We start from the raw sequence: 113882 nt of genomic DNA on the forward strand, positions 1-113882 counted from the left end.
CTCGCAGACGCCCAGCCAGCACTGCCCACGCAGCCAGTGGGGCCGGTAGCAGCGCCTCGATCCGCCGCCGGACGGCCTGGCCGAGGATGGGAGCCGCCCCCGACGTCGAGATGCCGACGACGACCGGAGAGCGGTTGACGACGGAACCGAACTGGAAATGACAGAAGACCGGGCGGTCGATGACGTTGCACGGCACGCCGGCAGCGCGCGCCGCCTTCTCGAACGCCTCCGCCTCGCTGTCGTCCCGTGCATCCGCGACGGCGACCGCCGCTCCGGCGAGACACGCTACCGTCCATTCGCAAGGTTGATGGAAGACGGTCGACTTGCTTTCTGCAAGGGTCGCCATCCCGCAGGACAGCGTGCCGGACGGTGCATGGACGTGAACCTCGGCACCCGCCGCGGCGAGCAGCTCGGCCTTCCAGGCCGCGGCGTCGCTGCCGCCCGCGACGACCGCGCGCTTGCCGGCCAGGTCGAGGAAGACCGGCAACACTGAGAGCGCGCCGATCCGCGCCGGCTCGATTTCACCCGGCTGCCTGGAGACGGTTTTCATCGAGAAGCTTTCTGATCTCGGAGCGGCATGAGCCGCAGTTCGTGCCGGCGCCGAGCCGCGCGCCGATCTGCTCGACAGTGGAGCACCCGGACGCCGACGCCGCAGCGATCTCGTTCACGCCGACATTGAAGCAGGAGCAGACGATGCGGCCGGCGGCAGGCGCCGGCGTCTGCGGGCGGCCGGACAGCAGCGCCGTCCGGTCGGCGGACGAGAGCGGCGCGCGCGAGCCGAGCAGCGAAACCAGCCAGTCGCGCGGCGGCAACTGATTCGGCGGCGCGACGAGCAACGCCTCGGACAGCGCGCCGGTCCCGGTGAGCACGGCAACGCGGTAGTTCATTCCGCGCCGGTCCGTATATTCGACCAGCCTGTCGCGCTGGAGTGGCTCGATGAGCCTTCGCGACAGCAGCACACCCTGGTCCGGCGTCTCGGCGCCGCACAGGTCGTAGACCCAGCCGCCGTCCACCGCATGCCGGCTCCAATGCACGAAGCCGGTCGGACGCAGGTCGCGTCCCGTGATCAGGACCCCGCCCCAGGCGACGGTCTCGCGCCGGAGACGGACGGGAACATGCTTGAGCTCGGGCTGGCCGGACACGGCATCGGTTGCCGGCGTAGCCAATGGTCCGGCGCCCGCATTCGCCGCGAAATGCCCGCTCCAGTGCATGGGGAGGAAGGCCTGACCCGGCTTTTGCGCATCGGTCACCCGGACTTTTGCGCGCGCGCTGCCGTAGCGGCTGGATATCCGGGCGAGGTCGCCCTCCGCGAGACCGTTGCGCGCGGCATCCGCCGGATTGATCTCGATCGCGGGCTCGGGCGCGTTGGAGACCAGCCGGGGCACGCGGCCGGTCCGCGTCATCGTATGCCAGTGGTCGCGCAGGCGGCCCGTGTTGAGCGCGATCGAGTCTTCGGCCTCGACCGGTTCGGCGACGCCGGCCTGCCGCACGGCGACGAAGCGCGCGCGCCCGTCGGCGGTAGGGAAGCGGTCGTTTTCCGGAAGGCGCCCGCTCGCCGAAGCGGCCTCCCGCGCCGGCCAGCGGCGCGGATCCAGATCGTCATAGCCGGTGTCCGTTATATCGGCCAGGGCGCCGATGTCGAACAGCCGCGCGCCCTCGTTCTCGAAGGCCGACAGCGCGGCATGCTCGCGGAAGATCGCGGCCGGCCCGTCATAGTCGAAGGCCGCGCCGAAGCCCATACGGCCGGCGACGTCGCTGACGATGCGCCAGTCCGCCTTCGCCATGCCCGGCGCCGACATGAAAGCGCGCTGGCGTGAAATGCGCCGCTCGGAATTGGTGACCGTCCCAGTCTTCTCCCCCCAACTTGCCGCCGGCAGCAGCACGTCGGCGAAACGCGTCGTGTCCGTGCGCGTCACGTCTGAGACGACCACGAAGTCGCAAGCCTTCAGGGCAGCGCGCACGCGCATCGAATCGGGCATCGACACGGCCGGGTTCGTGCCCATGATCCAGAGCGCCTTGATGCTCCCGTCGCCCACGCCGCGGAACATCTCGACCGCCTTCAAGCCGGGCGAGCGGGCGATGTCGGGCGCATTCCAGAAGCGCGCGACGCGATCGACGTCCGGCGGGTCGAAGCCCATGTGCGCTGCAAGCTGATTGGCGAGACCGCCGACCTCGCGCCCGCCCATCGCATTGGGCTGGCCGGTGAGCGAGAACGGCCCCATGCCGGGTCGGCCGATGCGGCCCGTCGCCAGATGACAGTTGATGATAGCGTTGACCTTGTCGGTGCCGTGCGACGATTGATTGACGCCCTGGCTGTAGACCGTGACCGTGCGCTCGGTGGCGGCGAACAGCTCGTAGAAGGCGTGCAGCTCGTCCCGGCCGATGCCGCAGCGCCGGGCCACGTCCTCGACGGAGGCGGCATCGGCCAGCGCGGCAGAAAGCGCGTCGGGGAAGCCGTTCGTGCGCGCGGCGACGAAAGCCTGATCCACCGCGCCGGCGCGCGCCATATGCGCCAGGAGGCCATTGAAAAGCAGAACGTCCGCCCCCGGGGTGATCGCCAGATGAAGGTCGCCGTCCTCGGCGGTCGCCGTGCGGCGCGGATCGACGACCACGATCCTGGTGCCGCGGCGCGCCCGCGCGGCCAGCATCCGCTGGTAAAGGATGGGATGGCACCAGGCGGTGTTGGAGCCGGTCAGCACGACAAGGTCGGCCTGCTCGAAATCCTCGTAGATGCCCGGCACGATGTCTTCGCCGAAGGCGCGCCGATGGCCGGCGACCGACGACGCCATGCAGAGACGGGAGTTGGTGTCGATGTTGCCCGAACCGATAAAACCCTTCATCAGCTTGTTGGCGACGTAATAGTCCTCCGTCAGCAACTGCCCGGAAACGTAGAAGGCGACCGAATCCGGACCGTGCGCGGCGATGGTCTCACAGAATCTGTCCGCGACCAGGTCGAGCGCCTCGTCCCAGGACGCCGCCCGTCCGCCGATCTCCGGAACGAGCAGCCTGCCGTCCGGTCCGAGCGTCTCGCCGAGCGCCGATCCCTTCGAGCAGAGTTTGCCGAAATTTGCCGGGTGGTCGGGATCGCCGCGGACGGAAACCGTTCCGTCTTGCGCCGCTGTCGCCAGCACGCCGCAGCCGACCCCGCAATAGGGGCAGGTCGTCCTTGTTCCGGCTGCCGGCCTAGAACCTTTCATGGCTGCACGCAATCATTCCGCGGCAAGAAGCGTGGATGCGAGCGCGAGCGAGATGCGGCCATCCTCGACCTTGACGGGAATGGTCTTCACCGAGCCCTCGTCGGCGCCGAGTGCCGTGCCGGTTTCGAGCGAAATCACCCAGTTGTGCAGCGGGCAGGTCACGGACGCGCCGTGGACGATGCCCTGGCTGAGCGGGCCGCCCTTGTGCGGACAATGATCCTCCATGGCGAAGATGCGGTTGTCCTGGGTACGGAAGACACCGATCCTGCCTTGCGGCGTGGCGACGCAGCGTGCGCCGCGCCGGGGGACGTCGTCGATGGTGCCGATGTCGAACCAGATCATCTTCTTCACTCCGCGGCCTGTTGGAAGTCGGCAACCGCCATCGGCCGGAACTCATGCTTGTCCTGGCCCGAGACGCGCTCCGACCAGGGATCGACTTGCGCGAATTGCTGCGAAAAGACGAAGCGATCGAAATAGGCCCTGCGGCGTTCAGGATCGGCCATGATCTGACGCCGGATCTCGTCGAGGCCGACCCGATTGGCCCATTTGTAGATGCGATCGAGATAGCGCGCCTGCTCGCGGTACATCTGGACCAGCGCCACGATCGCCTCCAGCGCCTCGTCCTCGGTCCTGACCAGCCCGAGCACCTCAGTGCCCTTGATGTCGAGCCCGGCCGCGCCCGCGAAATGGATCTCGTAGCCGGAATCGACGCAGACCACGCCGACATCCTTGCAGGTGGCCTCGGCGCAATTGCGCGGGCAGCCGGAGACGGCCATCTTGACCTTGGCCGGCGTCCACGATCCCCACATGAATTTCTCGATCCGGATGCCGAGGCCGGTCGAATCCTGCGTGCCGAAGCGGCACCAGTCGGCGCCGACGCAGGTCTTGACGGTTCTCAATCCCTTGGCATAGGCGTGGCCGGAGACGAAGCCGGCCTTGCCGAGATCGGCCCACACCGACGGCAAATCCTCCTTCCTGATGCCCAGCATGTCGATGCGCTGGCCCCCGGTGACCTTCACCGTGGGGATTTCGAACTTGTCGACCACGTCGGCGATGGCGCGCAGTTCGGCGGCGGAGGTCACCCCGCCCCACATGCGCGGCACCACCGAATAGGTGCCGTCCTTCTGGATGTTCGCGTGGACGCGCTCGTTGATGAAGCGCGACTGGTAGTCGTCGGCATATTCGTCCGGCCAGTCGCAGACGAGATAGTAGTTGAGCGCGGGACGGCACTTGGCGCAGCCGCATGAGGTCTTCCACTCAAGCTCCTGCATGACGGCCGGGATGGTCTTCAGTCTCTTGGCCCTGATCAGGCGGCGCACGTCGTCATGGCCGAGATCGGTGCAGGAACACACAGGCTGCGCGGCGGCAGGATTATAATTGTCGCCAAGCGTCAGCGCCATGAGCTGTTCGACCAGCCCGGTGCAGGTGCCGCAGGAAGCGGAAGCCTTGGTATGGGCGCGCACCTCGTCCAGCGACGTCAGGCCCTTTTCGGCGATGGCCGAGACGATCTTTCCCTTGCAAACGCCGTTGCAGCCGCAGATTTCCGCATCATCCGCCAGCGCCGCAACGGCGGCCAGAGGGTCCGGGGAGCCGCTCCCCTGGAAGGCCTGGCCGAAGATCAGCGTGTCGCGCATCTCCGAGATGTCCGTCGCCTTCTTCTTCAGGTCGTTGAACCAGGCGCCGTCTCCCGTCTCTCCGAACAGCACGGTGCCGATGATCCTGTTGTCCTGCAGGACGACGCGCCTGTAGATGCCGGCCGAGGCGTCGCGCAGGACGATCTCCTCGCGGTCATCGCCGTCGGCGAAATCGCCGGTCGAATAGAGGTCGATACCGGTGACCTTCAGCTTCGTGGGCGTGTCGGAATGGACGAAACGCCTGTCCTCGCGGTCCGCGAGCTTCGCCGCCAGCACGCGCGCCATCTCGTAGAGCGGGGCGACCAGGCCGTAGACATGACCGCCGACCTCGACGCATTCGCCGAGCGCGAAGATGTCGGGATCGGACGTCTGCATCCGGTCGTCGGTGACGATGCCGCGATTGACCTCAAGCCCAGCCTCCTTGGCCAGCCAGACGTTCGGCCTTATGCCGACGGCCATGACCACCAGCGAGGCGGGAATGACCTCGCCTGTGTCGAGTTCGATGCCCTCGACCCTGCCGTCGCCGACGATCGCCCGGGTGTTTGCCTTGGTCCTGACGGCGATACCGCGTTCCTCGACCGCCTTCTGCAGCAGATAGCCTGCGGCCGGATCGAGCTGGCGCTCCATCAGCGTCGGCATGACGTGCAGCACCGTCACCTCCATGCCGCGTTCCTTCAGGCCGGCTGCGGCTTCGAGGCCGAGCAGGCCGCCACCGATCACCACCGCCCGGTCGCGCGACTGCGCGGCGAGCAGCATGGCGCTGACGTCGTCGAGGTCGCGGTAGGAGAGCACGCCCGGCAGATCCTTGCCGGGCACCGGGATTATGAAGGGAACCGAGCCGGTGGCGATCACAAGCCTGTCGTAGGGTTCCGTCACACCCCTGTCGGAGGTGACAGTCTTCGCCTCGCGGTCGATGGACACGATCTTGTGCCCCTTGTAGAGCACGATGCCGTGTCTGATGTACCAGCCGTCGCCGTGGATGACGATCTCCTCGAACGCCTTCTCGCCTGACAGCACCGGCGACAGCATGATGCGGTCGTAGTTGACGCGCGGTTCGGCGTTGAAGATCGTGACCTGGTAGCGTTCTGGCACGGCCTCCAGAAGATGTTCGAGCATCCGGCCGGGGCCATGCCGTTCCCGATAATGACGAGCTTTTCCTTCATGCGCTGCTTCTCCCTCGTCGCCTAGGCGGTGACCGGCGACAGCTTCGCCGGACCCATCAGCCCGGCGGCCGCGCCTTTCAGGAAGCCGCGGCGCGGAGTGCTGAAGCTGGACTTCGGATCGATCGTGTCGCTCATGTCGTTCTCTAGATGGGGCCGGCACCAGGCCGAACGGTTGGCTACAAAAAGAAAAGCTGCCGGCCAGAAGCGCTCGCCCGTGCGGGGTCGCGGCATCTGATCGGCAGCTTTGCCTTGGGAGGCGCCCGTCTTTGGACGCCGATTTCGTGGCCTTCCGGCCTCGCTTTTATCCAAGCATGATGCGTGCCAGTTGCATGCCTTCTTGAATTATCTCATGGAAACATACGGTTAGGAAAATAGCCGGCCTTCGGATTGCTGATTTCCGTGATCAGCGTGACGGCAGATTCACGTGCTGCGCTGCACAATTCCTATGCAGCGGACGATAGCTGGCGCAAATATGATCACTGCGAGGAGAGGTCCGATGCCTGCGCCGCGATATAGGCATCGAGCGCGTCCGGATCGAAGATGCGTCCGTCGAAGAAACCGTCCGGCCCCAGCATCAGGCTGGCGCCTGCGGAGCCGACCGGCGTGGAAACCGTCAGCGCGCCCTCGACCTTGGCATTGGCTCCGGGCAGGGCAACGCCGAGCGGCTTGAGCGCCAGGCGGTAGAGGTCGGGGCGGTAGCAGTCGAGCGCGATCCGCGCGTTGGCGGCGCAATGCGCGACATCGCCCCAGCGCACCATCTGCGTGTAGAACCACAGCGCGTGGCTTTTCCAGGGAAAGTTGGCCGCCTTGTCGAACGGCAGGAAGAAATCGTCGGCCCCGCACTCGACGCCGCCGCCCACCTCCAGGCGGCCGGTCAGAGCGCGCGTCTGGATTGCAGCGGGCTGGCCGAGGAACGCGGGCTGGCTCATCAATGCGGTGAGCGCGGCATGGTTTGCCCGATCCTGGCACCAGCGCGCCGCATGGTGAAGTGCACGCAGCAGCGCGGACAGTGCCTGCGGCCTTCGCTCCGCCCAGGCCTTGCGCACACCCAGCACCTTCTCCGGGCCGTTACGCCATATCGCGGCCCTGACGGTCGCGATGTGTCCGGTTCCCGCGACCACCGAAACGCTGTTCCAGGGCTCGCCGGCGCAATAGCCGTCGATCTGTTCCGCCGCCAGCGCGTCCGGCATGAAGGGAGGCGGCACGATGACGATCTCGATGTCCCGCGACGGGTCGATTCCACAGCCGGCCAGCCAGTAGCGCAGTTCGTAATTGTGACCCGAATGCGGATGCGTCACCGCGAAGCGGAGAGGGCTCCTGCCGTTCGCGCCGCGCACCCGGATCAGGGCGCGCAGGGCACGCCCGTTGCGCGAGGGATCGAGATCGGGCAGCGCGCCATGCCCGACCATCCCGGCCCACACCGCGTTGGAGACGGTGACGCAATTGCCGCCGAGGCCGAGGGAAAAGGGCACGATCGTATCCGACGCCAGCGGAGCGATCCCCAGATTGCCGGCCAGCGGCATCGGCCCCAGCATGTGCGCGACGTCGAAATGGCCAATCGCGAGGCGGTCGCGAATGTTCGCCCAGGACGTCTCGCGCGAGAGCTTGAGGGCGATCCCCTCGCGCGCCGCGAAGCCCATCTCGCGGGCCGTCACCAGAACGGCACTGTCGAACAGCGGTATGAAGCCGGCGCTGATCTCGTGTTCAGCCATCTCAGAGTCCCCCTGGCCCAATCAGGTCGGCCGCCGTCACCAGGCTCTGCGCCACGTCGGCCAGCTTCCGGTTCTGGTTCATCGCGGTCTTGCGCAGCAGCGCATAGGCCTCGTCCTCCGAAAGCCCGCGCGACTTCATCAGGATGCCCTTGGCGCGATCGACGACCTTGCGGTTCTCGAGCTCGCCCTTCGCTTCCTCCAGCTCGCGCGCCATGCGCGAGAAAGCATTGAACCGGCTGATCGCCATCTGGAGGATCGGCTTCACGCGCTCCTTGCGCAGGCCGTCGACCACATAGGCCGACACGCCCGCGTCGACCGCGGCCTCGATCGACGCCGTATCAGCCCGGTCGACGAACATCGCGATCGGGCGCTTCACGGCGCGCGAGAGTTGGAACATGCTCTCCAGCATGTCGCGGTTCGGGTTCTCCAGATCGATGAAGATGACATCCGGCCCGATCTCGGCGATGCGCCGCGCGATGCCGGCGACATCATGCACGACAGTCACATCCTCGTGGCCTGCCTCTCGCAACCCCGCCTCGATGATCGCGGCGCGGATGCGATTCTCATCGATGACGAGGATGACAAGAGGACCTGGCTTCATGACATCACAGTCATGTACTCAGGCAATTGTGCAACGCAAGTAGCACTGGCCCGGCGATGGCGGAAACCGATCCTCCATCCTTACAGGACCGCGCCAGGCATGGCCTGCCACCGGCAGGTGCCGGTCGCCGCGCTCGGCCCGAGACGGCCTACCGCGTAACGGCTGATCCAGCCGGCAGCGCCGGTGCTAGCGCGCCATCGCGCGATACTCGTCGTTCGGCCGCATGTCGATGGCGGCCGCCAATCGGTTCGACATGTTGAAGAAGGCGGCGGTGGCGGCGATGTCCCAGATGTCGCGGTCGGAGAAACCAGCATCGCGCAGGGCCTGGCGGTCGGCCTCGACCATCTTGGCCGGCTGCTCGGTCAGCTTACAGGCGAATTCCAGCATCGCCGTTTGACGCGGCGACAGCGCCGCCGCACGCCAGTTCATCACCATCATCTCGCCGAGCGCCGGATCGCCGGACAATTGCCGCACCGCCGCGCCATGCGCGGTCAGGCAATAATAGCAATGGTTGATCGACGAGACCGCGACCGCGATCATCTCGCGCTCCAGCTTGGAGAGGCCGGAGTCGCCCAGCATCAGGTCGTTGTAGGTGTCGGTGAAGGCGCGCAGCTTCTTCTCGTCGAAGGCGTAGGAGAGAAGCACATTCGGCACCAGGCCGAGCTTTTCCTCGCATTTGACGAAATAGGCTTTCGTGGCATCGCTCAACTCGGCTGCCGGCAGGTCGAGCGCGGTGATCTTTTCGGCCATGTTACTTCTCCCGGTTGGTGATGGCGGCCTGAAAGGCGGAAAATTCAATCGTTATTTTTCTTCGTCTGCCGTCAAACCACGGTCGCAAAATCCGGATCATCTGGCTACCATGCGTCAAAAGCATGAGGACGGGAGGGAATTTGCGCCATGGCCAGCCTGAAATCCGCAGCCAAGCCGAAGAAAACCGCTGGCGCAGGCGCGCCTGCCAGGGCCGACGAGGGGCCGGCCGGGCTTGCCGAGCATCTGCTGGGCCGCGCGCCTGCCGAAGACGTGGCCGCCTATGACGCAATGGACCTCAGGAAGGCGGCCGAATGCGCCGCCCGCGCCGCCGCCCGCCACAGGAAAGGCGAAAGCGTCGTCGCCATCGATGCCGATTCCGGCGTCTCGCGGGAGGGACGGCCCCTCACCGTCATCACCGTCGTCAACGACAACATGCCGTTCCTGTTCGATTCGATCCTCGGCGACATTACGGAAGTTTCCGGCGAGCCGACGCTGGTGACCCACCCGGTGCTGGCCGTGCGCCACGACAAGGCAGGCGTGGTCGAAATCCTCGGCGACGGCGGTACCTTGAAGGAAAGCGACGCGCATGACCGGCTGAGCGTGGTCCACGTCCATGTCCCGCGCCTTTCCGCCGAGCAGGCGGCGATGCTGGAAGAGCGCCTCGAAAAGACCTTGTCGCAGGTCCGCGCCGCCACGTCGGACTGGAAGCCGATGCTGGCGCGGCTCGATCAGGCCATTTCGGAATTCCGCTACCAGCCCGTCCCCCTCGACAAGAAGAGCGTGGCCGAGGCCATCGCTTTCCTGGAATGGCTGCGCGACGACAATTTCACCTTCCTCGGCATGCGCGAGTTCAAATATACCGGCTCGGAAAAGAGCGGTGAGCTGGAGCGCGACGACGGTCCCGGCCTCGGCATCCTCGCCGATCCGGACGTGCTGGTGCTCAGGCGCGGCACCGAGGCGGTGACGACGACGCCCGAGATCCGCGCTTTCCTGCACGGGCCGGAACCGCTGATCGTCACCAAGGCCAATGCCAAGTCGGTCGTCCACCGGCGCATCTATCTCGATTATATCGGCGTCAAGACCTACACGGCCAAGGGCGTGCTGTCGGGCGAACTGCGCATCGTCGGCCTGTTCACCTCGACGGCCTACACGCGCTCGGTCATGAAGATCCCCTATCTGCGCATGAAGGCCGAGACGGTCATCGCCAAGTCCGGCTTCAACCCGCACGACCATTCCGGCAAGGCGCTGATCAACGTCCTGGAGAGCTATCCGCGCGACGAGCTGTTCCAGGTGCCGGTGCCGATCCTGCGCAAGCATGCCGAGGCGATCCTGGCCCTGTCGGAGCGCCCGCGCGTGCGCGCCCTGGTCAGGGCCGACCAGTTCGACCGCTTCGTCTCGGTCATCGTCTTCGTGCCGCGCGACCGCTACGATTCGGTCGTGCGCGAGAAGGTCGGCGCCTATCTGAAGACCGTGTTCGACGGTCGTTTGTCGGCTTACTATCCGGCGTTTCCCGAAGGCAGCCTGGCCCGCGTCCACTTCATCATCGGTCGGTCCGGCGGCAAGACGCCGAAGGTCGAACCCGCCGCGATCGAGGCAGCGATCCGCGACATCGTGCGCACCTGGGACGACGCGCTGGCGGAAGCGGCGGAAGCGTCCGGCGCGGACGCCTCCCTGCGCGCCATCGCGGCGCGGCTGCCTGAAAGCTATCGCGATTCCTTCACCGCCGCCGAGGCGCTGGTCGATGCCGGGCCCATCGCCACGATCAGCGCCGACAATCCCATCGCCATCGATTATTACCGCCACCGGGACCAGCGGCCGAACCAGGCGGCGCTGAAGATCTACCACCACGGCGCGCCGGTGGCGCTGTCGCGGCGCGTGCCGGTGCTGGAGAACATCGGCTTCCGCGTCATCTCCGAACGGACCTTCGAGGTCGGCGAGGACGGACCAGACAAGGTGTTCATCCACGACATGGAACTGGAGAACGTCTATGGCGGCCCCATCGCGCTGGAGGACGGCGGCGCGCTGTTCGAGGACGCCTTCCTCGCCGTCTGGCGCGGTGACATCGACAACGATCTCTACAATGGCCTTGCCCAGACCGCCGGCCTGTGGTCGGGCGAGGTGCTGGTGCTGCGCGCCTATGGCCGTTACCTGCAGCAAGCCGGCATTCCGCAGAGCCAGGAGGCGATCGCCGCGGCGCTGAACCGCTATCCCGACATCGCGCGCGGCCTGCATGCGCTGTTCGTCGCGCGGCTCGGCCCTGATGCCGAAGGCGAGGGCGCGGTCACCGCCAAGCACCTCAAGGCCAAGATCAAGGATGCGCTGGAGGAGGTGCCCTCCATCGACGACGACACCATCATCCGCCGCTACCTCAACCTGATCGACGCCTCGCTCAGGACCAACCATTTCGTCGAGGGCAAGAAGGAAAAAGGCCAGTCGCTGGCCATCAAGCTCGATTCGCGTGCCGTGGACGGCTTGCCCGAGCCGAAACCCTGGCGCGAGATCTTCGTCTACGGCTCGGAAGTCGAGGGCGTCCACCTGCGCTTCGGCCCGGTGGCGCGCGGCGGCCTGCGCTGGTCGGACCGCGCCGCCGACTACCGCACCGAGGTGCTGGGCCTGGTCAAGGCGCAGCAGGTCAAGAACGCCGTCATCGTACCGGTCGGCGCCAAGGGAGGCTTCTATCCCAAGAAGCTTCCCGCCGGCGGCACCCGCGACGCGGTCTTCGAGGCCGGCCGCGCCGCCTATATCAACTATGTGTCGAGCCTGCTCTCCATCACCGACAATATCGGTGTGGACCATGTCATTCCGCCCGAAGGGGTGGTGCGCCGCGACGGCGACGACCCCTATTTCGTCGTCGCCGCCGACAAGGGCACGGCGACCTTCTCCGATACCGCCAATGCCATCAGCCAGGCGCACGATTTCTGGCTGGACGATGCCTTCGCTTCCGGCGGCTCGGCCGGCTACGACCACAAGAAGATGGGCATCACCGCCAAGGGCGGCTGGGAAGCGGTGAAGCGGCATTTCCGCGAGATGAGCCGCGACATCCAGACCTCCGCCTTCACCACGGTCGGCGTCGGCGACATGTCAGGCGACGTGTTCGGCAACGGCATGATGCTGTCCGACCACACGCGCCTGATCGCCGCCTTCGATCACCGCGACATCTTCATCGACCCGGATCCCGATCCGGCCGCCTCGATGGCGGAGCGCAAGCGCCTCTTCGCCCTGCCGCGCTCCTCCTGGCAGGACTACGACAAGACCAAGCTGTCGGAAGGCGGCATCATCGTCTCGCGGGCGCAGAAGGCGATCACGCTTTCACCTCAGGCGGCAAGCGCGATCGGGCTGGAAAAGACCGTCGCCACGCCGGCCGAGATCATGAACGCCATCCTCAAGGCGCCGGTCGACCTTCTGTGGTTCGGCGGCATCGGCACCTATGTGAAAGCTTCGAGCGAGAGCAACCAGGATGCCGGCGACCGCGCCAACGATCCCATCCGCGTCAACGCCGGCGAGGTCCGCGCCAAGGTGATCGGCGAAGGCGCCAATCTCGGCGTCACCCAGCGCGGCCGCATCGAATTCGGCCTAGCCGGCGGCCGCTGCAATTCCGACGCCATCGACAATTCCGGCGGCGTCAATTGCTCGGACGTGGAGGTCAACATCAAGATCGCGCTGGCCGCCGCCATGCGCAAGGGAACGCTTGCCAGGCCGGCGCGCAACAAGCTGCTTGCGGAGATGACCAACGAGGTCAGCCGGCTCGTGCTGGCGAACAATTACGAGCAGACGCTGGCGCTGTCGCTGGCGCGCAAGCGCGGGCTGGCCGACATCGCCTACCAGGGCCGCTTCATGGCCGCGCTGGAGGCGCGCGGCCTGCTCGACCGAGCGGTCGAGAACCTGCCGTCAGCGGCAGCCCTTGCTGAACGCGAGGCACGCGGCGAACCGCTGACCAGGGCCGAACTCGGCGTGCTTCTGGCCTACGCCAAGATCGTGCTGTTCTCCGACATCGTCGCTTCCGACGTGCCGGACGAGGCGCATTTCGACCGCGACCTGATGGGCTATTTCCCCGACCGCATGGAGAAGAAATACGCCGGCGAAATCCACGGCCACCGGTTGCGTCGCGAGATCATAGCCCGCGTCATCGCCAATGATCTCGTCAACCGCGGCGGGCCGTCCTTCGTCAACCGGCTGATGGAATCCACGGAGCGCAGCGCCGCCGACGTGGTGCGCACCTTCGCGCTCATCCGCGACGGCTTTGCGCTGCCGGCGCTCTATCGTGAGATCGACGCGCTCGACAACCATATCGACGGCCAGATCCAGCTCGACCTCTATCAGATGGTGAGCCGGCTTATCTTCGTCGTCAGCGGCTGGTATCTGAAGAACGACACAAGTGCCGCGCCGCTCGCCGAGCGTATCGCCAGCTTGCAGGAGGCGCGCAAAGCGCTGGAGCCGAAACTGGTTTCGCTGCTGCCGGCCTATTCGCGCGAGCGCGTCGAGGAGCGGCGGCACGGCCTGTTCAAGGGCGGCACGCCCGAGAAGCTGGCGGAGCGGCTGGCGCTGACGGAACTTGCCGAGATTGTGCCTGACATCGCGCTCGCCGCGCGCCAGTCGGGCGCCGAGATCGTCGCGACCGCGAGGGCCTATTCCGCCGTCTCGGACGCCTTCCGCATCCCGCGCATCGAGGAGGCGGCGCGCTCGATCACGGCATCCGACTATTACGACCAGCTCGCCCTGTCGCGCGCCACCGACACCATCGCCGCCGCCCGGCGCGGCATCGCCGTGGCGGCGCTCACGGCCCACGCCAAGGCCGACGACCCGGTGGCAAGCTGGCTTGAAGCAGGCGGCGAGCGGGTCGCACGCATCCGCGAGCGGCTGCAGACGCTGACCGAAGGCGGTGACCTCACCGTGTCGCGTCTTTCGGTGGCGGCCGGGCTTATGGGGGATTTGACGGGAGCGTCTTGACGCACTCACGCCCAATCTCCACCTAGGCTTGCCGGACGATCCACGTCGATGCAGCATAAGCCGGATGGCCGGCAGGCATGGAAAGTGTCGGGCAGAGGCGCCAGTGCAACTTCGACATCTCAGAACGTTTTCGGCCTGCGCCGCGACGCTCAACTTCACGCGGGCCGGCGAGCAGATCCATCTCTCGCAATCCAGCGTGACCGAGCAGATCCAGGCGCTGGAAGCAGATCTTGGCGTCAAGCTTTTCATCCGCGGTCGTGGCAGGCTGGCGCTTACCCCGGCCGGCGAAAAGCTGGTTCCACATGCAGCCGAGTTGCTCAAACGCGCCGATGAGACGCGGACAGCCGTCGCGGAAGCATCGGGGACCGTTGCCGGACCACTGGTCATAGGTGGTCTGGAAACACTGTGCGCGGCACGGCTTCCCGGCCTCGTCGCCGAATTCCTTCGCCGGCATCCCAAGGTCGATGTAACCGTCAAGGTCGATGACAGCGCCGGCGTGCGCAGCGGCATCGGCAGCGGCGAACTGGATGTCGGCTTCTTCTTCGGCGAGCCGCAGATTGCGGAGGACATGCAGGCCGAGGTGATAGCGGAAGAAACTGTTTTCGTGATCCTCCCCGCCAATCACCGATTGGCCGGCAGCAGCGCAATCGGTCCCGGCGACGTCGATGCGGAGATGTTCCTCGTCACGCCGCCCGGTTGCGTTTATCGTCGGATGTTCGATGCGGCCTTCGCTGCCGGGGCGACGGGCGGTCCCGGGATCGCCGGGGTCTTCGCCAGCATCGGCTCGGTGATCCGACTGGTGGAAACAGGTCTCGGTTGCGCCCTGGTGCCCGGATCGGCCGTTGCCGACAGGCCAGGCAATTTCATTGCCGTTCCGTGGTCGGGGGCGGGGCGGACCGTTCCGATCGTCATGGCGTGGCGGCGAAGGCGCAGGCAGACGCCTGCCCTCGACTCCTTTCTCGCCACGGCGAGGAGCGTGCCTCGACGCTCAGATCAGCCGCTGACCGCCGTCGACATGGACGACAGACCCTGAGATGAAGCCGTTGCGCATGACCGACTCCAGCGCCAGCGCGATGTCGTCCGGCTTTCCGATCCTACCGACCGGCAGGCGCCGCGCCATGGCGGCCAGGAGCGCGTCCTTGTCGTCCCCGGCCACCGAGGTCCAGATCGGCGTATCGACCCATCCCGGCGAGACTGCGTTCACCCGGATCGGCGCAAGCTCGACCGCGAGTGCGTAGACAAGCGACTCAATCGCTCCGTTGATCGACGCCACGACCGACCCCTTCGGCGCCGGCCTGTAGGCGGCGATGCCGGACGTGAAGGTGATCGAGCCGCCCGGCTTCAGGCGCGGCGCACCGTGCTTGGCCAAAAGGAGCGGTCCGACGACCTTCGAATCGATCGCGCGGCGCGCGTTCGATATGTCCAAATCGGCAAGGGGTACATAGACGCCGCTGACATCGGCCGCGGTGGAGACGATATGGTCGACAACCCCGACCGATGCGAACAGGCGCTCGACGTCCGGGTCCCGGGTGATATCGACGGCGACCGTCCGCAGTCGGGTTCCGGCATCCAAGGTTTCACAGGCTGCGGCCAGCCTGTCCGCCGACCGACCGGCGATTGTGACCGTACCGCCTCCGGAAAGCAGCCTGGCAGCCAAAGCCAGACCCATTCCGGAACTGCCGCCAACGATCAGGACATGCTCGCTAGATTCCGCCATCGTTCTTCTCCTTCAAAACTGTTGCGTCGAAGGGGATGTAGCGGTGCGGGAACGGCAGGGGAAACGGGAAGATACGATAGTCGGGATCGGAGAATCCGATGACGCTTGACCGCCTTCGCGGAGACGCCGCGCGGGCGAACCGGACCTCATTTCCTCCGCGGCAATCGGTCTTTGCCACCCGGCTCTTTGCACGGTGCCGGAAAACATGGGAGACATGACCGCGCCGCATGCGGGCGGCGATGGAGGAGAGATGACCGACATCACCGTTCAGCGCGGCAGCCGGCGCGGCATCTGGGGCTGGATGCTGTTCGACTGGGCGGCGCAGCCCTTCTTCACCGTCGTCACCACCTTCATCTTCGGCCCCTATTTCGTCTCGCGCCTCACCAGCGATCCGGCCCTGGGACAGGCGATCTGGGGCTACGGGCTCGCCGCCGCCGGCTTCGTCATCGCCATCCTGTCGCCGGTGCTCGGCTCGATCGCCGACCAGACCGGCCCCCGGAAACCGTGGATCGGCTTCTTCGCCGTCGTCCAGATCGGCGCGCTGACGGCGCTGTGGTTCGCCGCGCCCGGCTCGAACCTCTGGCTGGTCGTGCTGGCCTTCTCGCTCGCCTCGGTGGCGGCGGAATTCTCCACCGTCTTCAACGATTCCATGATGCCGCGCCTCGTCCCAAAGGACGAGATCGGCCATGTCTCCAACACGGCCTGGGGGCTCGGCTATCTCGGCGGCATGATCGCGCTGATCTTCGTCGTCGCGCTGCTCGCCGGCTCGCCCGAGACGGGCAAGACCATCGTCGGCGCCACGCCGCTGTTCGGGCTCGATCCAAAGCTCGGCGAGGACGCGCGCGCCACCGGGCCGCTCTCGGCGCTGTGGTATTTCGTCTTCATCCTGCCGATGTTCTTCTTCACGCCCGATGCCGCGAAGGGGATGCCGGTCGCGCCTGCGGTGCGCGAAGGGCTGGCGGAACTGAAGACCACGCTGTCTGAAGTGCGCCGGCGCGCCGGCATCTTCCGCTTCCTCATCGCCCGCATGATCTATCAGGACGGCGTCAACGCGCTGCTGTCGCTCGGCGGCGCCTTCGCGGCGGCCATGTTCGGCTGGTCGATCACCGAGATCGGCGTCTACGGCATCATCCTCAACGTGGTCGCCATCCTCGGCTGCTGGGTGGCGGCGCGGCTGGATTCGGCACTCGGCTCCAAAATGATCGTGGTGATCTCGCTGGTGATGCTGGCCGTCGCCACGGTCGGCATCGTCTCGACGGGGCCGGGATTCACGCTGCTCGGCTTAATTCAACTGCCGACGGCCGATACCGGCGGCCTGTTCGGCACGGCTGCGGAAAAGGCCTACATCCTCTACGGCCTGCTCGTCGGGCTGGCCTTCGGCCCGGTGCAGGCCTCGTCGCGCTCCTATATGGCGCGCTCGGTGACGCCGGAGGAATCCGGCCGCTATTTCGGCATCTACGCGCTGGCCGGCCGCGCCACCAGCTTCGCCGCCCCCTTCCTCGTCGCCACCGTCACGGCGCTGTCCGGCTCGCCGCGGCTCGGCATGGCGATGATTATTCTGTTCCTCGGCGCGGGCTTGTGGATTCTGGCGGGAACGCCCTATCCGGCGGATAGGTTTCGGGATTACCCTCCCCCTTGAGGGGAGGTGCCGAGCCCCCGTGTCCGGCCTCTGGCCGGCCCGAGGACAGGCTCCGCGAGGCGGGAGGGGTTACCTCAACCGCTCCAACACAATCCTGGGGTCGAGCTCTACGGTTGGCGACCCCTCCCGACCAGCCTTCGGCTGGCCACCCTCCCCTCAAGGGGGAGGGAGAATCGCATTCAATGCCGGAAATGCCGCACGCCGGTGAACACCATCGCAATGCCGTGCGCATCGGCCGCTTCGATCACATCCTTGTCATTCACCGACCCCCCCGGCTGGATCACTGCCGTCGCACCGGCCTCCACCGCTGCCAGCAGGCCGTCCGCGAACGGGAAGAAGGCGTCCGAAGCAACGACAGACCCCTTCGCCAGCGACTCCGGCAGCCCCGCCGCCTGCGCAGCGTCCTCAGCCTTGCGCGCCGCGATGCGCGAGGAATCGACGCGGCTCATCTGGCCTGCGCCGATGCCGACCGTGGCGCGGTCCTTCGCATAGACGATGGCGTTGGACTTGACGTGTTTGGCCACCCGGAAGGCGAATTTCAGGTCGGCCAGTTCCGTATCGCTCGGCGCGCGCTTGGTCACCACCCTGAGGTCGAGATCGTCGACCACGGCACTGTCGCGGCCCTGCACCAGCAGGCCGCCGGCCACCGATTTCACCATCGCTCCCGCCGTGCGCGGATCGGGCAGGCCGCCGGCCACCAGCAGGCGCAGGTTCTTCTTCGCCGCCACGATGGCTACCGCCTCGTCCGAGACCTGCGGCGCGATGATGACCTCGGTGAAGGTCTTGACGATCTCCTCCGCCGCCTCGGCGTCGAGCAGGCTGTTGAGCGCCACGATGCCGCCGAAGGCCGACACCGGGTCGCAGGCCAGCGCCTTGAGATAGGCGTCCTTTAGGGTCGCGCCTTCGGCGACGCCGCAGGGATTGGCGTGCTTGATGATCGCCACCGCCGGCCCGCGCGCTGGGTCGAATTCCCCGACCAACTCAAAGGCGGCGTCGGTGTCGTTGATGTTGTTGTAGGAAAGCTGCTTGCCCTGAAGCTGCCGCGCGCTCGCCACCCCCGGCCGTTTCTCGCCGGTGACATAGAAGCCGGCCTGCTGGTGCGGGTTCTCGCCGTAGCGCATCACCGTCTCCAGCCTGCCGCCGAAGGCACGCCAGGTCGGGTGCTCGATCTCCAGCGTCTCGGCGAACCAGCCGGAGATCGCGGCGTCGTAGGCGGCGGTGCGCGCGAAGGCCTTGGCCGCCAGCTTCTTGCGGAAGTCCAGCGACAGCGAGCCGAGATTCATCTCCAGCGCGTTGAGCAGCGGCGCGTAGTCGTCCGGGTCGGTGACGGTGGCGACATAGGCATGGTTCTTGGCCGAGGCGCGGATCATCGCCGGCCCGCCGATGTCGATGTTCTCCACCGTCGCGGCATAGCCGGCATCGGACCAGCGCACGTCCTCGAACGGATAGAGGTTCACCACCACCAGGTCGATCGGTTCGATGCCGTGCGCGCGCATGGCGTCCTGGTGCTCAGCGTCGTCTCGAATGCCGAGCAGCGCGCCGTGCACGGACGGATGCAGCGTCTTGACGCGCCCGTCCATGATTTCGGGAAAGCCGGTCAGTTCTGAGACGTCCCGCACCGCGAGGCCCGCCTCCGCGATCGCCCTGGCCGAGCCGCCGGTCGAGACCAGTTCGACGCCGCGCGCCGCCAGCGCCTGGGCCAGCTCGACCAGCCCCGCCTTGTCGAACACCGACAGCAGCGCGCGGCGCACCGGCACCAGATCGGGAGCGGGGATATTCTTGGAGGCGACGGCCATCGGCGGCGGCCTTTCTGCGGCTGGAGGAAGGGATCGCCGCGCCCTAGCACAGCAGGGAGGGGAATCAAACCGGCATCCGGGCACCAACGCCGTCGACATGCAGGGATGCAGCGAAGACGGTTACCCCCGCGCCATCTGCCAGTGCACTTCGCCGATCTGCGACGCCTTGAAGGCCAGCACGATCTGGCATGTCCGGCGCGGCCCGGTGAGGCCAGCGAAATAGATCGATTCCTCGACCTGCGGCTCGATGTCGGAACTGAACGTCCAGGCGTCCGCGCCTTCGGCGGTCAGGACCAGATGGCCTTGCTCATCGCGGAACAGGCTGACGTCCGGGTGGAGATGGAAGCGCACCGCGACGAGGTCGCGGCTGGTGTCGCCGACCCGCCCGCCGTCCATGCCAAGGAAGCGGTCGCACCCACTCAGCAGGTTGCCGCCTGCCGAGAGAACCAGTTCGCGCTCGTGCACGATGCCGAAGCGGTTGGCGTAGCCGTCATGGCTGGCGACGAAACCCTGGCTGCCGGGTTCTTCGAGCCGCCGACATGGCACATGGCGCGGCCCGCCGGTCAGCGGCGCGCCGATCAGGTCGCCGACGCGCAGCGAATGGGTGAATCGCGCCGAGGACGTGTCGTTGACAGTGGCGGTGGAATGCGCCGCCGTGGCGCGCGCCAGCGGCCGGAATTCCGCTCCCCCATAGGTGTCGACCCCCGCATTGACGACGAAGTGCTGGCGCCCGGACGACAGCTCGAATGACAGGCAGCCGGCATGGGCCTGGTCGGACACGTCGACCGGCGGCGGCAGGCCGGTATCGGCGATGACCGTGACGTTGCCGATGGAAAGCCGCTCGTAGCCGGAGTGCGGCGCGTGCAGCAGCGGCTGGCCGACCGTGTCGTCATGGCGCAGCACGGCAGCAATGCGGTCGTGGATGGTGGCCCCCATGCCGTTGAAGCGCGCCAGCGCGCCGTCCTGGTGGCGGAAGAAGCGCAGCGCCGGAAGCATCCGGTCGATGGCGCCCATCAGCGCCGCCGGCGGATGCTCGGCCTGGTTGGCGTAGGTCTGGCGCAGCGGCAGCAGGTCGGCGAGGATTTCGAGCACGGCCAGCGGATTGCGCGAGATGTGGCCGCCGTCGGGCAGGATCTGATGGTCGAGTTCCTCCGCCAGGTTGCGGGTCGCCGCGCGCAGCGCCGAGGCCGACGCCGGCAGCGACAGCGCGGAGAAGGCCAGCGCCACCCGCGCCCGCAGCCTGTCCTTGCCGTCCGGCATCTCGCGGGCGACCGAACGCAGATAACGGATCTGCACCGCCAGCGACTTCAGATAGGCGCGGTAGAACGGGAACTCGGCGCCCTGGAGGACGACCGAGGAATGCTGCAGCCATGAAATGATGCGCTTGGCGGTCGTGCCGGGCTCCCAGGCGACGCCGGCGATATGGTTGCCGTGCAGCGCGATCCAGTCCGAGACGAGGGCGCGGGCGTTGGCGGCGGCCAGTTCGCTGCCGGCGGCGCGCATATGGCGCAGCCAGCGGAAGCCGTGCAGGCTTTTCAGCCAGCCGCGCTCGGCGACCTCGACCTGGAAGGGGGATTGGCCGCCGGTTTCGACAAGATGGCCCGAAAGCGGAAAGCGCCCGTAATAGATTTCCTGGGCGATCTGCGGATCGGCAAGGCGAAGATCGGGCGGTGCGATCAGCACGCGCTCGGGCGTGCGGCCGGAGTAGCGCCAGCGATAGACCGGACCGGCGCGCAGGCGCCGGCGCGCTCTGCGCCATAGCTCCCGCGCGGCCAGCGCCCACAGATGCGCCGTGCTGCCGTCCGCGATGTTCAACTGTCCTCCTGACACCCCTGCCGATCGACAAGAGTAAATGACTCAACCACTTGTGCGAAGGCGAATCCGCGCTTGACCACAGCTTGTAGAGATCGGTCGGCCGCGCTTGAAAGCACCCCGAACAGTCTAACCCTCTCTGCGGAACCGCGCGGCGAAGAACCCGTCGAGGCCGGATATCTGCGGCCGCCCGAGATCGAGCCCGGTCGGCGTGGTGCGCAGCCAGCCCCGTTCCGTCACGAACGGCCCGATGCCGGGCGTCTCGTCGGGGCGGATCGGATCGACGGCGATGCCGGAAACCTCGGCGAGGAAGGCATCGACCAATTCCTCGCCCTCCTGCGGATCGAGCGAGCAGTTGGAAAAGACGATCCTGCCGGCGGGGCGGACCAGCGTGACGGCGCGCGCCAGCAGCCGTTTCTGCAGATCGGCCAGCTTGGCGATGTCGGCCGGCGTTTTCGTCCACGGCACGTCGGGATGGCGGCGCACGGTTCCGGTCGAGGAGCAGGGCGCGTCCAGCAGGACGGCATCGAAGGGCCGGTCGGGCTCGAACGCCAGAACGTCGGCCTGAACGGTTCCGGCTTTGAGGCCGAGGCGGTCGAGATTCTGACGCAGCCGGGCGAGCCGGTTCTTCGAACTGTCGACCGCCGTGACATCGGCGCCGGCAAGCACGAGCTGCGCCGTCTTGCCGCCGGGCGCGGCGCATAGGTCGGCGATGCGCAGTCCGGCGACGTCGCCCATCAGCTTCGCCGGCAGCGCGGCCGCCGCATCCTGCACCCACCACTCACCGGCGTCGAAGCCGGGGAGGTCGGTGACCGGGCCGGACAGGCGTTCCACGCGCACCGAGCCTGCCGGCAACACGACGCCGCCGAGGCGTTCGGCCCATCCGGCAGGGTCGCCCTTGATCGAGAAATCGACCGGCGCCTCCAGCCGGTGCATGGCGAGGATCGCCCGCGCCTCCTGGTCGCCATAGGCGCGCGTCAGCCGTTCGACGAACCAGTCGGGCGCGTCGAGCGTCGCCGCGAGTGCGGGGGCGAGCTCCGTCGTTCCGGCCCGCGCGAGGGCGCGCAGCACGGCATTGACGAGACCGGCGAAGCGCGCCGTGCGCGGGTCTTCCTTGGCATGGGTGACGGCGAGATCGACGGCAGCGCTATCGGGCACGTCGAGGAACAGGATCTGCGCCGCCGCGACATGCAGGATATGGCCGAGCGCGGTGGCGTTCGGCGGCAGCGGCTTGTCCAGCCGGCGCGCCAGCAGCGCCGCGATGGTCATACGATGACGCAGCGCGGTGGCGAGGATGGCGCGCACCAGCGCGCGGTCGCGAGCATCGAGCGCCCGGTATTGCGGATGGCCGTGCTCGTTGTCGGTCAGCCCGTCGAGCGGAGTATGGGCATCCACCACCGCCGCCAGCAGCCGCGCCGCCGCCTTGCGGGCGGCGAGACCAGGGATGGCGGGGGCATTCGCGGGAGGCTTGGCTTTGACTTGCTTCATCGCACCGCACTTGTCACGCGATGCGCTGGTTGTCGAGGGACAAGCGGTGCCAACACGCCGCTCCTGCGCCAGCCTTTCCCTTCAAGGGCGGACTTAGCGGGCGGCAGACCATTAAAACAGAGCTATCGCATATGGAATCCGTGGCGGCAGCACACCCCCACCCCTAACCCCTCCCCACAAGGGGGAGGGGAATGCCGACACCGTCGTTGCAGTCACAATTGGGGACATTGGCTGACGGTAGCAGCGCCGCAAAGTCCCCCTCCCCCTTGTGGGGAGGGGTTAGGGGTGGGGGTGCGGCGCCCCATTCGACTGCTCTGCTCTTGGGGAGCGAGGCAGGACGCGGAAAAATCTAGGACCAAGGCCCTTTCGGTCCGGTCGGGTTGCGGCCCCATGGATTGGGCTTCGGGACGGCCGGCCCGGCGGTCTCACCCGTCTCGGCGTTCGACCCGTCTGCCTTGCCCCATGGTCCGGACATGCTGTCATCATCGGCCTGCGGCCGGCCGGCGGGTGCCTTCGGCGTAGAATCCGAACGCCGCGCCGCCGTCGCGCCAGTGCGGCTCATTTCGTCGGCCATTTCCTTCAGCGCGGCGATGCGGTTTTCCGTCGCCGGATGCGTGGAGAAGAGCGAATCCATGCGCTCGCCATGCAGCGGGTTGATGATGAAGAGATGCGCGGTCGCCGGATTGCGCTCGGCGTCGGGATTGCGGATCGCCTCGGCGCCGCTCGCGATCTTGGCGAGCGCCGAGGCGAGCCACAGCGGCGGCCGGTGATCTCGGCGCCGCGCCTGTCGGCGGCGTATTCGCGCGTGCGCGATACCGCCATCTGCACGATCATCGCCGCGAAGGGCGCCACGATCATCGCCGCCAGCACGCCGAGGATGCCGGCACCGTTGTTGTTGCGGTTGCCGCCGAGGAAGAAGGCGAAATTGCCGAGCATGGAGATGGCGCCGGCGAGCGTGGCGACGATCGTCATGGTCAGCGTGTCACGGTGCTGCACATGGGCCAACTCGTGCGCCATCACGCCTGCGACGTCCTCATGCGACAGGCGCTGCAGAAGGCCGGTCGTGGCGGCGACCGCCGCGTGCTCGGGATTGCGCCCGGTGGCGAAGGCGTTCGGCTGCGGGTTATCGATGAGATAGACGCGCGGCATCGGCAGGCCGGCGCGCTGCGCGAGATCGCGCACGATGGAAAAATAGTCCGGCGCGGTCTTCTCGTCGACCTCGACGGCGCGGTTCATGGCCAGAACCATCTTGTCGGCGTTCCAGTAGGAGAACAGATTGGTGCCGGCGGCGATGACCAGCGCGATCATCATGCCGCCCGAGCCGCCGAGCAGATAGCCGACGCCCATGAACAGAGCCGTCATGACGGCCAGAAGCATGGCGGTGCGCAACGTGTTCAAAGTCCGGTCTCCTCTGCCGCGGGGGTCGATCCCCGCCGCGGTTCGATTATATGATGGGAAACAGAATGCGGCGATTCAATCCACAGGCATCGAGATGAGCGACACAGACGAAGACAGGTCTCCCCTCCCCGAGACGCCTGCACGCAAGGCGCTAAGTCCAGCGGCCGAGCGCGCGCTGGCGGAGGCCGAGAAACGGCGGGCGGAATATCGCAGGCGCGAAGCGTCGTTGCCCAGGGAGATCGGCGGACGCGGCGGCAACGAGCCCGGCCGCTACGGCGACTGGGAAGTGAAGGGGCTGACCAGCGACTTCTGACCCGGTTTCCTCCGGACGCAATCGTCCAGCCGAACGGCGCGCTGCCAGCCCCGTCCCTGTTGGCGGTCCAGCCCGTAGTCCGGCTCGTGTCCCGTTGGCGCGGCGACCCTTTTCGGGACATGCAGACTGTATCCGAACGGGACAGCAGGGCTGTTTCGTCGGGTGCGTCACCCCGACATGGTAAGCAACTCGTAAACGTCTGCCGCCCCTGCAAGGAAGGTTTACGACCGGTTTACCATATCCGATCGCATCCAATAGCAAAAACAACGACTTGAAAGGCTTTCCAGCCAGCCGCTGCCCTCGACCCGCGATACCGGCCTCTTTCCTGCACGGCGCCTGACGGCGATCGCGGATCGCGACAGGGTGCGGAGGCAGGACATGCGGTATTCGGGGGTTTCGATCAGGCGCGCGGCGAAGCGTTTCATGCAGGATCGCGGCGGCAATTTCGCACTGATGTTCGGCGTGGTCGTCGCGACGCTGGCGGCGGCGGTGGGCTTCGGCGTGGACACGGTACAGCTCTACAATGCCAGGACGGCCTTGAGCGGCGCAGTCGACGCCGCAGTGACGTCCACAGCGCGCGACCTGACGACCGGCGTCATCCAGCCGGCGGACGCCGAGAAGGTGGTTAAGGCGTTCCTGTCCGCCAACAGCAGCGGCGGCATCCTTACCCCAGACCGCATCACGCTCGATCGATTGACGGTGGATCAGACCGCTAGGACGGTGGAAGCGGCTGCTCATGTCGACGTCGATCTGTTCTTCCCGCTGTTCGGCATGGACAAGACCAAGCGCGTCACGAACACCAGCGCCGCGATCTATTCGGACAAGCAGATCGAGGTCGCCATGATGCTCGACCTGACCGGATCGATGCAAAAGACCCGCAAGACCGACAAGATCGGCGACCTCAAGACCGCAGCGGAAAATGCCGTCAGGACCATGCTGGACGGCCAGGATCCGAAGAATCCGAGGGTTCGCGTCGCCATCGTCCCCTATGCGTCGGGGGTCAATGTCGGCGCGCTCGGCAAGATGACCTACGCCGAGACCTCTTCGTCGTCCGACCTGCCGCCCGTTGCTGGCAGTTCCTTGCTGGTGGCGAAGACGGGCAAGACGACGCTTCCGTCCTTCGGCCAATATACGTCCGTCGTTTCCTCGGCGTTCCCGAATTCCGACGCCTGCGCGACCGAGCGCAAGACGCGCGACGGAAAGGCGGATTTCACGGCCGACGGCCCGGATACGGTGCGCACCGACAAATCGGGCAAGCAGTACTATGCGCTCGTCAACCGCGACAACCGGCTGAGCGGGCAGGGCATGAACAAATGCCCAAACGCCAAGGTCATACCGCTGACGGCGGACTCCGCGGCGCTGCTCGATTCGATCTATGATTTCAGCGCCAATGGCTACACCGGCGGAGCCATCGGGGTGCAGTGGACATATTACATGCTGTCGCCGCGCTGGCGTTCCGCGATCCGGTCCGCAGACCTAGGCGACGGCCCTTCGGACACCAATTCCAAAAAGATATCCAAGGTCGCCATCCTGATGACCGACGGCGAGTTCAACACCGTCTATGCCGGCGTCAGCGGCACGAACAACAACGGCCAGGGCGGCCTGGCGCGCGGCAATGCGGAACGCATCTGCGACAACATGAAGAGCGACGGCATCGAGGTCTTCACCATCGGCTTCGCGCTTCCGTCCGACGAGGCCAGCGCAGCACGCGACGTGCTGAAGAACTGTTCGTCGACCGACAAGTCGAGCAGCATGAAACACTTTTTCGACGTCTCGACGGGCGAAGAACTCAACCAGGCCTTCCAGAGCATCATCGCCAACACCGAGCGGCTCGCGCTCACGCAGTAACCCGCCATAACGCCCAAACGAAAAGGCCGCCGCTTCTTGTGGAAGCAGGCGGCCTTCCCGTGTCTTTCGTCCAGTACGCGGCTCGTGGCACGAGCCTCGGAATCATCCGAGGCTCAAGCGCCGCGCTTCACGCACTTCAGCGGAGAGACTGCTCTCCGTGAAGGCGATCCGCCGGGACCACGCTCTGGAAAACGAAATCACTCGACATCGGATCACCTCCTTTCAATTGGTTGAACACGGCCCCAATGTGGGACGGTTCGAGGAAGAGTGCAAGGGGTGAGACGCGCGGTCCGCGCGGCGGACGAAAAGCCAACCGCTTGGCTTTTCGAGCTTCGACGTCCGGAGCGATAGCAAAGGATCACGCGCCGGCGCGGTTCCTCTCCTCTGAGGGACAGACCGGCTTCAGATCACGTTCAGTTCGCGGAACGGCCTGCCCTCGGCCACCCGCTCGTAACCGAAGGCCGAGCAGTCGATCGTACGGTAGCCGCCATGCACGACCAGTTCTGCCAGCGCCTTGCCGACGGCCGGCGCCTGCTGCAGGCCGTGGCCGGAGAAGCCGTTGGCGAAGAGGAAATTCGCCACTTCGGGATGCGGGCCGATGACGGCGTTCTGGTCCAGCGTGTTGTAGTCGTAGTGGCCGGCCCAGGCGCGCGTCATCTTGATCGCCTCGAAGGCGGGAATGCGCATGGCGAGCGTCGGCCAGATGATCTCCTCGAACAGGTCCCAGCGCGGCTCGAAATCGGCCGGATCGGCGGCACCTTCGCCCTCTTCCTCCTCGGCGCCGCCGGTGATGTAGACGGAGCCTTCCGGGCGCACATAGATGCCGCTGGGGTCCACCAGCAACGGCATGTCGGCGAAGCGGTCGCGCGCCTCGAAGACGAAGACCGTGCGCTTGCGCGGCTCGACCGGCAGGTCGAGCCCGGCGAGCGCCGCCACCCTGCCCGCGCTGGCGCCGGCGGCGTTGATGACCGTGCCTGCCCGAAGCGTCCGGCCTCCCGCACTGCCGTCGTCCAGCGTGACGGCGGTGACACGGTTGCCCTCCCGCTCGATACCGGTGACGGAGGCCGTGATCATGTCCACCTGCATGGTCCGGAGCGCCTTGCGGAAAAGCTGGAGATAGGCGTGGGCGTCGAACCAGCCTTCGCCGCTGACGCCGTAGGTTCCGGCGGCGATGCCTTCGCCGGACAGCCAGGCAAAGCGCTGTTCGAGCAGTCCGCGGTCCTCCAGCACGATGTCCGCGCTCTCGGTCACCTGCACGGCATGGTTGGTGGCGAGCGCCGGCAACCCGTCTTCCGAGGCGAGGATCAGGTAGCCGCCCTCGCGGAATCCGATATCCGCCTCGGCACCGAATTCCTCCTTCAGGCGGCGGAACAACCGAAGCGTGAATTGCGACAGCCGGATGTTCTCGGGAATCGAGAACTGCTGGCGGATCGAGGCGGCCGACAGCGTCGTGCACGCATGGTTGAACTGCGGATCCCGTTCCACCAGCGCGATCGTGCCGGTGAATCCTTCCTTGCGCAAATAATAGGCGGTGGCGGAGCCGACGATCGCGCCGCCGATGATGACGATGTCGTATTGGGCCATGTGCCGACCATCCGTTCGCAGAAGAAAACTGCCGCCGGCGGCGAATGCTGACGGCAATTCATTCGCGGCGACAAACTCTTGGCTGCCTCACTCTTGCAAGGGCCAGCGCCGGAAGGCAAGAAGACCAGATGAACAAGCAAGTCCAGCGTCCGCGCCGCTCGGTGCTCTACGTGCCTGCCTCCAGCGAGAAGGCGCTGGCCAAGATCGGCCAACTGGCATGCGACGCGGTGATCGTCGACCTCGAGGACGCCGTCGCGCCGCAGGAGAAGGCGGCGGCGCGGGCAAGGCTCGCCGCTGTCTTTTCCGCCCGGCCGCACCGTTGCGAGATGGCCGTGCGCATCAACCCATTGTCCGGCGAATGGGGCAATGACGATCTCGCAGCGGCCATCGCCTGCGCGCCCGACGCCATCGTCCTGCCCAAGGTGGAGACTGCCCGCGACATTCTCGAAGCCGACGACGCTCTGGACGACGCACCGGCGCCCGACGCGCTGCAGCTATGGGCGATGATCGAGACGCCGAAGGCTCTCATCAACATCGGCGCGATCGCCGAGCTCGGCCGTGATCCAGCCTCGCGCCTGACTTGTTTCGTTGCCGGAACGAATGATCTCGTGAAGGATACGGGCATTACGCCCGGTCCCGACCGCGGCCTTCTCCTGCCCTGGCTGATGCAGATGGTGCTGGCTGCGCGCGCCGGCGGGCTCGACCTCCTGGACGGCGTCTACAACGATTTCCGCGACGGCGACGGCTTCGCCCGCGAATGCGCGGCAGCGGCGGCGATGGGATTCGACGGCAAGACGCTGATCCATCCCTCCCAGATCGAAGCGGCGAACCGTGCCTTCTCGCCGTCGCCGGAAGCGCTGGCCGAAGCGCGGGCGATCGCCGACGCCTTCGCCCGGCCGGAAAACATCAGCAAGGGCGTCATCGCGCTGGACGGAAGAATGGTCGAGCGGCTGCATCTCGCCCAGGCCGAAAAACTGCTGGCGAAGGCGGCCGCCGTCGGCGCATGATGGCTTTGGATTTCACCACAGGATCGATCCGATGCGACTCTACCGCTTCCTCACCGAAGTCGACGACGCCAAATTCTGCCACAAGGTGACGGCGGCGCTGAACAAGGGCTGGCACCTCTACGGCTCGCCCACCTACGCCTATGACAGGAAGGCCAAGATGATGCGCTGCGGGCAGGCCGTGGTGAAGGACGTCGAGGGCCAGGACTACAAGGCCGGCGAGACCAAGTTGAGCGACTGGTAGGCGCTCGCCATACCGTCATTCCGGCCGGGGATCGATAGCGACCGCGTGCCGGAAACCATTCCGTGACAGGTCCCGGAAACCGCCCTACTCCGCCGCTTCCTCGATTTTTTCCATGTCGTCGTCGGACAGGCCGAAATGGTGGCCGACCTCGTGGATCAGCACATGGGTGACGATATCGCCCAGCGTTTCCTCGTTCTCGGACCAGTAGTCGAGAATGGCGCGGCGGTAGAGCGTGATGCGGTTCGGCCCCTCGCCGGTCGCCGGGTTCCAGCGCTCGGCGATGCCGCGTCCCTCAAACAGGCCGAGCAGGTCGAACGGCGTCTCCAGCGAGAGGTCGTCCATGATCTCTTCCGTCGGGAACTCCGCCACCTGGATCACGATCTCGCCGGTGAGGGTGCGGAAATCCTCCGGCAGGTGCGCGTAGGCCTCCAGTGCCAGGAACTCCAATTCCTCCAGCGAGGGGGACAATTCGCCATGCCAGGTGCGGGTCTTGTAGATGCGGGCCATTCTTCGTCCTTCAGTCCCGCGGCATATAGGCTTTTGCAGCGCTGACGGCAAACCAAGGCGGTTCTTCGTCCGACATGCTCCACGCAAAGAGGAATAAATTCTTTTCCCGTCCCGCTTGACTCTTTTCCGGCTCTCTGGAATCCATAAGAACATAACAGGAACAAACCTGCAGAGAACAGAACGTCATGGTGAGCAGCGCCGTGGCGAGGGAAACCGTTTTTGCCCTGCGCCGTGAAATCGCGAGGATCGAGGGAAGCCTTCCCGAGCGCCTGGACGCGCCGGGGGAAGAGATCATTCTGCTGCGCCACAATGGCCACCCGCCGAGCCCGGACGGCGTGGTGGAGACGGGCGTGGCGGCGCTGGACACGGCCCTTGGCAATGGAATCCCGAAAGCGGCCCTGACCGAAATCCACGGCCGGCATATGCGCGACGCCGGCGCCGTCGGCGGCTTCGTGCTGGCGCTGGCGAGCCTGCTGTTGAAGAAAACGCCGCGGCGGCAGGTCCTGTGGATCGGCGCGTCCGGCTTCTTCGCCGAGGCCGGCCTGCCCTATGCACATGGACTTTCGCGGCTGTTCGGCATCGCGCCGGAAGAACTTCTGCTCGCCGAAGCGCCGAAGCCCGGTGATGCGCTGTGGATCGCCGAACAGGCGGCGGCGCTCAAGGAACTCGCTGCCGTCGTCCTCGAACTGGCCGGCAATCCGCGCCAGCTCGACTTCACGGCGACGCGGCGGCTGCATCGCCGCGCCGCCGAGGCCGGCAGGCCCGTCTTCCTCATCCGTCAGTCAGCCGATCGCCAGGCGACCGCCGCGCCGCTGCGCTTCGCCGTGGAGCCCGCGCCGGCCGGGACGCGGCGCATTCTCGGCCGGCCGCTTGCCGGCTCAATCGGCCCGCCGGCCTTCGCCGTCACCCTGGACAAGAATCGCATGGCGCCGCCGGCGCGCTTCATTCTGGAATGGAATGCCGATGAACGCACATTTGGACATCGCTCCCCTGAACACCACGACGCCGGCCCTTCCGGCAGGCCGCAGGATCCTGTCGCTGTGGTTTCCCCACCTCGGCACCGACCGGATATGGCGCCGCCGGCTGGGCCGCGCCTGGCATACGGCCGCTTCCGGTTTCCCGCCGCTGCTGGTGAGCAGGCGTGACGGCAACACGCAGATCGTCGCCGCGCTCGACCGCCGCGCCGAAGCGCTGAGGCTGAAGCGCGGCATGGGCGTCGCCGACGCGCGCGCCATGCACCCCTCTGTCGAGATCGTCGAGGCAGACGCGCAAGCCGACCGCCGGTTGCTGGAAAGCCTCGCCGACTGGTGCGACCGTTATACGCCGCTGGTGGCGCTGGACGGCGCCGACGGTCTTTTCCTCGACATCACGGGATGCAGCCATCTGTTCGGCGGCGAGCAGGCTCTTGTCGCCGACATGCTGCGCCGTTTCCCCGAACAGGGCATCGAGGCGCGCGCGGCCGTCGCCGACACCGCCGGCGCGGCATGGGCCGTCGCCCGCTTCCACGGCGATGCCGTCGTGGTGCCAGAGGGCGCGGCGGCCGGCTGGCTCACGCCGCTGCCGCCGGCTGCGCTGCGCCTCGATACAGCGACCGCGACGGCGCTCGACAGCGTCGGCCTGCGCACGATCGGCGCCGTCATGGCCGCGCCGCGCGCGCCTCTGGTCCGCCGCTTCGGCCGGGAAATCGTCCTGCGGCTCGATCAGGCCCTCGGCCTGATCGACGAGGCGCTGTCGCCGCGCCTGCCGGTGCCGGAACTCTCGGCCGAGCGCCGGCTGGCCGAACCCATCATGACGGTGGAGGACGTCGAGCGCGTCGTGCTGCCGCTCGCCGGCGCGCTCGGGGAAGCGCTGGAACGGCGCGGCGCCGGCGCGCTCGCCCTGCGGCTCTTCCTGTTCCGGGTCGACGGTCTGGTCGCCCGGCTTTCCGTCGGCCTGTCGCGGCCGGCGCGCGCGTCGGACCGGATGGCGAAGCTCTTCCATGAACGGCTCGCCGCGCTCGGCGACGGTCTCGACGCCGGCTGCGGCTTCGACCTTGTCCGGCTGACGGTGCCGTCGGTCGCGCCGCTCGACATGCGCCAGACCGACCTCGGCGAGGATCGCCGCGACGACGAGGACCGCTTCGCGCTGTTCGCCGACCGTGTCTGCGCCCGTTTCGGCCGCAACGCCATCCGCAAGCCGGTTCCCGTCGCCAGCCATCTGCCTGAACGGGCGGTCGCCTTTTCGCCCTACGCCGAGGCTCCGGCCGCAACGTCCGCACGGGAAGCCGAAAGCCCGGCCACGGCCGAACGGCCCCTGCGCCTGTTCAAGCGGCCCGAGCCCATCGAGGTCATGACCGGGATACCGGAAGGGCCGCTCTTGAACTTCCGCTGGCGGCGCGCGCACTATCCTGTCGTCCGCGCCGAAGGGCCGGAGCGCATCGGCTCCGAATGGTGGCTGGAGACTCCTCCCGTCGAAAGAAAGCAGGACGAGACGGGCGAGGCTTGCGAAGCGGGCCGAAAGCAGGCCGCCGGGGAAAGCGCGGCGCAACGCACCCGCGATTATTTCCGCGTCGAGGATGCCGAGGGACGGCGCTACTGGCTTTACCGGCAGGGCCTTTACGGCCGGTCGGGGGAACCGCCGCGCTGGTTCCTGCACGGGGTTTTCGCATGAAGCCGGAGCCGCCCCGCAATACGCCGGCCGAGCCGGGATACATCGAGTTCGGCGCGCAGTCGAATTTCTCCTTCCTGCGCGGCGCCTCGCGGCCGGAGGAACTGGTCGTCGCCGCCTGCCTTTACGGCCATGCCGGCATGGGACTGGCCGACCGCAACACGGTCGCCGGCACGGTGCGCGCCTGGAGCGCATCGAAATTCGTCCGGATCGAGGACAAGGACGACCCGGCAAGATCCTTCGGGCCGGTGCATCTGCCCTATCATCCCGGCTGCCGCCTCGTCTTCTCGGACGGCACGCCCGACATCCTCGCCTATCCGCGGGACCGCACCGGCTGGGGCTATCTGTGCCGCATGCTGACGCAGGCCAATCTGCGCGACGAGACCGAAAAGGGCAAAACGCTGCTCAGGCGCGGCGACCTCTGGGAGTGGGGCGACCGCATGTCGCTGGCGGCGTTGCCCGATCTTGCCGCCAACGAGGAGGAAACCCTCGCTCTGCTGCGCGGCCTCAGACATCGCTTTGCGGGTGCCGTCCGCCTCGCGGTCGCGCCTGCCTATCACGGCGACGGCAGGTTCAGGCTGGAAGCGGCGGCGGCTCTGGCCGAAGCCTCGACCATGCCGCTGATGGCCACCAACGACGTGCTTTATCACGCCTCCGAGCGCCGGCCGCTGCAGGACGTGCTGACCGCCATTCGGCTCAACAAGACGGTCGCCGAGACCGGTTTCGCACTGGAGGCGAATGCGGAACGGCATCTCAAGCCGCCGGCCGAAATGGCGCGCCTGTTTCAGCGCCACCCGCAGGCGCTGGCCGAGACATTGCGCTTTGCCTCCGAGCTGAAGTTTTCGTTCAATGAGCTTCAGCACAACTATCCCGAGGAGACGACCGAGGAAGGCGTCGATCCGCAGACCGAACTGGAACGGCTGACCTGGGAAGGCGCGCATCGTCGCTATCCGGAAGGCATCCCGGAAAAGGTCTTGAATCTGATCCCGCAGGAACTGGCGCTCATCGCCGGGAAAAAATACGCGCGCTATTTCCTCACCGTGAACGACCTCGTCCGCTATGCCCGCGAAAAGGCGGACGTGCTCTGCCAGGGACGCGGATCGGCAGCCAATTCCGTCGTCTGTTTCTGCCTCGGCATTACTGCAGTGGACCCTGTCCTCATGGGTGTGGACCTGCTGCTGGAGCGATTCATCTCGACCGAGCGCGACGAGCCGCCCGACATCGACGTCGATTTCGAGCATGAGCACCGCGACAAGATCATCGCTTACATCTACGAGAAATACAGCCAGAAGCGCACGGCGCTGGCGGCCGCCGTCATTTCCTATCGCGGCCGCTCGGCGTTGCGCGAGGTCGGCAAGGCGATGGGCCTTTCCGAGGACGCGCGCAGCGCGCTCTCCGGTTCCATCTGGGGCTGGTGGTCGTCGAAGCTCGGCGAAACGGAGGCGAAGGCCGGCGGCCTCGACCTCAAGCAGGCAATTTCCCGCCATGTCATCGACCGCGCCAACGAACTCATGGCGAGCGAATGCCCACGCCACCTGTCGCAGCATGTCGGCGGTTTCGTCATTACCAAGGATCGGCTCGACGAGATCGTCCCGATCATGAAAACGGCGATGCCCGAACGCAAGATGGTCGAGTGGGACAAGGACGACCTCGACGCCGTCGGCCTGCTCAAGGTCGACGTTCTGGCGCTCGGCATGCTGTCGTGCATGAAGCGCGCCTTCACGCTTCTGGAAGACCATTATCGGGTACGCGACGACCAGGGCCGGCCGATCACGCTGGCGACGATGAAAAAGGAAGATTCCCGCGTCTACGACATGATCTGCCGCGCCGATACGCTGGGCGTCTTCCAGATCGAATCGCGCGCCCAGATGTCGATGCTGCCGCGCCTGAAACCGCGGGAATTCTACGATCTCGTCATCGAGGTCGCGATCGTCCGGCCCGGCCCCATCCAGGGCGACATGGTGCATCCCTATCTGCGTCGCCGCATGGGCCTGGAGAAGGTCGACTACCCGAGCCCGGTGCTTGAGGCGATCCTGAAAAGGACCCGTGGCGTGCCGCTGTTCCAGGAACAGGCGATGAAGATCGCCATCGACGCCGCTGGCTTTGCGCCCGGCAAGGCCGACCAGTTGCGTCGCTCGATGGCCACCTTCCGCCGCAACGGCACGATCGACGGCCACCGGCAGGATTTCATCAACGGCATGGTCAAAAACGGCTACGAAGAGGAATTCGCCAAGCGCTGCTTCAGCCAGATCGAAGGCTTCGGCGATTACGGCTTCCCCGAAAGCCACGCCGCGTCCTTCGCGCTGCTCGTCTATGCCTCCTGCTGGTTCAAGACTTTCTATCCCGACGTGTTCTGCGCCGCGATCCTGAATTCGCAGCCGATGGGCTTCTATGCTCCGGCGCAGCTCATCCGCGACGCGCAGGACCACGGCATCGAGGTCAAGCCTGTCGACATCAACCACTCGGATTGGGACTGCGCCCTTGTCCCCGGCCGGTTCGATCCGGCGCGCATCGCCGCGCGCCATGTCGAGATGCGGTCGGTGATAAGGTCCATGCGGGCGGTACGGCTCGGCTTCAACCAGGTCAAGGGCCTTTCCAAGGAGCGCATGGAGGCGTTCGTCATGCGGCGCGGCGCCGGCTACGCTTCCGTCCGCGACGTCTGGCTGCGCTCGGGCCTCGACGTGAGGGAGATCGAGTGCCTGGCAAATGCCGACGCTTTCCGTTCCGTCGGCCTCGACCGCCGCGCTGCGCTCTGGGCGGTCAGGGCGCTTGACGGCAGGAGCGCCGCCGAGACATTGCCGCTGTTCGATCGGGCAGACATCCGGTTGCGGGATCTGGAGCCTGAAACAAGGCTCCCCGTCATGCCGCTCGGCGAGCATGTCCTGCATGATTACCGCGCGCTCGGCCTGTCGCTGAAGGCGCACCCGGTTTCATTCCTGCGGGAACGGTTGAACCGGACCGGCGTCACGCCGAACACAAGACTGGCCGCGATCGAAAACGGCCGCCGGGTTTCGGTGGCGGGCCTTGTGCTGGTGCGCCAGCGCCCCGGCAAGGGCAACGCCATCTTCCTCACCCTGGAGGACGAGGCGACGATCGCCAACATCGTCGTCTGGCAGCGTGACTTCGCGCGGCTTCTCCCCACCATCATGGGATCGAAATTCATCCGCGTCACCGGCAGGCTGCAATCGGCGTCCAGCGTCGTCCATATCGTTGCCGAGACAATGGAGGACCTGTCGTCCTGGCTGGCCGTCTTGCAGCAGCCTTCGGACGCCGGGGACGGCAAGGCGGGCAGCCCTCGGCCTGCCGCTTCCCGCAACGACTTCTCCGATCGGGAGATCATGGCACAAAAGGCGCGGGAGGTGATGCCGAAGGGCCGCAACTTCCAATGATCCTAGAGCGGTTCTGGTATTACTGAAACGGCGGAACCGCTCTATCTCTTTGTTTTAGCCGCATTTGTGCGACGCCAGACGATTCCGTCTGGCTGCAAAATGCTCTAGCCAGGCCGGCCACCTCTCGATGACCCGGCCTGCAAAGCCCTCGCCTCAGCCTTCCTCTTCGAGGCGCCTGGCCTCCGAGGGAAGCATGATCGGAATCCCGTCCCGCACCGGATAGGCGAGACGGGCAAGCTTCGAGACCAGCTCGCGGCGTTCCGCGTCCCAGGTGAGCGGCCCCTTGGTCAGCGGACAGGCAAGCAGCTCCAGCATTTTCGGATCGACCTTTTTCTCGTCCTGTTCCGTCATGGCGCTTCCTCGACATATCTTGCGAACACGGAAGCAGCTTCCGAGTCCAGATGCGTGAAGAGTAATGATTAAAGCCCACGAAACGAACCCGGAAGGTCGCGGCGCACTCCAAGCCCTTGAAACCCCTGCAGGACCGCGCGCCCCAGAAACGCCTATTGCAGGCTGGAGCCGAAATCGTCCGCTTCGCGCGCCAGCAGTATCTCGGTGATCGCCACCAGCGTCTCGGCGCGCGACTTGAGGTCCGGCGCTTCCAGCAGCGCCTGCTTTTCCGCCGGCCCGTATGGCGCCATCATCGAAAGGGCGTTCACCAGCATCATATTGTCTGCACGGCTGACGCTTTCCCAGTCCGCGTCCAGCTCGTTGGCCTGGAGATAGGCACGGAACGTCTTCAGCAAGGCCGGGCGGTCGATGTTTGAGGCCGTCGAATCCTCCGCGAGGTCGGCCAGAAAGGGGGCGATCCGACATTGCCGGAAAGGCGTCTTCACCGCCATCTCCTTCACCACGCGGAACCGGCAGACGCCTTGCAGGGCAATGAGGTATCGCCCGTCGCCGGTCTCGGCCAGCGAGACGATGCGGCCAAGGCAGCCCACGTCGCACAGTTCCGGCTCGCCGTTTGCCTTGCAGGCGCCGTCGAGACCCGGCTGGATCATTCCGATCAGCCGGTCGCCGGCCAGTGCGCCGTCCAGCATCTGCAGGTAGCGGGGCTCGAAGATGTTGAGCGGCAGGCGGCCGCCGGGCAGAAGCAGGGCGGCTTCGAGCGGGAAGACTGGAACGCTCGCAGGCAGGTCCGTCTCCAGTCGATAATGCGCGTTTCCGGCCTGCATTTTCCTCCTTCGGCTTTTACGCCTTCCGCCGCGGCCCTAGGGGAGCCGCGGCTGGATGGGTTCAGGCGAAAAGCAGCGACGACAATTTGCGCCGCGCCGCCAGCGTCGCTTCGTCGGCCATACCCCACGCCTCAAAGAACTGCAGCAGCTGTGTGCGCGCGCCGTCGTCATTCCAGCCGCGATCCGCCTTGATGATCGCCAGCAGGTTGTCGGCCGCCGCCATGCGCTCGCCGCGCGCGTTCTGCGCCATGGCGAGGTCGAAGCGCGCTTGGTGATCCTTCGGGTTCTCCGCGACCCGGCGCTCCAGCTCGGCGGGATCACCCAGCGCCTCGGCCTGCGCGTCGAGCGCCATGCGCGCGCGCAGGGCGGCGATCGCGGGCGCCTCCTTCGAGGCTTCCGGAACGGTGGCGAGAAGATCTTCCGCACCCACCGCGTCGCCTCCCTCGAAAAGCAGCGTCGCCAGCCCGCCGATGGCGTCGGCGTTGTCGGGCGCCTGCCGGAGCACGGCGTCGTAGACGGCGGCGGCGCCCTGGCTGTCGCCGGCCTGCTTGAGGGCAGTCGCCTCTTCGAGCGCCGCGGCGATGTCGGCCGCGGCGTCCTTGCCGCCGAGCTTGGCGATGAAGGCCTGCACCTGGCTTTCCGGCACGGCGCCCATGAAGCCGTCGACCGGCTGCCCGTCGCGGAAGGCGATGACGGCGGGGATGGACTGGATGCCGAGCTGGCCGGCGATGGACGGATGCTCGTCGATGTTCATCTTGACCAGCCTGACCTTGCCGCCCGCCGCCTGGACCGCCTTTTCAAGGACCGGCGTGAGCTGTTTGCAGGGGCCGCACCATGGCGCCCAGAAATCGACAAGCACCGGCTGGTTCCGCGATTCCTGGATGACGTCGGCGGCGAAGCCGGCCGTCGTCGTGTCCTTGATCAGGTCGTCCACCGGCGCAGGCGGCGCGACCAAACCGACGCCTTGCTGCGTGCCGCCGTAGCTGATGGTGGTGGAATAGGAATTGCCCGCTCCGAACGGAGTGTCGTTGCTCATTTCTGCCCTTTCGGCCGTCTGCTGGCGGCCACAGCCATCATTGCCCTGGTTCTGCTCCAAATTTGGAGATCACGCCGAGACTTTCAAGACGACGGCCTCATGCCCCGTCGCTTCGATAAACCTGGTCAGGTCTGCGGCGGCGATGGAAGTCGTCGCCTCGTTGGTCAGCGGATGCCCGTTGATAGTCGCGTTTTTCATCAGGTCTTCGTCGAGCACGACCTTCACGCGGCCCCCGGTATCGTTGATCAGGCCGAAGACGGTGACCGCGCCCGGCACGACGCCCAGCAGTTCCATCAGCATGTCGGGACGCCCGAAGGAGACCCGGCTCGCGGCCCCGATAAGGTGATGTACCTGCTTCAGGTCGACGACCGCGTCCTCGTCGACCGTCAGCAGGAAATAATTGTCCTTCTTGTCCTTCAGGAACAGGTTCTTGGTGTGTCCGCCCTCGATCTCGCCGCGCAGCGACTGCGAGTCGGCGACGGTGAAAAGCGGCGGATGGCGGTGCGTCTTCACCGCAATTCCCAGCGTGTCCAGAAAGGAAAGAAGTTCGGCTTCCGTCTTCGGCATGGTATCTCCGCTGGTGTGAACATGCGCCGCCGCCGTCCGCAGACCCGCACCGTGATCGTTCGCACACCATGCTGGCCGGGTCGCGCGTGCCAGGTCCGCAGCCGGCGCCTCTCCCGCATGACATGCTTTAAAGCCAAGCGACACGGCGGGCAAGACGCGCCGCCGCCACGGCAGCCGGCAGGAAATGGGACCCCCGCACCGAAACCGAAACGCTCGATTGGCTGGAGCGGGACCTTCACGGCAACATCGAGATTGCGGCGCAGCCGGCACCCGGATCCATCGTGCCGCAAACCCGTTTGCGCAGCGCGCCGAAAAGCTGCTATTTCCCTGTTGCAATCACCGCGCGCTTCGGCCATATAGGCGCGGCTTGCGGCCCCCTTATCCTGATTGGGGCCGCGCGAGCGGGTGTAGCTCAGGGGTAGAGCACAACCTTGCCAAGGTTGGGGTCGAGGGTTCGAATCCCTTCGCCCGCTCCAGTTTCCCAACCGATCCAAAGCCGCGGAACTCCGCGGCTTTCGTGTTTTCCGAATGGTTGAAATAAGATTGCGCGGAAGCAGATGAGAAGGCCGCGCATGCGCGGATTGCGGTCGCGAGTTTTGACGGAACAAAAATAGCGGCGACCGGTTGCTGGATAGTGCAAGCGCCTTGCACTGATTGTTTCTCTCAAAGCATTCCCTCGCCATCGGAAAACCCGAGGGGCGTTCGGTTCGATCAAACCGGAAATCGGACCGCTTGCAGCTTGATCTGCGAAGGCCAGGCGCGACAAGGGCACCATTGGATGGCAAATCATTGTCATCTGATCCACTCACTGTGGGCCACCGGCCAAGACTCGGCGGGCCCCGGCACGCCTGCGACATGGACAAAAAGAACGAAGTGGGCGACATTGTTGCGATCTGGGGCGGCGGACGAATGCGGCTCCCGCTGTTCCAGTGGTTTCCTTAGCCGCATTTGCACGACGTCGGCCAATTTCGACCGGCTGCAAAACATTCCAGCGATATCGTTCGAGATGATTTCACAAAAGGCGAAATACGCACTCAAGGCCGTGTTGGCCTTGGCCAAAGCCGATCCCTCCCAGGTGACGATCATCGGAGAATTGGCAGAGCGCGAGAACATTCCCAAGAAATTCCTCGAGCAGATCCTGCTCGACCTGAAACATCATGGCATCGTGGCAAGCCGCCGCGGAAAGGCCGGCGGCTACTCCCTGCTCAAGCCGCCACAGGACATCAGCTTCGGTGAGATCCTGCGCATCGTAGACGGGCCGCTCGCGCCGCTGCCCTGCCTCAGTCGCATGGCGTACCGCCGCTGCGAGGATTGCGCCGACGAAGGCAATTGCGAGGTGAGGCGGGCATTCGCCACCGTCGCCGAAGCGTCGCGCACGATCCTCGACAGCACCTCGATCGCTTCGATTCTGCAGCCGGAACGAAGGAAAATCGATTCTCTTCTGGCAGGCTGAAACGGACAAATCGCCTCAAACGATGGGAACATTAGGAACACTCGCGCATTTTTAATCTCGACTAAATCGATAGAGTATGCCTGTTTCAAGAAAAGGAGGCAGACATGACCCTCAATCGCAGATCGCTCTTGTTGTCCGCCGCGCTTGCGGCAATCGCTCAGTTCGGCAGCCTGGGCTTCGCCTTTGCCGACGTCACGCTGCTCAACGTTTCCTATGATCCGACGCGCGAGCTCTACAAGGATTTCGATGCGGCCTTCGCGGCGAAATGGAAGAAGGATACCGGCGAAACGGTGACGATCCAGACCTCGCACAACGGTTCCGGTGCACAGGCGCGGTCGGTGATCGACGGATTGCCCGCCGATGTGGTGACGCTGGCGCTCGAAGCCGACATCAACGCGATCGCCGAGAAGACCGGCAAGATTCCGGCCGACTGGCGCGGCAAGCTGCCCAACAACAACGCGCCCTACACCTCGACCATCGTTTTCCTGGTGCGTAAGGGCAACCCCAAGGGCATCAAGGATTGGGGCGACCTGATCAAGGACGGCGTCCAGGTCATCACCCCCAATCCCAAGACGTCGGGCGGCGCCCGCTGGAACTTCCTTGCCGCATGGGCCTGGGCGCGTGTCCAATATGGCGGCGACGACAAGAAGGCGCAGGATTTCGTCCAAAAGGTCTACCAGCATGTGCCGGTGCTCGACACCGGCGCGCGCGGCGCCACCAATACCTTCGCCCAGCGGGGCCTCGGCGACGTGCTGCTGGCCTGGGAGAACGAGGCGTTCTTGGCCCTGGACGAGCTCGGCCCCGACAAATTCGACATCGTCGTGCCCTCCGTCTCGATCAAGGCCGAGCCGCCCGTGGCGCTGGTCGACGGCAATGTCGACGCCAAGGGAACGCGCAAGGTGGCGGAGGCCTATCTGCAATATCTCTATTCCGACGAAGGCCAGAAGATCGCCGCCAAACACTACTACCGGCCGTTCAAGCCGGAAGCGGCGGACCTGGCCGATCTCAAGCGCTTTCCCGACCTGAAGCTCGCCACCATCGACGAATTCGGCGGCTGGAAGAAGGCGCAACCGGCCTATTTCGGCGACGGCGGCGTGTTCGACCAGATCTACAAGCCGGGACAATAAGATGACGGTTGCCACCGCAACGGCCGGATGGCGTTTCAGGAAACCGAGCGTCCTGCCAGGCTTCGGCCTGACGCTCGGTTTCTCGATCGTCTATCTGTCGCTGATCGTGCTGATCCCTCTGGCGGGCGTCGTCTGGCGCTCCACCGAACTCGGTTGGCCGCAGTTCTGGTCGATCGCCACCGATGCGCGCACGCTCAACGCGCTGAGGATGAGCTTCGGCGGCGCGGTGGCGGCGGCCCTGATCAACGTTCTCTTCGGCACGTTGGTCGCCTGGGTGCTTGTCCGCTACCGCTTTCCCGGCAAGCGCGTGATCGACGCGATGGTCGATCTGCCTTTCGCCCTGCCGACCGCGGTGGCCGGCATCGCATTGACCACGCTCTATGCGCCGAACGGCTGGATCGGCGCTCTGCTGGCGCCCCTCGGCGTCAAGGTCGCCTACACGCCGCTCGGCGTGGTGCTTGCCATGGTGTTCATCGGCCTTCCCTTCGTGGTGCGAACGGTCCAGCCGGTGATGGAAGAGATCGACAGGGAGGTCGAGGAGGCCGCGGCGACGCTCGGCGCGCGACGCCTGCAGACGCTTCGACGCGTCGTCCTGCCTGGCCTCGCCCCCGCGATCCTGACCGGGTTCGCGCTCGCCTTCGCACGCGCCGTCGGCGAATACGGCTCGGTGATCTTCATCGCCGGCAACATTCCCTACGTGTCGGAGATCGCGCCGCTGCTGATCGTCATCCGGCTGGAGGAATACAACTATGCGGCGGCGACCGCCGTCGCGACGGTGATGCTGGCGATTTCCTTCGCGATGCTGCTGGTGATCAATCTTATCCAGGCCTGGAGCCGCGGGAGATTCGGCTATGGCGTCTGAAGCGACATTCGCCGCCCACGGGAAAAGCTCTGCCACCCGAAACGGCAAGCCAGCGCGATCGGCCGTGACGGAGAGCCCGCTCACGCGTCTCCTGCCGATAGCGGTCGCACTGCTTTTCCTGCTGCTTTTCCTGGTGCTGCCGCTGGTCGTGGTGTTCGCCCAGGCCTTCGCCAAGGGCGTCGACGGCTATTTCGCGGCGCTGGCGCAACCGGACGCGCTAGCGGCGATCAGGCTCACCCTTCTGGTCGCAGCCATCGCGGTGCCGCTCAATCTGGTCTTCGGCGTCGCGGCGGCCTGGGCCATCGCCAAATTCGAGTTCAAGGGCAAAGCGTTCCTGATCACGCTGATCGACCTTCCCTTCTCCGTGTCGCCGGTGATCTCGGGCCTGGTCTACGTGCTCCTGTTCGGCTCGAGCAGCCTGCTCGGCCCCTGGCTCACCGGCCACGGCATCCAGATCCTGTTCGCCGTTCCCGGCATCGTGCTGGCCACGATCTTCGTCACCTTCCCCTTCGTCGCGCGCGAGCTTATTCCGTTGATGCAGGATCAGGGCACGGCCGACGAGGAAGCGGCGCTGTCGCTCGGCGCCACCGGCTGGCAGACCTTCCGGCGGGTCACGCTGCCCAATATCCGCTGGGGCCTGCTCTACGGCGTGCTGCTCTGCAACGCGCGCGCCATGGGCGAGTTCGGCGCGGTCTCGGTGGTTTCCGGCCACATCAGGGGCCTGACGAACACAATGCCGCTGCAGGTCGAGATTCTTTATAACGAATACAATTTCGCCGGCGCCTTCGCGGTCGCGTCGCTGTTGGCGCTGCTGGCGCTTGTCACGCTGGTCGTGAAAACACTGCTGGAGTTCCGCTATGCGCGGGCCACCTCCCGCGCCACCATCCATTAGGAGCCAGGCATGGATCTTTCCATCCGCAACGTACGCAAGCAGTTCGATGGTTTCGCCGCGCTGAACGACGTCTCGCTCAACATCGCCTCCGGCGAGCTGATCGCGCTTCTCGGCCCTTCCGGCTCCGGCAAGACGACGCTGCTGAGACTGGTCGCCGGCCTCGACCAACCGACCGACGGACAGATTCTGTTCGGCGGCGAGGACGCCTCGCTCAAGAGCGTGCAGGAGCGTAACATCGGCTTCGTCTTCCAGAGCTACGCGCTGTTCCGCCACATGACGGTACTGGACAATATCGGCTTCGGCCTCAGCGTGCGCCGTGGAACCTCGAAGGTGCCCACCGCCGAAATCCGCCGGCGCAGCCTGGAGCTTCTGGACCTCGTCCAGCTCTCGGGGCTGGAGAAGCGCTATCCGCACCAGCTTTCCGGCGGCCAGCGCCAGCGCGTGGCATTGGCGCGCGCGCTCGCGATCGAGCCGACCGTGCTGCTGCTCGATGAGCCGTTCGGGGCGCTCGACGCCAAGGTCCGGCGCGAATTGCGAAGCTGGCTGCGCGAAATCCACGACCGCACCGGTCATACCACCGTCTTCGTCACGCACGACCAGGAGGAGGCGCTCGAACTGGCGGACCGCGTGGTGGTTATGAGCCAGGGGCAGATAGAACAGATCGGCACGCCCGACGACATCTACGACCGGCCGACGTCGCCCTTCGTGTTCTCCTTTATCGGCGAGTCCAGCGACCTGCCGGTGCGGATCGAGGACGGTCAGATCTGGTTCGAGGACAGGCCGATCGGCATTCCGGCCGGCAAGGTTCCCGACGGTCCCGCCACGCTCCATTTCAGGCCGCACGACATTGAGCTCCTGCATGGATGCGGCGGCTGCCTCGCCGGCACGGTGGTGTCGAGCCGCAGGATGGCGGGAGCGCGGCGGATCGAGCTTTCCGTCGGCGCCGGCCACCTGAGTGCCGAGATCGAAGTGCCGGCCGATCACCCGAGTGTCGCCAAGGGGCGGGTGGCGTTTCGCCCGACGCGCTGGCGACTCTTCTCGGCCGATCCGAACATGCCGCCCGCCGCGGATGCCGGCGCTCGCGTGGGCGACAACAGGGTGGCGCTGGCACTGACCGGCACCTGATCCGGCCGGGGCGAAAGCCTTCAGCTAGCGGACCTGCCATGCTAAGCCTCGCACCACGGCGGAGCGAGGCTCACGACAGCATGGACGGCCGCATATGAGTTTCGATCAGGTCGCTATCCTCGTCCTTCTCGGCGGCATGCTCGTCGTGTTCGCGATGGACCGCTGGCGCATGGAACTGGTGGCGCTGACGGGGCTTGGGCTGGGCTTCGCGCTCGGCCTGGTGCCGACCCGCGAAGTCTTTGCCGGCTTCGCCGACCCCGCCGTGGTCACCGTCATCGAAATCCTGCTCATCGTCCAGGTCCTTTCCAGGGTGGCGCTGCTCGACCGGCTGGCCGCCCGCATCGTATCGGCCAGGCTGGGCGAACGCGCCACCATCGCCATGCTGTGCGTGATCGCAGCGGCCATTTCCGTCTTCATGAACAATATCGGGGCGCTGGCGCTGATGCTTCCCGTCATCTACGGCGTCTGCGCCGCCGCCGGCATCGCACCGTCGCGCGCCCTCATGCCGGTGTCCTTCGCCACGCTTCTCGGCGGCATCTGCTCGGAGATCGGAACGCCGGCCAATCTCATCGCCAACAGCCAGCTTGTCGCCGCGACCGGACGCCACTTCGCCCTGTTCGATTTCGCATGGGCCGGCATCCCGGCCGCGCTGGCGGGCCTTGTGGCGATCACGCTTATGGTGCCGCGCTTTGCCGGCGGCGCGCGACCGGACGAGGCGCCCGAAAACGAGAAGCGCCCGCTCGTCCTGGAAGCTAGGGTGACCGCCGGCTCCGCAGTCGCAGGCCGTCCTCTTTCCGACCTGCCTTTCGCCGTCCATTCGCTCATGCGCGGCGGCACCCATGTCTTCCTCGCCAAAGGTCGCGCCGTCCTCGAACCCAACGATACCGTTCTGCTGCAGGCGTCGGCGGGAGCCGTCGACAGCCTGCTGCGAAGCGGTGATGTGACGATCGCCTCAGAGCGCCAAAAGCCGCTTCCTTCCACGCGCGCCGTGGTCATGCCCGAAAGCACGGTCGTCGGGTCGAGAATCGGCAACCTCGTCGCCTTCGCCTCGCGCGACGTGGAGGTCGTCGCCGTATCGCCCAGGACATCCCGCATCGAAGGAACGTTCGGCGACCTGCAGCTCTCGATCGGCGATATCGTCTATCTCGACGGACCGCCGGCGCGCATTGCCGACGCGCTCGCCGAAACGGAGATGCTGGCGGTCGGCGATTCCCAGCCGCGGCATCCTCCCGCCAGCGATCTCAGCCTGCTGATCTTCGCGGCCGGCATCGCCGCCGCCGCGACGGCGTTGGTGCCGCCGCAAATCGCGTTCGGCGCGGTCGTCCTGGTGCTGGCGGCGGGAACGCTCGACCTGCGCGAGGCGATCGGCGCGCTCAACTGGCCGATCCTGATCATGCTGGCGGCGATGATACCCCTCGGCACGGCCGTCGAGACGACAGGCACGGCACAACTCGTCGCCACCACTCTCACGACCGCCCTTCCCGGCGGCAGCGCGATGTCGCTGGTCGCGGCGATGCTCGTGCTGGCGCTGGCGGTCACGCCCTTCGTCAACAATGCCTCGACGATGATCGTTCTGGGTCCCGTCGCGATCGACGCCGCACGTGCCGCCGGCGTCGCCCCCGAGCCTCTGCTGATCGCGGTGGCGATGGGCGCTTCGATCGATTTCCTGACGCCCTTCGGCCACCATAACAACACGCTGGTGATGGGGCTGGGCAACTACCGGTTCGTCGACTTCCTGCGTGCCGGCTGGCTGGTCACGGCAGCTGCGGCCGTGACCGGTACGATATTTACAGTTCTGATCTGGACACGATAAGGGCGCGCCTTGCGGTTGCGGATCCAAGCGATACGGATCGGCCTTGGCGCGGCAGACAATGTCCGCTGCGGGAAAACGAACGTATCAGAGATGCGTAGATATGACCGAAGATGGCGGAGAAGGAGGGATTCGAACCCCCGATGCCCTTGCGAGCATGCCGCATTTCGAGTGCGGTGCATTCGACCACTCTGCCACTTCTCCGCGTCGCATGGTCGGGCCGTTGCCGGCGCGGCGCAGTAGATAACGGGTGGAGCGCCCGGTTACAAGGCCAAATCGCCGGCAAAACGGTGCTTTCCCTTGACTCGACAGGCCCCTTCGGCTACGCAGCCCGCGCAATCGGCGTGGGAGCTTTCCGCGCCGCTTGTTTTTTGAACCCGCAGACTGAAAAAAAGACGGCCGGCTGCCTTCTCCCGCGTGGAGCCTGGCGGCGATCGAGGCCGACCGAACAGCGAAAGGCAAAAAATGTTCGCAGTCATCAAAACGGGCGGCAAGCAGTATCGCGTGGCCGCCAACGACGTGCTCAAGATCGAGAAACTCGAGGCCGAGATCGGCGAGATCGTGCAGATCGGCAACGTGCTGGCGCATGGCGAGGGTGACGACGTCACCATCGGCGCACCCTTCGTGGACGGCGCCTCCGTCGCCGCCGAAGTCGTGGCGCAGGGCAAGGCTCGCACCGTCATCGCCTTCAAGAAGCGCCGCCGCCAGAACTCGCGCCGCAAGATCGGCCACCGCCAGCTCTTCACCACCGTGCGCATCTCGGAAATCCTGATCGGCGGCGCCAAGCCTTCCAAGAAGGCCGAGGCTGCGCCGAAGGCCGCTGCCAAGGAAGAGGCCGCTCCGTCGGCCGCCGCGCCGCTGTTCAAGGCGCCGAAGGGCGAGCCCGACGACCTGACCGTCATCAAGGGCATCGGCCCGGTGGCGGCGAAGGACCTCAACGAGCAGGGCATCACTACCTTCGCGCAGCTCGCCAAGCTGACTGACAAGGATGTCGCCAGGATCGACGAGCACATGCCGTTCAGCGCCGACCAGATCAGCGACTGGCGCGAGCAGGCCAAGGACCTGGCGAAGAAGTAACCGTCCGGATTTCGACCGGGCAGGCTTGAAACGGAACGCGAACGCGTTCATAGAGAATTCGAGGCGCCCTCGAGGCGCAAAGGAGCAGTAACATGGCACACAAGAAAGCTGGCGGTTCGTCGCGCAACGGTCGCGATTCCGAATCCAAGCGCCTTGGCGTGAAGAAGTTCGGCGGCGAAGCCGTCATCGCCGGCAACATCATCATCCGTCAACGCGGCACCAGGTGGCATGCCGGCACCAATGTCGGCATGGGCAAGGATCACACGCTTTTCGCCCTCGAAGCGGGCGCCGTCGCATTTGCGAAAAAAGCCAATGGCCGAACCTACGTGTCGGTAAACCCGATTACCAAGGCCGCGGAGTAGCCGGTTCCGCACCACAACACCGGCGCCCATCTCGGGAACCGGTGTCTGGCAAAGCCAGGAAAAGGATCAGGGGAGATGGGTGACCATCTCCCTTTTTTCTTGCCTGGAGGACTTTTGACATGGTTGCCGAAGCGGACGACAGCGAAGACGAAAGTTTCGTCATCGATTGCCCGGTGCTTTCCACGGAGCGGCTGGTGCTGCGCGCGCCGCAGGAGAGCGACGTCGCGGAACTGGTGACGCTGGCGGACAACCGCCATGTCGCCGAGATGCTGGCGCGGATGCCGCATCCCTATGGCGAGGCCGAGGCGCGCGCCTTCCTGCTGATGACCCGGCAGCGCCGGACGGGCACCGCCTACGCGCTGACCCGCAAGGACGACGGCGCTTTCGTGGGCTGCGCGGGTCTGAACGCGACCGACCGTGGCCTCGAGCTCGGCTACTGGATCGGCGAGCCCTACTGGAAGAACGGCTACGCGACCGAAGCCGCGCATGCGCTGGTCGATCTCGCCTTCGCGCGCACCACCGTCCAGGTGCTGCACGCGTCCTGCCGCGTCATCAACCCGGCCTCGCGGCGCGTCATTCACAAATGCGGCTTCCAGTATGCCGGCCAGGGCATGCTCAATTCCATCGCGGCCGGCCAGGTGCCTGTCGAGCGCTATCGTCTCGACCGCCGCACCTGGACCAGCCTGCGCACCTGGGTGCGGCTGTGACGAACGGCGCATCGGACGGAAAACGGCGAGGCCGTTCGATGCGCCGGCTGCGGCCCGGCTTTCGTTCCCGGCGCGTTTCAACCGAATTCCAGCCAGATCGGCAGGTGGTCGGACCCGACCGCCTGCCGATCGACGTGATAGGTCTTCAAGGCCGGCGCCAGCGACGCGCTGGAAAAGATGTAGTCGATGCGCTTGTGGCGGGTGACGTCTTGCGGGCGCTCGGGGTCGACCCAGCTGACGAGGTCGTCACCGCCGGCGCCGAGACGGACAGCGGCATCGACGAACAGATCGGCCGTCAGCGGCAGGCCGAATTCAGGATCGGGCGCACCGCACAGCGCGCCGTATTCGGCAGAGCCGGCCAGCATGTTGAAGTCGCCGGCGACCAGGAAGGCCTCGCCGGCCGGCGGTTCCGGCAGGCCGACCTCCTTCAATCCCGACAGGCCGCCGCCTTCGAGCGGATAGCTCAGTACCCGCTCGCGCAGGAAGCGCGCCTGCTTCATGCGCTCCGCCGGGCTGCGGTGGTCGAGATGGGTCGAATAGAAGCGGATGAGGCCGAGCGGCGTGTCGATGAGCGCTTCCAGCGCCCCGCGCTGGAAATTGAGCGCTTCGAGGGAGCGGCTGCGCGGCAGGAGCAGGTTGCGCGAAAGCTGGATCGGCGTCTTCGACAGGATCATGTTGCCGAGCTGGAACATGGTCGTGACGGCCCGCCCGTCCTCCACATGCGAGCCGATATTGGCCTCGAAATTCGAACCGTAGACGAAGAAGCGGTCAGGCAGGGCTTCTGCGATCTCGGCCACCATGTCGCGGCCGCCATTGTTGGGAATGTTGCGCGCGACCTCCTGCAGTGCGATCACGTCCGCCTCGCGCACGGCATCGACGATGCGGGCGAGATCATAGCGGCCGTCGAGGCCTATGCCGTACTGGATGTTGTAGCTGACCAGTCTCATCGCCAAATCATTCCTGCCTGTGCCCGAAACCGAAACACGCCGCTCGCCCTTCGGCCTTCCATAGGGTAGAGCAGGGTCGTCGCAAATTCCCATAGCAAGCAAGACGATACGATGAAATTCCTCGATCAGGCCAAGGTCTATGTCCGCTCCGGCGACGGCGGAGCAGGCTCCGTGTCGTTCCGGCGCGAGAAGTTCATCGAGTTCGGCGGCCCCGACGGCGGCGACGGCGGCCGCGGCGGCGACGTATGGGCCGAGGCGGTCGAGGGGCTGAACACGCTGATCGACTATCGCTACCAGCAGCACTTCAAGGCCAAGACCGGGGTGCATGGCATGGGCCGCAACATGACCGGTGCCAAGGGCGGCGACGTAATGCTGAAGGTGCCGGTCGGCACGCAGATATTCGCGAAGGACAACGAAACGCTGATCTGCGACCTGACCGTTGCCGGCCAGCGCTTCCTGCTGGCCAAGGGCGGCAACGGCGGCTTCGGCAACCAGCATTTCAAGACCTCGACCAACCAGGCGCCGCGCCGCGCCAACCCCGGTCTGCCGGGCGAGGAGATGTGGATCTGGCTGCGTCTCAAGCTGATCGCCGACGCCGGGCTGGTCGGCCTGCCGAATGCCGGCAAATCGACCTTCCTGGCGACGGTGACGACGGCCAAGCCGAAGATCGCCGACTATCCTTTCACCACCCTGCATCCGGGGCTTGGCGTGGCGCGCATCGATGCGCGCGAATTCGTCATTGCCGACATCCCGGGACTGATCGAAGGCGCGCATGAGGGCGTCGGCATCGGCGATCGCTTCCTCGGTCATGTCGAGCGCACGCGGGTGCTTCTGCATCTCGTCTCGGCGCAGGAGGACAATCCGGCCAAGGCCTACCGAACGATCCGCGGCGAGCTCGAAGCTTACGGACATGGCCTGGTCGAGAAGCCTGAAGTGCTCGCGCTCAGCCAGGTCGACACGCTGGACGAAGAGGCGCGCAAGAAGAAGGCCGCCGCGCTGAAGAAGGCGGCTGGCCGGGCGCCGCTGCTTCTTTCCGCGGCCACGGGCGAAGGCGTGGAAGCGGTGCTGCGCGCGCTGATCAAGGTGGTCGAGGACGCACGGCAGGACGATGCGGAGAAAGTTGCCGCAGTCGATTCCCGCTGGCAGTCCGGCGAGTAGGTGTCCCGATGACGTCCTTTTCGCTAAGGAAATATCGCCGCATCACCATCAAGATCGGCTCGGCGCTGCTGGTGGACCGCGCGCGCGGCCTCAAGCGCGATTGGCTGGACTCGCTCGCGGCTGATATCGGAGAACTGGCGGATAACGGCGCGGAGGTCCTCGTAGTTTCGTCCGGCGCGATCGCGCTTGGCCGCACCATCCTCGGGCTTGGCCGTCGGGCGCTCAAGCTTGAGGAAAGCCAGGCGGCGGCGGCCGTCGGGCAGATCGCGCTCGCCGGCGCCTGGTCGGACGCGCTGGCCGGCAACGGGCTGAAATCCGGCCAGATCCTGCTGACCCTCGGCGACACCGAGGAGCGCCGGCGCTACCTCAACGCCCGCGCGACGATCTCCACGCTGGTCAAAATGAAGGCCGTGCCCGTCATCAACGAGAACGACACGGTGGCAACCTCCGAGATTCGTTACGGCGACAACGACCGGCTGGCGGCGCGCGTCGCCACCATGATGGGTGCGGACCTGCTTATCCTGCTCTCCGACATCGATGGCCTCTATAGCGCACCGCCAGCACGCGATCCGAACGCCGAATTCCTGCCCGTCGTCGAGCGTATCACGCCCGAGATCGAGGCGATGGCCGGAGCGGCCGCTTCCGAGCTTTCGCGCGGCGGGATGCGCACCAAGCTCGACGCCGGCAAGATCGCCACCGGCGCGGGTACTGCCATGATCATCGCCGCCGGCACGCGGCTGTCGCCGATCCTGGCGATCGAGCGTGGCGAGCGCTTCACCCTGTTCAGGCCGAGCGCGCATCCGGTGAAGGGCTACAAGACCTGGATCGCCGGCCAACTCGAACCCGCCGGAAGGCTGACCGTGGATGACGGCGCCGTGCGGGCGCTGATGTCCGGCAAATCGCTGCTGCCGGCCGGCGTAAAACTGGTCAGCGGCAATTTCGCACGCGGCGACACGGTGGCGATCCTCTCCCCCGAGGGACGCGAGGTGGCACGCGGGTTGGTTGCCTACGACGCCGCAGATGCCGTAAGGGTCGCCGGATTGAAGACGGCCGAGATCGAGACGGTGCTCGGCTACGAGGCGCGTTCCGCGATGATCCATCGCGACGATCTGGTGATCACGGGCCACGCTCCCGAGAAAGAGGCCGACCATGCTGAAAGTGCATGACAATGGAGAGATTGCCAGGCTGATGCGGGACATGGGTCGCCGCGCCCGCGCCGCCGCGCGCCCGCTGGCCACCGCGCCCTCGGTCACCAAGCGCAAGGCGCTGAAGGCGATGGGCGACGCCCTGCTGGCCAACGAACAGGCGATCCTCGCCGCTAACGCCATCGACATGGAGAAGGCGGCCGAAGCGAAGCTCGCCGCGTCTTTCGTCGACCGCCTGAAGCTGACGCCGGAGCGCATCCGCGCCATGGCGGACGGCGTGCGCGAGATCGCCGCCCTGCCCGATCCGGTCGGTCAGGTCATCGCCGCATGGGAACGCCCGAACGGGCTGAAGATCGAGCGCGTGCGCACGCCGCTCGGCGTCATCGGCGTCATCTTCGAGAGCCGGCCCAACGTCACCGCCGATGCAGGTGCGCTGTGCTTGGCGGCAGGCAATGCGGTGATCCTGCGCGGCGGATCGGATTCGCTCAATTCCTCCGCGGCCATCCATGCCTGCCTCGTCAAGGGGCTGGAGGCGGCCGGCCTGCCGGCGGACGCCATCCAACTCGTGCCGGTGGCGGACCGCGCTGCCGTGGGCGAAATGCTCAAGGGCCTCGACGGCAATCTCGACGTGATCGTGCCGCGCGGCGGACGCAGCCTGGTGGAACGCGTGCAGACGGAGGCGCGCGTGCCCGTGTTCGCGCATCTGGAAGGCATCGTGCATGTCTATGTCGACAAATCGGCCGACCTTGAGATGGCGAAACGGCTGGTGGTCAACGCCAAGATGCGGCGCACCGGCATCTGCGGCGCTGCCGAGACCCTGCTGATCGACCGCGCGGCGGCCGCGACGCATCTGGTTCCCATCCTGACCGCTCTGCGCGAGGCCGGCTGCGAGATCCATGCCGACGAAGAGGTGATGAAGGCCTGGTCCGACGCCGTTCCGGCGACGGACGAGGATTGGGTGACCGAGTATCTCGACGCGGTCATCGCCGTGAAGCTGGTCGACGGCGTGGGCGAGGCGATCGACCATATCGAGACCTATTCCTCCCACCATACCGAAGCGATCATCGCGGAGGACGAAGAGGCGGTCGCGCGCTTCTTCAGCGAGATCGATTCGGCGATCCTGCTTCACAACGCCTCGACCCAGTTCGCCGACGGCGGCGAGTTCGGCATGGGCGCCGAGATCGGCATCGCCACCGGCAAGATGCACGCCCGCGGTCCGGTCGGCGTCGAGCAATTGACCTCGTTCAAGTACCGCGTGCGGGGCAGCGGCCAGGTGCGGGCGTGATTTTCGCCGCCCGACCAAATTGACGGTCGATCGCCCTGATTGGGGCTGCGGGAGGATGAGAGGGATCCCTGAGCCATGCCGTCTTCCATAGCGCCGGTCGCGCCGAATTACCTGCGCATGCCGCATGTCGAGAAGGGCATGCAGGTCGGCCTGTTCGGCGGTTCGTTCAACCCGCCGCATGCCGGCCATGCGCTTGTGGCCGAGATCGCGCTGAGAAGGCTCGACCTCGACCAACTCTGGTGGATGGTGACGCCGGGCAACCCGCTGAAATCGATGCGGGAACTGGCGCCGCTCGCCGAGCGTATCCGGCTGTCCGAAAAGATCGCTGAGGACCCCCGCATCAAGGTCACCGCCTTCGAAGCCGCGCATCATGTCCGCTATACGGCAGATACGCTTTCATTGGTACGCGCCCGCAACCCCGGCGTCGATTTCGTCTGGATCATGGGTGCGGACTCGCTGCGCGACTTCCACCGCTGGCAGCGCTGGCGGCAGATCATGATGACCTTTCCGATCGCGGTGATCGACCGCCCCGGCGCGACGCTCTCCTTCCTGTCCTCGGTCGCGGCCAAGACTTTCGACTATGCACGCGTCGACGAGCGCGATGCGCCGGTCCTGGCGCGCATGAAGGCGCCGGCCTGGACCTTCATCCACGGTCCGCGCTCATCAATGTCCTCGACCGCCATCCGGCAGGCCGAACAGCGGCGCTAAGCCGCCGCGATCGTTCTCCGGAACCCCCGCTGTCGCTGGCGATGTCGCTTTTACGGCGGCCTTCGCACACGGCGCGGGGCAATGTGGCCGCATGACCGCATCCGACGCAGCCGTGATCGATTCGAGAGGCAGCCAGCCGGCCCCGCTGGTGGCGATCGCCAGCGTCGTCGTATCGATGGCGCTGGTCGCCATCGGCAACGGGCTGATGTTCGCCTACATCCCCGTCCGGCTGGGCGCGGAGGGCGTCGATCCGACCTGGGCGGGATTGATCGTCACCGGCCTTTCGGCTGGCGGCATCGCCGGCTGCCTGCTGACCGGGCCGCTGGTCCGTCGGGTCGGCCATGCGCGCGCCTTCATGGTGCTGTCGGCGCTGATCGCGCTGTCCAACGCGGCCATTGGTGCCGGGCCGCATGCGCTTTTGTGGATGGCGGCGCGCGCGCTTTACGGTTTCGCCATCTGCGGCCTGTTCATCGTCGCGCAGAGCTGGCTCAACGACGCTGTTCCCAACGCCATTCGCGGCCGGGTGATGGCGCTGTTCTACGTCGCCTATATCGCCGGCCTGGGGGTGGGCTATTTCACCTTGGCGATGATCGACATCCGAAGCGCGGCGGCTCCGCTCATCGGCATTGCCTTCACCGCGCTGTCGATCCTGCCTGTCGGCATGACGCGTCTGGCCCAGCCGCCGCCGCCGATCGCGGCTTCCGTGGCCCTGCGCCAGGCCTGGAACGTCTCGCCGGTCGGCCTTGCCGGGATGCTGGCCGTCGGCGGACTCTCCATGTCGATCGCCGGCTTCGCACCGATCCATGCCACGGCGAAAGGCTACAGCCAGGCCGACGTGGCGCTGCTGATGGCGTCGATGCCGCTCGGCACGCTGATCCTGCAGTTTCCACTCGGCTGGCTGTCGGACCGCACCGACCGCCGCTACGTGCTGATCGGCGCGGCGACGCTGGCCGTTGTGGCAGGGCTTGCAGCGCTGGGGTTCGACGGCGGGCCGCTTGCCCTGCTGATCGTGGTCTATCTCCTGTGGGACGGCGCTTCGGAAACGGTCTACTCGCTGGCCAGCGCCCATGCAGGTGACAGGGCGAGCAAGGAGGAACTGGTGGCGCTATCGTCGTCGCTGCTGTTCGCGTGGTCGCTGTCGGGATTCGTGGTGCCCGGTATCGTCACCGGCCTGTCGGCCGTCTACGGCACCCAGGCCTTCATCTACGTTTCGGTCGCTCTCGCTTTCGCCTATGCGCTGTTCGTCGCCTGGCGGGTCGTTACCTCCCGCGCCGTGCCGTCGGCCGAGACCGGCGATTTCGCGCCGATGACGGCGCAGGCGCCGCTGCCGGCCGACCTCGCCTTTACCCCGGAGGAGACGGGCGACCGTACGCCGGAGGCCTGATCACGCGGCGGCCGCGGATGTCTGTAGCGGACCATCCGGAGCAAGGTTTCGGGACCGCTGTCTTGAAACTGCCCCCGAACTCTGCCTATCTAGGGCTGGTCACCTGCTTTCACTGGTGATTTGGTTGTTCTTTCAGGGAAAGGAAAAACACTGAGAACAGCACTTCGGAAGAAGGCCGACATCGCGCCTTCGCCGGCCGGGATCAACGTCAGCGACGTATCCTCCCGCGCCCTCGAAATAGTCCTTGCCAGTCTGGAAGACTCCAAGGCCGAAAACATCGTCTCCATCGATATTCAGGGAAAATCGAGCCTGGGCGACCACATGGTCATTGCCTCGGGCCGGTCGCACCGCCATGTCTCGGCAGTCGCCGACCACCTGATCAAGGCGCTCAAGGATGCCGGTCTCGGAACCGCGCGCGTCGAGGGCCTGGCCAGCGCCGATTGGGTCCTGATCGATTCGGGCGACATCATCGTCCATGTCTTCCGCCCCGAAGTCCGCGACTTCTACAATCTCGAAAAGATGTGGCAGGCGCCGGACCTCGAAGAGGAAACCCTCCACTGAGCCTCTATCCAGCTCGTTGAGGCAGGGATGAAGATTGCCATACATGCCGTGGGCCGGATGAAGGCCGGCCCCGAGCGGGAGCTTGCCGAGCGCTATTTCGAACGGTTCGCCCGCAGCGGCCCCGCGATCGGGCTTGAATTCGCGGGCGTTTCGGAACTGCCCGAAAGCAGAGGACAGACGGCGAAGGAGCGCCGTCGCGATGAAGGCCGCGTCCTCCAGAGCCATCTGCAGCCCGGCACGGCCCTGCTGCTGCTCGACGAGCGCGGCCGGAGCTTTTCCTCCGAGGAATTCGCCGGACGGATCGGCCTGCTGCGCGACGACGGCCGCAAGGCGCTGATCGTCGCCATCGGCGGGGCCGACGGCCACGACGCTTCGCTACGCGACCAGGCGGAACTGGTGGTTTCGCTCGGCGCCATGACCTGGCCACATCAACTGGTGAGGGTCATGATCGGCGAACAGCTTTACCGGGCGGCGACCATCCTGGCCGGCCACCCTTATCATCGAAGCTGACGCCCGGATTTTCGCCTCATTGGCGGCAATGATGCGGGAGTGTGCGGGCCGCAAACATGGTTGATGGTTCGTTAACGAAGCCGCGTCTAGAAAGTACCATGGCAGGACGGCGAAACCCGGCAGGCAGGCGATCGCGTGGCGGCATGGTCGCTGCGCTTTCCATGACGCTTGCCTTTGCCGCTTTTGCCGCGAAGGCACAGGACGCGCCTGATCCGGACAAGAGCCGGGCCGAATACGAGCGCGTCGTCTCCGAAGTGACGCTGTCGACGGAACGGCTGGCCAAGCTCGCCGCCGACATCGCGACGGTGAAGAAGGACCGCGCCTCGATAACGGCGGCCCTCGTCCAGTCGGCCAAGACCGAGCAGAAGCTCAGCCGGGATATCGAGGATATCGGCGCGCGGCTTGAGGGATTCAAGGAACAGGAAAAGACGATTCGTGCCTCGCTGGCCGGCCGGCGCGACGTGCTGGCCGAAGTGCTGGGCGGCCTGGAGCGCATGGGCGTCAACCCGCCCCCGGCGATCCTGGTCAAACCTGAGGACGCGCTGTCTTCGGTACGCAGCGCCATCCTGCTCGGCGCGGTGGTGCCACAGCTTCGCCGCGAGACCGACGATCTGGTGGCCGAGTTGAAGGAACTGACGCGCGTGACGACCTCCATCGAGGCCGAGCGCAGCCGGCTGGCCGCGGCCGTCACCGACCAGGCTGCCGAAAAACAGCGGTTGACCCTTTTGCTGGAAGCCAAGCGCAGGCTCCAGGCGGATACGGAAACAGCGCTGACGCAGGAGCACAAGAAGGCAGCCGATCTCGCCCAGCGCGCGGAAAGCCTGAAAGACCTGATCGCCTCGCTCGATGCCGAAGCCGAAAAGGCGCGCGACGCGGCCGAGGCCAAGCGGCAGGCGGCGGAACGGGCCGTTGAGACGGCGAAGCTGGACGAGCAGCGCAAGGCGGCTGAGCAGGAACTCGCGTCGCTTCCGGTGCCGGAGGCGAATCAGCTCGCCGATTCGGTCGCCTTCTCGGCGTTGCAAGGCCAGATGGCACTGCCCGCGACCGGCAGGATCAAGCGCCGGTTCGGCGACAAGGATGGTAACGGCGGCGTGATGCAGGGGGACATGCTCGCGACACAATCGGGGGCAATCGTCACCGCGCCGGCGGATGGGAATGTACTTTACGCGGGGCCGTTCCGCTCCTATGGCCAACTCTTGATCCTTGATGCCGGCGACGGCTATCATGTCGTGCTGGCGGGGATGGACAGATTGAGCGTCGCGTCAGGTCAATCGGTGCTCGCCGGCGAGCCGATCGGCGCGATGGGCGAGGCAAGGGTCGCGAGTGCCGCAGCCACGCACAATGAAGGTGTCACACCGGAACTCTACATCGAGTTCCGCAAAGATGGAAAACCCGTCGATCCGAACCCGTGGTGGGCGGACCGTCTCTCTGGAAGGACTTAGATGATGCGGAAGTTCTCGCTCTTGCTTGCCGGTGCGCTGATGGGCGCATCCGCCATGAGCCTGGTCTATGGCGCTCCCGGCTCGACAGCGAACGCCGCGAGTTCCGACACCTACAAGCAGCTCGCCATCTTCGGTGACATTTTCGAGCGCGTCAGGGCACAATATGTGACGCCTCCGGACGACAAGGCGCTTGTCGAGAACGCCATCAACGGCATGCTCACCTCGCTCGATCCGCACTCCTCCTACATGAACGCCGAGGAAGCGCAGGACATGCGCGTTCAGACCAAGGGCGAGTTCGGCGGACTCGGTATCGAGGTGACGATGGAGAACAACCTCGTCAAGGTCATCACGCCGATCGACGATACGCCGGCGGCGAAGGCCGGCGTGCTGGCCGGCGACTACATCGCCAAGATCGACGGCACTGAAGTCAACGGCATGACGCTCAACGACGCGGTCGACAAGATGCGCGGCCCGGTCGGCTCGCCCATCAAGCTGACCATCATCCGCCAAGGCGCCGACAAGCCGATCGAGGTGACGGTGGTGCGCGACACCATCAAGGTCAAGGCGGTCAAGTACCGGGTCGAGAACGACGTCGGCTACATGAAGATCACCTCCTTCACCGAGAAGACCTACGACGATCTCGAGGACGCGATCGACCACATCAAGAAGCAGGTGCCGAAGGACAAGCTGAAGGGCTACGTCCTCGACCTGCGCCTCAATCCCGGCGGCTTGCTCGACCAGGCAGTGTCGGTCTCCGACGCCTTCCTCGATCGCGGTGAGATCGTCTCGACGCGCGGCCGCGATCCGAAGGACGTGACGCGTTTCGACGCCAAGGCAGGCGACGACATCGACGGCAAGCCGCTGGTCGTGCTGGTCAACGGCGGGTCGGCCAGCGCATCGGAGATCGTCGCCGGGGCGCTGCAGGACCTCAAGCGCGCCACGGTGGTCGGCACGCAGTCTTTCGGCAAAGGATCGGTGCAGACCATCATCCCGCTGGGAGAGAACGGCGCGCTCAGGCTGACGACGGCGCTCTATTACACGCCGTCCGGCAAGTCGATCCAGGGCAAGGGCATCACGCCCGACATCGAGGTCGACCAGCCGCTGCCGCCGGAATTGCAGGGCCGCGACGTGACGCGCGGCGAGTCCGATCTCAAGGGCCACATCAAGGGCGCCGACGAGAGCGACAAGGGGTCCGGCTCGGCCGCCTATGTGCCTCCGGATCCGAAGGACGACCTGCAGCTCAAATACGCCGAAGAGCTGCTGCGCGGCGAGAAGACCGATCCGGCCTTCCCGCCGAATCCTGAAAAGGCCGTCATGAACCAGTGATCGGACGGTGGTCGTCCCCGGCACCTTCCCTGGATTCCAGCACTGGCGGCGGTCCGATCCGCCAGTGACGCCGGTGCGCCGGTCATCCGGCAGCCGCGCCATACGGCGGAACAGCGCGGCCCGGCCCAGCATCGATCCTGGTACGACCGCGCCTCCCCTGGCAGTGAACGACCGCCGATGTCATCCTTGCCGAGACATAAGGTGCCGGCGGCCTGATTCGCAGGCTGGCGGCCGGCGGCAGGGGTTGCGGCTTGGCTGAGGCGGACAAGGAGATAGACCGTCCGCTCGGACAGTCCATCGGGCCGGGGCGCGGTTCTCGGGAACGCCGCTTCGGCGTCGGACAGGCAGCCGTGGCGCTCGTGCTGCTGGCGGTCGTTGGCGGATCGGCCGCGATCGCGCTGCGCAACCGGGACTTGCGCGACCCCGCGCCTGCGGTCGAGGTGAAGTCCACTCAGGACGAAAAACCGGCCGCTCCATCATCTCCGCCCGCATCGCAGGCATCGACGGCCGTCGAGCCGGCCCCGAAGAAGGACGGGCCGCAGATCATCCACGTCCGGCCGACCGAGACCGGTGGCGAAGCCGGCATCGTCGTGCACGATCCGTCGACATTCAGCCAGAATCTCTCGACCGCGCACCTGCCCGACCGGGCACTGATCGAGATGAGCGAGCAGGGGCCGCTGCCGATCCGTTCCGTCGACGGCAGGCGCCCCTTCGACGTCTATGCAAGGCCTTGGTCCGGCACCGGCGGCGCGCGCGTCGCCATTGTCATCGGCGGCCTCGCCGTATCGCAGACCGGCACGCAGGAGGCCATCGCCAGGCTGCCCTCGGAAGTGACACTCGCCTTTGCGCCGCAGGGCAATTCGATCGGGCGCTGGATGCAGGAGGCGCGGCGGACCGGCCACGAGATCGCCATGCAGCTGCCGCTCGAGCCGTTCGACTATCCCAACGTCAATCCCGGCCGCAACACGCTGACCGTCGACGCCACACCGGCCGAGAACCTGAAACGGCTGCGCTGGGCGCTGTCGCGCACGACCAACTACACCACCGTGATGAACTACATGGGCGCGCTGTTTTGTGCCGACGAGGATGCGATGGCGCCCGTCATGGCCGAACTCGGCCGGCGCGGGCTCGGCTATCTCGACGACGGTTCGTCGGCGCGCTCGGTGGCGTCGGGCCTGGCGGTGAAAGACGGCGTTCCCTTTGCGGTCGGCGACACGACGATCGACGCCGTGCAGGACCGCGGCGCGATCCTGAAGAAGCTGGACGAACTGGAGGCGACCGCGCGGGCCAAGGGCTTCGCCATCGGCACCGGATCGGCCTTCGGCGTGACGGTGGACACTGTTGCCGCATGGGTCAACGAAGCCAAGAAGCGCGGCATCGAGATCGTGCCGGTCTCGGCGGTGGCGGCAGATCCGGAAAGGAAGTGACCTGGTGAAGACGAGCGGCGAAGCGAAGAAGGGCGGCGGAACGAAGAAGGCCGTCGATCCCGAAAGCCTGCCCTATCGGCCCTGCGTGGGGCTGATGATCTTGAACGCGGACGGGCTGGTGTGGGTCGGCCGCCGCGTCGCCGAGCCGGAAGGCGAGACGGGCGACCGGCCGCAGCTCTGGCAGATGCCGCAGGGTGGTATCGACAAGGGCGAGGAGCCGATCGCGGCGGCGCGGCGCGAGATTTTCGAAGAGACGGGCATGGAGAGCCTGAAGCTCATCGAGGAAGCGCCGGACTGGGTCAAATACGACCTGCCCGCGGACAGGATCGGCATCACCTGGAAGGGCAGGTATCGCGGCCAGACCCAAAAATGGTTCGCCTTCCGCTTTCACGGCGACGAGCGCGAGATCCGCGTCAACCCGCCGCCGGACGGGCATCCGGCGGAGTTCGACGCCTGGGCATGGCGTCCGATGGCCGACCTTCCGGGGCTCATCGTGCCCTTCAAACGCAAGGTCTACGAGGAAGTGGTAGCAACCTTCCGCCACCTCGCGGGGTAATTGTTTCTACAGGGTCGGCTTGCGGATGACGGCGGCGCCGATGATCGGTCCGGGCAGGCCGTTCCTGTCGACTGCCTGCAACAGCACGGCGCAGCCGCCCTTCTTGGTGATCTCGCTCATCGGCAGTTCATAGCGCTGCGCCTTGCCGTGCCACATGCCGGCGGTCTGGATGTCGGACACGGCATTCCAGTAGGTCAGGCTGCGTCCGTCGTTCTCGCCCTTGCCGATGGTGATGGTCTGCGGCGGCGCGAAATAGACCACGATCACATGGGCATTCGCATTTATGCCGCCGCGTTCGGCGTCGCCCGCATCGATCACCACGCCGTCGTCCGAATGGCTGATCCTGATGCCGACCTGCATGCCCTCGCCGGCCTTGGCCATGGCGTCGAGTGCGCCGTCCACCGCGTCGCGGCTGGCGCCGTTCACATGGGTCCGGCCATTGATGACGGCCTGCGGCGTGTAGACGGAGCGGCTGTTGAAGGCACGCATGTAGTCGAATTGCCGCTCGGTGTTCTCCTTGCGCGACAGCGTGTCCTGCCAGCCGAGATAGTCCCAGTAGTCGACATGATAGGCCAGCGCCACGACGTCGGGATTGGCGGCCAGCTCGGCAAAGAACTCGTCCGCCGGCGGGCAGGAAACGCAGCCCTGGCTGGTGAAAAGCTCGACGACTCCCAGCGGCTTGCCGGCCGGCTGGTCACCGGCGCTCGCCAGCCCGCAAAACGCCAACAGGGCCAGCGCCACCGTCGCCAGCCGGGTTAGACTTCCAGATGCCATGACCGTTCCATTCAAGCCGGCGAACCGGCTACCATAGTCCGAAATTCTTGGCAGAAGCGGCGGTCAAGCGGAAGTCACGTTGCGGTGAAATTTCTGCGCCGTCTTCCTTCTCCCCGTTCACGGGGAGAAGGTGTTCCGAAGGGACGGATGAGGGGCGGCGTGAACCTACGAGAGCCGGCGCCGCCCTCACCTGGCTGCTGGCATCTTCTCCCATGAACAGGGAGAAGAATCCTATGCCGCCAGGTCGCGCAGCACGTATTGCAGGATGCCGCCGTTCTTGAAGTAGTCCAGCTCGTCCAGCGTATCGATGCGGCACAGCACCGGAACCTCCTTCACCGTGCCGTCCGCATAGGTGACCTTGGCCACCATCTTCTGGCGCGGCCTGATTGCCTCGATGCCGTCGATCTCGACCGTCTCGTCTCCTTTCAGGTTAAGCGTGGCCCAGGACGTGCCCTCTTCGAGGGTGAAGGGGACGACGCCCATGCCGACCAGGTTCGAGCGATGGATACGCTCGAAGGACTGGGCGATGACGGCCTTGACGCCGAGCAGGCTGGTGCCTTTGGCCGCCCAGTCGCGCGAGGAGCCGTTGCCGTATTCGACGCCGGCGAAGACGACCAGCGGCACGCCTTCCTTCCTGTATTCCATGGCGGCGTCGTAGATCGACATCTCCTCCTTGGAGGGATAGTGGATCGTGTAGCCGCCCTCCTTGCCGTTCTCGCCCAGCATGTGGTTGCGGATGCGGATGTTGGCGAAGGTGCCGCGCATCATCACCTCATGGTTGCCGCGCCGCGTGCCGTACTGGTTGAAGTCGGCGACGCCGACGCCGTGCCCGGTCAGGTATTCACCGGCCGGCGAGGCGGCCTTGATCGACCCGGCCGGCGAGATGTGGTCCGTGGTGATCTTGTCGCCGAACAGGCCGAGGATGCGCGCGCCCTTGATGTCGCCGATATGCCCCGGCTTCGCCGGCATGCCTGCGAAATAGGGCGGGTTCTGCACATAGGTCGAGGAATTGTCCCAGGCATAGGTCTGGCCGGCGGGGACCTGCACCTGCTGCCAGTTCTCGTCGCCCTTGAAGACGTCCGCATATTTGCGGGCGAACAGCTCGCGGGTGACGTATTTCTCGATGAACTCCTGGATCTCCTGTGTGGTCGGCCAGATGTCCCTCAGATAGACCGGCTTGCCGTCCTTGCCCTCGCCGAGCGGCTCCTTGGTCAGGTCCTTGGTCACCGTGCCTGCCAGCGCATGCGCCACCACGAGCGGCGGCGAGGCGAGGTAGTTGGCCTGCACGTCCGGCGAGACGCGGCCCTCGAAGTTGCGGTTGCCGGAAAGCACCGCGGCGGCTATCAGGCCCTTGTCGTTGATGGTCTTGGAGATCGGCGCCGGAAGCGGACCGGAATTGCCGATGCAGGTGGTGCAGCCGAAGCCGACCAGGTTGAAGCCGATCTGGTCGAGTTCCTTCTGCAGGCCCGACTTCTCCAGATATTCGGCCACGACCTGGGAGCCGGGGGCGAGCGAGGTCTTGACCCAGGGCTTCTGCTTGAGGCCGAGGCGGTTGGCGTTGCGGGCCAACAGGCCAGCGCCGATCAGTACGCTCGGATTGGAGGTGTTGGTGCACGAGGTGATCGCGGCGATCGCCACGTCACCGTGACCGAGATCGTAGTCCGCGCCCTCGACGGCGTAGCGGCGGTCGGTATCGACGGTCTTCTTGTATTCGCTCTCCAGCGATTTGGCGAAGCCCGAGGCGATGTCCTCCAGCGGGATGCGGCCCTCGGGACGCTTCGGGCCGGCCATCGACGGCACGACGTCGCCGAGGTCGAGTTCCAGCGTGTCGGTGAACACCGGATCGGCCGAACCATCGTGACGCCACATGCCCTGTGCCTTGGCATAGGCCTCGACAAGCGCGATGCGATCTTCCGAGCGGCCGGACATGGTGAGATAGCGCAACGTTTCCGTATCGACGGGGAAGAAGCCGCAGGTCGCACCGTATTCGGGCGCCATGTTGCCGATCGTGGCGCGGTCGGCCAGCGTCATGTTGGACAGGCCAGGGCCGAAGAATTCGACGAACTTGCCGACGACGCCTTTCTTGCGCAGCATCTGGGTGACCGTGAGCACAAGGTCGGTGGCGGTGAGGCCTTCCTTTAGCTTACCGGTGAGGCGGAAGCCGATCACTTCGGGCAGGAGCATGGAAACCGGCTGGCCGAGCATCGCCGCTTCCGCCTCGATGCCGCCGACGCCCCAGCCGAGAACGCCGAGGCCGTTGATCATGGTGGTGTGGCTATCGGTACCGACGCAGGTGTCGGGATAGGCGACCGTCTCGCCGTGCTCCTCCTTCGTCCACACGACCTGGCCGAGATATTCGAGGTTGACCTGGTGGCAGATGCCGGTGCCGGGCGGCACGACGCGGAAGTTGCGGAACGCCTGCTGGCCCCATTTGAGGAACTTGTAGCGCTCCGCGTTGCGCTCATATTCGAGCTCGACGTTGCGGGCGAAAGCCATCGGCGTGCCGAATTCGTCGACGATGACCGAGTGATCGATGACGAGGTCGACGGGCACGAGCGGATTGATCTTCTCGGGATCGCCGCCCAGCGTCTTGAGGCCGTCGCGCATGGCTGCGAGGTCGACGACGGCGGGAACGCCGGTGAAGTCCTGCATCAGCACGCGGGCCGGGCGGTAGGCGATCTCGACGCCCGCGGAACCCTTGTCGGTCAGCCAGGCGGCGACCGCCTGGATCGATTCCCTGGTAACGGACCGGCCGTCTTCGTTGCGCAGCAGGTTCTCCAGCAGGACCTTCATCGAGTAGGGAAGCTGGGCGATGCCGGTGAGGCCGTTCTTCTCGGCCTCGACGAGATCGTAATAGGCGTATTCGGTACCACCCGCGGTCAGGGTGCGGCGGCAGTTGAAACTATCGAGAGATTTGGACACGGATGACCCCATCTAGTCTGTTGCCTTCTAGGGAACGGACTCCGATGGGCATGCAATCACGCGCAAAGGTGCGGGTACGGCCATTTCCGCTGTCCGCTCCCGGGCGCCTCACCCTGTCGGGTGTCGACGCCGGTCCGGCGCAATGTCGTTTGCCTTCCCCGACCGCTGGGGTTGGTGCACCGGATATAGAGAAATTTCTGGAATAGTTCTAGACGGTCTTTGAGCAATTTTGCCGCGGCGCAAAGCGACGCGCGCGAACCCCGGAGGGAGAAAGAATGCGGCTGGTGGCCGACAAACTGGCAGGCGAGCGGGGTGGAGAGCCTGTGTTCTCCGGCGTCGATTTCTCGCTTGAGAACGGACAGGCGCTGATCGTCAGCGGACCGAACGGGTCCGGCAAGTCGACGCTGCTGTGCATCGTCGCGGGTCTGCTGCCGGCATCCGGTGGGGCCGTGCGCCTGGAAGGCGGCGGCGAAGATCACCCGACCGCGGCATCCGCCTGCCACTATCTCGGCCATCTCAACGCGATGAAGCCGGCATTGACGGTGGCGGAAAACCTTGCCTTCTGGCGAGATTTCCTCGGCGTGCCGGACCGGGACATCGGAGAAGCGCTCGAAACGGTAGGCCTCGGCGGCATCGGGCACCTGCCGTTCGGCTATCTGTCGGCGGGCCAGAAGCGGCGTGTCTCGATCGCGCGCCTGCTGGTCGCCCGACGTCCCATATGGCTGCTGGACGAACCGACCGCGGCGCTGGACAAGGCATCCGAAACTCGTTTCGCCGGGCTGATGCAGGCGCATCTCGAACAAGGCGGGATGATCGTTGCAGCTACGCACCAATCGCTGGGGCTGGACGGGGCTATGGAATTGAGGATGGGCGAAAATGTCTAGCCCTGCCCTCATCCCGCTCTGCCCCGAGAGGCGGCACGTATGCTAGCGCTCTATATCCGCGATCTGCGGCTCGCTATGCGCGCCGGCGGCGGCGCGTTCATCGGCGTGATCTTCTTCCTGGCCGTGATCGCCACCATGCCCTTCGGCGTCGGGCCGGACCTCAACCTGCTGGCGCGTATCGGCCCGGCGATCCTGTGGATCGGCGCGCTGCTGTCCTGCCTGCTCGGCCTCGACCGTCTTTTCCAGGCCGACCGCGAAGACGGCTCGCTCGACCTCATGGTGCTTTGCGCCGATCGCCACATGCCGGCGCTGACGGTACTGGTCAAGTGCCTCGCCCACTGGACGGCGAGCGTGCTGCCGCTGGTCGTCGCATCGCCGCTCCTCGGCCTGTTCATGAACATGGAGCCGCAGGGCATCGGCGCGGCCGCGCTGACGCTGCTTGTCGGCACGCCCGCCATCACCTTCATCGGCGCGGCGGGGGCGGCGGTCGCGGTGACGTTGCCGCGCGGCGGTCTGCTGATCTCGGTGCTGGTGCTGCCTCTGGCAATCCCGGTTCTGATTTTCGGCGTGTCGGCGAGTTATGCCGCGGTCAACGATCCGGCGCCGTTCATGCCGCCCTTCCTCATCTTGGCGGCGCTCACCTTGTTCTCGGCGGTCGTCGGGCCTGTCGCGGCGGCGCTGGCGCTCAGGCACGGCACGGAGTGACGGATCGGCCGTTTCGGCTTGATATATCTTCCGGATCAGGAGCGTATTTGCGATATATCAGCAATCGAGCCGGTGCGATCCCCGCAGGCGGCGTGCGTTCGTAGCGGTCGCGATCGCGAATTGGCCGCAGGAGCGGCCGTTGTCGGCGATGGCCCCTGCGTCTATGAAACAGGCATGACGAACGAAGATCACCGAGCGAAATGACCACGCACGCTCTCTATGTCACGGCGGCCTACGCCATCACGGTGGTCGTGCTGTCCGGCCTGATCGGCTGGATCCTGCTCGATCAGCGCGCCCGCCGGCGCGAGCTTGCCGAACTGGAGGCCGCCGGCATCCGCCGGCGCTCCGACAGGACAAAGTCCGGCAAGGCCAAATCCAACAGGGCCAAGGCGGAAAAGGATGCGGCCGGAGCAAAAGTGCCATGAGCGCGCCCTCACAGGAACAGTCGACCGGGGATAGGCCCAAGCGGTTCCGGTTCGTCCTGCTTCTGCCGCTGGCGATTTTTCTCGGCCTCGCCGTGCTCTTCCTGATGCAACTGCTGTCGGGACGCAACGAGGCGGATGTGCCCTCCGCGCTGATCGGCCAGGCGGCGCCGCCGACGGACCTTCCGCCGCTGGACGGCATGGGCCTGCCCGGTCTCCAGTCAAAGTCCTTCGCCGGCCACGTCACGCTGGTGAATGTCTTTGCGTCCTGGTGCGCGCCATGCCGCGAGGAACACCCGATTCTGCTCGCGCTGGCGCAGGACAGGCGCTACGCGCTGGTGGCGATGAACTACAAGGACAAGCCGGAGAATGCGCGGCGCTTCCTCGGCGATCTCGGCAATCCGTTCTCGGCCATCGGCGTCGACGAAGCGGGACGGACCGCGATCGACTGGGGCGTCTACGGCGTTCCGGAGACCTTTATCGTCGGCAAGGACGGCAGGATCGCCTACAAGCATGTCGGGCCGCTGTCGCCCGATTCGGTCAGGACCGAGCTCCTGCCGCAGATCGAAAAGGCGCTCGCCGCGCCGGGGTGAGAACCGCATATGGATGAGATCCGCGCGCATTTCCGCATGCAGGCGGAGGCCTGCGACAGGCTGGGATCGCCGTTCACTGCGAAAGTGTGCAGGATTCTGGCCCGACAGCTTGATGAAACGACACGTACAGGAAAGACCGTCCTCCGCTGGCCGGGCGATGTTCACGCCGACGCCGTTTCCCTGCGTTTGTGCGGCGCCTTGCACGAACTGGTGCTGGCCGACGCCGATGCGGGGCTGGCAGCGTGCTATCCGCCCAATGAAGTTGACGAAGATGCGATCGCGGCAACGCTGGCGAAGGCGATCCCGTGCTTCGACGACCGTCTCGCCGCAGGTCTCGCAAATCCGCCGCAGACGAACGAGATCGCCCGATCAGCTCTTCTGTTGCCCGGCCTGCTGATGATCGCCCGGGAGAGCGGGCTGCTGCTCGACCTGCGCGAGATCGGCTCCAGCGCCGGACTCAATCTGTTGTTCGACCGGTTCCATTATCGCTACGGCGATACCGGGTGGGGCGACCCGGATTCGCTGGTCAGGCTGACGCCCGAGATCCGCGGCAAGGCGCCGCCACTGGGCGGGGCGCTGTCCGTCCGGTCGCGGTCCGGCTGCGACATCGCCCCCCTCGACATCGCGGACCCCGCGGCACGTCTGCGATTGCGGTCCTATGTCTGGGCGGATCAGGCGGCGAGGCTGGCACGGCTCGATGCCGCTCTGGCCATCGCCGCCGAATCGGCGCCTCGACTCGTCCAGATGGATGCCGCCGGCTTTGTTGCCGAGGCACTGGCCGAACGGACCGCCGGCGGCAGTTTCGTTCTCTGCCATTCGATCATGTGGCAGTATCTGCCGGAGACCACGAAGGCGGCGATCGCCGCGCTGATGAAAGATGTCGGCGCTACGGCCACGACGATCGCGCCTGTGCATTGGCTACGTGTCGAACCGCTATCGGCAGGGGACGCGTTTGCGACGCTGTCGCTGACGCAATGGCCGGGTGGCGAAACGCGCCATCTCGCCCGTTGCGACTATCACGGCCGCTGGATCGAGTGGCTCGGTCAGCCGTAGATCTGCCGGCGCACCTGGTAGAGCATTTCCGAACGGCTGGCGCGCATATCGGCCAGGTCACGATCGGTAAGGCTGTGGATCTCGTCGACCATCTGGTTGTAGCGCTTGCGCTTGGCGATCGAGTCGCGGGCGCGGGAGACGAGGTTGTCGAACATGGCGAAACTCCTTCGTTTTCGCGGTGCCTTAGCGGCGCCGTTGTTCCTCCCTTGTCGATACGCAGCATGACATGGTGATTGTGCATCGCAATAAAAGATGTCGCAACGCAGCATTGCGCCTTGCGCATGGCCGGCGACGAGCCATGCATGAACGGCCCTGATCCGGGAACCTGCCTCGCCTTTGCCGTGTTTGATGCTATTGTTGGGGCGAAGCGGCCGGACGGCGACGCGCGCGGACCGGCTTCGAAAGGGCCGATGACGGAACGACCCGTATTCAGCGAACGCAACCTGGCTTTCCGGCTGGCCTCCAGCCGGGCGATGACGCGCGCGGCGATCCTCGTCGAGCGCGGCTGGCCGCTGATGCTGCCGGCGCTGGCCGTCCTGGCGCTGTTCCTCAGCGCAGCTTGGTTCGGACTTTTCCCGCGTCTTCCCGAAGGCGTGCGGCTGGCCGTCGCCGGCGCGTTCGGCCTGGCTTTCCTCGCCTGCCTTTATCCGCTCCGGTTCTTCCGTCCGCCGGCAGCGGCGGAAGTGGACCGCCGCATCGAGGCGGCCAACGCCTTGCCGCATGCGCCGCTTCAGGTGCAGGCGGACAGGCCGAGCGGCCACGACAGCGCGTTCTCGCAGGCGTTGTGGCGCGAGCACCAGAAGCGTATGGCGGCACGTCTCGACCGGCTTGGCCCGGATGTGCCGCGCCCCGGCGTGCCGGTGCGCGACCCGTGGGCGTTGCGCGCGGTCGCGGCACTGGTGTTCGCGGTCGCACTGGCCTTCTCGTTCGGGCCGCTGGGCGGACGTGTGGGCGACGCCTTCACCGGCCGGTCCTTCGTTGCGCCGGTGCCACCGCGCATCGACGCCTGGGTGACGCCGCCGGCCTATACCGGCAAACCGCCCGTCTTCCTCAATGCCGGAGCGCAGACCATTGACGAAGCCGGCAAGGCACCCGACACGTTCAGCGTTCCGGCCGGCAGCGACCTTACCCTTCGCGTGACCGGAGGCAGCGGTGAGGAAACGCTGAGCTATGCCGACTCCCGCGGCACGGAGCGCGTCATCGATCCGGTCACGACAGGCGAAAAGACCGCAAAGACCGATGCAGCGGCGCCTGGCGCCGCGGTTCTTCAATTTGCCGGCAAATTGTCCGCCGACGGCGTGCTGACACTGAAGTCGGGCGAGCAGGCGCTCGGCCGCTGGGCCTTCGCCGTCATTCCCGACAAGGCGCCGCAGATCCGCTTCGACGGCGACCCGAAACAGGCGCTGAACGGAACCCTCGACCTGAACTACCGGCTCGACGACGACTATGGCGGGGCTTCCGCAAAGGCCGAGTTCGCGCTGGCCGAAGACCAGGCCCCCAATGCCCGCCCGCTCTACGGAGCGCCGGACATGCCGCTTTCCCTGCCGCGGCGCGGCGCCAAGGACAATGGCGCCCGCACGACCAAGGACCTGACCGAACACGTCTGGGCCGGCAGCAGCGTCAGGCTGACGCTGGAGGCCACCGACGGCGCCGGCCAGGTGGCACGGAGTGAAACCAAAACGTTCACGCTGCCGCAGCGTCCTTTTTCCAATCCGCTGGCGCGCGCCGTCATCGAGGATCGCCGGCTGCTGGCGCTCGACGCCAACGCCAAGCCGCGCGTGCTCGCGCTGATGGACGCCATCACGCTGCGTCCCGAGGACACGTTCGACAACATGGCGCACTATCTCGCCATCATGAGCGCGCGCAGCCGATTGAAGCTGGCCGAGAGCGACGACCAGTTGCGCGACGTGGTGAGCTACCTCTGGGACGTCGCGCTCGGCATCGAGGAAGGCGATTTGTCGGCGGCGGAGAAGCGCCTGCGTCAGGCCCAGCAGCACTTGCAGGATCTGTTGAAGAACGGTGCGAGTGACGAGGACATCGACAAGGCGATGAAGGAATTGCGCCAGGCGATGCAGGATTTCCTGCGCGAATTCGCCGAGCGCCATCCGGACCAGCAGAACGCCATGCAGATGCCGAACGGCGCGCAGGAACTGCGCCAGAGCGATCTCGACCAGATGATGGACCAGATCGAGAACCTGGCGAAATCCGGCGATCGCGACAAGGCGCAGCAATTGCTGTCGGAACTGGAAAACATGATGAACAACCTGCAGGCCGGCCGCCGCGGCCAGCAGCAGGACCGCGAAGCGGGCCAGATGCGCCAGCAGATGGACAAGCTGGGCGAGATCATGCGCCGCCAGCAGGAGATGATGAACGAGACCTACCGGCTCGACCAGCAGCAGCGCGGGCAGGACGGCGACAACGGCGAAGATCCTTTCGGCGACGATGGCCAGCAGCAACAGCAGGGCGAGAACGGCCGGCCTCAGGACGGCGGCAAGGGCAAGCCGATGACGCCACAGGAATTCGCCGAGGCGCTGAAGCAGCTGCAGCAAGGCCAGGGCAAGCTGCAAAAGGACCTGGACAAGCTCGGTAAGGGCCTGGAAGGCATGGGCATGCAGCCGAACGAGGGTTTCGGCGACGCCGGCCGCGAGATGGGCAGGGCCGAGCAGTCGCTCGGCGACGGCGAGGGCGACAACGCGGTCGGCCATCAGGGCCGCGCGCTCGAAGCGTTGCGCAAGGGCGCCCAGGACATGATGAAACAGATGCAGGCCATGCAGGGCGACGAAGGTGGCAACCAGCCGGGCGGCCGTCAGCAGAACGCCGACCGCGACCCGCTCGGCCGGCCGCGCGCCACGCAGGGGCCGGACTTCGGCGATTCGGTCAAGGTGCCGGACGAGATCGACGTGCAGCGGGCGCGCGAGATCCTGGAAGCGATCCGCAAGCGCCTCGGCAACGCGCTGTCGCCCGACATCGAGCGCAGCTATCTCGAACGGCTGCTCGAGCTGAAATAATCAGGAAATGCGATTGCAGCGCCGGCGCTTGGGCCGGCGCGTAGCGAATCAGTTCAGCGCGAGGCCGACGCGTTCACGCAGTTCGGCCAGCGTGAAAGGTTTCTGCACCACGTCGCGGATGATGCCATGCAGATCCTCGGCGCGCTCGCGCTGCTCGGCATATCCGGTGATCAGCATGATCCTCATGCCAGGGAAGGCGGAAGCCGCCGCCTTCGCCATCTCGATGCCGTCCATCTCGGGCATGCGGATGTCCGAGACGACAAGGTCGTAACCGCCGGAGGCGGCGCGGATCGCCTCCAGCCCCTGCGCGCCGTCGGCGGCGAGGTCGATGTCGTGCCCGGCGCGTTCCAGCGCGCGGGCGGCCAGGGTGCGGACGGATTCGTCGTCCTCGACGAGGAGTAGCTTTGCCATGCGGCGGACCTTGGCTTCGAATCGTTAAACTTTTCCTGATGACAGGCTTTCCGGCGGCTCAGGCGTCGCCGTGCACGATGCCGACGAAGGGCAGTTCGCGGAAGGCGTGGGCGACGTCCATGCCGTAGCCGACGACGAAGTGATCCGGACAATCGAACCCGACGTAATCGGCCTCGAGGTCCGTCTGGCGGCGCATGCGCTTGTCGAGCAGCACGGCAAGCGAGCAGCTTCTGGCGCCGCGAGACAGCATCAGGTCGCGGGTGAATTTCAGCGTCTTGCCCGATTCCAGTATGTCATCGATCAGCAGCACGTCGCGCCCGGCGACCTCGTTGTCGATGTCGCGCAGCACGCGGACCTCGCCGCTGGTCGTGCCAGCCCCATAGCTGGAGATGAAGATGAACTCGACTTCCGGCGAAAGCCCGGCGTCGTGCATGGCGCGAATGAGATCGGCCGCGAAGATGAAGGAACCCTTCAGGACGGAGATGACGAGCAGGTCGTGATAGTCGTGCGCTGCGATTTCCTTGGCGAGTTCGAGGTTGCGCCGAGCGATCGCCGACGTAGAGAACAGCACTTCTATTTCCTTGCCGCGCACCACGGGCATATCTTTCTCCTCGCCGGGATCGATTCTATTCGGCGAAGCCCACGGCCACCGCCGCCACCCCGCTTGTAGGCACGTCCAGGCGACTGGAAAAGGCCAAACGCTGGCCGGACGCCAGCTCGCGGCCGGATGTCCCCAGCGTATAGCGCGTCAGCCTGCCGTCTTCACCGGTCACGCGGATTTCCAGGGGCGGCAGCACGGCGGCATCGTGACCGTCGTTCCCGGCCTCGCCGTCGACGAACAGCACCGGCTTCCCGCCCGACGAATCGACATGAGAGGTGACGCCGGTAATAGACAGCGCCGCGACGGGGTCGGGGGTGGTCGCAAACAGGGCCGAATGGCGTATCAGCGCATGGCCGCCGGATATCCAGAAGGCGGCGAGTGCCGCGGCGACGCCGGCGGCCCAGAACAGAGGACCTCCCCGTACGGAAAAGGGCTGCGCTGGTGCCGACGGCCGCAGCATCGCCATGCCGGCCGGCGGAGCTGCCGATTCGGATATATCCTGATGCGGCGTCGCCGTGGCAGACGAAGGAGACGGATCGGCGCTTGCGGCCGGCGGCAGGACCTCGTAATCGGCGTCGACCACGTCTTGGCCAAGCCCGTTCCCCGCTTGGCCGGAGCCGGCCGGCGCCGGCTCGGTCATGATTTCGCCGGAAACCGGGCGTGCGCTGTCGGCCATCGGATCCCCGATCGTGCGGCTTTGTTCCTGTCCGTTGCTTTTGCGTAAACGGAAATGGTTAACGCTTTCCCACCGGAGTGCTCGTGAACGGCGCAAGACAACCCAATTTTAACCGCCTGTTAACCAACCGAAAGGATGGTCGTCCGGACAAAACGGGCGGCGTGCCGCCGTACAAGAATTCAGGTCGTCAAACGTGATCCGCTTCGAGAATGTCGGCCTCCGTTATGGCATGGGCCCGGAAATTCTCCGCGACATCAGCCTGCAGATACCGGAGCGCTCCTTCCAGTTCCTGTCCGGCCCGTCCGGCGCCGGCAAAACGACGTTGCTCAGGCTCCTGTTCCTGTCGCTGAAACCGACGCGCGGCCTCATCACCATCTTCGGCAGGGATCGCTCGCGCATCCCGCGCTCCGAACTGCCGCTGCTGCGCCGGCGCATCGGCGTCGTCTTCCAGGATTTCCGCCTGCTCGACCACATGACCACCTATGAGAACGTCGCGCTGCCGCTGCGCGTGCGCGGGCGCGAGGAGACGAGCTACCGCACCGACGTGACCGAGTTGCTGAAATGGGTGGGGTTGGGCGAGCGCATGCACGTGCTGCCGCCGGTGCTGTCCGGCGGCGAGAAGCAGCGCGCCGCGATCGCGCGCGCGCTGATCGAGCAGCCGGAGATCCTGCTGGCCGACGAGCCGACCGGCAATGTCGACCCGCAGCTCGCCCGCCGCCTGCTCAGGCTGTTCATCGAGCTCAACCGGCTGGGCACGGCGGTGGTGATCGCCACCCACGACCTCGCCCTGATGGACCAGGTCGACGCGCGCCGGCTGATCCTGTCGGGCGGAAGGCTGGACATCTATGACTGAGCCGTCTGAGGCGTTCGACCAGGCCGGAGTGGCGACGGAAACGTCTGCGGCGAGCGGCGAGCGTTCGCAGCGCCGCACCTCGGCGATCGTGCCGGCGCAAAACATCGCCGGCCGCGCGCTGGTCATCGTCATCGCCATCATGACGTTCCTGTCGTGCCTGACCTTCGGCGCGGTGACGCTGGTGCGCGACACCGCTTCGGTATGGGAGAGCCAGATTTCGCGTGAGGCCACGATCCAGATCAAGCCGGCGGACGGGCTGGACATGGAGGCCGCGCTGTCCTCGGCCGCCGAGATCGCCGGCGCCACGAAAGGCGTGAAATCGGTGAAGATCGTCGATCGTGAGGCCACCGCGCGGCTGCTCGAGCCATGGCTCGGCGCCGGCCTCGATCTGGACGAACTGCCTGTGCCGCGGCTGGTTGTCATCACCCTCGATCCCGTCACGCCGCCGGATTTCGAGGCGCTGCGCGCCGCGCTGGGCGCGCATCTGCCGACCGCCAGCCTCGACGACCACCGCACCTGGGTCGACCGGCTGGTGGCGATGGCGCATTCGACGGTGACGATCGGCGTCGCGGTGCTCGTCCTGATGCTCGCCGCCACGGTGCTGACCGTCGTCTTCGCCACGCGGGGCGCTATGGCCGGCAACGGGCACATCATCGAGGTGCTGCACTTCGTCGGCGCCGAGGCGCGCTTCATCGCACGCGAGTTCCGGCGCCACTTCCTCGTCACTGGCATGAAAGGCGCGGCTGCGGGCGGGGTGGCCGCCATTCTCGTCTTCATCGTCTTTTCCTGGTGGTCCTCGCACAGCATGGCGACACCCGGCGGCGACCAGGCGGCGGCGCTTTTCGGGCATTTCGCCATCGGCTGGTCGGGCTATCTGGGGGTGCTCCTGATGGTCGTGGTCATCGGCGTACTGACGGCCGCGACGTCGCACGTCACCGTCGTCGCCTATCTCAGCGACATCGAGGTCCGGCAGACGGAAGGCTGACGGGCGCGGTTTGACGCATGGGAATGTCGCTCGCGCCCCTATCAAAGGCCGCAATTCGGGATTAACCATGAGACGATGAGCGGTCAGGATTCGATCGAAGCGACCGGGCGGCAGTCAGCGTCGGCCGAGGGCGCAGGGAACTGGCAGCGGCTGCGTCGGGCATTCGGCCTGGGAGCGTCGCTGCTGGTCGGCGCCGGCCTGGTCTTCGCGGCCGGGTTCGGCTGGTTTGCCAGTCATGTCAGCCATCTCGCCACGCCCAGCGACCCGCAAAAGGCGGATGCGATCATCGTGCTGACCGGCGGCCAGTCGCGGCTGGACGCGGCGATGGAACTGCTCGAAACCGGCAAGGGCGACAGGCTGCTGATCAGCGGCGTGCATCCTTCGGCGACGCGTCGGCAGCTACAGCACGCGCTGGGCGGCGACAAGCGGCTGTTCGCCTGCTGCGTCGATCTCGACCGAACGGCGCTCGACACGATCGGCAATGCCGAGGAAAGCGCCAAATGGGTGCACAACCACGCCTATAGCAGCGTGATCCTGGTCACCAACAACTACCATATGCCGCGCAGCCTGCTCGAAATGGGCCGACTGCTCGGCAAGGCCAAGCTCGAACCCTATCCGGTGGTCAACACCAACCTCGACAATGGCGGCTGGCTGACGAAGCCGGAGGCGCTGCGGGTGCTATTTACCGAATACAATAAATATCTGCTCGCGCTGGCGCGCGGCGTGCTGCCGCTGAAACCGACCCCGGACGGCATCACCCTGGCCGAAGGCGCGGCCAATCCGGCCCGATAAGCCGGCCCCGTAAACCGTAAGACCCTAAAGACGCGTCAGCTTCGTTTTTCTTTTTCGCGCGATTGGTATAAGCACCTCGCACGATCTCACCGGCTTCCCTGATGCTCCATATCCGTTCGCTGGCCTTCAACCTGGCATTCTATGCAAGTCTGGTCGTCCAGATGATTGTCTGGTCGCCGCTGTATTTCCTGTCGCCGCGCCGTAAGGCGTGGTTCGTGCCGAAGTTCTGGTCGCGCACCAGCCTGTGGCTCTATAAGGCGCTCGCCGGCACGCGCAGCGACATTGCCGGCACGGAAAACCTGCCGCAAGGCTCCTTCATCCTGGCACCAAAGCACCAGTCCTTCTGGGATGCGATCGCGTTCTTCCCCTATCTCGACGACCCGCTCTACATCCTCAAGCGCGAGCTGACCTGGATCCCGTTCTTCGGCTGGTACATCCTGAAGATGCGCATGATCCCGGTCGATCGCGGCAACCGGGCCAAGGCGCTCCGGGCGGTGGTGAACGCCACCAAGGCGGAACTGGCCCGCAATCCGCGCCAGTTGATCATCTATCCCGAAGGCACGCGGCGCGCACCGGGCGATGTGCCGGCCTACAAATACGGCATCGTCGAGCTTTATACGCAGCTCGGCCTGCCGGTCGTGCCGGTCGCCCATGTCGCCGGCCTCTACTGGCCGCGGCGCAAGTTCCTGCGCTATCCCGGAACCATCAAGGCCCGCTTCCTGCCACCGATACCCCCCGGACTCGGCAAGGACGAATTCATGAAGCGGCTGATCGGCGAGACGGAAGCCGGTTGCGACGCACTGCTGGTCGACGCGGCGCGCCAGCCGGGCCATCCGCCGCTGCCGCCGACGGCGGTGAAGCGGCTTGCCGAACTCGCCGCCGCGCCGGATCAGTCGTAAGCCGGTTTTGTCCTCGGGTTCGCTCAGGCGCCGGGCGCGCTGGCTTCGTCCAGCGCCTTGATGTCCGCACCGGTCAGCTTCAGCGAGACCGACCGGATCAGGCTCTCCATCTGCTCGAGGCTCGTGGCGCTGGCGATCGGCGCGGTGACGCCGGGCCGCGCGATGATCCAGGCGAGCGCCGCTTCCGCCGGCGTGGCGTCATGGCGGGCGGCGACCTCGTCCAGCGCGCCGAGGATGCGCAGGCCGCGCGCGTCGAGATATTTCTTCACGCCGCTGCCGCGCGCGCTTTTGCCGAGATCGGCCTGCGAGCGGTACTTGCCCGACAGGAAGCCGCTGGCGAGGCTGTAGTAAGTGATGACTCCGAGCCCCTCGGCCATGCACAGCTCACGCAGCTTGCCGTCGTAACTCGCCCGGTCGTAGAGATTGTATTCCGGTTGCAGCACCTCGTAGCGCGGCAGGCCGCGCAGCTTCGCCATGTCGAGCGCCGCCCGCAACTGGCCGGCATCGAGGTTGGACGCGCCGATGGCGCGGACCTTGCCTGCCTTGATGAGCCTGTCGTAGGCGCCGAGCGTTTCCTCGTAGGGCGTCGTCGGGTCGGGCCAGTGCGAAAGATAGAGGTCGATGGCCTCGATCTGCAGGCGGCGCAGCGAGTCCTCCACCGCCTTCTCGATATAGGCGGCGGACAGGTCCTTCCTGCCCTGCCCCATGTCAGAGCCGACCTTGGTGACGACAACCACCTTATCGCGGCTTTTGCGGTCCTTCATCCACTTGCCGATGATGGTCTCGGATTCGCCCCCCTTGTTACCGGGAACCCAGCGCGAATAGGCATCGGCCGTATCGATCGCGTTGAAGCCGGCATCGACGAACCGGTCGAGCAAGTCGAAAGAGGTCTTCTCGTCGGCGGTCCAGCCGAACACGTTGCCGCCAAAGACGAGCGGGGCGATTTCGAGGCCGGTCTGGCCGAGGGCGCGCTTCTGCAAGGTCTGGCTCCATGCTTGGGGCGTACAGAGGGAATCGGTGCGATGCGGCGCGAGACTAGTCCGGGCGAGACGGCTTTCAAAGCCCGATCACGGTTTCCTGATCAGGTCCGTTTGCCGGCATCGGGCAAAGCGCTGCCGGAGTTCGGCAGCCGGCGCGCCACCGCCTCCAGCCAGTGATCGCGGATGCCCAGCGCTCTGAGATGCTCAACAGTGTTGGTCACATAGGTCTCGTTCGGACCGGATTGGCCCTGCGCGCCCAAAACCATGCTGGCCGCCGCCGCCTCGTCGAGCGAGCCGGCATATTGCCTGTGGTCGCGGTCCACCACATAGGCGATGGCGTCCACGGCGCCGCCGCCCTCAAGACGCACCGCAAGCGTGCGCTCGAGATAGACCATGGTGACAAGCTCGCGCTCGCGCAGGTAGCCGATCACCTCTTCGCGCAGATGGCCGGCGACGCGGAAGGCGAGGCCGACGCAGGAGCCGCCGCGGTCCAGCCCGAGCACCAGGCCTGGCCGCTCCGGTGTGCCACGATGCACATGAGAATAGACGCAGAGCGACCTGCGATAGCCGTACAGACGGGCGCGACGCGCTTCCACATGTGCGAAACCGGGCCGCCAGATCAGCGAGCCATAGCCAAAAACCCAAAAATCGCCCATATCGCCAAGCCTAAGGAGACCGTTTGCCGTGGATGCGGCAGCGACCTGAGATGGATCGCGACCTTCAGATTCGCGCGGCACGTTTCAGGTGTCTGTTTTTCAGCATGTCTTTACCCGAAACCCTGTCCGCTTCGGGAGACATGCCTTAACGAGAGCAGTTGCATGACGTCAAGCGATCAGAACCGACCCAAGTCCGGCCACGGACTCCTCTGGCTCGTCGGCGTGCTGGTGGCGCTGTTCGCACTCTACAGCGCCGGATGGTTCTGGACGGCGAATCGCCTGAAGACGGAGACGGCGGGGCTGATCGCCGCCCTCGCCAGCAAGGGCGTACAGGCCGATTGCGCCAATATGGCGGTAGCGGGCTATCCCTTGCGTCTCGCCGTCACCTGCGACAGCCTTGCCTATCAGGACGACGCGCGCGCCGTGGCGGCTTCGGCGGGCAGCGTCGACGCGGCGGCCAGCCTGTTTGCGCCGCTCTGGCCCTCGGCGGACTTCAGGGGTCCGCTGCGCACCGTGGCGCCGGGGATGACGCCGCTATGGATCGACTGGGACGGCCTCAGGGCGACGACCGCGCTGTGGTGGCCGCTGCCCAGCCGCCTGACGCTCGCTGCCGAGGGGCTGTCGGGCCAGACCGATCCGGAGGACGGCGATCCGGTGCAACTGTTCAGCGCCGGCAATGCCGAAGCGGAATTTCGTCCCGTCGGCGGCGATCTCGCCTATAGCGGCCGCGTCTCGGATCTCGAGATCGACGCCGAAGCGATCGGCGGACGCCAGGTGCCCCCGCTCGACGCCAGCGGCGACGCGACGATCAAGAACGGCCTCGCGCTGCTGCGGACGGGCGCGCGAAGCCTGCGCGGCCAGTCGATCGACATCGGGAAGTTGCAGCTTTCTTCCGGTGAGGCGCGCGTGACGCTGTCAGGCCCGCTCTCGGTGGATGAGCAGGGCCTGATCGACGCCAGGCTCGAGATCAGGCTGCGCAATCCCAAGGCGGTCGGCGAGGTGCTCGGCGGCGTCATTCCCGAAAGGAAGAGCCAGATCGAGCAGGGATTTGCCGCGCTCGCCATGCTGGGCGGCGGCGCCATGCCGCTGACTGTCGTCAAGGGCAAGGCCTCGCTCGGTTTCATCCCCCTGGGAAGGATCGGGCCGGTCCGGTAGGCGAGCCGCTCAATCCGTCTGCCGCAGGCTGCGCAGCCGGTCGAACAGCACGGCCAGGATGATCGCGCCGCCGATGAAGGTGCCCTGCCAGAAGGCGTTGATGCCGAGCAGGCCAAGGCTGTTGCGGATCACCTCGATGAGCGCTGCGCCGACCAGCGCGCCGAAGGCGGTGCCGACGCCGCCAGCCAGGTTAGCGCCGCCGATGACGGCCGCCGCGATCACCTGAAGTTCCATACCGGTTCCGATATTGGTGGTGACCGCGCCCAGCCAGCCGGTCTGCACGATTCCGGCAATGCCGGCCGAAAGCGCGCAGATCATGTAGACCGCGACCTTGATCGGCTTCACCGGCACGCCGGTCAGCGTGGCAGCGTGCTCATTGCCGCCGATGGCGAAGACATGGCGGCCGAACCGCGTCCAGCGCAGTACGAAGCCGGTCAGCAGCGCCAGCGCGATCATGTAGAGCACCGGATTGGCAATGCCGAAGAACCAGGCGCCGCCGCCGAGCGACAGGAGCTTGGCGTGATCCGGCCCGAACTGGAAGACCACCGTGTTGTTGGACGCCACCATGGCAAGGCTGCGGGCTATGGAAAGCATGCCGAGCGTCACCACGAAGGGCGGGAAACCGAGATAGGCGATCAGGACCCCATTGAAGGCGCCGATGGCAAGCGCCGTCAGGAGCGCGGCGGCGATGCCGAATTCGATGCCGTGGCCGGCATGCATGGTCACGGCCAGCACCATCGAGGACAGGCAAAGAACCGAGCCGACGGACAGATCGATACCGCCGGTGATAATGACGAATGTCATGCCGAGCGCGATGATGGCGGTGAAGGTGATGTTGCGGGTGATGTTGAAGAGGTTGGTCCGCGTCGCGAAGGAATCGGTGGCGAAGGTCAGGAACAGGCAGGCGAGCGCGACGGCCAGCACCACCCAGAAGGTCTGGTTGCCGAAAAGCCGCGACCAGAAGGTGTGCTGCTTGTGTGCGATCGTCTGGTCGAGTGTCACTGACATGGTCGGCCCTTGCGATTGGTGTTGAGTGTGGAGAGGGTCAAACGGCCTCGATCGCGCCGGTAATCAGCCCCGTCACTTCCTCGGGCGAACTCAAGGCGATCGTCTTGTCGGCGACCTTGCGGCCGCGCCGCATGACGATGACTCGGTCGGCGACGTCGAAGACGTCCGGCATGCGGTGGCTGATGAGCACCACCGCGATACCGCTGTCGCGCAGGTGGCGGATGAGGTTGAGCACCTCGGCCACCTGGCGCACCGAAATCGCCGCGGTCGGCTCGTCCATCAGCACGATCCTGGCCTTGGACAGCATGGTGCGGGCGATCGCCACGGCCTGACGCTGGCCACCCGACATGCGGCGCACGAGGTCCCGAGGCCGCGTTTCCGACTTCAATTCGGCGAAGATCTCGCCGGCACGACGATACATCGACGCGTAGTCGAGGACACTCAAGGGACCGACCCCGCGGCGCAATTCGCGACCGAGAAAGACGTTGGCGGCGGCCGTCAGGTTGTCGCACAGCGCCAGATCCTGGTGCACGATCTCGATGCCATTGCGGCGCGCATCCACGGGGCGATGCATGACCAGCTCGCGACCATCCATGTGCATGGCGCCATGGCTGGGGCGGAAATTGCCGGCGATCATCTTGACCAGCGTCGATTTGCCGGCGCCGTTGTCGCCCATCAGGCCCACGACTTCGCCCGGCTCGATCGACAGCGAAACGTCGTTGACCGCCTGAATCGCCCCGAAATGCTTCGAGACGTTCGCGAGTTCCAGAACAGCCACAGTGCTCCTCCCAGGCTGGGGCCATGATCGTCCGCCGCGCGCTCCTCCCGCGCCGCCGACGGTTCATTTACGCAAACGGCCCAGCCTGCGTCAATTGTCGGGCGCCTAATTTTGTCTGACAAATAGCATTGACGGAATGGCGGGCGCACTATTAGCTAACAGCCGCAGAAAGCCTGGAGGAAACTGCGGAGCGGGCCTGTTCCGTTCCTTTTGTCATGATGGTTCAAGGGAGGACCGCCTACATGAAGAAATCGATTCTGCTCGCCGCGGCCGCAGCGCTTATGCTCGGCGCCGGCCCTGCTCTGGCTAAGAAACAGCTCGTCATCGTCGTGAAGGGTCTCGACAACCCGTTCTTCGAGGCGATGCACCAGGGATGCGAGAAGTGGAACTCGGAGAACAAGGATTCCGAATACGAGTGCTTCTACACCGGCCCCGCCTCCACATCGGACGAGGCCGGCGAGGCCCAGATCCTGCAGGATATATTGAGCAAGCCCGATACGGCGGCCGTCGCGATCTCGCCGTCCAACGCGCCGCTGATCGCGCAGACGATCCGCTCCGCCAATCCGTCAATCCCGATCATGACGGTGGACGCCGACCTCGCCAAGGAAGACGCCAGTCTGCGCAAGACCTATCTCGGCACCGACAACTACCTGATGGGCAAGAAGATCGGCGACTATATCAAGAAGGCGATGCCGAAGGGCGGCAAGATCTGCACCATCGAGGGCAATGCCGCGGCCGACAATATCCTGCGCCGCGCGCAGGGCATGCGTGATTCGCTTTCGGGCCAGGAAGGGCTTGCCGAGCTGAAGGGCGAAGGCGGCTGGACCGAAGTGGCCGGCTGCCCGGTTTTCACCAACGACGACGGCGCCAAGGGCGTGCAGGCGATGAGCGACATTCTCGCCGCCAATCCGGACCTCGCCGCCTTCGGCATCATGGGCGGCTGGCCGCTGTTCGGCGCGCCACAGCCCTATCGCGACCTGGTCGGGCCGCTGAAGGACAAGCTCGCCAGCAACGAGTTCGCCATCGGCGCGGCCGACACGATCGGCGACGAGGTGGCGATCGCCAAGGACGGTCTCGTCACGGCGCTGGTCGGCCAGCGTCCGTTCGAGATGGGTTACAAGGCGCCTTCGGTGATGATCGACCTGATCGACGGCAAGAAGGTCGACGATCCGGTCTTCACCGGTCTCGACGAATGCACCAAGGATACGGTCGACACCTGCATCCAGAAATAGGATCGCCCGAATCGGAAAACGACGGCGCGGCTTCGGCCGCGCCGTCTGGTTTTGTTGAAGGGCCTGCGGCGGCGGGCCGGTACGGAGGTTGTCATGGCCAAGCGCATCATGTTCACCGGCGGCAGCGGCAAGGCGGGCCGCCATGTCGTGCAATACCTGCTCGACCAGGGCCATCAGGTGCTCAATCTGGACACGAAGCCGCTCGACAACCCGAAAGTGCGCACGCTCATCACCGACATCACCGACAGCGGCCAGGTGTTCAATGCGTTGTCGAGCTATATGGGGCTGCACGAATTCGATCCGTCGCTCAGGCCGCAGCCGGTGGACGCCGTGGTGCATTTCGCCGCCATTCCGCGCATCATGATCGCGCCGGACAACGAACTGTTCCGCATCAATGCGCTGGGTACCTACAACGTCGTCGAAGCGGCGGTGAAGCTCGGTATAAAAAAGATCGTCATCGCCTCCAGCGAGACGACATACGGGCTGGTATTCGCCCACGAGCCGAGGAACCCGGCCTATTTCCCGCTCGATGAGGACTACGACGTCGATCCGATGGACAGCTACGCCTTATCCAAAGTGGTCAACGAAAAGACCGCGCGCGCGTTTGCCCTGCGCTCCGGCTTCGACATCTATGCGCTGCGCATCGGCAACGTCATCGAGCCGCACGAATACGACCTGTTCCCGAAATGGTTCGCCGATCCGGGCTTCCGCAAGCGCATCGCATGGAGCTATGTCGATGCGCGTGACCTCGGCCAGTTGACCGACCTCGCGGTCGCCAAGGACGGGCTGGGCTTCCAGGTGTTCAACGCGGTCAATGACGAGACGTCGTCCGACCTGCCGACGGCGGAACTGTTGCAACGCTTCTATCCCGGTGTTCCGCTCAAACGGCAACTCGGCGAATTCGAGACGCTGCTGTCGAACAGCAAGGCGCGCGAGATGCTCGGCTTCAGCCCGAAGCATCGCTGGCGCGACTACGTGCCCGGCTTCGCCTGAGCCCTGGACGGCGAACGGGCGCGCTTGCCGAATCGTAAACCATGCGATGCGGCGACGGCGCCGCCGGACTTGCGCGGCAACGGCGATTGGGGCCACTTTGCCGCCTTCGGTGGAGCGCGGGGAAAGGCATGGCCGATCTCGGGCAGGCAGCAACAGGCGGTCGCGACGACGCCGCGCGGCGGTTTTTCCGCTCGCGCTGGCGTGGCACGGTTCCGCTCGGCAGGCTGATCTGGCGCGACATGATGCTGGTGGCGTCCGCGCTGAACGCCTTGGCGTCGATGCTGGCGCTCTGGCTGCTCGGACTGGGCACGCCGCCGCTCGTCGCCCTGCCGATGCATTTCGCCCTGCTGCCTTACAACCTGTTCCTGGCGCTGTGCGTGTGGCGCACCGCCGAGCGCACCGGCGGCAGCACGGTGGGCTATATGCTGCTTGCGACGGCATGGCTGGTGTTGGTGACGGTCATCTGAGGGGGCCAGTCCGCGCCGCAAGGATAGTCCCCACGCAAGAACGACTGCCCTTTCGGGCGGCAACTCGTCCTGTCTGCGGCTGTCGCTGGCCGGTCAGTCGGCGAAGGGCTCGAATTTCAGCGCCACGCCGTTGATGCAGTAGCGCAACCCGGTCGGCGGCGGGCCATCGGGAAAGACATGGCCGAGATGGCTGCCGCAGGTGGCGCAATGCACCTCGGTGCGCACCATGCCGTGGGAACGGTCGGTGGTGGTCTCGACCGACCCCGGCACCGGATCGTTGAAGCTCGGCCAGCCGGTACCGCTCTCGAACTTCAGCGTGCTTTCGAACAGCGGGGTGTCGCAGCCGGCGCATCTGAAGGCGCCCGCGCGCTTTTCGTAAAGCAGCGCGCAACTGCCAGGGCGCTCGGTGCCGTGGCCGCGCATGACGTCGTACTGCTCGGGGGTCAGCAGGGCGCGCCATTCGGCGTCGGTGCGGGTGACGGGATAGGCATGGGTGTCCATGATGATCTCCTGCCTTGTCGGCTTTTTATCGGCCGGCTTGCCGCCGGTTCCAACGATCAATTCGTTTCGATACAGGCATTCGTTACCCCGGATAGTCAGCGCCACGACTTCATTGCCGGCGTGACAATTGCCTGGTCGCTGCCTCCAGCCCTGCCAGCGTCAGCGGATACATGCGCTCGCCGAAGATATCGCGGATCATGCCGATCGAGCGGGTGTAGCCCCAGTGCTTTTCCGGCACCGGGTTGAGCCAGACGGCGTGCGGCCATTGGCCGAGCAGCCGATCGAGCCAGACCGCCCCGGCCTCTTCGTTCCAGTGCTCGACCGCACCGCCGGACATGGCGATCTCGTAGGGACTCATGGAGGCGTCGCCGACCATGACGACCTTGTAGTCCGGGCCGTATCTGCGCAGCAGGTCGTGCGTCGCAACCGTCTCGGAACGGCGGCGGTTGTCCGTCCACACGGCCTCGTAGGGACAATTGTGGAAGTAGAAATAGTCCATGTGGCGGAACTCGGCGCGGGCGGCCGAAAACAATTCCTCGACGAGGGCGACATGGTCGTCCATCGAGCCACCGACGTCGAAGAACATCAGGAGCTTCACCGCATTGCGCCGCTCCGGCCGCGTCTGCACGTCGAGATAGCCGTGCTCGGCGGTGGCGTGGATGGTGCCGGGCAGGTCGAATTCCTCCGCCGCGCCCTCGCGCACCCAGCGCCGCAACCGTTTCAGCGCCACCTTGATGTTGCGCGTGCCGAGTTCCACCGTATCGTCGAAGTTCCTGAACTCGCGCCTGTCCCACACCTTGACTGCGCTGCGATGCCGGCTTTCGTGCTGGCCGATGCGCACGCATTCGGGATTGTAGCCATAGGCCCCGAAGGGCGAGGTGCCGGCGGTGCCGATCCATTTCGAACCGCCCTGATGCCGGCCCTTCTGCTCCTCCAGCCGCTTGCGCAACGTCTCCATGAGGGTATCGAAGCCGCCGAGCGCCTCGACCAGTTTCTTCTCCTCGTCGGTCAGGTGCTTTTCCGCCAGTCGTCGCAGCCACTCCTCCGGCAGATCGGCGACATCGATACCCTCTTCGCCGGACAGCGCCTCCAGCCCCTTGAAGACATGCGAGAAAACCTGATCGAAGCGATCGATGTGGCGCTCGTCCTTCACCAGCGCGGCGCGGGCGAGATAGTAGAAGGCCTCGACATCGTAGTCGGCGATCCCCGCCTCCAGCCCTTCCAGCAGCGAGAGGTATTCCCTGGGCGAAACAGGAACTTTCGCGGCCTTGAGCTCGAGGAAGAAGGGGAGGAACATTTTCTCCTACAGCAGATCGTACTCGATGAAGCCCGTCCGCCGCGCCACGCGGTCGTAGAGTTTTCGCGCCGTGGCGTTGGTCTCGTGGGTCATCCAATAGACGTTTTTGACACCTATCTTGCCCGCTTCCCGCCTCACCGCCTCGATCAGCGCGGCGCCGACGCCCCTGCCGCGCGCGTCCGGATCGGCGAACAGGTCCTGCAGGTAGCAGTTGTCGACCAGCGACCAGCAGGAGCGATGATAGAGATAATGCGTCAGGCCCACGGCCTTCCCGTCCAGCAGCGCGATGAAACCCTTCGGCTCGAATGCGCCTTCGCTGAACAGCCGCTTCCAGGTGGTCTCGTAAACCTCCTCCGGCACTGTCGTCTCGTAGAAGGTGAGATAGGCCGTCCACAAACGCCGCCAATCGGCGTGATCGGACGCTTCCAGCGGGCGAACGGTGACGGACATTGTTTTCCTCCGGGTTTCCGCCTTCCTATTGCGCCCGGCAGGCGACGGCGATGGGACAGGCGCGGTTTTCCATTGCCATGCCGCCTTTACGATCCGGCTCCCTGTCGTCGCGCCATGAAGGCCAGCCGTTCGAACAGGTGCACGTCCTGCTCGTTTTTCAGGAGCGCGCCGTGCAGCTTGGGCAGGGCGTTCTTTGCATCGCCGCGCAAATCCTCCGGCGCGACGTCGTCGGCGACCAGCAGGCGGATCCAGTCCAGCGCCTCGGAGGTCGACGGCTTCTTCTTCAGCCCCGGCATCTCGCGGATCTCGTAGAACTGCGTCAGCGCGGCATGCACCAGCTTCTGCTTGATGCCGGGATAATGCACATCGACGATCCGCTGCAGCGTCTCGATGTCGGGAAAACGGATGTAGTGGAAGAAGCAGCGGCGCAGGAAAGCGTCCGGCAACTCCTTCTCGTTGTTCGAGGTGATGATGACGATCGGCCTCACAGCGGCCTTCACCGTCTCGCCTGTCTCGTAGACGAAGAACTCCATGCGGTCGAGTTCCTGCAGGAGATCGTTGGGGAACTCGATGTCGGCCTTGTCGATCTCGTCGATCAGCAGCACGACCTTCTTGTGCGAGGCGAAAGCATCCCACAATTTACCGCGCTTGATGTAGCTGGAAATATCGTTGAAGCGCTCGTCTCCGAGCTGGCTATCGCGCAGCCGCGAGACGGCGTCGTATTCGTAGAGGCCCTGCTGGGCGCGGGTGGTGGACTTGACGTTCCACTCGATGAGGTCGAGGCCGAGCGCCGCCGCCACCTGCCTCGCCAGCTCGGTCTTGCCGGTGCCGGGCTCGCCCTTGACCAGCAGCGGCCGCTCCAGCGCGATCGCGGCATTGACCGCCACCATCAGATCCCTGTCCGCGACATAGGCATCCGTGCCTTCGAAACGCATGGGCTGGCTCCGGTTTGAGTGTGTCCGGTCTAGAAGCAGACGGTGGTGGATGCAACCGGCTGGGCGATCGGCAATGGCGGCGCACCCCTCCCCCTTGTAGTGAGGGGTGAGAGGTGGGGGTGCGCCAACGCTGATTTTATTCCAAGTCGCGCGTTCCCGCTGGCGAACCGCCCAACCACGCTCTATATTGGCCATCGACGGTCTGCGCTTCGCGGCAGGAGAGACATTCCCCGGGGCCTTATCGATCTCGAAGGGAGCTGTCCCTGGTTGGGCTCGTGGGCCTGGCCATACGGCGCCCACCTACTTTGTAGGTTCCCGGGATCAACTTCTCCATCGGTTGCGTGGATCGTCACTTCCCCAAAAAAATTCGGTCGCCGATGTGCGGTCGCCGCCTTCAGGTGGCGGATGCGCTGGTTTGCTGTTCCTGGCGCAGCGTGGCGATGAAACGCTTCGTCCGCTCACGCTCAGGCCTGCCGAACACCGCGGCGGCCGGTCCCTTCTCTACGATCTCGCCGGCTTCGAGGAAGATCACCTCGCCGGCGACCGTCGATGCAAGGCGCAGATCGTGGGTCGCCATCACCATCGTCGTGCCCTCGTCGGCCAGCCGGCTGAGCACGTCGACCACTTCCTGCGCCAGTTCCGGATCGAGCGCCGAGGTCGGCTCGTCGCACAGCAGCACCCGCGGCGACGGCGCCAGTGCGCGGGCGATCGCCACGCGCTGCTGCTGACCGCCTGAAAGCGTCGCCGGCCAGGCGTCGGCCTTTTGCGCCATCCCGACCTTTTCGAGCAGCGACATCGCCCGCGCGCGCGCTTTCGCCTCCGGCCATTTCAGCACCACGGTCAGCCCTTCCATGACGTTCTCGATCGCCGTTCGATGAGGGAAGAGCTGGAAGTTCTGGAACACCATGCCGGTCTGGCGGCGCAGGCGCTGGATATCGCCGGTAGCGACGCGGCTGCCGGTGCCGAAGGTCAGCGCCTCCGCGCCGATGCGCACGGTGCCGGCATTCGGCAGCTCAAGCAGGTTGATGCAGCGCAGCAGCGTGCTTTTGCCGCCGCCGGACGGCCCGACCAGCGCGGTGACGCTGCGCTCGGCCATCGACACGGAAATGTCCCTGAGCACGACATTGTCGCCGAAGCGCTTCTCGATGTTCTTCAGCTCGATCATGTCGCTCATGCCCGCGCCTCCAGGAAACCGCCATAGCGGTTGAGCCGGGTCTCCAGCCGCGCCTGCAGCGCCGACAGCACCGAGCTCATGGCAAGGTAGAGGAGCGCGGCCTCGATATAGAGGATCAGCGGCTCGTAGGTGACGGCGACGATGCGTTGGGCGGCCTGGAACATCTCCGGCACGGTGATGGCGGCAGCGAGCGAGGTGTCCTTGACCAGCGAGATGAAGGTGTTGGAGAGCGGCGGCACGGCGGTGCGGGCCGCCTGCGGCAGGATGGTGCGGCGCATCGCCTGACTCCACGTCATGCCGATGGAATAGGCCGCTTCCCATTGCCCACGCGGCACCGAGGCGATCACGGCGCGGATGATCTCGGAGGAATAGGCGCCGATGTTGAGCGTGAAGCCGATCAGCGCAGCGGTAAAGGCGTCGAGCAGGATGCCTGCGGACGGCAGGCCGTAGAAGATGAGGAAGAGCTGGACCAGCAGCGGCGTGCCGCGAAAGATCCAGACATAGAAGCGCGCCACCGCCACCAGCGGCTTCGGGCCGAACAGCCGCGCCAGCGCCGTCAGCAGCCCGACGATCAGCCCCAGCACGAAGGACAGCAGCGTCAGCGGCGCGGTGAAGATCAGCGCCGCCCACAGGAGCGTGGGCAGCGAGTTCAGCATCAGTTGCAGCCAGTCCGGCACTCGTCTCTCCCTTGCGAGCACGGCCCGGCCGGCTGGCATATGAAAAGCGACGCCCGGAAACCGCGCGCCGCTTCAACCTTACGGACAAACCTGCCCGCTGCAAACGCCCCTTACTGCGAGACGTCCTGGCCGAAATAGGTGTCGGATATCTTCTTGTAGGTGCCGTCTGCCTTGATGTCGGCCAGTGCCTTGTTGATGGCGGCGACCAGCTCGGGATCGCCCTTGCGCACGATGACGCCGGAATGGTCGGCGTCCGCTTCCTGTGCGGCGATCTTCACCGGAGCGTCGGGCTTGTGCTTCTTGAAATCGTAGAAGGACAGGCTGTCGTTGATGGTGGCGTCGGCGCGGCCGGTCAGCACGAGCTGGATCGACTGGTCGAAGCCGTCGGTGCCGACCAGTTCGGCGCCGTTCTTCTCGGCCAGCTTGCCGAAGTTCGAGGTCAGCGACTGCGCCGACTTCTTACCTTTCAGGTCGGCAAAGCTCTTGATGTCGGCATTGTCGGCCTTGACGATCAGCACCGCCTTGGAGGCGATGTAGGGATCGGAGAAGTCATACTTCTTCTGACGCTCCTCGGTGATGCCGACCTGGTTGATGACGGCGTCGTAGCGGTCCGCGTCGAGTCCGGCGATCAGGCCGTCCCACTTGCCTTCCATGAATTTCGGCTCGACCCCCAGCCGCTTGGCGATCGCGCGGCCGATCTCGACGTCGAAGCCGACGAGCTTGTTGTCGGCGTCGTGATAGGTGAAGGGGGCGTAGGTGCCTTCGGTGCCGATGCGAAATTCGCCCGACTTCTTGATCTTGTCGAAATCAGCGCCGGCCTGGGCGGAGGCGATGGCCGCTAGCGACAACGCGCCGGCGGCGAGGAGGGTGAGAAACGGCTTCATGATTGTGTGATCCTGAGTTGAACCGGCGATGCGGCCGGCACGTGGGCGCGAAATGTGTCAGAAACGAAGCAATGATTTAAGGAATAAAATTTCTGTTTCAAGGCGATATTGGAATGAGATTTCAATCTCCTGCCTCGCTCTCGTTACCATCGCGTCGCACGAGACGGCTCAGCCGCCCGCGCGGCGGAACCTTGTCTGCCGTGTGCCGTTATAAGCGGTTGTAGGGCGTGGCGGACGTATTTCAAGCTCGCCGCCTTCTCGGAACCGCTGAAGGGAGCGACGGGATGATGCAGGACAGCGCCGGGCGCAATTTCGTCAGGGCGGCCATGCGCGCGCCCTATCTTCAGCGCGACGAGGAACACGATCTGGCCTGCCGCTGGAAGGAAAAGCATGACCAGCAGGCGCTCCATCGCATCACGCTCGCCCATATGCGGCTGGTGATTGCGATGGCCGCCAGGTTCAGGACCTTCGGCCTGCCCGTCTCCGATCTCGTGCAGGAAGGGCATGTCGGACTTCTGGAAGCGGCGGCCCGCTTCGAGCCCGAACGGGAGGTGCGTTTCTCCACCTACGCCACCTGGTGGATCCGTGCCTCCATGCAGGATTACATCCTGCGCAATTGGTCGATCGTGCGCGGCGGCACCTCATCGGCGCAAAAGGCATTGTTCTTCAACCTGCGTCGGTTGCGCGCCCGGCTCGCCAACGGGTCGGAGCCGCTTTCGAACGATGCGCTCTATCATGAGGTTTCGGTCGCGCTCGGCGTATCGGAAAAGGATGTGGCGATGATGGATTCGCGGCTTTCCGGTCCCGATTCCTCACTCAACGCACCGCTGGCCGACGAGAGCGGATCGGCCGAGCGGCAGGACTTTCTCGTCGACGACGAGCCGCTGCCGGACGAGATCGTCGGCGAGACGATCGACCTTCAACGCCGCGCCGACTGGCTGCGAACGGCGCTTTCGGCGCTCAACGACCGGGAATTGCGCATCATCGAGCAACGCCGGCTGACCGACGAGGGCGCCACGCTGGAGGAGCTCGGCTCGGTGCTGGGCATCTCGAAGGAGCGGGTGCGCCAGATCGAGGTGCGGGCGCTGGAAAAGCTCAAGGCCGCGCTGGTCGAGCAGAACCCGGAATTCCTGGCGAGGGCCGCATAAGCGACACCAAACGGCCCGCTAACGAGCGAAGCAATAGCGCGTCATGCCGGGCTGCGAGCGGCGAATCCACAACCCTACCTGTCCGTAATGATCTTGACCTTGTCACCGGTCGAGACATTGCCGGCGGGGCCGATCGCGTTGAGGACCTTGAAGAGGTCGAGCTTGCGGTCGACGCCCACCATCTGCGCCGCCAGCGTTCCCATGGTCTGCCCGGGCCGCACGGTCACGACGCGGATGCGCAGCGGCTTCAGCGCGGCTTTTTCGGCAGAGCTCAGAACGCGGAACGAGCCGCTCACTGTCTGTGCGACCTGGCTCAGCGATCCGCTGGACGCAGGCGCCGCCGTCAGCAGGCGATAGACCTGATCGCCGGCGCGGATGACGGTGATGTCGAACTGCCAGCCGTCGGCTCTGGCATGCGCCTGCGCCGCTTCGTTTCCATTGATGGTCGTCTGGCGGATGCTCGACGGATCGAGGCCGGCCACCCAGCCGCTCTTGATATAGTCGCTCAGCGAACGGCCCGCGTCGATCTTCACGCCGTCGAAGCGGATGGCCATGTCGCCGGGGCCGGTTGCGGTCACGGCGGCGGCCGAATTGTCGATGATGAAGCCGTCCGGCACCGAAAAGGCGACGCCGAGCTTCGGATGCAGGAAGGTGTTGCCACGCACATAGCCTTCGTCGGGCGTGTCGCCGTAGAGCAGCCCGTCTATGCCTGCCAGGAAGGAATCGCGGTCGCGCGTGCCGACCCCCGGCGGACCGAAGGCGCGGGCATGGCGCTGCGCCAGTTCGATTCGCTGCGGCGTATTCGGATGCGTGGCCAGGAAGTCGAGGCTGGCATCGGTGGCGCCGCTGACGGAGCGGAAATCGGTATAGGCCGACATGGACTGCAGGAAGCGGCCGGCGGCATAGGGATCGTAGCCGGCCTCGCCGGTCGACTTGATGCCGATGGCGTCTGCTTCCAGCTCCTGGTTGCGCGAGAACTGCGCCAGCCTGAGCTTGTTGCGGATGAGCGCCGCCTTGGCGGCCGGACTGTCGCCGAGCACGTCGGACACGACCTTGGTGGCAAGTCCTTCCTCGGCTTCCAGCTTTTGCCGCGCCAGTCCGTGATTGGCGGTGACATGACCCATTTCGTGCGCGATGACGGCGGCGAGCTCGGCCGAGTCGTTGGCCAGTGCCAGCAGGCCGCGCGTGATGTAGAGATAGCCGCCCGGCAGCGCGAAAGCGTTGACGTTGGGCGAGTTCAGGATGGTGATGCGGTAGGTCTGGGTCGGGTTGGCCGACACGGTGGTCAGGTTGCCGACGACCTTGGCGACCATGCGCTCCAGCTTGGGGTCGGAATATTCGCCGCCATAGGTGGCGAGGATGCGCGGATGTTGCGCCTTGGCCAGTTCCGCAAGCCTGCTGTTGGCCGAGAAATTATCGACGGTGACCGGCTTGTCGGATGGCTGGAAGCTCGATTCCTCCACCGAATCCGGCATCACCGTCTGGCAGGCGGCGAGCACGAGCAGTCCCGCCAGCACGCCGAGGCGGGCTCGCCAGCTCATGCGGGTCGTATCAAGGCCCGTCGACAGTGTGGCTTCCTTTCCGATTCGCCGCGATCATCGGACCCGTCTGCCTAACCCGTTTCAAGCGACGGCTCCAGTCGCTTCGGGCGGCGGCTGGCGGGTCCAGCAAACAATATGCGGTCTTTGGCCGTCAATTATGTCCGCTTGCGGGCAACATCGCGTGATCGACCGCCAGCGCCGATATAGCGCTGGAACGCCTCGGGTCCAGAGCCGGAAAAGAAATCGCTTGCGTCGCCCGTCGCGGCGACGCGCCCCTCCTCAAGGAAGACGACCGAGCCGGCGATCCGTTCGGCATCCTCCGGCTGATGGGTGACGAAGAGCACGGTCATGCCCTGTTCGGCATGCAGGGCAAGGACGAGGTCCAGCATGTCGGCGCGCAACGCCGGGCCGAGCGAGCCGAACGGCTCGTCCAGCAGCAGCACCGGACGCGCCCGCACCAGCACGCGTGCAAGCGCCACGCGCTGACGTTCGCCGCCCGAAAGCTCGCGCGGCAGGCGCTTCTGCTTGCCGGCCAGGCCGGTACGCTCGAGCGCCGCCGCGATGTCCGTGCGATCCCCGGAAGACAGGCGCAGCGACGGCGAGCGCCCGAGCCCGACATTGTCCTCGACGCTGAGGTGCGCGAACAGATTGTTCTCCTGGAACACCATCGATACGGGACGGGCGGCGGGCGGCGCGCTGGTTACGTCGTTGCTGCCGATCCAGACACAACCGCTGCGGGGCGTCTCGAAGCCGGCGACGAGATTGAGCAGAGTCGATTTCCCCGATCCGCTCGGCCCCATCAGCGCCGTGATCGCACCGGCCGCGAAGGTCACGTCGAAGGAGAAGGCGGTCTCGCCATAGCTGAAGGCGAGTTCCTCCAATCGCACGGCGACCCCGTTTTCTTCTGTCGCGCTCATGCGTTGCGCTCCCTTCCCAGCCTGTCGGCGACGAGCATAAGCGACAGGCATACCACGCCGAGCCACAGCGCAAGGCCCGCTGCATCCTCGGTACGGTAGCTGCCCATGCGCGCCAGCAGCAGATAGGGCAGTGTCTGCACCTCGTTCGAGCCGAACAGGGCGATAACGCCGAGATCGCCCAGTGAAAGCGCCGTGGCGAAGGCGAAGGCGGTCGCCATCGGCCGCCGCAGCGATGGCCAGTCGATCAGCATGAGGCGGGTCCAGCCGGCGATGCCGAGTTGGGCGCACAGGCGCTCATGCCGCTCGCTCGCCGCGTCATAGGCGGGCCGGACCGCGCGGATCGCGAAGGGCATGGCCATGACGGCGTTGACCGCGACCACCATGACCGGCGCCACGGCGAAGACGTCGCCGAAATGGCGCAGCGCCATGAACCAGCCAGCGCCGACGACGATCGGTGGCACCACCAGCACGAAACCAGCGCCTGTGCCGGTCATGAATTCAAGGACCGGACGACGCTTCCCGAGAGACAGCGCTCGCCGCGCCACGGCGAGCGCCAGAGAGAGCGCCGTAGAAAGAAACGCCGACAGGAAGGCGAGCAAGACCGAGGTCACGGTCGCTCGCCGCACCGCGTCCTCCGCCGCCAGCCGCGCGAGGTCCGCCTGAAGTCCGGCGGTCACGGTGGCCAGCATCGGTCCGGCGACGAACAGCAGCGAGACCAGGATCAGCACGGCATCCAACACCGTTCCCGCCGCCGAGTTCGGCATATAGCGGCGTGGCGCCACCGGCAGGTTGGCGTCGCCCGTCATATCCGTGCCGAGCCGGGCCAGCAGGGCGACGACGACAGCGGTCAGCGCGACCTGCAGGAAAGTCAGCGCCACGGCCCGTGCCGGATCGAAGTCGAAGCGAAGCGCCTGGTAGATCGCGACCTCAAGCGTCGAGGCGGCCGGACCGCCGCCCAGCGTCAGCACGATGGTGAAGGAGGTGACGCACAGCATGAACACGAGCCCGGCGATACCCGGCAGCGCCTGCCTGAGCGCCGGCCATTCGATGAGCCTGAACGCCGCGCCGCTGCCCATGCCGAGCTGGCTCGCCAGCCGCCACTGATCGCCCGGAACGGCCTGCAACGCCTCCAGGAACAGCCGGGTGGCCAGCGGCAGGTTGAAGAAGACATGTGCGACCAGAATGCCGGCAAGGCCGTATATGCCGGGCCACTGTCCGCTGGAGAGCCCGGACAGGAAGCCGGCGAAATAGCCGGCGCGACCATAGAGCGACAGGACGCCCAGCGCCGCCACGATCGCGGGTAGGGCCAATGGCACGGCGAAGAGCTGGAGGATCAGCGTGCGGCCAGCAAAGCGCGGATGCCGCGCCAGCGCCCGGGCGACGAACAGGGCCGGCAGCACGGACAGCAGCGTCGAGAGCGCCGCCTGCCACAGCGTGAAGCGGGCGACGCGAAGAAGATAGGGATCGAATGCCGACAGCGCCCCGGACGGGTCGCCTACGCCTTCGAAGATCAGCCCCGCGAACGCCCCGCCGATCAGAACGGCGATGAAGGCCAGCGCGACGATGCCGGCGGTGATACGCCCATCCCTCTCCTTCGAGGAGAGGGTGGCCGCGAAGCCGCCGGGAGGGGTCGCCTCCACCAAACTCGACGCCGGCTTCTGTCCGGTACCGGCTCGACCGACCTCCTCCGTCGCCTGAGCCTGCCCTCGGGCAGGCCTTTGGCCGGACCCGGGGGGCGACACCTCTCCCTCAAGAGGGGAGGATCTGCCGCGTCTCATTTGCTCATCACGCCCAACCATTCGTCCACCCAGGCCTTTCGGTTCTTCGCCACCTCCTCGGGGCTGAACATCAGGGTCTTGGCCGGCTTCACGAGCTTGTCGAAAGCCGGATCGAGCGGCTTGTCGGTTTTGCCCGCAGGGTACATCCACTGCGTTTCTGGAACAGCGTCCTGGAAGCCCGGCCCGGTCATGAAGGCGATGAATTTCTGCGATAGCGGGTTTTTCTCCCCATTGACGGTGATGCCGGCCACTTCGATCTGCAGATAGTGGCCCTCTGAGAAGGAGGCTGCCTGATAGCGATCGGTCTTTTCCGAAATCATGTGGTAGGCCGGCGAGGTGGTGTAGGACAGCACCATCGGCGCCTCGCCCTTGGTGAACAGGCCGTAGGATTCGCTCCAGCCCGGCGTCACCGTCAGCACCCGATCCTTCAGCTTCGCCCAGGCGTCGGCGGCCTTGTCGCCGTAGACCGATTTCATCCACAGCACCAGGCCGAGGCCGGGCGTCGAAGTGCGCGGATCCTGGATCGCGATCTTCTGGCTCGGATCGCCCTCCACAAGGTCCTTCAGGTTCTTCGGCGGTGCCTTCATCTTTTCGGTGTCGTAGACGACGGCGAAATAGCCGTAGTCGAAAGGCACGAAGGTGTCGTCGCTCCAGCCGCCGGGCACGTCGACATTCTCGACCGGCCCATGCGGCGCGAACAGGCCGGTCGCCTTCGCCTCGGCCGTCAGATTGGTGTCGAGACCGAGCACGATGTCGGCCTTGGTGGACTTGCCTTCCAGCCTGACGCGATTGAGCAGGGCCACGCCGTCCTCGACCGAAACGAAATCGACCTCGCAATCGCATTCGTCCTCGAAGTTCTTCTTCACGACGGGACCGGGACCCCACTCGGCAGTGAAGCTTTCGTAGGTATAGACGGTCAGCTTGTCCTTCGCCGCGGCCGGCAGCGCCGGCAGGGCGAGGGCAAGAGTGGAGATCAGCACGGACAGTCTTTTGCGCATCGGCGCCTCCTTTTCATCAAACAAGGGAGTTGGCGCCTGGGGAAGCGTCTAATCCCTCCGCCGGTACAAACCGGATCAGGTTCAGCGGGTTGGCCTCGAAGCCTCTCAGCCGGATCGACGTCCGGCACCCCGTTAGAGCGCTTCGAGACATAGGGCCGTCTCCGCAACCGCGCAAGCGAATGTTGGCTCCCCGTTCGGGACGAAACGGCCGCACGCCGCTTCCGTTTCCGCGAACGCCCTGCTATGGCGCTGGCCCGATGAGCACCTTCACCATCCTTCTCGGCGGCGAACTGACGCGCACGCCCAGGCTCGACCACCAGATCGCCGGCAGCCGGGTGATCGCGGCGGATGCCGGCATGGCGCATGCGGCGGCGCTGGGCGTCGTGCCGGAACTGTGGGTCGGCGATTTCGATTCCGCGCCCGGCGACCTGCCGGCGGATCTGGCGGCGGTCCCGAGGCTTGCCTTTCCGCCCGAGAAGGACAAGACCGACGGCGAGTTGGCCGTAGACGTGGCGTTCGAGCGCGGCGCGACCGCGCTGGTGCTGACCGGCGCCTTCGGCGGGCCGCGCGCCGATCACGCGTTCCTGCACATGACGCTCGCCCTGCGGCTGGCCGAAGCCGGCCATGAGGTCGTCCTGACCAGCGGTTCGCAAGAGGGATTGCCCTTGCGCGCCGGGCATATGCGCTTCGACTTTGCCGACAGCACGCTGTTCTCGATCCTCGGCTTTTCCGATCTCGCCGGGCTGTCGATCGCCGGCGCGAAATGGCCCCTCGATGCGGTGCAGGTGCCGTTCGGCTCGTCGCTCACCATCTCGAACGAAGTGCGCGGGCGACTGGAGACCACCCTCGGCTCCGGCAGGGCGCTGCTTCTGGCACATCCTTATCCATAGGTCATGCTTTGAACCCGAGCGGTATCGAATTTACCCCTGCCCCCTCCCTACAAGGGAGAAGGGTGGTTGCCGCGTGCCCAAAGTTCCCCTCCCCCCTGTGGGGAGGGGCCAGGGGTGGGGGTACAGAGTAGATGGCGCCGCCGCTTCTCAATCTAGCCGGAATAAAACTCACCTTCGGCGGTACGCCGCTGCTCGACGGCGCAGACCTTGCCGCCTCCAGCGGCGACAAGATCGCGCTGGTGGGGCGCAACGGCTCGGGCAAGTCGACGCTGCTGAAGATCGCCGCCGGGCTCATCGAGCCGCAGGACGGCGAGGTATTCCGCCAGCCGACCGCCACCGTGCGCTACCTGCCGCAGATGCCGGACATGGACGGCTTCGCGACGGTGCACGCCTATGTCGAGGCCGGTCTTGGCCCCGCCGACGATCCGCACCGCGCCACTTACCTGATGGAGCATCTGGGACTGAGCGGCGAGGAAAATCCGGCCAGACTCTCCGGCGGCGAGGCGCGCCGGGCGGCACTCGCTCGCGTCATGGCGCCGGAGCCAGACATTCTTCTCCTCGACGAACCGACCAACCACCTCGACCTGTCGGTGATCGAATGGCTGGAGGAGGAACTTGTCCGCACTTCGTCCGCGCTCATCCTGATCTCGCACGACCGCCGTTTCCTCGAACGCGTCTCGCGCTCCACCGTCTGGCTCGATCGCGGCCGGACGCGGCGGCTGGACAGGGGCTTCGCCCATTTCGAGGAATGGCGCGACCAGATCCTCGAAGAAGAGGAGCGCGAGCAGCACAAGCTCGGCCGCCAGATCGTGCGCGAGGAACACTGGCTGCGCTACGGCGTGACTGCGCGGCGCAAGCGCAACATGCGCAGGCTCGGCGAACTCCAGCAGATGCGCCAGCGCTTCCACACGCATTGCGGCGCCGAAGGCACGGCGACGCTGGCAACCAGCGACGCGGCCGAGTCGGGGAAACTTGTCATCGAGGCCAAAGGCATCGCCAAAAGCTTCGGCGATCTCGCGGTGGTGAAGGATTTCTCCACCCGCATCCAGCGCGGCGACCGCATCGGCCTCGTCGGTCCGAACGGCGCGGGCAAGACGACGCTGCTCAAGATGCTGACGGGTGAACTCGCGCCGGATTCGGGAAGCGTGCGCCTCGGCGTCAATCTGGAGATCGCCACGCTCGACCAGAAGCGCGACGCGGCCGATCCGGACGAGACGCTGGCGCACTACCTCACCGACGGGCGCGGCGAAAACCTCGTCGTCAACGGTGAGCAGCGCCACGTCGTCTCCTACATGAAGGACTTCCTGTTCAAGCCGGAGCAGGCGCGCACGCCGGTGAAGGAGCTTTCCGGCGGCGAGCGGGCGCGTCTGCTGCTGGCGCGCGTGCTGGCGCGGCCGGCGAACCTTCTGGTGCTGGACGAGCCGACCAACGACCTCGATATGGAGACGCTGGAGCTTTTACAGGAGCTCGTCGCCGGCTTTTCCGGCACGGTGCTGCTGGTCAGCCACGACCGCGACTTCCTCGACCGCACCGTGACCAGCGTGATCGCGCCGGAGGGTGGCGGCCGCTGGGTGGAATACGCCGGCGGCTATTCCGACATGCTGGCGCAACGCGGCGGCAGACGGTTGGACGACCGAAAAGTCCAGAGGAAAGCCGATCCGACTCAGGAAAAGACTGCGGCTGTCCAACCGAAAGCGGCGGCGAAAAAGCTTTCCTACAAACAGCAATTCGCGCTGGACAATCTTCCGAAGAAAATGGAGGCCGTCGCTCAATCGATCGCCCGGCTCGAGGACGCCATCGCCGACCCGGCCTATTACGAGCGCGATCCGGGCGGCTTCCAAAAGACGATCGCCGCGCTCGACAAGGAGCGTGCGACTCTGGCGGCGCTGGAAGAGGAATGGCTTGAACTAGAGATGCTCCGCGAGGAACTGGAGGGGTAGGCCTCCGCCTTTTCCCGCGCACGGATCATTTGACAAGGGCTTGACCTTGTCCGGGCGGCAGGAAGCGAGACGATGGCCCAGAATATCTACGACAAGCCGGATTTCTTTGCCGGCTACGCACAGTTGGAGCGCTCGCGGCTCGGCCTGGCGGGTGCGCCCGAATGGCCGGTGCTGAAATCGATGCTATCCGACCTCGAAGGCAGGCGGGTACTCGATCTCGGCTGCGGCTACGGCTGGTTCTGCCGCTGGGCGCTCGAACAGGGAGCGGCCGCCGTCACCGGCATCGACATATCCAAAAAAATGCTGGCGAAAGCACGGTCCGACACCGCCAGCGCCGTCGTCACCTACTGCCACGCCGATCTGGAGACGCTTGAGCCGGACACGGCAGCCTTCGATCTCGTCTACAGCTCGCTCGCCTTCCACTACCTGCCCGATACGGCAAGGCTATATCGCAGCATCCACCGATCGCTTGCCGCTGGCGGACGCCTGGTCTTTTCCATCGAGCATCCGATCTTCATGGCGTCGATGAAACCGGGCTGGCTGGAGGCGGAGGGCGGCAAGCAGATCTGGCGTCTCGACAGCTATGCCCGGGAGGGCGAGCGGCGCACGGATTGGTTCAGCAAGGGCGTATTGAAATACCATCGCACCATGGCGACCACGCTCAACCAACTCGTCTCGGCCGGCTTCACGATCCGTCGCATCGAGGAATTCCGCCCGAGCGACGCCCAGATCGCGCAGATGCCGGCGCTCGCCGCCGAAATCGAACGGCCGACATTCTTGATCGTTGCCGCCGACGCATAAGCCACTTTTAGGCAGGACCGCAGGCGCTTTACGACGCTTCTTCCTCGATCGGAAGTTGCGCGACCTCGGGGGCTCCGCCATTCATCAGCGCCGCGATCTGATGGCCCGCCGCGACCGCCACCACGCACAGGATCATCGAGGCGACGACATTGACCGCCGCCCTGCCCGTCGCACCGCTCCGCAGCAGGTCCAGCGTCTGCAGGCTGAACGAGGAAAAGGTCGTGTAACCGCCGCAGAAGCCGATCATGACGAACAGGCGCACGTTCTCGGAAACCGGAAACCGTCCGTGCGCCAGCGTCAGCGTTCCGAAGAAGCCGATCAGCAGCGAGCCGGTTATGTTGATGATGATCGTTCCCCAGGGAAGGTTGCCGCTGATCGGCAGGGCGAGCAGCGAAACGAGATAACGTGCCAGCGTGCCGAGGGCGCCGCCGGCCATGACGATCAGGCAGGTCAGAAACGACATGCACACTCCTTTTCTCCAGAGCGGGCTTTTTCATGCCGGACATGAAAAACCCGCCTGACGGCGGGTGCTTCAGACGCACTCCCACCGCCGGTTGTCGCGGTAGGAGTCATCAGCCTTGCGGCGGTTTCGGGGGAACTCCATCCCCATCGCGTCCTTCTATAGCACCCGGCGGGAGAGACCGCCAGAGCCAGGAGTGTCAGGCCCGGATTTCGGGCTGCAATTGGACAGGAATCAGCCTGAGTCTTTCGCCTGCCAGGCCTTCAGCGCCTCGTCGAACACCTTTTCGCCCGGAATTCCCTTTTCCATGGTGAGCAGGGCCCGGCGACCCGATTTGTAGACGACGGGGATGTCGATCCAGTCCTGATTGCGCAGCAGGGTCAGGTTGGCGTCCTCATCGGCCTTGGTGTCGTTGAGAGCGATCAGGAAGAAGCCGTCGGATATTTTGGCGGGAATGCCGATCAGCGGACTTCCCGCTTCCTGTTCGGTGCCCTTCATCGCCATGCGCAGCACGTTGTCGATGCCGCCGCCGTCGAACCCGTCAGGCGTCAGGAAGATCATCTCGATGATGTGGCTGGCCGGCAGGGTCTGGTCGGTGTTGCGCCGGATCGTCATGCGAAGCTGGATGTCCTTGCCGGGAATGGTCGCCTCGGCGCGGATCGCCGGTTCGGGCGGCGCATCGCCGCCGGGCGATTCCTGCACCAACGACCACACGATGCTGCCGGGCTCGGCGGAGCCGTCGGCGGTATTGGTGCGCTCCTCGTAGAAGATCGCCTTCTGCGCCACGGCAACCGACTGGCCCGCGGCCGGCGGCGTGGAGGACGCGGCCGGTGCGCCGCTTTCGCCCGAAGCCGGCGGCGGCGCCGCTCCGGACTGGGTCCCGTCCGCCGGCGAATCGGACGACGTTGCGGCGCCCGGCGCTGGCGACTCGACCGGCGGGGTGCCGGGTGCCGGCGTGGTCAATGCAACCACCGACGTGCCTTCGCCGATATGGTTCTCGCCTCCGGCCGGACCCGGATCGGTCTCCCTGCCGTCCGGCTGCAACCGTTGCGTGAATTTCTGCGTCTCGCCGGCGGCGGGCTGCGAAGCGGAAGGCTCGGTGGCCGGCGGCACTGTCTCCTCCGGTTCGGCCTTGGCGGTCTCGGCCGGATTTGCGGGTTCGGCTGGCTCCTGCTTGGCGGTCTCGGTCTTGTTGAGACCGAGCATATCCTCGAACGCATCTTTGTTCAGCCAGATGCCGTAGCCGCCCCCGGCGATGACAGCCAGCGCAACGAGTGCGGCGATCAGTCCACCGTAGCCACGCCGCCGCTCGGTCGGTTCCTCGTGCAGCCGATGGTCTTCGAACGAGACCGGCTCGTCGTCGAGATCGTCGAATTCGGGCGCCGGCAAGGGCCGGGCCGCACCGGCGCCGCGTTTTTCCGTATCTGTGGAAACAGTCGCGGGGGAAGTCTTCTTCCAGGCCGTTTCGGTGGAAACGGGCTTCGGTTCGTAACCAGTATGCGTGGTCGTTCGCGCTGCCGGTTGTGGCACGGGAGCGGAAGGCTGCGGCCTTGGCGGCGGCGCTTCAGTCCTGGGCACGGCGGCAGTCCTGGGCGCGACAGCGGGTGCCGCGCCGGGCCGCGCATGGTTCGGCTGGTTCCGGTTGCGATCGATGGACGAGAAGATGTTTTCCAGTTCCGCCAGCGGGTCGGTCGAAGAAGGCGGGGCGGCCGGCCTGGCGTAGCCGCCCTCGACCTCTCTGATCGCATCTTCAAGCGCGCGCCTCTGACGCTCCGCCACAGAGGCGGGCGGCGGAGGATCGATCGCGGCGAGCTTGGCCGCGATGGTCGAACGGGCCTTGTCGTAGACGCGCGTGCGCATTTCCGGCGTGGTGTCGCCGAGGCCGTCGAGCGTCTTTTTCAGAACCGCAACGAAATCTGCCATGCTTCAATCGTACCTGTCTTGCTCCCCGGGAGCCATGGTTAGTCTTGAAACGGATCGGTCACAAGTATCGTGTCGTCCCGCTCCGGACTGGTGGAAAGCAGCGCGACGGGCGCGCCGATCAGCTCTTCTATATAGCGCACATATTTAACCGCCTGTGCCGGCAGGTCGTTCCAGGACCGCGCCCCGGCGGTCGTTCCCGACCAGCCTTCCAGCGTTTCGTAGATCGGCTCGACGCGCGCCTGCGCGCCCTGGCTGGCCGGCAGGTAGTCGATCACCTGGCCGTCGAGCCGGTATCCGGTGCAGACCTTGATCTCCGGCATGCCGTCCAGCACGTCCAGCTTGGTGAGCGCGATGCCCTTGATGCCGTTCACCGCCACGGCCTGTCGCACCAGCACCGCGTCGAACCAGCCGCAACGGCGCTTGCGGCCGGTGACGACGCCGAATTCGTGCCCTTTGGTGCCGAGGAATTCGCCGATCTCGTTCTGCTGCTCGGTCGGGAAGGGGCCTTCGCCGACACGGGTCGTATAGGCCTTGGTGATGCCGAGCACATAGCCGACAGCGCCCGGACCGATGCCGGAACCGGCCGCCGCTTGTCCGGCCACCGTGTTGGACGAGGTGACGAAGGGATAGGTGCCATGGTCGATGTCGAGCAGCGTTCCCTGCGCGCCCTCGAACAGGATGCGCTCGCCAGCGCGGCGGCTGTCGTCCAGCACTTTCCAGACCCTGTCCATGTAGGGCAGGACGGCGCCGGCGACCGAGGTCAGTTCCGCCATGATCGCCTCGTGCGTCGCTTCGGGATGACCGAGGCCGCGACGCAACGCGTTGTGGTGCGTCAAAAGCCTGTCCACCTTCAGCGGGAGCGTGTCCAAATCCGCCAAGTCCATGACCCTGATGGCGCGACGGCCGACCTTGTCCTCATAGGCGGGGCCGATGCCGCGGCGCGTGGTGCCGATCTTCGTGCCGGAATTGGAGGCGGCGTCCTCGCGGAATCCGTCCAGTTCGCGGTGCAGCGACAGGATAAGCGCCGTGTTTTCGGCAATTTTCAGGCGGTCAGGCGTGACGTCGACGCCCTGCTCCTTCAGCTTTGCGGCTTCGGCGACGAAAGCGTGCGGATCGAACACCACGCCATTGCCGATGATGGAGAGCTTGCCCTGGCGCACGACGCCGGAGGGAAGCAGCGAAAGCTTGTAGACCTTGCCGTCGACGACCAGCGTGTGACCGGCATTGTGGCCGCCCTGGAAGCGCACCACCACGTCAGCGCGCTCGGACAGCCAGTCCACGATCTTACCCTTGCCCTCGTCGCCCCACTGCGAGCCGACGACCACCACATTGGCCATGTTCACTATCCCTGAAACAAGCAGAACCGGGCCTGAAAGCCCACGACGAGAGGCTTCTATAGCGTCAACGCCGCTGCCGCGCGACCCCTGATTTCGGCCGCCGGCGCATGACAGGCACAACGGCTTTTGCCTTGCGTATCATTTACTTGAGGGACCGATCTCCGTAAGGGACGCGGGTTCGAATCGGCGGATACCGTGTCGCGACACCAGAAAGCCTACGCCCTGCTGCTTTTGACCACCTTGCTGTGGGGCGGCAATTCGATCGCCGGCAAGCTCGCCGTCGGACAGATCTCGCCGATGCTGCTGGTGTTCCTGCGCTGGGTGCTGGCGGTGCTCATCCTGCTGCCCTTCGCCGGCGCCAAGCTGCGCGAGGACTGGCCGCTGGCGAAAAGGCACCTGCCGCTGCTCGTCGCGTTGGGCGGCTGCGGGTTCGCGCTGTTCAACGTCATCTTCTACGTCGCGCTCAACTACACCACGGCCATCAACGTCTCGATCGAGCAGGCGGGTATGCCGATCCTGATCATCGTGGCGAATTTCCTGTTCTTCCGCGTTCGCGCCGGCTGGCCGCAGCTCATCGGCGTCATACTGACGATCGCCGGCGTCGCATTGACGGCCAGCCACGGCAGCCCCGCTCAACTGCTCCGCCTCGATATCAATTTCGGCGATGCGATCATGCTCGGCGCGGTCGTGCTCTACAGCGGCTATTCGGTCGGTCTGAGGCTCAAGCCGGCGCTGCACTGGCAATCGCTAATCCTCATCCTGTCACTGTCGGCGCTCGTCATCTCAATGCCGTTCGCGGCTTGGGAAGTCACAACGGGCAAGGCGCAATTCCCCGGCCTGGCCGGCTGGGCGATCACGCTCTACACGGCGCTCGGCGCCTCGGTCATTTCACAGGTCACCTACATCCGCGGCAACGAGTTGATCGGCGCCAATCGCGCCGGCCTGTTCATCAACCTCGTGCCGATCTTCGGCACCCTGTTGTCGATCCTGCTGCTCGGCGAGGATTTCCATCTCTACCACGCGCTGGCGCTGGCGCTCGTGTTCGGCGGCATCTGGCTGGCCGAACACGGCAGCCGCCGGCTGGCGGCCGCGGAGTGATGCTCCGAAGCTGACCTCTCTACAGGAGGCCGGCTTTCGCCAGGTCCCGCATCAGGTGGCTGGCGCCATAGCGCCAAGGCGGGCATTCGGTCGACAGCTTGACGCGGTTGACGAGGCTTCCGAGCTTTTCCGAAGCGATGGTGACGACGTCGCCCGTCCTGTGCGTAAAACCCTTGCCGCTTTCGCCGCGGTCCTTCACCGGCGCGAACATGGTGCCGAGATAAAGGACCATGCCTTCGGGATACTGGTGGTGTGCGCCCATGGCCGCAGACACCAGTTCCTCCGGCGAGCGGCTGATCTCGGCCATCGAGCTCGATCCTTCAAGCACGAAGCCGTCCTCGCCCTCGACCCTGAGGCCGACCACCGCCTGCTTGACGTCGTCCAGCGTGAAGGTCGCGTCGAACAGGCGAATGAAGGGGCCGAGCGAGGCCGACGCATTGTTGTCCTTGGCCTTGCCGAGCAGCAGCGCCGAACGGCCCTCGACATCGCGCAGGTTGACGTCGTTACCGAGCGTGGCGCCGACGATCGTGCCGGCGCTGGACGCCACGACCGCGACTTCCGGCTCCGGGTTGTTCCAGGTGGAAACGGGATGCAGCCCGACATCGGCCCCGTATCCGACCGAGGCCATGGGCTGGCATTTGGTGAAGATCTCGGCGTCGGGCCCGATGCCGACCTCCAGATATTGCGACCACACGCCGCGCGCGATCAGCCGCGCCTTGACGCCGGCGGCTTCCGGCGATCCCGGCTTCAGTTGCGAGAGGTCGTGGCCGATCAAGCCGGCGATGTCGGCGCGGATGGCGTCGGCCCGCTCCGGCGCGCCGCGCGCCTGCTCCTCGATCACCCGCTCCAGCAGGGAGACGACGAAAGTGACGCCCGACGCCTTCACCGCCTGAAGGTCGACCGGCGAAAGCAGGGACGGCTTCGACGGATCGCGATCGGCCACCATGCTGTTGGCCATGACGGCGGCGAGCGAGCCGATCTCGCGGCCTTCGGCAGCGGCGACATAGGCGGCAGGATCGGCCATCTCGCAGATGTCGCGGCTGGTCGGCGCCCTGTTGGAGGTGATGTCCAGCACCATGCCGTTCCTGACCGTGACCACCGCCGGATGCGGCCAGCCGTCGGCGCCAACGCGGCCAAGAAAGGTTCCGTCTCCTGGAAGGTGGTTGTCGTCCCGCATCGCGTTCGCTCTCCCGCTCATGGCGCCATCTGCAACGTGACATCCGGATGGTTTCGGCTGTTGTCACAGATCAGGGTTTTCGTTGGTCTTAGCCGGATGGAAATTGTCAAAAAGCTTTCGGCAGTCCGGCCTGTTTCAATACGGCATTGGCCGTGTGGCGCGATTTCATCGAATTGTCCACGACGACTTTCCGACCCGTCGATGGCTCGTGCCATATTTCGTGATCGCCTTTGCCAGGGCGAAGATACCGCCAGCCGGCTTCCGACAGGACACTTTTCAAAGGCTTGGAGAAATTATTCACGGATTTCAGCCAACTGCGCGATGTTCGCTGTTCAACGCACGGGCAGATGGTCGCCGTCACCCCTCACGGTCATGCAGCCGCAACCGTTTGATGACTACGGGCGATCAGCTCAATCTCAAAGGGGCCTTGATAGTCTTCCGCCAGTAAATCGGGAACGATAATCGACAATTTTTGCTGAAGCTGCTCCATCGTCCCAGCCTCCGTTGCGATGCCGATTCCGTCACGCGCCGACGCGACCCAGACTTTGGCTTCGTCGTCCCAGAATGCGTCAACCACAATATTCATCCGTAAGCTCCTGAGCACGGCATATGCTACCGCATCGAAGGAAAAACAAAAAGGCGCGGTTTGCGCCGCGCCTGATTGTCGTTTTATTTGAGAGATCGCTTACACCGCGCCGACGTCGAACTGCAGCCGCTTGGCCGAGTCGATCGTCTCATGCGCGCGCACCTTGGCGAGCACGTCCTGGGGGAACGGCGCGTCGAGATAGAGCAGCGCGATCGCGTCGCCGCCCGGACGGTCGCGGCCAAGCGAGAAGTTGGCGATGTTGACGCCGTTCTCGCCGCACAGGGAGCCGAGCAGGCCGATGATGCCGGGCGCATCGGCATTGGTGGTGTAGAGCATGTGCTGGCCGACCTCGGCGTCGAGGTTGATGCCCTTGATCTGGATGAAACGCGGCTTGCCGTCGGAGAAGCAGGTGCCGGCGATCGAACGGCTCATCTTCTCGGTCTTGACGGTCAGCTTGATGTAGCCGTCGAACACGCCCGACTTGTCGCGCTTGACCTCGGCGACGATGATGCCGCGTTCCTTCACCATGATCGGTGCCGACACCATGTTAACGTCGGCCACCTGCGGCCGGATCAGGCCGGCGAGCGCGGCCGAAATCAGCGCGCGCGTGTTCATTTGGGCGGTCGAGCCGTCGAACAGGATCTCGACTTCCTTGATCGGATCCTCCGTCACCTGGCCGACGAAGGCGCCGAGCACTTCGGCGAGCTTGACGAACGGCTTGAGACGCGGTGCTTCCTCAGCGGTGATCGAAGGCATATTGATGGCGTTGGTCACCGCGCCCTTGATCAGGTAGTCCGACATCTGCTCGGCGACCTGGAGCGCGACATTCTCCTGCGCCTCCGAGGTCGAGGCGCCGAGATGCGGCGTTGCCACGACGTTCTCCAGACCGAACAAGGCGTTGTCGGTCGCGGGCTCGGTCTCGAACACGTCGACGCCGGCGCCCGCCACCTTGCCGCTCTTCAGCGCCGCGACGAGATCGGCCTCGACGATCAGGCCGCCGCGCGCGCAGTTGATGATGCGCACGCCGTCCTTCATCCTCGCAATCGCAGCCGCGTCGATGATGCCACGCGTCTTGTCGGTCATCGGCGTGTGCAGGGTGATGAAGTCGGAGCGGGCGAAAAGATCATCGAGCTCGACCTTCTCGACGCCCAGTTCTTCGGCGCGCTTGTCCGACAGGAACGGGTCGAAGGCGATGACGTGCATCTTCAGGCCGACGCCGCGCGTGGCGACAATGGAGCCGATGTTGCCGCAGCCGATCACGCCCAGCGTCTTGCCGGTGATCTCGACGCCCATGAAGCGGTTCTTTTCCCATTTGCCGGCATGGGTCGAGGCATTGGCCTCCGGAATCTGGCGCGCCAGCGCGAAGATCATGGCGACGGCATGCTCGGCGGTGGTGATCGAGTTGCCGAAAGGCGTGTTCATGACGATGATACCGCGCCTTGAGGCGGCGGGTATGTCGACATTGTCGACGCCGATACCGGCGCGGCCGATGACCTTGAGATTGGTCGCGGCATTGATCAGTTTCTCGGTGACCTTGGTGGCCGAACGGATGGCGAGGCCGTCATAGTCGGCGATCTTCGCCAGAAGGGCATCCTTGTCCTTGCCAAGATCGGGCAGGTAATCGACCTCGACGCCGCGATCCTTGAATATCTGCACGGCGGTGGGGGAGAGTTTATCGGAAACGAGTACGCGGGGCATGGGTGTGATCCTTGGCGCTGGTTTCCCTCCCCCTTGAGGGGAGGGTGGTCGCGTAGCGACCGGGAGGGGTCGGTGCGGCAGTGCTCGACGTTTTCTGCATGCCGCATGGATTTGATTGAGGTTGGTGGGGTTGAGGTGACCCCCACCCGACCGGATTGCGTCCGGCCACCCTCCCCTCAAGGGGGAGGGGGACGTGGAGCTAGGCCGCAGCCTTGAGCGTCGCCTTCTGGGCAGAGAAAGCCCAGTCGAGCCACGGCATCAGCGCTTCCAGATCCTTCGTCTCGACGGTGGCGCCGCACCAGATGCGCAGGCCGGGCGGGGCGTCGCGATAATGGCCGATGTCGTAGGCGACGCCTTCCTTGTCGAGCAGGCCGACCAGCGCCTTGGCGAACGCCGCCTGGCCGTCCAGGTCGAGTGCGGCGACGTCTGGATCGACGATGGACAGGCACACGGAGGTGTTGGAGCGCGTCGCCGGATCGACGGCCAGGTGGCCGAGCCAGGACGACTGGTCCACGAAGCGGGCGACGACCGCGGCATTGGCGTCGGCGCGGGCGACCAGCGCGTCCAGCCCGCCGAGGCCCTTCGCCCATTTCAGCGTATCGAGATAGTCCTCGACGGCGAGCATGGAGGGCGTGTTGATGGTTTCGCCCTTGAAGATGCCCTCGATCAGCTTGCCGCCCTTGGTCATGCGAAAGATCTTGGGCAGCGGCCAGGCCGGCGCATAGGTCTCCAGCCGCGCGACGGCGCGAGGGCTGAGGATGAGCATGCCGTGCGCGCCTTCGCCGCCGAGCGCCTTCTGCCAGGAGAAGGTCACGACATCGAGTTTTTGGAAATCGAGCCGCTGCGCGAAGGCTGCCGAAGTGGCGTCGCAGATCGTCAGGCCCTTGCGGTCGGCCGGGATGAAATCGCCGTCCGGGACGCGCACGCCCGAGGTCGTGCCGTTCCAGGTGAAGACGACGTCGCGGTCGAAGTCGATCTGCGAAAGATCCGGCAGTTCGCCGTAGGGCGCCTCGATCTTGCGCGCATCGGCGAGCTTCAACTGCTTGACCACGTCGGTGATCCAGCCGGCGCCGAAGGATTCCCAGGCGACCATGTCGACGCCGCGCTGGCCGAGCAGCGACCACAGCGCCATCTCGACCGCGCCGGTGTCGGACGCCGGCACGATGCCGATGCGGTAGTCCGCCGGCACCTGCAGCACTTCACGGGTAAGGTCGATCGCCTCGGCAAGTTTCGCCTTGCCGATCCTAGCGCGGTGCGAGCGGCCAAGGGCGGCGTCCTTCAGCGCCTCGACCGACCAGCCGGGACGTTTCGCGCAGGGACCTGAGGAAAAATGGGGATTGGCCGGACGCATGTCCGGCTTGGGGAGAGCAGTCATCGTGGTCTATCCTTCCAGATAGTAAGCCCCTCGTTGGGGAGGGGTGGCCCACGGATGGCGATAGGACTTCAGGTTGCGGGCGTCAAGAGCAAAGTTTTTGTCGCTCGCGGGATAGTGATTGCTCCGGCCGAAGGTGCCTCGGCCGAAACGAAAGCGGCGGGCCGAAGCCCGCCGCCGCAGTCAGAACCGATCTCGCACTCGTCACCACAGGTCGTAGCGAAGGCCGACCTTGATCTGGTGGTTGTCCACGCCCTTGTGGATGGAATAGCTCGGTCCGCTCGAAATATCGTCGAGCCGAGCATACTCCGCGTCCGGCGCGGACATGTACTGGTAGCCAAGATCAATCACCAGGTTCTTGGTGATCTGGTAGGCGAGACCGGCATTGAGTGTGTAGGCGAAGGAATACTGCGTCTTGTTATCCGAGGTGGAGACATCATTGGTCGCGTCGTTCAGGTCGACATAGTCGAAGCGACCCTCGCGCTTGGACTGCATCAGGCCGACGCCCGCGCCGATGTAGGGCGTGATGCCGACATAGGTCCCTAGATCGACATAGCCGTTGACGATTACCGTGCGGGCGCTGTTTTCGATGCGCGCGGTTGCGATATCTGTCGGCGAATTATCCTCTTCGGCTCTCGCCTCGTTGCCCGGCAGCAGGCCAAAATTGATATCGCCGCGCAGATAGTCGTTGAAGTGGTAGCCGAAGCCGATGCTGCCGAATACCGGCCGCTCGCGGTCCGAATAGCTGACGGTCAGGCTGCCCAGGTCCCGGTTCTTGTAGGTCTCTTCCGGCAGGTAGCTGACGTCGCCCCTGAGATACCAGCCCGAGCCGACCTCGACCGGCTGGTATTCCGGCGCCTCGTCGACATAGATCGGCGGATCGTAGTCGGCGGCCAGCACAGGCAGAGGCGCCGCGCCGACGGCGGAAAGCGCAAGCGCGATGCGCAAAACGGATTTCATGGTCCAACTCCCCAACTCGCCGCCCAGTCCGGCGTCTCGGGAGTAGTGTTAACCATAGTGGTTAAGTGCCGGTTAAGGATAACAGCCGGTTAGCGAAATGATCGGACGTCCAGGAGCAGTCTGGACATCTGCGGGGGGGGGGTGAGGTGGCCGAAACGAAGCTGGCAGCCGCGCTGCCCGCCATGTCTTCCAGGCAAGGCAGGGTCTTCCAGGCAGGGCCGGCGATCAGTTCTTCGGGTAGCAGGCGGCGGGAATATCGGGCCAGACGGCGTCGGCACAACCGGCCTCGGCCTGCTGCGTCTTGAACGAAGCGCTGACGGGGCCGGTCGTCATCGGATCGACGCCGTCCGGCGCATCCGGGAAAAGCTGTTCGGCCGGCGTGACGGGTTGGGGTGCATCAAGGCGCGGTGCCGCAGAGCGCGCCCCGCCGGCCGCCAGCATCAAAGCCACGGCGGCGAGCGCCACCCCCGAACCGATGCGGCCGCCACGTGCCGCCTTCTTCAAGATGCTCGTCATAATCTCCGAATGACTCCAGGCCGGAATCGTTTCCCCGACTGGTTAACGAAAGCTTCGCAAAAAGGGCTTAACAAAAGATGTATTTTATCTGGGTGCGCGGTCTGCCTTTCGCAATGGCGAAACCCAGCCCCCTTTCGCATCTGCGAAAAAACCTGTATGAGCCGCGCAACCTGAAAAAGGCGGCGCCGCAACGCGCCCTGCCCCAACGCTTCCGAGTGACATTATGGATATCCGCAACATCGCGATCATCGCGCATGTCGACCATGGCAAGACGACACTGGTCGACCAGCTCCTGAAACAATCCGGCGCGTTCCGCGAGAACCAGCGCGTCGCCGAGCGGGCGATGGATTCCAACGATCTCGAAAAGGAACGCGGCATCACCATCCTCGCCAAGGCGACCTCGGTCGACTGGAAGGACACGCGCATCAACATCGTCGACACGCCCGGCCACGCCGATTTCGGCGGCGAGGTGGAGCGCATCCTGTCGATGGTGGATTCGGCCATCGTGCTGGTGGACGCCGCCGAAGGCCCGATGCCGCAGACCAAATTCGTCGTCGGCAAGGCCCTGAAGGTCGGCCTCAGGCCGATCGTCGTCATCAACAAGATCGACCGGCCGGATGCACGCGAAACCGAGGTCATCAACGAGGTGTTCGACCTGTTCGCAGCCCTCGACGCCACCGACGAGCAGCTCGATTTCCCGATCCTCTACGGTTCGGGCCGCGACGGCTGGGTCGCCGAGAAGCCGGAGGGGCCGAAGGACCAAGGCCTCGCCCCCCTGTTCGACCTGGTACTGAAGCACGTGCCCGCACCGAGCGTGGAGCCAGGCCCGTTCCGCATGATCGGCACCATCCTGGAAGCCAATCCCTTCCTCGGGCGCATCATCACCGGCCGTATCGCCAGCGGCACGCTGAAGCCGAATCAGGCGGTCAAGGTTCTGCACCACGACGGCTCGCTGATCGAACAGGGCCGCGTGTCCAAGATCCTGGCCTTCCGCGGCCTTGAGCGCCAGCCGATCGACGAGGCGCAGGCCGGCGACATCGTCGCCATCGCGGGCCTTTCCAAGGGCACTGTCGCCGACACCTTTTGCGATCCATCCGTCACCGAGCCGATGCAGGCGCAGCCGATCGACCCGCCGACCGTCACCATGTCCTTCATCGTCAACGATTCGCCGCTTGCCGGCACCGAGGGCGACAAGGTCACCAGCCGCGTCATCCGCGACCGCCTGCTGAAGGAAGCCGAGGGCAACGTCGCGCTGAAGATCGAGGAATCCGCCGACAAGGACTCCTTCTACGTCTCCGGCCGCGGCGAATTGCAGCTCGCGGTGCTGATCGAGACGATGCGCCGCGAGGGCTTCGAGCTTGCCGTGTCGCGCCCGCGCGTCGTCATGCAGAAGGACGAGAACGGCCAGTTGCTCGAACCTGTCGAGGAAGTCGTCATCGACGTGGACGAGGAGCACGCCGGCATCGTCGTGCAGAAGATGAGCGAGCGCAAGGCAGAGATGACCGAGCTGCGCCCGTCCGGCGGCGACCGCCAGCGCCTTGTCTTCCACGCCCCGACGCGCGGCCTGATCGGCTACCAGTCGGAACTGCTGACCGACACGCGCGGCACGGCGGTGATGAACCGGCTGTTCCACGCTTACGAACCTTACAAGGGTGAACTGCCTGGCCGCGTCAACGGCGTGCTGATCTCCAACGACCAGGGCGACGCGGTGGCCTATGCACTGTTCAACCTGGAGGACCGCGGCCCGATGGTCATCGACGCTGGCGTCAAGGTCTATCAGGGCATGATCATCGGCATCCACTCCCGCGACAACGATCTCGAGGTCAACGTGCTCAAGGGCAAGAAGCTGACCAACATCCGCGCCGCCGGCAAGGACGAGGCGGTCAAGCTCACCCCGCCGGTACGCATGACGCTGGAACGGGCGCTGGCCTGGATCCAGGACGACGAGCTGGTGGAAGTCACGCCGAAGTCGATTCGCCTGCGCAAGCTCTATCTCGATCCCAACGAGCGCAAGCGCTTCGAGAAGCAGAAGCTCGCCGGCGCGGCGTAAGAGCAACAAGGCATCGATCCCGCGAGGCCGCTCCTGGCCTGTGAGATTGGCGTGAGCTGCGCTCTTGGCGCGGCTGCGGTTCCGGTTTAGCGGCTGGTTGTCTCCAGCAGGATCGGACTCCAGATGACCGCCAAGCCCGCGACCTCGCCCGTGCTGGCCATATTGGTCTGCACGCTGGGCATCTTCCTGCTTTCGGCGATGGATGCGGCCGTCAAGGGCCTTGTCGTGATCATCGGCGCCTACAACACGTTGCTGTGGCGCTCCGTCTTCGCGACCGCATCCGCCGGCACGGCGTGGACGGCGACACGGCCGCCTCGCCCGAACCGCGACGCCCTGCGGCTGCACGTGCTGCGCGGCGTCGTCGTCTCCTTCGTCGCGCTGCTGTTCTTCACCGGCCTCGGCTACCTGCCGCTGGCGGAAGCGATCGCGCTCTCCTTCATCGCGCCGCTGGTGGCGCTGTTCCTGGCCGCGCTTCTGCTCGGCGAAAGGATTGGCCGATTGGCCATCGCCGCGTCCTTCGTCGGCCTGGCGGGTGTGCTTGTCATCATGCTCGGCAAGTTCAGCCGGGTCGGCTATGCGCCGGACGCCTTTTTCGGCATGGCCGCGATCATCGTGTCCGCCGTACTCTATGCCTACAATCTGATCCTGGCCCGTCGTCAGGCACAGCTCGCCAAGCCGCTGGAGATCGTTTTCTTCCAGAACGCGGTGGTCGGTGTCACGCTGGGCCTTGCCGCACCCTGGTTCGGCGTTTCCCTCCCGCAGGCCATGTGGCTGCCGCTGGCGGGCGTCACCGCGCTGGCGCTGGCCGGCCATGCGCTGATGAGCTGGGCCTATGCGCGCGCGGAGGCGCAATACCTCATCCCGACCGAATATTCCGCCTTCGTCTGGGCGATCATCCTCGGTTTCGTGTTTTTCCAGGAATCCGTGACAGGCTCGACGCTGGCCGGCGCCATCCTGATCATCCTCGGCTGCCTGATCGCTTCGCGCGCGAAGCCGAAGCTGGCCGAGCCGACAGAGGTCGCCGCCGTCTGACAGCGCCGCCGCGCGCCCGCTTGCGGGCATGCCGCCATCGAGCATATCATCGCGCCATGACGCTTGCCTCGCTGCTCATATTCGCCGGCGCTCTCCTGGTCGCGGCCGGCTCACCCGGTCCGTCGATCGCGGCGCTCGTCGCGCGCGTTATCTCCAAGGGGTTTCGCGACGTGCTTCCCTTCCTCGCCGCGATGTGGATCGGCGAGGCGATCTGGCTGTCCTTCGCCGTGTTCGGACTGGCCGTGGTGGCGCAGAGCTTCCAGCTGGTCTTCGTCATGGTGAAGTGGGCGGGCGTCGCCTATCTCGCATGGCTCGCCTGGAAGATGTGGAAGGCCCCCGTCGATGCAAAGGCGGACGAGATGCCCCAAGCTGGTTCGAGAGGCGATCCGCCGGCGAGGCTCTTCTTCGCCGGCATGGCCGTGACGCTCGGCAATCCCAAGATCATGATGTTCTATCTCGCGTTGCTGCCCACAATCATCGACCTCGCTTCGGTCACCGTCGCCGGCTGGCTGGAACTGACCTTGACGATGGCGGCGGTTCTGGTCGCTGTCGATCTCACCTGGGTATTGGCGGCTGCGCAGGCGCGCAAACTGCTCAGGAGCCCCAGGGGCATGCGGATCGCCAACCGCATCGGCGCCGGCACGATGGCGGCAGCAGCCACGGCGATCGCCGCGCGAAGCTAGAGCGGCAGGCGTTCGGACGTGACGTAACGGGGCAGATGGTTCGGGCTCGCTCGATATCTTCCTCTCGATAAAGTGAACGACGTCCGTCCCCTTCGCCGCATCTGGTCCAGCATTTACCTGGCCTGCTCGTCTTGCCGCTCCCGCTTATCGTCCTAGACTTTCTCCTGCCGGGTCGACAGGC

The 113882-nt window shown here is 65.8% G+C and carries 99 protein-coding genes, 2 tRNA genes, 1 other RNA gene, 3 pseudogenes and 2 riboswitches (1 of these 107 running past the window's edge); of the genes and pseudogenes, 54 read left to right on the plus strand and 51 right to left on the minus strand.

All coding sequences use genetic code 11. The features are described 5' to 3' along the window. The 7 genes and pseudogenes from ABMA46_RS01135 to ABMA46_RS01165 form a co-directional block, all read right to left on the minus strand. Positions 1 to 550: pseudogene (locus ABMA46_RS01135) on the minus strand (SAM-dependent methyltransferase); its annotated part reaches 515 nt to the left of the window's first position; the annotation flags it as partial. Continuing rightward, a complete protein-coding gene (locus ABMA46_RS01140) occupies positions 522 to 3197 on the minus strand; it encodes a nitrate reductase (RefSeq protein WP_348997449.1) in 2676 nt (891 codons plus the stop codon). The pseudogene ABMA46_RS01135 and the gene ABMA46_RS01140, both read right to left, overlap by 29 nt. 12 nt (positions 3198 to 3209) lie before the next feature. Next, positions 3210 to 3539, minus strand: a complete 330-nt coding sequence (nirD, locus tag ABMA46_RS01145; RefSeq protein ID WP_348997450.1) for a nitrite reductase small subunit NirD — start codon at positions 3537 to 3539, stop codon at positions 3210 to 3212. Between the two features lie 5 nt (positions 3540 to 3544). Beyond that, a pseudogene (gene nirB, locus ABMA46_RS01150) lies at positions 3545 to 5994 on the minus strand (nitrite reductase large subunit NirB). Positions 5995 to 6470: 476 nt separating this feature from the next. After that, positions 6471 to 7706 carry a CmpA/NrtA family ABC transporter substrate-binding protein gene (locus tag ABMA46_RS01155; protein WP_348997451.1) on the minus strand — a complete coding sequence of 412 codons (1236 nt, stop codon included), beginning with the start codon at positions 7704 to 7706 and terminating at the stop codon, positions 6471 to 6473. A 1-nt stretch (position 7707) separates the two neighbouring features. Then, complete coding sequence (locus tag ABMA46_RS01160) at positions 7708 to 8307, minus strand: ANTAR domain-containing response regulator (protein ID WP_348997452.1); 600 nt, start codon at positions 8305 to 8307, stop codon at positions 7708 to 7710. A gap of 186 nt (positions 8308 to 8493) precedes the next feature. Further along, complete coding sequence (locus ABMA46_RS01165) at positions 8494 to 9057, minus strand: peroxidase-related enzyme (protein ID WP_348997453.1); 564 nt, start codon at positions 9055 to 9057, stop codon at positions 8494 to 8496. A 147-nt stretch (positions 9058 to 9204) separates the two neighbouring features. Between ABMA46_RS01165 and ABMA46_RS01170 the strand changes: the two genes are divergently transcribed. Together ABMA46_RS01170 and ABMA46_RS01175 are read left to right on the plus strand one after the other, a co-directional pair. Then, positions 9205 to 14004, plus strand: coding sequence for an NAD-glutamate dehydrogenase (locus ABMA46_RS01170; RefSeq protein WP_348997454.1), 4800 nt, complete (start codon positions 9205 to 9207; stop codon positions 14002 to 14004). 103 nt (positions 14005 to 14107) lie between these two features. Beyond that, complete coding sequence (locus tag ABMA46_RS01175; RefSeq protein WP_348997455.1) at positions 14108 to 15037, plus strand: LysR family transcriptional regulator; 930 nt, start codon at positions 14108 to 14110, stop codon at positions 15035 to 15037. On the opposite strand, the gene ABMA46_RS01180 is transcribed toward ABMA46_RS01175, so the two are convergent. Continuing rightward, a complete protein-coding gene (locus ABMA46_RS01180) occupies positions 14993 to 15721 on the minus strand; it encodes an SDR family oxidoreductase (RefSeq protein ID WP_348997456.1) in 729 nt (242 codons plus the stop codon). The genes ABMA46_RS01175 and ABMA46_RS01180 overlap by 45 nt on opposite strands. Before the next feature lie 250 nt (positions 15722 to 15971). On the opposite strand from ABMA46_RS01180, the gene ABMA46_RS01185 reads away from it, so the two are divergent. Next, positions 15972 to 17360: an MFS transporter gene (locus ABMA46_RS01185; RefSeq protein WP_348997457.1), complete on the plus strand. Its 1389-nt coding sequence runs from the start codon at positions 15972 to 15974 to the stop codon at positions 17358 to 17360. Between the two features lie 179 nt (positions 17361 to 17539). Here the strand turns inward: ABMA46_RS01185 and purH are convergent, their stop codons facing one another. The 4 genes and pseudogenes from purH to htpX all read right to left on the minus strand — a co-directional run bounded on the left by purH (position 17540) and on the right by htpX (position 23854). Beyond that, positions 17540 to 19156 carry a bifunctional phosphoribosylaminoimidazolecarboxamide formyltransferase/IMP cyclohydrolase gene (gene purH, locus ABMA46_RS01190; protein WP_348997458.1) on the minus strand — a complete coding sequence of 539 codons (1617 nt, stop codon included), beginning with the start codon at positions 19154 to 19156 and terminating at the stop codon, positions 17540 to 17542. Positions 19157 to 19276: 120 nt separating this feature from the next. Next, positions 19277 to 20971 (minus strand): heparinase II/III family protein, encoded by a 1695-nt coding sequence (locus ABMA46_RS01195; RefSeq protein ID WP_348997459.1) that lies wholly within the window; start codon positions 20969 to 20971, stop codon positions 19277 to 19279. 126 nt (positions 20972 to 21097) lie between these two features. Continuing rightward, the gene (locus ABMA46_RS01200; protein WP_348997460.1) at positions 21098 to 22456 is read right to left on the minus strand and encodes an RsmB/NOP family class I SAM-dependent RNA methyltransferase; all 1359 of its coding nucleotides are present in this window, start codon (positions 22454 to 22456) and stop codon (positions 21098 to 21100) included. A gap of 349 nt (positions 22457 to 22805) precedes the next feature. After that, positions 22806 to 23854, minus strand: a pseudogene (gene htpX, locus ABMA46_RS01205) (zinc metalloprotease HtpX). 94 nt (positions 23855 to 23948) lie between these two features. On the opposite strand from htpX, the gene ABMA46_RS01210 reads away from it, so the two are divergent. Both ABMA46_RS01210 and ABMA46_RS01215 read left to right on the plus strand, forming a co-directional pair. Continuing rightward, the gene (locus ABMA46_RS01210) at positions 23949 to 24167 is read left to right on the plus strand and encodes a DUF1674 domain-containing protein (protein ID WP_348997461.1); all 219 of its coding nucleotides are present in this window, start codon (positions 23949 to 23951) and stop codon (positions 24165 to 24167) included. A gap of 378 nt (positions 24168 to 24545) precedes the next feature. After that, complete coding sequence (locus ABMA46_RS01215) at positions 24546 to 26015, plus strand: pilus assembly protein TadG-related protein (RefSeq protein WP_348997462.1); 1470 nt, start codon at positions 24546 to 24548, stop codon at positions 26013 to 26015. A 402-nt stretch (positions 26016 to 26417) separates the two neighbouring features. Here ABMA46_RS01215 and ABMA46_RS01220 read toward each other — a convergent pair whose 3' ends face one another. Continuing rightward, positions 26418 to 27599, minus strand: a complete 1182-nt coding sequence (locus ABMA46_RS01220; RefSeq protein WP_348997463.1) for an NAD(P)/FAD-dependent oxidoreductase — start codon at positions 27597 to 27599, stop codon at positions 26418 to 26420. Between the two features lie 128 nt (positions 27600 to 27727). Between ABMA46_RS01220 and ABMA46_RS01225 the strand changes: the two genes are divergently transcribed. Both ABMA46_RS01225 and ABMA46_RS01230 read left to right on the plus strand, forming a co-directional pair. After that, the gene (locus ABMA46_RS01225) at positions 27728 to 28606 is read left to right on the plus strand and encodes an HpcH/HpaI aldolase/citrate lyase family protein (protein ID WP_348997464.1); all 879 of its coding nucleotides are present in this window, start codon (positions 27728 to 27730) and stop codon (positions 28604 to 28606) included. Between the two features lie 31 nt (positions 28607 to 28637). After that, complete coding sequence (locus tag ABMA46_RS01230) at positions 28638 to 28847, plus strand: DUF1737 domain-containing protein (protein ID WP_348997465.1); 210 nt, start codon at positions 28638 to 28640, stop codon at positions 28845 to 28847. A gap of 84 nt (positions 28848 to 28931) precedes the next feature. Here the strand turns inward: ABMA46_RS01230 and ABMA46_RS01235 are convergent, their stop codons facing one another. Further along, positions 28932 to 29354 (minus strand): metallopeptidase family protein, encoded by a 423-nt coding sequence (locus ABMA46_RS01235; RefSeq protein ID WP_348997466.1) that lies wholly within the window; start codon positions 29352 to 29354, stop codon positions 28932 to 28934. 185 nt (positions 29355 to 29539) lie between these two features. Between ABMA46_RS01235 and ABMA46_RS01240 the strand changes: the two genes are divergently transcribed. Genes ABMA46_RS01240 through ABMA46_RS01250 form a run of 3 tightly spaced genes read left to right on the plus strand, consistent with a single transcriptional unit; the run spans position 29540 to position 35389 of the window. Further along, entirely contained in the window at positions 29540 to 30499 is a 960-nt protein-coding gene (locus tag ABMA46_RS01240; protein WP_348997467.1) for an ImuA family protein, read from the plus strand. Continuing rightward, on the plus strand, positions 30483 to 32003 hold the full coding sequence (locus ABMA46_RS01245) for a Y-family DNA polymerase (RefSeq protein WP_348997909.1): 1521 nt from the start codon (positions 30483 to 30485) through the stop codon (positions 32001 to 32003). Before ABMA46_RS01240 ends, ABMA46_RS01245 begins: the two co-directional genes overlap by 17 nt. Continuing rightward, the gene (locus tag ABMA46_RS01250) at positions 32000 to 35389 is read left to right on the plus strand and encodes an error-prone DNA polymerase (RefSeq protein ID WP_348997468.1); all 3390 of its coding nucleotides are present in this window, start codon (positions 32000 to 32002) and stop codon (positions 35387 to 35389) included. The genes ABMA46_RS01245 and ABMA46_RS01250 overlap by 4 nt, the downstream gene beginning before the upstream one ends. 153 nt (positions 35390 to 35542) lie before the next feature. Here ABMA46_RS01250 and ABMA46_RS01255 read toward each other — a convergent pair whose 3' ends face one another. The 4 genes from ABMA46_RS01255 to ABMA46_RS01270 all read right to left on the minus strand — a co-directional run bounded on the left by ABMA46_RS01255 (position 35543) and on the right by ABMA46_RS01270 (position 38167). Continuing rightward, positions 35543 to 35740, minus strand: coding sequence for a Trm112 family protein (locus ABMA46_RS01255; RefSeq protein WP_348997469.1), 198 nt, complete (start codon positions 35738 to 35740; stop codon positions 35543 to 35545). Positions 35741 to 35892: 152 nt separating this feature from the next. Next, positions 35893 to 36564, minus strand: a complete 672-nt coding sequence (locus ABMA46_RS01260) for an LON peptidase substrate-binding domain-containing protein (RefSeq protein WP_348997470.1) — start codon at positions 36562 to 36564, stop codon at positions 35893 to 35895. Positions 36565 to 36625: 61 nt separating this feature from the next. Then, the gene (gene trxA, locus ABMA46_RS01265) at positions 36626 to 37600 is read right to left on the minus strand and encodes a thioredoxin (RefSeq protein ID WP_348997471.1); all 975 of its coding nucleotides are present in this window, start codon (positions 37598 to 37600) and stop codon (positions 36626 to 36628) included. Between the two features lie 69 nt (positions 37601 to 37669). Next, a complete protein-coding gene (locus tag ABMA46_RS01270; protein ID WP_348997910.1) occupies positions 37670 to 38167 on the minus strand; it encodes a prolyl-tRNA synthetase associated domain-containing protein in 498 nt (165 codons plus the stop codon). A 401-nt stretch (positions 38168 to 38568) separates the two neighbouring features. On the opposite strand from ABMA46_RS01270, the gene ABMA46_RS01275 reads away from it, so the two are divergent. The 7 genes from ABMA46_RS01275 to ABMA46_RS01305 all read left to right on the plus strand — a co-directional run bounded on the left by ABMA46_RS01275 (position 38569) and on the right by ABMA46_RS01305 (position 45439). After that, positions 38569 to 38643 (plus strand) — tRNA-Gly (locus ABMA46_RS01275). A gap of 530 nt (positions 38644 to 39173) precedes the next feature. Then, positions 39174 to 39620, plus strand: a complete 447-nt coding sequence (locus tag ABMA46_RS01280; RefSeq protein WP_348997911.1) for an RrF2 family transcriptional regulator — start codon at positions 39174 to 39176, stop codon at positions 39618 to 39620. A gap of 104 nt (positions 39621 to 39724) precedes the next feature. After that, complete coding sequence (locus ABMA46_RS01285; RefSeq protein ID WP_348997472.1) at positions 39725 to 40747, plus strand: sulfate ABC transporter substrate-binding protein; 1023 nt, start codon at positions 39725 to 39727, stop codon at positions 40745 to 40747. A 1-nt stretch (position 40748) separates the two neighbouring features. After that, on the plus strand, positions 40749 to 41609 hold the full coding sequence (gene cysT / locus ABMA46_RS01290) for a sulfate ABC transporter permease subunit CysT (protein WP_348997473.1): 861 nt from the start codon (positions 40749 to 40751) through the stop codon (positions 41607 to 41609). Next, positions 41599 to 42501, plus strand: a complete 903-nt coding sequence (gene cysW, locus ABMA46_RS01295; protein WP_348997474.1) for a sulfate ABC transporter permease subunit CysW — start codon at positions 41599 to 41601, stop codon at positions 42499 to 42501. Before cysT ends, cysW begins: the two co-directional genes overlap by 11 nt. Positions 42502 to 42510: 9 nt before the next feature. Continuing rightward, positions 42511 to 43626 carry a sulfate/molybdate ABC transporter ATP-binding protein gene (locus ABMA46_RS01300; protein WP_348997475.1) on the plus strand — a complete coding sequence of 372 codons (1116 nt, stop codon included), beginning with the start codon at positions 42511 to 42513 and terminating at the stop codon, positions 43624 to 43626. A 94-nt stretch (positions 43627 to 43720) separates the two neighbouring features. Then, on the plus strand, positions 43721 to 45439 hold the full coding sequence (locus ABMA46_RS01305; RefSeq protein WP_348997476.1) for an SLC13 family permease: 1719 nt from the start codon (positions 43721 to 43723) through the stop codon (positions 45437 to 45439). A gap of 111 nt (positions 45440 to 45550) precedes the next feature. Here ABMA46_RS01305 and ABMA46_RS01310 read toward each other — a convergent pair. Next, positions 45551 to 45640, minus strand: a tRNA-Ser gene (locus ABMA46_RS01310). A gap of 261 nt (positions 45641 to 45901) precedes the next feature. On the opposite strand from ABMA46_RS01310, the gene rplU reads away from it, so the two are divergent. The 3 genes from rplU (at position 45902) to ABMA46_RS01325 (ending at position 47582) form a co-directional block, all read left to right on the plus strand. Further along, entirely contained in the window at positions 45902 to 46513 is a 612-nt protein-coding gene (gene rplU / locus ABMA46_RS01315; protein ID WP_348997477.1) for a 50S ribosomal protein L21, read from the plus strand. A gap of 92 nt (positions 46514 to 46605) precedes the next feature. After that, positions 46606 to 46875 (plus strand): 50S ribosomal protein L27, encoded by a 270-nt coding sequence (gene rpmA, locus ABMA46_RS01320; protein ID WP_348997478.1) that lies wholly within the window; start codon positions 46606 to 46608, stop codon positions 46873 to 46875. 119 nt (positions 46876 to 46994) lie between these two features. Further along, a complete protein-coding gene (locus tag ABMA46_RS01325; protein ID WP_348997479.1) occupies positions 46995 to 47582 on the plus strand; it encodes a GNAT family N-acetyltransferase in 588 nt (195 codons plus the stop codon). A 77-nt stretch (positions 47583 to 47659) separates the two neighbouring features. Here ABMA46_RS01325 and ABMA46_RS01330 read toward each other — a convergent pair whose 3' ends face one another. After that, positions 47660 to 48529, minus strand: a complete 870-nt coding sequence (locus tag ABMA46_RS01330; RefSeq protein WP_348997480.1) for an endonuclease/exonuclease/phosphatase family protein — start codon at positions 48527 to 48529, stop codon at positions 47660 to 47662. Between the two features lie 111 nt (positions 48530 to 48640). Here ABMA46_RS01330 and obgE point away from each other — a divergent pair, with 111 nt between their 5' ends. From obgE to ABMA46_RS01385, 11 genes are all read left to right on the plus strand, one after another. Then, on the plus strand, positions 48641 to 49687 hold the full coding sequence (gene obgE / locus ABMA46_RS01335) for a GTPase ObgE (protein ID WP_348997481.1): 1047 nt from the start codon (positions 48641 to 48643) through the stop codon (positions 49685 to 49687). An 8-nt stretch (positions 49688 to 49695) separates the two neighbouring features. Continuing rightward, positions 49696 to 50853 (plus strand): glutamate 5-kinase, encoded by a 1158-nt coding sequence (gene proB, locus ABMA46_RS01340; RefSeq protein WP_348997482.1) that lies wholly within the window; start codon positions 49696 to 49698, stop codon positions 50851 to 50853. Further along, positions 50837 to 52117, plus strand: coding sequence for a glutamate-5-semialdehyde dehydrogenase (locus tag ABMA46_RS01345; protein ID WP_348997483.1), 1281 nt, complete (start codon positions 50837 to 50839; stop codon positions 52115 to 52117). Before proB ends, ABMA46_RS01345 begins: the two co-directional genes overlap by 17 nt. Before the next feature lie 117 nt (positions 52118 to 52234). After that, the gene (locus ABMA46_RS01350) at positions 52235 to 52825 is read left to right on the plus strand and encodes a nicotinate-nucleotide adenylyltransferase (RefSeq protein ID WP_348997912.1); all 591 of its coding nucleotides are present in this window, start codon (positions 52235 to 52237) and stop codon (positions 52823 to 52825) included. 91 nt (positions 52826 to 52916) lie between these two features. Next, positions 52917 to 54209, plus strand: a complete 1293-nt coding sequence (locus tag ABMA46_RS01355; protein WP_348997484.1) for an MFS transporter — start codon at positions 52917 to 52919, stop codon at positions 54207 to 54209. A gap of 180 nt (positions 54210 to 54389) precedes the next feature. After that, entirely contained in the window at positions 54390 to 54770 is a 381-nt protein-coding gene (gene rsfS / locus ABMA46_RS01360) for a ribosome silencing factor (protein WP_348997913.1), read from the plus strand. Positions 54771 to 54797: 27 nt separating this feature from the next. Further along, positions 54798 to 55280 (plus strand): 23S rRNA (pseudouridine(1915)-N(3))-methyltransferase RlmH, encoded by a 483-nt coding sequence (gene rlmH, locus ABMA46_RS01365; RefSeq protein WP_348997485.1) that lies wholly within the window; start codon positions 54798 to 54800, stop codon positions 55278 to 55280. Positions 55281 to 55378: 98 nt separating this feature from the next. Further along, positions 55379 to 56722, plus strand: a complete 1344-nt coding sequence (locus ABMA46_RS01370; RefSeq protein WP_425475671.1) for a murein hydrolase activator EnvC family protein — start codon at positions 55379 to 55381, stop codon at positions 56720 to 56722. Beyond that, on the plus strand, positions 56723 to 58048 hold the full coding sequence (locus ABMA46_RS01375; RefSeq protein WP_348997486.1) for a S41 family peptidase: 1326 nt from the start codon (positions 56723 to 56725) through the stop codon (positions 58046 to 58048). 251 nt (positions 58049 to 58299) lie between these two features. Further along, positions 58300 to 59475 (plus strand): divergent polysaccharide deacetylase family protein, encoded by a 1176-nt coding sequence (locus tag ABMA46_RS01380; RefSeq protein WP_348997487.1) that lies wholly within the window; start codon positions 58300 to 58302, stop codon positions 59473 to 59475. A 4-nt stretch (positions 59476 to 59479) separates the two neighbouring features. Further along, the gene (locus ABMA46_RS01385) at positions 59480 to 60031 is read left to right on the plus strand and encodes an RNA pyrophosphohydrolase (RefSeq protein ID WP_348997488.1); all 552 of its coding nucleotides are present in this window, start codon (positions 59480 to 59482) and stop codon (positions 60029 to 60031) included. 6 nt (positions 60032 to 60037) lie between these two features. Here ABMA46_RS01385 and ABMA46_RS01390 read toward each other — a convergent pair whose 3' ends face one another. Continuing rightward, a complete protein-coding gene (locus tag ABMA46_RS01390; protein WP_348997489.1) occupies positions 60038 to 60805 on the minus strand; it encodes a DUF1223 domain-containing protein in 768 nt (255 codons plus the stop codon). A 231-nt stretch (positions 60806 to 61036) separates the two neighbouring features. Beyond that, positions 61037 to 63739 carry an aconitate hydratase AcnA gene (acnA, locus tag ABMA46_RS01395; RefSeq protein WP_425475672.1) on the minus strand — a complete coding sequence of 901 codons (2703 nt, stop codon included), beginning with the start codon at positions 63737 to 63739 and terminating at the stop codon, positions 61037 to 61039. A gap of 263 nt (positions 63740 to 64002) precedes the next feature. On the opposite strand from acnA, the gene ccmA reads away from it, so the two are divergent. The 5 genes from ccmA (at position 64003) to ABMA46_RS01420 (ending at position 67384) form a co-directional block, all read left to right on the plus strand. After that, entirely contained in the window at positions 64003 to 64611 is a 609-nt protein-coding gene (gene ccmA, locus ABMA46_RS01400; RefSeq protein ID WP_348997491.1) for a heme ABC exporter ATP-binding protein CcmA, read from the plus strand. Positions 64612 to 64650: 39 nt separating this feature from the next. Continuing rightward, positions 64651 to 65316 carry a heme exporter protein CcmB gene (gene ccmB, locus ABMA46_RS01405; RefSeq protein WP_348997492.1) on the plus strand — a complete coding sequence of 222 codons (666 nt, stop codon included), beginning with the start codon at positions 64651 to 64653 and terminating at the stop codon, positions 65314 to 65316. Positions 65317 to 65516: 200 nt separating this feature from the next. Beyond that, the gene (gene ccmD, locus ABMA46_RS01410) at positions 65517 to 65741 is read left to right on the plus strand and encodes a heme exporter protein CcmD (RefSeq protein ID WP_348997493.1); all 225 of its coding nucleotides are present in this window, start codon (positions 65517 to 65519) and stop codon (positions 65739 to 65741) included. Then, positions 65738 to 66331: a DsbE family thiol:disulfide interchange protein gene (locus ABMA46_RS01415; protein ID WP_348997494.1), complete on the plus strand. Its 594-nt coding sequence runs from the start codon at positions 65738 to 65740 to the stop codon at positions 66329 to 66331. Before ccmD ends, ABMA46_RS01415 begins: the two co-directional genes overlap by 4 nt. Before the next feature lie 9 nt (positions 66332 to 66340). Further along, entirely contained in the window at positions 66341 to 67384 is a 1044-nt protein-coding gene (locus tag ABMA46_RS01420) for a DUF2332 domain-containing protein (RefSeq protein ID WP_348997495.1), read from the plus strand. Here ABMA46_RS01420 and ABMA46_RS01425 read toward each other — a convergent pair. Then, on the minus strand, positions 67375 to 67539 hold the full coding sequence (locus tag ABMA46_RS01425; protein ID WP_348997496.1) for a hypothetical protein: 165 nt from the start codon (positions 67537 to 67539) through the stop codon (positions 67375 to 67377). The genes ABMA46_RS01420 and ABMA46_RS01425 overlap by 10 nt on opposite strands. 255 nt (positions 67540 to 67794) lie before the next feature. On the opposite strand from ABMA46_RS01425, the gene ABMA46_RS01430 reads away from it, so the two are divergent. Next, positions 67795 to 70392, plus strand: a complete 2598-nt coding sequence (locus tag ABMA46_RS01430; RefSeq protein WP_348997497.1) for a TIGR02302 family protein — start codon at positions 67795 to 67797, stop codon at positions 70390 to 70392. Positions 70393 to 70440: 48 nt separating this feature from the next. On the opposite strand, the gene ABMA46_RS01435 is transcribed toward ABMA46_RS01430, so the two are convergent. Genes ABMA46_RS01435 through ABMA46_RS01445 form a run of 3 tightly spaced genes read right to left on the minus strand, consistent with a single transcriptional unit; the run spans position 70441 to position 72080 of the window. Further along, the gene (locus ABMA46_RS01435; RefSeq protein ID WP_348997498.1) at positions 70441 to 70803 is read right to left on the minus strand and encodes a response regulator; all 363 of its coding nucleotides are present in this window, start codon (positions 70801 to 70803) and stop codon (positions 70441 to 70443) included. 58 nt (positions 70804 to 70861) lie between these two features. Beyond that, positions 70862 to 71404: a hypoxanthine phosphoribosyltransferase gene (hpt, locus tag ABMA46_RS01440; RefSeq protein WP_348997499.1), complete on the minus strand. Its 543-nt coding sequence runs from the start codon at positions 71402 to 71404 to the stop codon at positions 70862 to 70864. Between the two features lie 25 nt (positions 71405 to 71429). Continuing rightward, entirely contained in the window at positions 71430 to 72080 is a 651-nt protein-coding gene (locus ABMA46_RS01445) for a hypothetical protein (RefSeq protein WP_348997500.1), read from the minus strand. Positions 72081 to 72273: 193 nt separating this feature from the next. On the opposite strand from ABMA46_RS01445, the gene ftsE reads away from it, so the two are divergent. The 4 genes from ftsE (at position 72274) to ABMA46_RS01465 (ending at position 75609) form a co-directional block, all read left to right on the plus strand. Next, positions 72274 to 72933, plus strand: a complete 660-nt coding sequence (ftsE, locus tag ABMA46_RS01450) for a cell division ATP-binding protein FtsE (protein WP_348997501.1) — start codon at positions 72274 to 72276, stop codon at positions 72931 to 72933. Continuing rightward, a complete protein-coding gene (locus tag ABMA46_RS01455) occupies positions 72926 to 73918 on the plus strand; it encodes a cell division protein FtsX (protein WP_348997502.1) in 993 nt (330 codons plus the stop codon). The genes ftsE and ABMA46_RS01455 overlap by 8 nt, the downstream gene beginning before the upstream one ends. Positions 73919 to 73993: 75 nt before the next feature. Then, complete coding sequence (locus ABMA46_RS01460) at positions 73994 to 74710, plus strand: YdcF family protein (RefSeq protein ID WP_348997503.1); 717 nt, start codon at positions 73994 to 73996, stop codon at positions 74708 to 74710. A gap of 101 nt (positions 74711 to 74811) precedes the next feature. Beyond that, the gene (locus ABMA46_RS01465; protein ID WP_348997504.1) at positions 74812 to 75609 is read left to right on the plus strand and encodes a lysophospholipid acyltransferase family protein; all 798 of its coding nucleotides are present in this window, start codon (positions 74812 to 74814) and stop codon (positions 75607 to 75609) included. 23 nt (positions 75610 to 75632) lie between these two features. Here the strand turns inward: ABMA46_RS01465 and ABMA46_RS01470 are convergent, their stop codons facing one another. Both ABMA46_RS01470 and ABMA46_RS01475 read right to left on the minus strand, forming a co-directional pair. After that, a complete protein-coding gene (locus tag ABMA46_RS01470) occupies positions 75633 to 76589 on the minus strand; it encodes an aldo/keto reductase (RefSeq protein WP_348997505.1) in 957 nt (318 codons plus the stop codon). 101 nt (positions 76590 to 76690) lie between these two features. Continuing rightward, positions 76691 to 77245 carry a gamma-glutamylcyclotransferase gene (locus ABMA46_RS01475; protein ID WP_348997506.1) on the minus strand — a complete coding sequence of 185 codons (555 nt, stop codon included), beginning with the start codon at positions 77243 to 77245 and terminating at the stop codon, positions 76691 to 76693. A gap of 162 nt (positions 77246 to 77407) precedes the next feature. Between ABMA46_RS01475 and ABMA46_RS01480 the strand changes: the two genes are divergently transcribed. Further along, complete coding sequence (locus ABMA46_RS01480) at positions 77408 to 78400, plus strand: DUF2125 domain-containing protein (RefSeq protein WP_348997507.1); 993 nt, start codon at positions 77408 to 77410, stop codon at positions 78398 to 78400. A gap of 9 nt (positions 78401 to 78409) precedes the next feature. Here the strand turns inward: ABMA46_RS01480 and ABMA46_RS01485 are convergent, their stop codons facing one another. After that, positions 78410 to 79408 (minus strand): ABC transporter permease, encoded by a 999-nt coding sequence (locus tag ABMA46_RS01485; protein WP_348997508.1) that lies wholly within the window; start codon positions 79406 to 79408, stop codon positions 78410 to 78412. Positions 79409 to 79445: 37 nt separating this feature from the next. Further along, complete coding sequence (locus ABMA46_RS01490; protein WP_348997509.1) at positions 79446 to 80186, minus strand: ATP-binding cassette domain-containing protein; 741 nt, start codon at positions 80184 to 80186, stop codon at positions 79446 to 79448. 242 nt (positions 80187 to 80428) lie between these two features. Here ABMA46_RS01490 and ABMA46_RS01495 point away from each other — a divergent pair, with 242 nt between their 5' ends. The 3 genes from ABMA46_RS01495 to ABMA46_RS01505 all read left to right on the plus strand — a co-directional run bounded on the left by ABMA46_RS01495 (position 80429) and on the right by ABMA46_RS01505 (position 82878). Further along, positions 80429 to 81418 (plus strand): sugar-binding protein, encoded by a 990-nt coding sequence (locus ABMA46_RS01495; RefSeq protein WP_348997510.1) that lies wholly within the window; start codon positions 80429 to 80431, stop codon positions 81416 to 81418. Positions 81419 to 81511: 93 nt separating this feature from the next. Beyond that, a complete protein-coding gene (locus ABMA46_RS01500) occupies positions 81512 to 82411 on the plus strand; it encodes an NAD-dependent epimerase/dehydratase family protein (RefSeq protein ID WP_348997511.1) in 900 nt (299 codons plus the stop codon). Between the two features lie 128 nt (positions 82412 to 82539). Further along, positions 82540 to 82878 carry a hypothetical protein gene (locus tag ABMA46_RS01505; RefSeq protein ID WP_348997512.1) on the plus strand — a complete coding sequence of 113 codons (339 nt, stop codon included), beginning with the start codon at positions 82540 to 82542 and terminating at the stop codon, positions 82876 to 82878. 93 nt (positions 82879 to 82971) lie between these two features. Here the strand turns inward: ABMA46_RS01505 and msrB are convergent, their stop codons facing one another. The 4 genes from msrB to ABMA46_RS01525 form a co-directional block, all read right to left on the minus strand. Then, positions 82972 to 83379 carry a peptide-methionine (R)-S-oxide reductase MsrB gene (gene msrB / locus ABMA46_RS01510; RefSeq protein ID WP_348997513.1) on the minus strand — a complete coding sequence of 136 codons (408 nt, stop codon included), beginning with the start codon at positions 83377 to 83379 and terminating at the stop codon, positions 82972 to 82974. 109 nt (positions 83380 to 83488) lie between these two features. After that, a complete protein-coding gene (locus ABMA46_RS01515; RefSeq protein ID WP_348997514.1) occupies positions 83489 to 84676 on the minus strand; it encodes a vWA domain-containing protein in 1188 nt (395 codons plus the stop codon). A gap of 6 nt (positions 84677 to 84682) precedes the next feature. Then, positions 84683 to 85126 (minus strand): GNAT family N-acetyltransferase, encoded by a 444-nt coding sequence (locus ABMA46_RS01520; protein WP_348997515.1) that lies wholly within the window; start codon positions 85124 to 85126, stop codon positions 84683 to 84685. A gap of 86 nt (positions 85127 to 85212) precedes the next feature. Then, positions 85213 to 86061, minus strand: a complete 849-nt coding sequence (locus ABMA46_RS01525) for an AAA family ATPase (protein ID WP_348997516.1) — start codon at positions 86059 to 86061, stop codon at positions 85213 to 85215. A 196-nt stretch (positions 86062 to 86257) separates the two neighbouring features. Here ABMA46_RS01525 and ssrS point away from each other — a divergent pair. Next, a non-coding RNA gene (ssrS, locus tag ABMA46_RS01530) (6S RNA) lies at positions 86258 to 86413 on the plus strand. 42 nt (positions 86414 to 86455) lie between these two features. Here ssrS and ABMA46_RS01535 read toward each other — a convergent pair. From ABMA46_RS01535 to ABMA46_RS01545, 3 genes are all read right to left on the minus strand, one after another. Further along, a complete protein-coding gene (locus tag ABMA46_RS01535) occupies positions 86456 to 87226 on the minus strand; it encodes an amino acid ABC transporter ATP-binding protein (RefSeq protein ID WP_348997915.1) in 771 nt (256 codons plus the stop codon). Between the two features lie 5 nt (positions 87227 to 87231). Further along, the gene (locus ABMA46_RS01540; RefSeq protein WP_348997517.1) at positions 87232 to 87912 is read right to left on the minus strand and encodes an amino acid ABC transporter permease; all 681 of its coding nucleotides are present in this window, start codon (positions 87910 to 87912) and stop codon (positions 87232 to 87234) included. A 110-nt stretch (positions 87913 to 88022) separates the two neighbouring features. Further along, positions 88023 to 88796 carry an amino acid ABC transporter substrate-binding protein gene (locus tag ABMA46_RS01545; protein ID WP_348997518.1) on the minus strand — a complete coding sequence of 258 codons (774 nt, stop codon included), beginning with the start codon at positions 88794 to 88796 and terminating at the stop codon, positions 88023 to 88025. A gap of 284 nt (positions 88797 to 89080) precedes the next feature. Here ABMA46_RS01545 and ABMA46_RS01550 point away from each other — a divergent pair, with 284 nt between their 5' ends. Beyond that, the gene (locus ABMA46_RS01550) at positions 89081 to 89944 is read left to right on the plus strand and encodes an RNA polymerase factor sigma-32 (protein ID WP_348997519.1); all 864 of its coding nucleotides are present in this window, start codon (positions 89081 to 89083) and stop codon (positions 89942 to 89944) included. A 74-nt stretch (positions 89945 to 90018) separates the two neighbouring features. On the opposite strand, the gene ABMA46_RS01555 is transcribed toward ABMA46_RS01550, so the two are convergent. The 4 genes from ABMA46_RS01555 to thiB all read right to left on the minus strand — a co-directional run bounded on the left by ABMA46_RS01555 (position 90019) and on the right by thiB (position 95178). Then, positions 90019 to 91485 carry a M48 family metalloprotease gene (locus ABMA46_RS01555; RefSeq protein WP_348997520.1) on the minus strand — a complete coding sequence of 489 codons (1467 nt, stop codon included), beginning with the start codon at positions 91483 to 91485 and terminating at the stop codon, positions 90019 to 90021. 155 nt (positions 91486 to 91640) lie between these two features. Then, complete coding sequence (gene thiQ / locus ABMA46_RS01560) at positions 91641 to 92402, minus strand: thiamine ABC transporter ATP-binding protein (RefSeq protein WP_348997521.1); 762 nt, start codon at positions 92400 to 92402, stop codon at positions 91641 to 91643. Further along, entirely contained in the window at positions 92399 to 94042 is a 1644-nt protein-coding gene (gene thiP / locus ABMA46_RS01565; protein WP_348997916.1) for a thiamine/thiamine pyrophosphate ABC transporter permease, read from the minus strand. The genes thiQ and thiP overlap by 4 nt, the downstream gene beginning before the upstream one ends. 134 nt (positions 94043 to 94176) lie before the next feature. After that, positions 94177 to 95178 carry a thiamine ABC transporter substrate binding subunit gene (thiB, locus tag ABMA46_RS01570; protein ID WP_348997522.1) on the minus strand — a complete coding sequence of 334 codons (1002 nt, stop codon included), beginning with the start codon at positions 95176 to 95178 and terminating at the stop codon, positions 94177 to 94179. A 35-nt stretch (positions 95179 to 95213) separates the two neighbouring features. After that, a riboswitch (TPP riboswitch) is annotated at positions 95214 to 95320 on the minus strand. 115 nt (positions 95321 to 95435) lie between these two features. On the opposite strand from thiB, the gene ABMA46_RS01575 reads away from it, so the two are divergent. The 3 genes from ABMA46_RS01575 to ABMA46_RS01585 all read left to right on the plus strand — a co-directional run bounded on the left by ABMA46_RS01575 (position 95436) and on the right by ABMA46_RS01585 (position 98809). Continuing rightward, a complete protein-coding gene (locus tag ABMA46_RS01575) occupies positions 95436 to 96068 on the plus strand; it encodes a thiamine diphosphokinase (RefSeq protein ID WP_348997523.1) in 633 nt (210 codons plus the stop codon). A 131-nt stretch (positions 96069 to 96199) separates the two neighbouring features. Beyond that, a complete protein-coding gene (locus tag ABMA46_RS01580; RefSeq protein WP_348997524.1) occupies positions 96200 to 98008 on the plus strand; it encodes an ABC-F family ATP-binding cassette domain-containing protein in 1809 nt (602 codons plus the stop codon). Between the two features lie 72 nt (positions 98009 to 98080). After that, positions 98081 to 98809, plus strand: a complete 729-nt coding sequence (locus ABMA46_RS01585; protein WP_348997525.1) for a class I SAM-dependent methyltransferase — start codon at positions 98081 to 98083, stop codon at positions 98807 to 98809. A 28-nt stretch (positions 98810 to 98837) separates the two neighbouring features. Here the strand turns inward: ABMA46_RS01585 and crcB are convergent, their stop codons facing one another. The 3 genes from crcB to ABMA46_RS01600 form a co-directional block, all read right to left on the minus strand. Then, positions 98838 to 99272 carry a fluoride efflux transporter CrcB gene (gene crcB / locus ABMA46_RS01590; RefSeq protein ID WP_348997526.1) on the minus strand — a complete coding sequence of 145 codons (435 nt, stop codon included), beginning with the start codon at positions 99270 to 99272 and terminating at the stop codon, positions 98838 to 98840. A 93-nt stretch (positions 99273 to 99365) separates the two neighbouring features. Continuing rightward, a riboswitch (Fluoride riboswitch) is annotated at positions 99366 to 99426 on the minus strand. 77 nt (positions 99427 to 99503) lie between these two features. After that, positions 99504 to 101192, minus strand: coding sequence for a hypothetical protein (locus ABMA46_RS01595; protein WP_348997527.1), 1689 nt, complete (start codon positions 101190 to 101192; stop codon positions 99504 to 99506). 38 nt (positions 101193 to 101230) lie between these two features. Further along, positions 101231 to 102529: an adenylosuccinate synthase gene (locus ABMA46_RS01600; protein WP_348997528.1), complete on the minus strand. Its 1299-nt coding sequence runs from the start codon at positions 102527 to 102529 to the stop codon at positions 101231 to 101233. Positions 102530 to 102724: 195 nt separating this feature from the next. Here ABMA46_RS01600 and ABMA46_RS01605 point away from each other — a divergent pair, with 195 nt between their 5' ends. After that, positions 102725 to 103627: a DMT family transporter gene (locus ABMA46_RS01605; RefSeq protein WP_348997529.1), complete on the plus strand. Its 903-nt coding sequence runs from the start codon at positions 102725 to 102727 to the stop codon at positions 103625 to 103627. A 19-nt stretch (positions 103628 to 103646) separates the two neighbouring features. Here the strand turns inward: ABMA46_RS01605 and ABMA46_RS01610 are convergent, their stop codons facing one another. The 7 genes from ABMA46_RS01610 to ABMA46_RS01640 form a co-directional block, all read right to left on the minus strand. Next, entirely contained in the window at positions 103647 to 104804 is a 1158-nt protein-coding gene (locus ABMA46_RS01610; protein ID WP_348997530.1) for a fumarylacetoacetate hydrolase family protein, read from the minus strand. A 106-nt stretch (positions 104805 to 104910) separates the two neighbouring features. Beyond that, positions 104911 to 105105, minus strand: a complete 195-nt coding sequence (locus ABMA46_RS01615) for a type II toxin-antitoxin system HicA family toxin (RefSeq protein WP_348997917.1) — start codon at positions 105103 to 105105, stop codon at positions 104911 to 104913. Positions 105106 to 105174: 69 nt separating this feature from the next. Next, positions 105175 to 105390: a DUF1902 domain-containing protein gene (locus tag ABMA46_RS01620; RefSeq protein ID WP_348997531.1), complete on the minus strand. Its 216-nt coding sequence runs from the start codon at positions 105388 to 105390 to the stop codon at positions 105175 to 105177. Positions 105391 to 105489: 99 nt separating this feature from the next. Next, positions 105490 to 107088 (minus strand): phosphoglycerate dehydrogenase, encoded by a 1599-nt coding sequence (gene serA / locus ABMA46_RS01625; RefSeq protein ID WP_348997532.1) that lies wholly within the window; start codon positions 107086 to 107088, stop codon positions 105490 to 105492. Positions 107089 to 107287: 199 nt separating this feature from the next. Next, positions 107288 to 108463, minus strand: coding sequence for a phosphoserine transaminase (locus ABMA46_RS01630; RefSeq protein WP_348997533.1), 1176 nt, complete (start codon positions 108461 to 108463; stop codon positions 107288 to 107290). A gap of 201 nt (positions 108464 to 108664) precedes the next feature. Continuing rightward, positions 108665 to 109420, minus strand: coding sequence for an outer membrane protein (locus ABMA46_RS01635; protein WP_348997534.1), 756 nt, complete (start codon positions 109418 to 109420; stop codon positions 108665 to 108667). A gap of 225 nt (positions 109421 to 109645) precedes the next feature. Then, positions 109646 to 109936 (minus strand): hypothetical protein, encoded by a 291-nt coding sequence (locus tag ABMA46_RS01640; protein ID WP_348997535.1) that lies wholly within the window; start codon positions 109934 to 109936, stop codon positions 109646 to 109648. Positions 109937 to 110159: 223 nt separating this feature from the next. Here ABMA46_RS01640 and typA point away from each other — a divergent pair, with 223 nt between their 5' ends. The 3 genes from typA to ABMA46_RS01655 all read left to right on the plus strand — a co-directional run bounded on the left by typA (position 110160) and on the right by ABMA46_RS01655 (position 113701). Then, positions 110160 to 111986, plus strand: a complete 1827-nt coding sequence (gene typA / locus ABMA46_RS01645; RefSeq protein ID WP_348997536.1) for a translational GTPase TypA — start codon at positions 110160 to 110162, stop codon at positions 111984 to 111986. A 123-nt stretch (positions 111987 to 112109) separates the two neighbouring features. Further along, positions 112110 to 113018 carry a DMT family transporter gene (locus tag ABMA46_RS01650; RefSeq protein ID WP_348997537.1) on the plus strand — a complete coding sequence of 303 codons (909 nt, stop codon included), beginning with the start codon at positions 112110 to 112112 and terminating at the stop codon, positions 113016 to 113018. 56 nt (positions 113019 to 113074) lie between these two features. Beyond that, complete coding sequence (locus ABMA46_RS01655; protein WP_348997538.1) at positions 113075 to 113701, plus strand: LysE family translocator; 627 nt, start codon at positions 113075 to 113077, stop codon at positions 113699 to 113701. Positions 113702 to 113882 lie beyond the last annotated feature (181 nt).

Origin of the sequence: Mesorhizobium hunchu, assembly GCF_040081975.1 — a bacterium.
GTDB classification, from domain to species: Bacteria; Pseudomonadota; Alphaproteobacteria; order Rhizobiales; family Rhizobiaceae; genus Mesorhizobium; species Mesorhizobium hunchu.

Coding starts and splice junctions, on each gene's coding strand:
- ABMA46_RS01140 (WP_348997449.1), bottom strand. CDS start 3,197: ATGAAAGGTTCTAGGCCGGCAGCCGGAACAAGGACGACCTGCCCCTAT.
- nirD (WP_348997450.1), bottom strand. CDS start 3,539: ATGATCTGGTTCGACATCGGCACCATCGACGACGTCCCCCGGCGCGGC.
- ABMA46_RS01155 (WP_348997451.1), bottom strand. CDS start 7,706: ATGGCTGAACACGAGATCAGCGCCGGCTTCATACCGCTGTTCGACAGT.
- ABMA46_RS01160 (WP_348997452.1), bottom strand. CDS start 8,307: ATGAAGCCAGGTCCTCTTGTCATCCTCGTCATCGATGAGAATCGCATC.
- ABMA46_RS01165 (WP_348997453.1), bottom strand. CDS start 9,057: ATGGCCGAAAAGATCACCGCGCTCGACCTGCCGGCAGCCGAGTTGAGC.
- ABMA46_RS01170 (WP_348997454.1), top strand. CDS start 9,205: ATGGCCAGCCTGAAATCCGCAGCCAAGCCGAAGAAAACCGCTGGCGCA.
- ABMA46_RS01180 (WP_348997456.1), bottom strand. CDS start 15,721: ATGGCGGAATCTAGCGAGCATGTCCTGATCGTTGGCGGCAGTTCCGGA.
- ABMA46_RS01185 (WP_348997457.1), top strand. CDS start 15,972: ATGACCGACATCACCGTTCAGCGCGGCAGCCGGCGCGGCATCTGGGGC.
- purH (WP_348997458.1), bottom strand. CDS start 19,156: ATGGCCGTCGCCTCCAAGAATATCCCCGCTCCCGATCTGGTGCCGGTG.
- ABMA46_RS01200 (WP_348997460.1), bottom strand. CDS start 22,456: ATGAAGCAAGTCAAAGCCAAGCCTCCCGCGAATGCCCCCGCCATCCCT.
- ABMA46_RS01210 (WP_348997461.1), top strand. CDS start 23,949: ATGAGCGACACAGACGAAGACAGGTCTCCCCTCCCCGAGACGCCTGCA.
- ABMA46_RS01215 (WP_348997462.1), top strand. CDS start 24,546: ATGCGGTATTCGGGGGTTTCGATCAGGCGCGCGGCGAAGCGTTTCATG.
- ABMA46_RS01220 (WP_348997463.1), bottom strand. CDS start 27,599: ATGGCCCAATACGACATCGTCATCATCGGCGGCGCGATCGTCGGCTCC.
- ABMA46_RS01225 (WP_348997464.1), top strand. CDS start 27,728: ATGAACAAGCAAGTCCAGCGTCCGCGCCGCTCGGTGCTCTACGTGCCT.
- ABMA46_RS01230 (WP_348997465.1), top strand. CDS start 28,638: ATGCGACTCTACCGCTTCCTCACCGAAGTCGACGACGCCAAATTCTGC.
- ABMA46_RS01235 (WP_348997466.1), bottom strand. CDS start 29,354: ATGGCCCGCATCTACAAGACCCGCACCTGGCATGGCGAATTGTCCCCC.
- ABMA46_RS01240 (WP_348997467.1), top strand. CDS start 29,540: ATGGTGAGCAGCGCCGTGGCGAGGGAAACCGTTTTTGCCCTGCGCCGT.
- ABMA46_RS01250 (WP_348997468.1), top strand. CDS start 32,000: ATGAAGCCGGAGCCGCCCCGCAATACGCCGGCCGAGCCGGGATACATC.
- ABMA46_RS01255 (WP_348997469.1), bottom strand. CDS start 35,740: ATGACGGAACAGGACGAGAAAAAGGTCGATCCGAAAATGCTGGAGCTG.
- ABMA46_RS01260 (WP_348997470.1), bottom strand. CDS start 36,564: ATGCAGGCCGGAAACGCGCATTATCGACTGGAGACGGACCTGCCTGCG.
- trxA (WP_348997471.1), bottom strand. CDS start 37,600: ATGAGCAACGACACTCCGTTCGGAGCGGGCAATTCCTATTCCACCACC.
- ABMA46_RS01270 (WP_348997910.1), bottom strand. CDS start 38,167: ATGCCGAAGACGGAAGCCGAACTTCTTTCCTTTCTGGACACGCTGGGA.
- ABMA46_RS01280 (WP_348997911.1), top strand. CDS start 39,174: ATGATTTCACAAAAGGCGAAATACGCACTCAAGGCCGTGTTGGCCTTG.
- ABMA46_RS01285 (WP_348997472.1), top strand. CDS start 39,725: ATGACCCTCAATCGCAGATCGCTCTTGTTGTCCGCCGCGCTTGCGGCA.
- cysT (WP_348997473.1), top strand. CDS start 40,749: ATGACGGTTGCCACCGCAACGGCCGGATGGCGTTTCAGGAAACCGAGC.
- cysW (WP_348997474.1), top strand. CDS start 41,599: ATGGCGTCTGAAGCGACATTCGCCGCCCACGGGAAAAGCTCTGCCACC.
- ABMA46_RS01300 (WP_348997475.1), top strand. CDS start 42,511: ATGGATCTTTCCATCCGCAACGTACGCAAGCAGTTCGATGGTTTCGCC.
- ABMA46_RS01305 (WP_348997476.1), top strand. CDS start 43,721: ATGAGTTTCGATCAGGTCGCTATCCTCGTCCTTCTCGGCGGCATGCTC.
- rplU (WP_348997477.1), top strand. CDS start 45,902: ATGTTCGCAGTCATCAAAACGGGCGGCAAGCAGTATCGCGTGGCCGCC.
- rpmA (WP_348997478.1), top strand. CDS start 46,606: ATGGCACACAAGAAAGCTGGCGGTTCGTCGCGCAACGGTCGCGATTCC.
- ABMA46_RS01325 (WP_348997479.1), top strand. CDS start 46,995: ATGGTTGCCGAAGCGGACGACAGCGAAGACGAAAGTTTCGTCATCGAT.
- ABMA46_RS01330 (WP_348997480.1), bottom strand. CDS start 48,529: ATGAGACTGGTCAGCTACAACATCCAGTACGGCATAGGCCTCGACGGC.
- obgE (WP_348997481.1), top strand. CDS start 48,641: ATGAAATTCCTCGATCAGGCCAAGGTCTATGTCCGCTCCGGCGACGGC.
- proB (WP_348997482.1), top strand. CDS start 49,696: ATGACGTCCTTTTCGCTAAGGAAATATCGCCGCATCACCATCAAGATC.
- ABMA46_RS01345 (WP_348997483.1), top strand. CDS start 50,837: ATGCTGAAAGTGCATGACAATGGAGAGATTGCCAGGCTGATGCGGGAC.
- ABMA46_RS01350 (WP_348997912.1), top strand. CDS start 52,235: ATGCCGCATGTCGAGAAGGGCATGCAGGTCGGCCTGTTCGGCGGTTCG.
- ABMA46_RS01355 (WP_348997484.1), top strand. CDS start 52,917: ATGACCGCATCCGACGCAGCCGTGATCGATTCGAGAGGCAGCCAGCCG.
- rlmH (WP_348997485.1), top strand. CDS start 54,798: ATGAAGATTGCCATACATGCCGTGGGCCGGATGAAGGCCGGCCCCGAG.
- ABMA46_RS01370 (WP_425475671.1), top strand. CDS start 55,379: ATGGCAGGACGGCGAAACCCGGCAGGCAGGCGATCGCGTGGCGGCATG.
- ABMA46_RS01375 (WP_348997486.1), top strand. CDS start 56,723: ATGATGCGGAAGTTCTCGCTCTTGCTTGCCGGTGCGCTGATGGGCGCA.
- ABMA46_RS01390 (WP_348997489.1), bottom strand. CDS start 60,805: ATGGCATCTGGAAGTCTAACCCGGCTGGCGACGGTGGCGCTGGCCCTG.
- acnA (WP_425475672.1), bottom strand. CDS start 63,739: ATGGGGTCATCCGTGTCCAAATCTCTCGATAGTTTCAACTGCCGCCGC.
- ccmA (WP_348997491.1), top strand. CDS start 64,003: ATGCGGCTGGTGGCCGACAAACTGGCAGGCGAGCGGGGTGGAGAGCCT.
- ccmB (WP_348997492.1), top strand. CDS start 64,651: ATGCTAGCGCTCTATATCCGCGATCTGCGGCTCGCTATGCGCGCCGGC.
- ccmD (WP_348997493.1), top strand. CDS start 65,517: ATGACCACGCACGCTCTCTATGTCACGGCGGCCTACGCCATCACGGTG.
- ABMA46_RS01415 (WP_348997494.1), top strand. CDS start 65,738: ATGAGCGCGCCCTCACAGGAACAGTCGACCGGGGATAGGCCCAAGCGG.
- ABMA46_RS01420 (WP_348997495.1), top strand. CDS start 66,341: ATGGATGAGATCCGCGCGCATTTCCGCATGCAGGCGGAGGCCTGCGAC.
- ABMA46_RS01425 (WP_348997496.1), bottom strand. CDS start 67,539: ATGTTCGACAACCTCGTCTCCCGCGCCCGCGACTCGATCGCCAAGCGC.
- ABMA46_RS01430 (WP_348997497.1), top strand. CDS start 67,795: ATGACGGAACGACCCGTATTCAGCGAACGCAACCTGGCTTTCCGGCTG.
- ABMA46_RS01435 (WP_348997498.1), bottom strand. CDS start 70,803: ATGGCAAAGCTACTCCTCGTCGAGGACGACGAATCCGTCCGCACCCTG.
- hpt (WP_348997499.1), bottom strand. CDS start 71,404: ATGCCCGTGGTGCGCGGCAAGGAAATAGAAGTGCTGTTCTCTACGTCG.
- ABMA46_RS01445 (WP_348997500.1), bottom strand. CDS start 72,080: ATGGCCGACAGCGCACGCCCGGTTTCCGGCGAAATCATGACCGAGCCG.
- ABMA46_RS01455 (WP_348997502.1), top strand. CDS start 72,926: ATGACTGAGCCGTCTGAGGCGTTCGACCAGGCCGGAGTGGCGACGGAA.
- ABMA46_RS01460 (WP_348997503.1), top strand. CDS start 73,994: ATGAGCGGTCAGGATTCGATCGAAGCGACCGGGCGGCAGTCAGCGTCG.
- ABMA46_RS01465 (WP_348997504.1), top strand. CDS start 74,812: ATGCTCCATATCCGTTCGCTGGCCTTCAACCTGGCATTCTATGCAAGT.
- ABMA46_RS01475 (WP_348997506.1), bottom strand. CDS start 77,245: ATGGGCGATTTTTGGGTTTTTGGCTATGGCTCGCTGATCTGGCGGCCC.
- ABMA46_RS01480 (WP_348997507.1), top strand. CDS start 77,408: ATGACGTCAAGCGATCAGAACCGACCCAAGTCCGGCCACGGACTCCTC.
- ABMA46_RS01485 (WP_348997508.1), bottom strand. CDS start 79,408: ATGTCAGTGACACTCGACCAGACGATCGCACACAAGCAGCACACCTTC.
- ABMA46_RS01495 (WP_348997510.1), top strand. CDS start 80,429: ATGAAGAAATCGATTCTGCTCGCCGCGGCCGCAGCGCTTATGCTCGGC.
- ABMA46_RS01500 (WP_348997511.1), top strand. CDS start 81,512: ATGGCCAAGCGCATCATGTTCACCGGCGGCAGCGGCAAGGCGGGCCGC.
- ABMA46_RS01505 (WP_348997512.1), top strand. CDS start 82,540: ATGGCCGATCTCGGGCAGGCAGCAACAGGCGGTCGCGACGACGCCGCG.
- msrB (WP_348997513.1), bottom strand. CDS start 83,379: ATGGACACCCATGCCTATCCCGTCACCCGCACCGACGCCGAATGGCGC.
- ABMA46_RS01515 (WP_348997514.1), bottom strand. CDS start 84,676: ATGTTCCTCCCCTTCTTCCTCGAGCTCAAGGCCGCGAAAGTTCCTGTT.
- ABMA46_RS01520 (WP_348997515.1), bottom strand. CDS start 85,126: ATGTCCGTCACCGTTCGCCCGCTGGAAGCGTCCGATCACGCCGATTGG.
- ABMA46_RS01525 (WP_348997516.1), bottom strand. CDS start 86,061: ATGCGTTTCGAAGGCACGGATGCCTATGTCGCGGACAGGGATCTGATG.
- ABMA46_RS01535 (WP_348997915.1), bottom strand. CDS start 87,226: ATGATCGAGCTGAAGAACATCGAGAAGCGCTTCGGCGACAATGTCGTG.
- ABMA46_RS01545 (WP_348997518.1), bottom strand. CDS start 88,796: ATGAAGCCGTTTCTCACCCTCCTCGCCGCCGGCGCGTTGTCGCTAGCG.
- ABMA46_RS01550 (WP_348997519.1), top strand. CDS start 89,081: ATGATGCAGGACAGCGCCGGGCGCAATTTCGTCAGGGCGGCCATGCGC.
- ABMA46_RS01555 (WP_348997520.1), bottom strand. CDS start 91,485: ATGAGCTGGCGAGCCCGCCTCGGCGTGCTGGCGGGACTGCTCGTGCTC.
- thiQ (WP_348997521.1), bottom strand. CDS start 92,402: ATGAGCGCGACAGAAGAAAACGGGGTCGCCGTGCGATTGGAGGAACTC.
- thiB (WP_348997522.1), bottom strand. CDS start 95,178: ATGCGCAAAAGACTGTCCGTGCTGATCTCCACTCTTGCCCTCGCCCTG.
- ABMA46_RS01575 (WP_348997523.1), top strand. CDS start 95,436: ATGAGCACCTTCACCATCCTTCTCGGCGGCGAACTGACGCGCACGCCC.
- ABMA46_RS01580 (WP_348997524.1), top strand. CDS start 96,200: ATGGCGCCGCCGCTTCTCAATCTAGCCGGAATAAAACTCACCTTCGGC.
- ABMA46_RS01585 (WP_348997525.1), top strand. CDS start 98,081: ATGGCCCAGAATATCTACGACAAGCCGGATTTCTTTGCCGGCTACGCA.
- crcB (WP_348997526.1), bottom strand. CDS start 99,272: ATGTCGTTTCTGACCTGCCTGATCGTCATGGCCGGCGGCGCCCTCGGC.
- ABMA46_RS01595 (WP_348997527.1), bottom strand. CDS start 101,192: ATGGCAGATTTCGTTGCGGTTCTGAAAAAGACGCTCGACGGCCTCGGC.
- ABMA46_RS01600 (WP_348997528.1), bottom strand. CDS start 102,529: ATGGCCAATGTGGTGGTCGTCGGCTCGCAGTGGGGCGACGAGGGCAAG.
- ABMA46_RS01610 (WP_348997530.1), bottom strand. CDS start 104,804: ATGCGGGACGACAACCACCTTCCAGGAGACGGAACCTTTCTTGGCCGC.
- ABMA46_RS01620 (WP_348997531.1), bottom strand. CDS start 105,390: ATGAATATTGTGGTTGACGCATTCTGGGACGACGAAGCCAAAGTCTGG.
- serA (WP_348997532.1), bottom strand. CDS start 107,088: ATGCCCCGCGTACTCGTTTCCGATAAACTCTCCCCCACCGCCGTGCAG.
- ABMA46_RS01630 (WP_348997533.1), bottom strand. CDS start 108,463: ATGACTGCTCTCCCCAAGCCGGACATGCGTCCGGCCAATCCCCATTTT.
- ABMA46_RS01635 (WP_348997534.1), bottom strand. CDS start 109,420: ATGAAATCCGTTTTGCGCATCGCGCTTGCGCTTTCCGCCGTCGGCGCG.
- ABMA46_RS01640 (WP_348997535.1), bottom strand. CDS start 109,936: ATGACGAGCATCTTGAAGAAGGCGGCACGTGGCGGCCGCATCGGTTCG.
- typA (WP_348997536.1), top strand. CDS start 110,160: ATGGATATCCGCAACATCGCGATCATCGCGCATGTCGACCATGGCAAG.
- ABMA46_RS01650 (WP_348997537.1), top strand. CDS start 112,110: ATGACCGCCAAGCCCGCGACCTCGCCCGTGCTGGCCATATTGGTCTGC.
- ABMA46_RS01655 (WP_348997538.1), top strand. CDS start 113,075: ATGACGCTTGCCTCGCTGCTCATATTCGCCGGCGCTCTCCTGGTCGCG.